The 114,193-nt window shown below is 71.4% G+C and carries 100 protein-coding genes, 4 tRNA genes and 5 pseudogenes (2 of these 109 cut by a window edge); 50 read left to right on the top strand and 59 right to left on the bottom strand.

Annotation, left to right across the window (positions count from 1 at the left end; all coding sequences use genetic code 11):
• From purF to ACH4SL_RS00755, 4 genes are all read right to left on the bottom strand, one after another.
• A protein-coding gene (gene purF / locus ACH4SL_RS00770) for an amidophosphoribosyltransferase (protein ID WP_398441115.1) crosses the window boundary here: on the bottom strand, positions 1-105 show its 5' portion. Its footprint begins 1,413 nt before the window's first position; the window shows 105 of its 1,518 coding nt (coding positions 1-105); its start codon is at positions 103-105; the stop codon falls past the left edge of the window.
• Between the two features lie 581 nt (positions 106-686).
• Positions 687-1,493 (bottom strand): sterol carrier family protein, encoded by an 807-nt coding sequence (locus ACH4SL_RS00765; RefSeq protein WP_398441114.1) that lies wholly within the window; start codon positions 1,491-1,493, stop codon positions 687-689.
• 414 nt (positions 1,494-1,907) lie between these two features.
• Positions 1,908-2,111 (bottom strand): DUF4177 domain-containing protein, encoded by a 204-nt coding sequence (locus ACH4SL_RS00760; RefSeq protein ID WP_398441113.1) that lies wholly within the window; start codon positions 2,109-2,111, stop codon positions 1,908-1,910.
• A gap of 89 nt (positions 2,112-2,200) precedes the next feature.
• Entirely contained in the window at positions 2,201-3,469 is a 1,269-nt protein-coding gene (locus tag ACH4SL_RS00755; protein WP_398441112.1) for an MFS transporter, read from the bottom strand.
• Between the two features lie 163 nt (positions 3,470-3,632).
• Between ACH4SL_RS00755 and ACH4SL_RS00750 the strand changes: the two genes are divergently transcribed.
• The 4 genes from ACH4SL_RS00750 (at position 3,633) to ACH4SL_RS00735 (ending at position 5,850) form a co-directional block, all read left to right on the top strand.
• A complete protein-coding gene (locus tag ACH4SL_RS00750; RefSeq protein WP_398441111.1) occupies positions 3,633-3,830 on the top strand; it encodes a hypothetical protein in 198 nt (65 codons plus the stop codon).
• A gap of 87 nt (positions 3,831-3,917) precedes the next feature.
• Positions 3,918-4,697, top strand: a complete 780-nt coding sequence (locus ACH4SL_RS00745) for a hypothetical protein (RefSeq protein ID WP_398441110.1) — start codon at positions 3,918-3,920, stop codon at positions 4,695-4,697.
• Positions 4,698-4,776: 79 nt separating this feature from the next.
• On the top strand, positions 4,777-5,214 hold the full coding sequence (locus tag ACH4SL_RS00740) for a MarR family winged helix-turn-helix transcriptional regulator (protein ID WP_398441109.1): 438 nt from the start codon (positions 4,777-4,779) through the stop codon (positions 5,212-5,214).
• Positions 5,215-5,277: 63 nt separating this feature from the next.
• Positions 5,278-5,850 (top strand): YbhB/YbcL family Raf kinase inhibitor-like protein, encoded by a 573-nt coding sequence (locus ACH4SL_RS00735; protein ID WP_398441108.1) that lies wholly within the window; start codon positions 5,278-5,280, stop codon positions 5,848-5,850.
• A 19-nt stretch (positions 5,851-5,869) separates the two neighbouring features.
• Here ACH4SL_RS00735 and ACH4SL_RS00730 read toward each other — a convergent pair whose 3' ends face one another.
• Both ACH4SL_RS00730 and ACH4SL_RS00725 read right to left on the bottom strand, forming a co-directional pair.
• Complete coding sequence (locus ACH4SL_RS00730; RefSeq protein ID WP_398441107.1) at positions 5,870-6,082, bottom strand: DUF397 domain-containing protein; 213 nt, start codon at positions 6,080-6,082, stop codon at positions 5,870-5,872.
• Entirely contained in the window at positions 6,079-6,912 is an 834-nt protein-coding gene (locus ACH4SL_RS00725) for a Scr1 family TA system antitoxin-like transcriptional regulator (protein WP_398441106.1), read from the bottom strand. The genes ACH4SL_RS00730 and ACH4SL_RS00725 overlap by 4 nt, the downstream gene beginning before the upstream one ends.
• A gap of 125 nt (positions 6,913-7,037) precedes the next feature.
• Between ACH4SL_RS00725 and ACH4SL_RS00720 the strand changes: the two genes are divergently transcribed.
• Positions 7,038-7,490 carry an ATP-binding protein gene (locus ACH4SL_RS00720; protein WP_398441105.1) on the top strand — a complete coding sequence of 151 codons (453 nt, stop codon included), beginning with the start codon at positions 7,038-7,040 and terminating at the stop codon, positions 7,488-7,490.
• A gap of 3 nt (positions 7,491-7,493) precedes the next feature.
• Positions 7,494-8,096, top strand: coding sequence for a Uma2 family endonuclease (locus tag ACH4SL_RS00715; protein WP_398441104.1), 603 nt, complete (start codon positions 7,494-7,496; stop codon positions 8,094-8,096).
• Between the two features lie 175 nt (positions 8,097-8,271).
• Here the strand turns inward: ACH4SL_RS00715 and ACH4SL_RS00710 are convergent, their stop codons facing one another.
• A complete protein-coding gene (locus tag ACH4SL_RS00710) occupies positions 8,272-9,312 on the bottom strand; it encodes an aldo/keto reductase (RefSeq protein ID WP_398441103.1) in 1,041 nt (346 codons plus the stop codon).
• 170 nt (positions 9,313-9,482) lie between these two features.
• Here ACH4SL_RS00710 and ACH4SL_RS00705 point away from each other — a divergent pair, with 170 nt between their 5' ends.
• Positions 9,483-10,346 carry a helix-turn-helix transcriptional regulator gene (locus tag ACH4SL_RS00705; protein WP_398441102.1) on the top strand — a complete coding sequence of 288 codons (864 nt, stop codon included), beginning with the start codon at positions 9,483-9,485 and terminating at the stop codon, positions 10,344-10,346.
• Between the two features lie 31 nt (positions 10,347-10,377).
• Here the strand turns inward: ACH4SL_RS00705 and ACH4SL_RS00700 are convergent, their stop codons facing one another.
• Positions 10,378-11,802 (bottom strand): helix-turn-helix domain-containing protein, encoded by a 1,425-nt coding sequence (locus ACH4SL_RS00700; protein ID WP_398441101.1) that lies wholly within the window; start codon positions 11,800-11,802, stop codon positions 10,378-10,380.
• A 399-nt stretch (positions 11,803-12,201) separates the two neighbouring features.
• On the opposite strand from ACH4SL_RS00700, the gene ACH4SL_RS00695 reads away from it, so the two are divergent.
• The 8 genes from ACH4SL_RS00695 to ACH4SL_RS00660 are packed head-to-tail and all read left to right on the top strand — an operon-like array spanning position 12,202 to position 18,522.
• Entirely contained in the window at positions 12,202-13,038 is an 837-nt protein-coding gene (locus tag ACH4SL_RS00695) for a sugar phosphate isomerase/epimerase family protein (protein WP_398441100.1), read from the top strand.
• Entirely contained in the window at positions 13,035-13,970 is a 936-nt protein-coding gene (locus ACH4SL_RS00690) for a Gfo/Idh/MocA family protein (protein WP_398441099.1), read from the top strand. Before ACH4SL_RS00695 ends, ACH4SL_RS00690 begins: the two co-directional genes overlap by 4 nt.
• Positions 13,933-15,150: a methionine adenosyltransferase gene (locus ACH4SL_RS00685; RefSeq protein ID WP_398441098.1), complete on the top strand. Its 1,218-nt coding sequence runs from the start codon at positions 13,933-13,935 to the stop codon at positions 15,148-15,150. Before ACH4SL_RS00690 ends, ACH4SL_RS00685 begins: the two co-directional genes overlap by 38 nt.
• Positions 15,147-16,034, top strand: a complete 888-nt coding sequence (locus ACH4SL_RS00680; protein ID WP_398441097.1) for a hypothetical protein — start codon at positions 15,147-15,149, stop codon at positions 16,032-16,034. The genes ACH4SL_RS00685 and ACH4SL_RS00680 overlap by 4 nt, the downstream gene beginning before the upstream one ends.
• Entirely contained in the window at positions 16,031-17,098 is a 1,068-nt protein-coding gene (locus ACH4SL_RS00675) for a hypothetical protein (RefSeq protein ID WP_398441096.1), read from the top strand. The genes ACH4SL_RS00680 and ACH4SL_RS00675 overlap by 4 nt, the downstream gene beginning before the upstream one ends.
• Positions 17,095-17,844, top strand: coding sequence for a coenzyme F420-0:L-glutamate ligase (locus ACH4SL_RS00670; protein WP_398441095.1), 750 nt, complete (start codon positions 17,095-17,097; stop codon positions 17,842-17,844). Before ACH4SL_RS00675 ends, ACH4SL_RS00670 begins: the two co-directional genes overlap by 4 nt.
• Entirely contained in the window at positions 17,844-18,131 is a 288-nt protein-coding gene (locus ACH4SL_RS00665) for a hypothetical protein (protein WP_398441094.1), read from the top strand. The genes ACH4SL_RS00670 and ACH4SL_RS00665 overlap by 1 nt, the downstream gene beginning before the upstream one ends.
• A gap of 4 nt (positions 18,132-18,135) precedes the next feature.
• A complete protein-coding gene (locus ACH4SL_RS00660) occupies positions 18,136-18,522 on the top strand; it encodes a hypothetical protein (RefSeq protein ID WP_398441092.1) in 387 nt (128 codons plus the stop codon).
• Between the two features lie 32 nt (positions 18,523-18,554).
• On the opposite strand, the gene ACH4SL_RS00655 is transcribed toward ACH4SL_RS00660, so the two are convergent.
• Together ACH4SL_RS00655 and ACH4SL_RS00650 are read right to left on the bottom strand one after the other, a co-directional pair.
• Positions 18,555-18,992, bottom strand: coding sequence for a GNAT family N-acetyltransferase (locus ACH4SL_RS00655; RefSeq protein ID WP_398441090.1), 438 nt, complete (start codon positions 18,990-18,992; stop codon positions 18,555-18,557).
• An 81-nt stretch (positions 18,993-19,073) separates the two neighbouring features.
• Positions 19,074-21,101 (bottom strand): WD40 repeat domain-containing serine/threonine protein kinase, encoded by a 2,028-nt coding sequence (locus tag ACH4SL_RS00650; RefSeq protein WP_398441089.1) that lies wholly within the window; start codon positions 21,099-21,101, stop codon positions 19,074-19,076.
• A gap of 173 nt (positions 21,102-21,274) precedes the next feature.
• On the opposite strand from ACH4SL_RS00650, the gene ACH4SL_RS00645 reads away from it, so the two are divergent.
• Together ACH4SL_RS00645 and ACH4SL_RS00640 are read left to right on the top strand one after the other, a co-directional pair.
• The gene (locus ACH4SL_RS00645) at positions 21,275-22,033 is read left to right on the top strand and encodes a hypothetical protein (protein ID WP_398441087.1); all 759 of its coding nucleotides are present in this window, start codon (positions 21,275-21,277) and stop codon (positions 22,031-22,033) included.
• Between the two features lie 68 nt (positions 22,034-22,101).
• On the top strand, positions 22,102-22,923 hold the full coding sequence (locus tag ACH4SL_RS00640; protein WP_398441086.1) for a hypothetical protein: 822 nt from the start codon (positions 22,102-22,104) through the stop codon (positions 22,921-22,923).
• Between the two features lie 2 nt (positions 22,924-22,925).
• On the opposite strand, the gene ACH4SL_RS00635 is transcribed toward ACH4SL_RS00640, so the two are convergent.
• The 4 genes from ACH4SL_RS00635 to purS all read right to left on the bottom strand — a co-directional run bounded on the left by ACH4SL_RS00635 (position 22,926) and on the right by purS (position 27,464).
• Positions 22,926-24,050, bottom strand: a complete 1,125-nt coding sequence (locus ACH4SL_RS00635) for a glycosyltransferase (protein ID WP_398441084.1) — start codon at positions 24,048-24,050, stop codon at positions 22,926-22,928.
• 221 nt (positions 24,051-24,271) lie between these two features.
• The gene (gene purL / locus ACH4SL_RS00630) at positions 24,272-26,521 is read right to left on the bottom strand and encodes a phosphoribosylformylglycinamidine synthase subunit PurL (protein WP_398441083.1); all 2,250 of its coding nucleotides are present in this window, start codon (positions 26,519-26,521) and stop codon (positions 24,272-24,274) included.
• Positions 26,518-27,222, bottom strand: a complete 705-nt coding sequence (gene purQ / locus ACH4SL_RS00625; RefSeq protein ID WP_398441081.1) for a phosphoribosylformylglycinamidine synthase subunit PurQ — start codon at positions 27,220-27,222, stop codon at positions 26,518-26,520. Before purQ ends, purL begins: the two co-directional genes overlap by 4 nt.
• On the bottom strand, positions 27,219-27,464 hold the full coding sequence (gene purS / locus ACH4SL_RS00620) for a phosphoribosylformylglycinamidine synthase subunit PurS (RefSeq protein ID WP_031516589.1): 246 nt from the start codon (positions 27,462-27,464) through the stop codon (positions 27,219-27,221). Before purS ends, purQ begins: the two co-directional genes overlap by 4 nt.
• 424 nt (positions 27,465-27,888) lie before the next feature.
• On the opposite strand from purS, the gene ACH4SL_RS00615 reads away from it, so the two are divergent.
• The 4 genes from ACH4SL_RS00615 (at position 27,889) to ACH4SL_RS00600 (ending at position 28,724) form a co-directional block, all read left to right on the top strand.
• Entirely contained in the window at positions 27,889-28,206 is a 318-nt protein-coding gene (locus ACH4SL_RS00615) for an Lsr2 family protein (protein ID WP_398441080.1), read from the top strand.
• Between the two features lie 141 nt (positions 28,207-28,347).
• Positions 28,348-28,419 (top strand) — tRNA-Gly (locus ACH4SL_RS00610).
• 44 nt (positions 28,420-28,463) lie between these two features.
• A tRNA-Gly gene (locus ACH4SL_RS00605) sits at positions 28,464-28,539 on the top strand.
• Positions 28,540-28,648: 109 nt separating this feature from the next.
• Positions 28,649-28,724: transfer RNA gene (locus tag ACH4SL_RS00600), tRNA-Gly, on the top strand.
• A gap of 54 nt (positions 28,725-28,778) precedes the next feature.
• On the opposite strand, the gene ACH4SL_RS00595 is transcribed toward ACH4SL_RS00600, so the two are convergent.
• The 4 genes from ACH4SL_RS00595 to purD form a co-directional block, all read right to left on the bottom strand.
• Complete coding sequence (locus tag ACH4SL_RS00595; RefSeq protein WP_398441079.1) at positions 28,779-29,690, bottom strand: phosphoribosylaminoimidazolesuccinocarboxamide synthase; 912 nt, start codon at positions 29,688-29,690, stop codon at positions 28,779-28,781.
• A gap of 72 nt (positions 29,691-29,762) precedes the next feature.
• Complete coding sequence (locus ACH4SL_RS00590; RefSeq protein ID WP_398441078.1) at positions 29,763-31,262, bottom strand: N,N-dimethylformamidase beta subunit family domain-containing protein; 1,500 nt, start codon at positions 31,260-31,262, stop codon at positions 29,763-29,765.
• Positions 31,263-31,945: 683 nt separating this feature from the next.
• Complete coding sequence (locus ACH4SL_RS00585) at positions 31,946-33,592, bottom strand: hypothetical protein (RefSeq protein ID WP_398441077.1); 1,647 nt, start codon at positions 33,590-33,592, stop codon at positions 31,946-31,948.
• 534 nt (positions 33,593-34,126) lie between these two features.
• A complete protein-coding gene (gene purD, locus ACH4SL_RS00580) occupies positions 34,127-35,389 on the bottom strand; it encodes a phosphoribosylamine--glycine ligase (RefSeq protein ID WP_398441076.1) in 1,263 nt (420 codons plus the stop codon).
• Positions 35,390-35,581: 192 nt separating this feature from the next.
• Between purD and ACH4SL_RS00575 the strand changes: the two genes are divergently transcribed.
• Positions 35,582-36,457 (top strand): SLATT domain-containing protein, encoded by an 876-nt coding sequence (locus ACH4SL_RS00575; protein ID WP_398441075.1) that lies wholly within the window; start codon positions 35,582-35,584, stop codon positions 36,455-36,457.
• Between the two features lie 97 nt (positions 36,458-36,554).
• Here ACH4SL_RS00575 and ACH4SL_RS00570 read toward each other — a convergent pair whose 3' ends face one another.
• Both ACH4SL_RS00570 and ACH4SL_RS00565 read right to left on the bottom strand, forming a co-directional pair.
• Positions 36,555-37,208 (bottom strand): hypothetical protein, encoded by a 654-nt coding sequence (locus ACH4SL_RS00570; protein WP_398441074.1) that lies wholly within the window; start codon positions 37,206-37,208, stop codon positions 36,555-36,557.
• A gap of 55 nt (positions 37,209-37,263) precedes the next feature.
• The gene (locus ACH4SL_RS00565) at positions 37,264-37,962 is read right to left on the bottom strand and encodes a GntR family transcriptional regulator (RefSeq protein WP_398441073.1); all 699 of its coding nucleotides are present in this window, start codon (positions 37,960-37,962) and stop codon (positions 37,264-37,266) included.
• A 202-nt stretch (positions 37,963-38,164) separates the two neighbouring features.
• Between ACH4SL_RS00565 and ACH4SL_RS00560 the strand changes: the two genes are divergently transcribed.
• Positions 38,165-39,841 (top strand): protein kinase, encoded by a 1,677-nt coding sequence (locus tag ACH4SL_RS00560; RefSeq protein ID WP_398441071.1) that lies wholly within the window; start codon positions 38,165-38,167, stop codon positions 39,839-39,841.
• Positions 39,842-39,921: 80 nt separating this feature from the next.
• Here ACH4SL_RS00560 and ACH4SL_RS00555 read toward each other — a convergent pair whose 3' ends face one another.
• The gene (locus ACH4SL_RS00555; protein WP_398441070.1) at positions 39,922-41,205 is read right to left on the bottom strand and encodes an adenylosuccinate synthase; all 1,284 of its coding nucleotides are present in this window, start codon (positions 41,203-41,205) and stop codon (positions 39,922-39,924) included.
• A 193-nt stretch (positions 41,206-41,398) separates the two neighbouring features.
• Between ACH4SL_RS00555 and ACH4SL_RS00550 the strand changes: the two genes are divergently transcribed.
• Entirely contained in the window at positions 41,399-42,193 is a 795-nt protein-coding gene (locus ACH4SL_RS00550) for a diacylglycerol kinase (protein ID WP_398441867.1), read from the top strand.
• Between the two features lie 15 nt (positions 42,194-42,208).
• Here ACH4SL_RS00550 and ACH4SL_RS00545 read toward each other — a convergent pair whose 3' ends face one another.
• On the bottom strand, positions 42,209-42,712 hold the full coding sequence (locus tag ACH4SL_RS00545; RefSeq protein ID WP_398441866.1) for a GbsR/MarR family transcriptional regulator: 504 nt from the start codon (positions 42,710-42,712) through the stop codon (positions 42,209-42,211).
• Between the two features lie 135 nt (positions 42,713-42,847).
• On the opposite strand from ACH4SL_RS00545, the gene ACH4SL_RS00540 reads away from it, so the two are divergent.
• Positions 42,848-43,786, top strand: a complete 939-nt coding sequence (locus ACH4SL_RS00540; protein ID WP_398441069.1) for an ATP-binding cassette domain-containing protein — start codon at positions 42,848-42,850, stop codon at positions 43,784-43,786.
• Between the two features lie 62 nt (positions 43,787-43,848).
• Positions 43,849-45,387: an ABC transporter permease gene (locus ACH4SL_RS00535; RefSeq protein WP_398441865.1), complete on the top strand. Its 1,539-nt coding sequence runs from the start codon at positions 43,849-43,851 to the stop codon at positions 45,385-45,387.
• Positions 45,388-45,448: 61 nt separating this feature from the next.
• Here the strand turns inward: ACH4SL_RS00535 and ACH4SL_RS00530 are convergent, their stop codons facing one another.
• From ACH4SL_RS00530 to ACH4SL_RS00510, 5 genes are all read right to left on the bottom strand, one after another.
• The gene (locus tag ACH4SL_RS00530) at positions 45,449-46,690 is read right to left on the bottom strand and encodes a cytochrome P450 (protein WP_398441068.1); all 1,242 of its coding nucleotides are present in this window, start codon (positions 46,688-46,690) and stop codon (positions 45,449-45,451) included.
• Positions 46,687-47,520, bottom strand: a complete 834-nt coding sequence (locus tag ACH4SL_RS00525) for an MBL fold metallo-hydrolase (protein WP_398441066.1) — start codon at positions 47,518-47,520, stop codon at positions 46,687-46,689. The genes ACH4SL_RS00530 and ACH4SL_RS00525 overlap by 4 nt, the downstream gene beginning before the upstream one ends.
• Positions 47,517-48,461, bottom strand: coding sequence for an NUDIX hydrolase (locus ACH4SL_RS00520; protein WP_398441065.1), 945 nt, complete (start codon positions 48,459-48,461; stop codon positions 47,517-47,519). Before ACH4SL_RS00520 ends, ACH4SL_RS00525 begins: the two co-directional genes overlap by 4 nt.
• 261 nt (positions 48,462-48,722) lie before the next feature.
• Positions 48,723-49,190: a RidA family protein gene (locus ACH4SL_RS00515; protein ID WP_398441064.1), complete on the bottom strand. Its 468-nt coding sequence runs from the start codon at positions 49,188-49,190 to the stop codon at positions 48,723-48,725.
• The gene (locus ACH4SL_RS00510) at positions 49,187-49,351 is read right to left on the bottom strand and encodes a DUF4177 domain-containing protein (RefSeq protein ID WP_086020382.1); all 165 of its coding nucleotides are present in this window, start codon (positions 49,349-49,351) and stop codon (positions 49,187-49,189) included. Before ACH4SL_RS00510 ends, ACH4SL_RS00515 begins: the two co-directional genes overlap by 4 nt.
• Positions 49,352-49,498: 147 nt before the next feature.
• Here ACH4SL_RS00510 and ACH4SL_RS00505 point away from each other — a divergent pair, with 147 nt between their 5' ends.
• A complete protein-coding gene (locus ACH4SL_RS00505) occupies positions 49,499-50,617 on the top strand; it encodes an ArsA-related P-loop ATPase (RefSeq protein ID WP_398441063.1) in 1,119 nt (372 codons plus the stop codon).
• Between the two features lie 13 nt (positions 50,618-50,630).
• Complete coding sequence (locus ACH4SL_RS00500) at positions 50,631-51,977, top strand: ArsA family ATPase (protein ID WP_398441062.1); 1,347 nt, start codon at positions 50,631-50,633, stop codon at positions 51,975-51,977.
• A 97-nt stretch (positions 51,978-52,074) separates the two neighbouring features.
• Here ACH4SL_RS00500 and ACH4SL_RS00495 read toward each other — a convergent pair whose 3' ends face one another.
• Positions 52,075-52,407: a WhiB family transcriptional regulator gene (locus tag ACH4SL_RS00495; RefSeq protein ID WP_398175842.1), complete on the bottom strand. Its 333-nt coding sequence runs from the start codon at positions 52,405-52,407 to the stop codon at positions 52,075-52,077.
• A gap of 419 nt (positions 52,408-52,826) precedes the next feature.
• Between ACH4SL_RS00495 and ACH4SL_RS00490 the strand changes: the two genes are divergently transcribed.
• Positions 52,827-55,115 carry a transglycosylase domain-containing protein gene (locus ACH4SL_RS00490; RefSeq protein ID WP_398441061.1) on the top strand — a complete coding sequence of 763 codons (2,289 nt, stop codon included), beginning with the start codon at positions 52,827-52,829 and terminating at the stop codon, positions 55,113-55,115.
• Between the two features lie 190 nt (positions 55,116-55,305).
• Here the strand turns inward: ACH4SL_RS00490 and ACH4SL_RS00485 are convergent, their stop codons facing one another.
• Positions 55,306-55,764 (bottom strand): GatB/YqeY domain-containing protein, encoded by a 459-nt coding sequence (locus ACH4SL_RS00485; RefSeq protein ID WP_398441060.1) that lies wholly within the window; start codon positions 55,762-55,764, stop codon positions 55,306-55,308.
• A gap of 74 nt (positions 55,765-55,838) precedes the next feature.
• On the opposite strand from ACH4SL_RS00485, the gene ACH4SL_RS00480 reads away from it, so the two are divergent.
• Positions 55,839-56,804 (top strand): metallophosphoesterase, encoded by a 966-nt coding sequence (locus tag ACH4SL_RS00480; protein WP_398441058.1) that lies wholly within the window; start codon positions 55,839-55,841, stop codon positions 56,802-56,804.
• A 17-nt stretch (positions 56,805-56,821) separates the two neighbouring features.
• Positions 56,822-56,895: transfer RNA gene (locus tag ACH4SL_RS00475), tRNA-Pro, on the top strand.
• Positions 56,896-56,986: 91 nt separating this feature from the next.
• Here ACH4SL_RS00475 and ACH4SL_RS00470 read toward each other — a convergent pair.
• The 8 genes and pseudogenes from ACH4SL_RS00470 to ACH4SL_RS00435 form a co-directional block, all read right to left on the bottom strand.
• A complete protein-coding gene (locus ACH4SL_RS00470) occupies positions 56,987-57,229 on the bottom strand; it encodes a tyrosine-type recombinase/integrase (protein ID WP_398441057.1) in 243 nt (80 codons plus the stop codon).
• Positions 57,230-57,371: 142 nt separating this feature from the next.
• Positions 57,372-58,163 (bottom strand): hypothetical protein, encoded by a 792-nt coding sequence (locus ACH4SL_RS00465; RefSeq protein ID WP_398441056.1) that lies wholly within the window; start codon positions 58,161-58,163, stop codon positions 57,372-57,374.
• A 74-nt stretch (positions 58,164-58,237) separates the two neighbouring features.
• Positions 58,238-58,450: an excisionase family DNA-binding protein gene (locus tag ACH4SL_RS00460; protein ID WP_398441055.1), complete on the bottom strand. Its 213-nt coding sequence runs from the start codon at positions 58,448-58,450 to the stop codon at positions 58,238-58,240.
• Between the two features lie 149 nt (positions 58,451-58,599).
• Positions 58,600-59,623, bottom strand: a pseudogene (locus tag ACH4SL_RS00455) (DUF3631 domain-containing protein); the annotation flags it as partial.
• Between the two features lie 244 nt (positions 59,624-59,867).
• Positions 59,868-60,980: a macro domain-containing protein gene (locus ACH4SL_RS00450; protein WP_398441054.1), complete on the bottom strand. Its 1,113-nt coding sequence runs from the start codon at positions 60,978-60,980 to the stop codon at positions 59,868-59,870.
• A gap of 43 nt (positions 60,981-61,023) precedes the next feature.
• Positions 61,024-61,665, bottom strand: a complete 642-nt coding sequence (locus tag ACH4SL_RS00445; RefSeq protein WP_398441053.1) for a DUF4433 domain-containing protein — start codon at positions 61,663-61,665, stop codon at positions 61,024-61,026.
• A gap of 237 nt (positions 61,666-61,902) precedes the next feature.
• Positions 61,903-62,597, bottom strand: a pseudogene (locus ACH4SL_RS00440) (hypothetical protein); the annotation flags it as partial.
• 706 nt (positions 62,598-63,303) lie between these two features.
• A complete protein-coding gene (locus ACH4SL_RS00435) occupies positions 63,304-64,326 on the bottom strand; it encodes a hypothetical protein (protein WP_398441051.1) in 1,023 nt (340 codons plus the stop codon).
• Between the two features lie 195 nt (positions 64,327-64,521).
• Here ACH4SL_RS00435 and ACH4SL_RS00430 point away from each other — a divergent pair.
• Positions 64,522-64,866: pseudogene (locus tag ACH4SL_RS00430) on the top strand (hypothetical protein); the annotation flags it as partial.
• A gap of 300 nt (positions 64,867-65,166) precedes the next feature.
• Here ACH4SL_RS00430 and ACH4SL_RS00425 read toward each other — a convergent pair.
• From ACH4SL_RS00425 to ACH4SL_RS00375, 11 genes and pseudogenes are all read right to left on the bottom strand, one after another.
• Complete coding sequence (locus tag ACH4SL_RS00425; RefSeq protein WP_398441050.1) at positions 65,167-65,349, bottom strand: HAD hydrolase-like protein; 183 nt, start codon at positions 65,347-65,349, stop codon at positions 65,167-65,169.
• Between the two features lie 327 nt (positions 65,350-65,676).
• Positions 65,677-67,791, bottom strand: a complete 2,115-nt coding sequence (locus ACH4SL_RS00420; RefSeq protein WP_398441049.1) for a UvrD-helicase domain-containing protein — start codon at positions 67,789-67,791, stop codon at positions 65,677-65,679.
• 50 nt (positions 67,792-67,841) lie between these two features.
• Positions 67,842-69,104: a hypothetical protein gene (locus ACH4SL_RS00415; protein ID WP_398441047.1), complete on the bottom strand. Its 1,263-nt coding sequence runs from the start codon at positions 69,102-69,104 to the stop codon at positions 67,842-67,844.
• A 118-nt stretch (positions 69,105-69,222) separates the two neighbouring features.
• Entirely contained in the window at positions 69,223-69,969 is a 747-nt protein-coding gene (gene drmC, locus ACH4SL_RS00410) for a DISARM system phospholipase D-like protein DrmC (protein ID WP_398441046.1), read from the bottom strand.
• Positions 69,966-71,999, bottom strand: a complete 2,034-nt coding sequence (gene drmB / locus ACH4SL_RS00405; protein ID WP_398441045.1) for a DrmB family protein — start codon at positions 71,997-71,999, stop codon at positions 69,966-69,968. The genes drmC and drmB overlap by 4 nt, the downstream gene beginning before the upstream one ends.
• The gene (gene drmA / locus ACH4SL_RS00400) at positions 71,996-75,739 is read right to left on the bottom strand and encodes a DISARM system helicase DrmA (protein WP_398441044.1); all 3,744 of its coding nucleotides are present in this window, start codon (positions 75,737-75,739) and stop codon (positions 71,996-71,998) included. The genes drmB and drmA overlap by 4 nt, the downstream gene beginning before the upstream one ends.
• A 3-nt stretch (positions 75,740-75,742) precedes the next feature.
• The gene (locus tag ACH4SL_RS00395; protein ID WP_398441043.1) at positions 75,743-79,765 is read right to left on the bottom strand and encodes an Eco57I restriction-modification methylase domain-containing protein; all 4,023 of its coding nucleotides are present in this window, start codon (positions 79,763-79,765) and stop codon (positions 75,743-75,745) included.
• Positions 79,762-82,998: a DISARM system SNF2-like helicase DrmD gene (gene drmD, locus ACH4SL_RS00390; protein WP_398441042.1), complete on the bottom strand. Its 3,237-nt coding sequence runs from the start codon at positions 82,996-82,998 to the stop codon at positions 79,762-79,764. Before drmD ends, ACH4SL_RS00395 begins: the two co-directional genes overlap by 4 nt.
• Before the next feature lie 91 nt (positions 82,999-83,089).
• Complete coding sequence (locus tag ACH4SL_RS00385) at positions 83,090-83,569, bottom strand: ASCH domain-containing protein (protein WP_398441041.1); 480 nt, start codon at positions 83,567-83,569, stop codon at positions 83,090-83,092.
• Positions 83,566-85,623 carry a GNAT family N-acetyltransferase gene (locus tag ACH4SL_RS00380; protein ID WP_398441040.1) on the bottom strand — a complete coding sequence of 686 codons (2,058 nt, stop codon included), beginning with the start codon at positions 85,621-85,623 and terminating at the stop codon, positions 83,566-83,568. The genes ACH4SL_RS00385 and ACH4SL_RS00380 overlap by 4 nt, the downstream gene beginning before the upstream one ends.
• A 214-nt stretch (positions 85,624-85,837) precedes the next feature.
• A pseudogene (locus ACH4SL_RS00375) lies at positions 85,838-86,524 on the bottom strand (hypothetical protein).
• 160 nt (positions 86,525-86,684) lie between these two features.
• Between ACH4SL_RS00375 and ACH4SL_RS00370 the strand changes: the two are divergent.
• The 6 genes from ACH4SL_RS00370 (at position 86,685) to ACH4SL_RS00345 (ending at position 91,830) form a co-directional block, all read left to right on the top strand.
• Entirely contained in the window at positions 86,685-89,093 is a 2,409-nt protein-coding gene (locus tag ACH4SL_RS00370; protein ID WP_398441038.1) for a hypothetical protein, read from the top strand.
• A complete protein-coding gene (locus ACH4SL_RS00365) occupies positions 89,080-89,322 on the top strand; it encodes a hypothetical protein (RefSeq protein ID WP_398441037.1) in 243 nt (80 codons plus the stop codon). Before ACH4SL_RS00370 ends, ACH4SL_RS00365 begins: the two co-directional genes overlap by 14 nt.
• Before the next feature lie 422 nt (positions 89,323-89,744).
• On the top strand, positions 89,745-90,032 hold the full coding sequence (locus tag ACH4SL_RS00360) for a hypothetical protein (protein ID WP_398441036.1): 288 nt from the start codon (positions 89,745-89,747) through the stop codon (positions 90,030-90,032).
• Positions 90,029-90,427, top strand: coding sequence for a PIN domain-containing protein (locus tag ACH4SL_RS00355; RefSeq protein WP_398441035.1), 399 nt, complete (start codon positions 90,029-90,031; stop codon positions 90,425-90,427). The genes ACH4SL_RS00360 and ACH4SL_RS00355 overlap by 4 nt, the downstream gene beginning before the upstream one ends.
• Positions 90,428-90,917: 490 nt before the next feature.
• Positions 90,918-91,199, top strand: a complete 282-nt coding sequence (locus ACH4SL_RS00350; RefSeq protein WP_398441034.1) for a hypothetical protein — start codon at positions 90,918-90,920, stop codon at positions 91,197-91,199.
• Positions 91,200-91,257: 58 nt separating this feature from the next.
• Positions 91,258-91,830 (top strand): S1 RNA-binding domain-containing protein, encoded by a 573-nt coding sequence (locus ACH4SL_RS00345; protein WP_398441033.1) that lies wholly within the window; start codon positions 91,258-91,260, stop codon positions 91,828-91,830.
• A gap of 18 nt (positions 91,831-91,848) precedes the next feature.
• Here the strand turns inward: ACH4SL_RS00345 and ACH4SL_RS00340 are convergent, their stop codons facing one another.
• Entirely contained in the window at positions 91,849-92,283 is a 435-nt protein-coding gene (locus ACH4SL_RS00340) for a hypothetical protein (RefSeq protein ID WP_398441032.1), read from the bottom strand.
• Between the two features lie 259 nt (positions 92,284-92,542).
• On the opposite strand from ACH4SL_RS00340, the gene ACH4SL_RS00335 reads away from it, so the two are divergent.
• The 3 genes and pseudogenes from ACH4SL_RS00335 to ACH4SL_RS00325 all read left to right on the top strand — a co-directional run.
• Complete coding sequence (locus ACH4SL_RS00335) at positions 92,543-93,070, top strand: hypothetical protein (protein WP_398441031.1); 528 nt, start codon at positions 92,543-92,545, stop codon at positions 93,068-93,070.
• A gap of 67 nt (positions 93,071-93,137) precedes the next feature.
• A complete protein-coding gene (locus tag ACH4SL_RS00330; protein WP_398441030.1) occupies positions 93,138-93,677 on the top strand; it encodes a hypothetical protein in 540 nt (179 codons plus the stop codon).
• Positions 93,649-94,118, top strand: a pseudogene (locus tag ACH4SL_RS00325) (class I tRNA ligase family protein); the annotation flags it as partial. The gene ACH4SL_RS00330 and the pseudogene ACH4SL_RS00325, both read left to right, overlap by 29 nt.
• A 10-nt stretch (positions 94,119-94,128) precedes the next feature.
• On the opposite strand, the gene ACH4SL_RS00320 reads toward ACH4SL_RS00325, so the two are convergent.
• Entirely contained in the window at positions 94,129-94,536 is a 408-nt protein-coding gene (locus tag ACH4SL_RS00320; RefSeq protein ID WP_398441029.1) for a hypothetical protein, read from the bottom strand.
• A 385-nt stretch (positions 94,537-94,921) separates the two neighbouring features.
• On the opposite strand from ACH4SL_RS00320, the gene ACH4SL_RS00315 reads away from it, so the two are divergent.
• Positions 94,922-95,329, top strand: coding sequence for a hypothetical protein (locus ACH4SL_RS00315; RefSeq protein WP_398441028.1), 408 nt, complete (start codon positions 94,922-94,924; stop codon positions 95,327-95,329).
• 13 nt (positions 95,330-95,342) lie between these two features.
• Here the strand turns inward: ACH4SL_RS00315 and ACH4SL_RS00310 are convergent, their stop codons facing one another.
• Positions 95,343-98,642, bottom strand: a complete 3,300-nt coding sequence (locus ACH4SL_RS00310) for a type ISP restriction/modification enzyme (RefSeq protein ID WP_398441027.1) — start codon at positions 98,640-98,642, stop codon at positions 95,343-95,345.
• 380 nt (positions 98,643-99,022) lie between these two features.
• Between ACH4SL_RS00310 and ACH4SL_RS00305 the strand changes: the two genes are divergently transcribed.
• The 3 genes from ACH4SL_RS00305 (at position 99,023) to ACH4SL_RS00295 (ending at position 103,273) form a co-directional block, all read left to right on the top strand.
• The gene (locus ACH4SL_RS00305; protein WP_398441026.1) at positions 99,023-100,633 is read left to right on the top strand and encodes a hypothetical protein; all 1,611 of its coding nucleotides are present in this window, start codon (positions 99,023-99,025) and stop codon (positions 100,631-100,633) included.
• Between the two features lie 66 nt (positions 100,634-100,699).
• Positions 100,700-101,359: a GNAT family N-acetyltransferase gene (locus ACH4SL_RS00300; protein ID WP_398441025.1), complete on the top strand. Its 660-nt coding sequence runs from the start codon at positions 100,700-100,702 to the stop codon at positions 101,357-101,359.
• Positions 101,360-101,479: 120 nt separating this feature from the next.
• Positions 101,480-103,273 carry a tetratricopeptide repeat protein gene (locus ACH4SL_RS00295; RefSeq protein WP_398441024.1) on the top strand — a complete coding sequence of 598 codons (1,794 nt, stop codon included), beginning with the start codon at positions 101,480-101,482 and terminating at the stop codon, positions 103,271-103,273.
• 33 nt (positions 103,274-103,306) lie between these two features.
• Here ACH4SL_RS00295 and ACH4SL_RS00290 read toward each other — a convergent pair whose 3' ends face one another.
• Complete coding sequence (locus ACH4SL_RS00290; RefSeq protein WP_398441023.1) at positions 103,307-103,906, bottom strand: GNAT family N-acetyltransferase; 600 nt, start codon at positions 103,904-103,906, stop codon at positions 103,307-103,309.
• A gap of 37 nt (positions 103,907-103,943) precedes the next feature.
• Between ACH4SL_RS00290 and ACH4SL_RS00285 the strand changes: the two genes are divergently transcribed.
• The gene (locus ACH4SL_RS00285; protein WP_398441022.1) at positions 103,944-104,774 is read left to right on the top strand and encodes an RNA methyltransferase; all 831 of its coding nucleotides are present in this window, start codon (positions 103,944-103,946) and stop codon (positions 104,772-104,774) included.
• Between the two features lie 23 nt (positions 104,775-104,797).
• On the opposite strand, the gene ACH4SL_RS00280 is transcribed toward ACH4SL_RS00285, so the two are convergent.
• The gene (locus tag ACH4SL_RS00280; protein WP_398441864.1) at positions 104,798-105,649 is read right to left on the bottom strand and encodes a LysR family transcriptional regulator; all 852 of its coding nucleotides are present in this window, start codon (positions 105,647-105,649) and stop codon (positions 104,798-104,800) included.
• Positions 105,650-105,841: 192 nt separating this feature from the next.
• Here ACH4SL_RS00280 and ACH4SL_RS00275 point away from each other — a divergent pair, with 192 nt between their 5' ends.
• Positions 105,842-106,201 carry a DoxX family protein gene (locus tag ACH4SL_RS00275; protein ID WP_398441021.1) on the top strand — a complete coding sequence of 120 codons (360 nt, stop codon included), beginning with the start codon at positions 105,842-105,844 and terminating at the stop codon, positions 106,199-106,201.
• 13 nt (positions 106,202-106,214) lie between these two features.
• Here ACH4SL_RS00275 and ACH4SL_RS00270 read toward each other — a convergent pair whose 3' ends face one another.
• Both ACH4SL_RS00270 and ACH4SL_RS00265 read right to left on the bottom strand, forming a co-directional pair.
• Complete coding sequence (locus ACH4SL_RS00270; protein ID WP_398441019.1) at positions 106,215-107,489, bottom strand: hypothetical protein; 1,275 nt, start codon at positions 107,487-107,489, stop codon at positions 106,215-106,217.
• Between the two features lie 46 nt (positions 107,490-107,535).
• On the bottom strand, positions 107,536-108,372 hold the full coding sequence (locus tag ACH4SL_RS00265) for a helix-turn-helix domain-containing protein (protein ID WP_398441018.1): 837 nt from the start codon (positions 108,370-108,372) through the stop codon (positions 107,536-107,538).
• A 169-nt stretch (positions 108,373-108,541) separates the two neighbouring features.
• Here ACH4SL_RS00265 and ACH4SL_RS00260 point away from each other — a divergent pair, with 169 nt between their 5' ends.
• A complete protein-coding gene (locus tag ACH4SL_RS00260; protein WP_398441016.1) occupies positions 108,542-108,904 on the top strand; it encodes a VOC family protein in 363 nt (120 codons plus the stop codon).
• A gap of 55 nt (positions 108,905-108,959) precedes the next feature.
• On the opposite strand, the gene ACH4SL_RS00255 is transcribed toward ACH4SL_RS00260, so the two are convergent.
• Entirely contained in the window at positions 108,960-109,508 is a 549-nt protein-coding gene (locus ACH4SL_RS00255; protein WP_398441015.1) for an EF-hand domain-containing protein, read from the bottom strand.
• Positions 109,509-109,720: 212 nt separating this feature from the next.
• Between ACH4SL_RS00255 and ACH4SL_RS00250 the strand changes: the two genes are divergently transcribed.
• Together ACH4SL_RS00250 and ACH4SL_RS00245 are read left to right on the top strand one after the other, a co-directional pair.
• Positions 109,721-110,899 (top strand): damage-control phosphatase ARMT1 family protein, encoded by a 1,179-nt coding sequence (locus tag ACH4SL_RS00250; protein WP_398441014.1) that lies wholly within the window; start codon positions 109,721-109,723, stop codon positions 110,897-110,899.
• A gap of 146 nt (positions 110,900-111,045) precedes the next feature.
• Positions 111,046-112,122 carry a hypothetical protein gene (locus ACH4SL_RS00245; protein WP_398441013.1) on the top strand — a complete coding sequence of 359 codons (1,077 nt, stop codon included), beginning with the start codon at positions 111,046-111,048 and terminating at the stop codon, positions 112,120-112,122.
• On the opposite strand, the gene ACH4SL_RS00240 is transcribed toward ACH4SL_RS00245, so the two are convergent.
• The 3 genes from ACH4SL_RS00240 to ACH4SL_RS00230 form a co-directional block, all read right to left on the bottom strand.
• The gene (locus ACH4SL_RS00240; RefSeq protein WP_398441012.1) at positions 112,104-113,045 is read right to left on the bottom strand and encodes a hypothetical protein; all 942 of its coding nucleotides are present in this window, start codon (positions 113,043-113,045) and stop codon (positions 112,104-112,106) included. The two genes, ACH4SL_RS00245 and ACH4SL_RS00240, sit on opposite strands and share 19 nt — an antisense overlap.
• Positions 113,046-113,110: 65 nt before the next feature.
• Positions 113,111-113,551 carry a peptidase inhibitor family I36 protein gene (locus tag ACH4SL_RS00235; RefSeq protein ID WP_398441011.1) on the bottom strand — a complete coding sequence of 147 codons (441 nt, stop codon included), beginning with the start codon at positions 113,549-113,551 and terminating at the stop codon, positions 113,111-113,113.
• A 138-nt stretch (positions 113,552-113,689) separates the two neighbouring features.
• Positions 113,690-114,193 carry the final stretch of a low temperature requirement protein A gene (locus tag ACH4SL_RS00230; protein ID WP_398441010.1) on the bottom strand. It continues 804 nt past the right edge of the window, so the window shows 504 of its 1,308 coding nt (coding positions 805-1,308); its start codon lies off the right edge, out of view; the stop codon is at positions 113,690-113,692.

Genomic DNA, 114,193 nt, shown 5'->3' with positions numbered 1-114,193 from the left:
GACCTCTTCGCCGGGGGCCCAGACACCGTAGACGCCACACGCGTCCTGGGGGCCCTTCTCGCCGGGGAGCAGGTCGTGGCTGAGTCGTCCGTCACCACGTGGCACGTTTCGAGTCTAGGGCAGGATCGCCCGTCGTCCGAACGGGGGACGGTCACGGAGCGCCGCCGAGCAGGACTTCTATGCGCGTAGCGCCTTGGGGGGCACGGGGGTGTGACGTACCCCCCAAGGCGGGGCCGCCGGCCGCTCATGGGGTTCTCACGCAGCCGACGAGACTGCGCCCGCATCATAGGGCTCAGATGTTTCCGCCGGACGCGTATCGCGGAGAGCGGCTCCGGCTGCCGCCCGCGGTGGCCGGAAAGAGCCGGTACGACGGCCGGAGATGATCTTGCGGACCCCGCATGTCTGCGGGCACGGAAACGCCCGCCGGTACGGGGGTTCCGGCGGGCGCGTCTTCCGGGTCGATCCCGGCCGGAAGGTTCGGTTTCAGCAGCCGGTCTCGCCGTGTCGATAGTAGGAGCGCGCGCCGGGCCGCACCTAGGGAACGCCTGGCTACCGGCGTAATTACGCCACCGCGGGCGGGGTGGATTCCGGGACGATACGGATACGGCAGTGCATGACGGGCGCGCCACGGGGTGACTTGGCTGTCAGCGGCTGACCACCGAGGTCCCGTACGGCCGGTGGCCGCCTCAGCGCATCACCGGGAGGTACGCGGCCAGGTCCGCGCGCTCGCCGCTCGCGGCGACGGCGGCGTCCTCGACCGCCGCGGCCCACTCCGTACGCCCGGTCGCCAGCCGGACCCACGTCAGCGGATCCGTCTCGACGACGTTGGGCGGGGTGCCGCGGGTGTGCCGGGGCCCCTCGACGCACTGCACCGCCGCGTACGGCGGCACCCGCACCTCCACCGCGTTGCCCGGCGCCTTCGCCGCGAGCCCGTCCGCGAGCACCCGCACCGTGGCGGCGAGCGCCTGCCGGTCGAAGACCGGCTCCGCGCCCGTCGCTCGGGCCAGGTCGTCGGTGTGCACGACCAGCTCCACGAGCCGCGTCACCGTGAAATCCAGCGCCCGCATCCCGCCGAACGGCTCGGGCAGCAGCCGCCCCGGCCGCAGCGCCTCCTCGCGCAGCGACGCCAGCCCCTCCACCGCGGCCTCGATCGCCGCGACGGGCTCGCCCATCGCGGCGGCGGTCTCCTTCGTCCCGGCGTCCAGCTGCGCCGCGACCGGCTCGGTGGCCTGCGTCCAGCCGTCCAGCCCGATCAGCCGCCCCCCGGGCGGCGGCTCCGCCGCGCCGAGCAGCTCCCCGAGCACGTCGATCTGCCGCACGATGTGCGCAACCAGCAGCCGCACATCCCACCCCGGCAGCCCGGACGCCCCCGCGTACTGCTCCGCACGGAGCCCCCGCACGGCATCCCGCACGAGCCCCGCCTGCGCGAGCAGCGCCCCCCACGTCCGTTCCGGATCGTACGCACGCGCCCGTCGACGCCCAGCATTCGCCATCCCCCGACCCTAGCCCCGGGGTCCGACACCGCGAGGCCTCCCGCCTGCGGCGGGGGGCTGGTGCCTGCGCCGCGGGGGGCTCGTGCCTGCGCCGCAGGGGGTTGACGCCTGCGGCGCGGGGCAACCAATCAGGGGCGCGTGGGGGTACCTCCCAGGCGAAGCTCTGGGGGAGAACGGAGCGACCAGCCCCCACCGGCAGAAGGTCCCGCGATCGGGGAACGGGGCAGCCCGTGGGGTAAGGGGCGCGAGGAACTGCGCGAGCAACCCACCACGGCGAGAAGCTCGCGCGACCAGCGCAAGAGGCACCCCGGCGCGGAAGGGGCGCGAGGAACTGCGCGCCCAGCCCCCGCGGCGAGAAGGCCGCGCGCCCAGCGCAAGAGGCACCCCGTGGCGAAAGCCCCCGAGGCGCAAGCCTCAGCCCTGGCGAGGCCGCTCGAACGTGAGGAGCAGCCCCTCGACGGCCCCGGGCCCAACCCGCCCCTTCACATCACCGGACGTGATGTCCTTCAGCACCCACCCGTCCTCCGCGTGCTTGTTGAGCGTCTTCTCCAGCTTGTCGCTGTCGAGCGCGTCGCCTATCAGCGACTCACGGAAGGTGACGACCTTGTACTCGTACATGCTCTGCCTTCGGTTCGGGCGAGTGTGTGACCGCCCCAGCCAACCACGAACCCCGCACGGTGTCAGGGCCCTTGGCCCCCCGAGCACGGTCAGGCCGCGGCCCCCGCCGCCACCGCACCACCGCCCAGCGGAATGTCCCGCATGCGCCGCAGCGGCGAGAAGAAGAGCCACAGCCCCGAGGAGCAGCCTCCGACGACGGCGATCCACAGCGTGGCCCGTACGCCCAGGACGCTCGCGAGGGCGCCACCCGCGAGCCCGCCGAGCGGCAGCGTCCCCCAGGTGATCCAGCGCGCGGCCGCGCTGACCCGGCCGATCATGCCCGGCGGGCAGGTCGCCTGCCGGTAGCTGACCAGCGAGATGCCGGTGACGACGGAGGAGAAGGTCCAGGCGCTCCACCCGACCCCGTAGAGCACTGCGCGCGGCCCGCTGCCCGCGAGCGGGATGAGGAGCCCCGGCAGCGCGAGCACGGTCATGGCGATCCAGCTGATGCGCGCGGAGCCGACCTGCCGCGCGAGCGACTTCGCCGCGGCCCCGCCCGCGACGCCGCCGACCGCGCCGAGCGCGAGGAGCAGTCCGACGAGGCCCGGGTCGACGTGCCGGGTGCGGATGAGGAAGACCGGGCCGAGCGTCTCGACCATGATGACGAAGAAGTTGGCGGTGCCGTTGAAGGCGACGGAGTTGCGCAGGATCGGGTCCCGCAGCACGTGCCGCAGGCCCTCCGCGATCTGGGCCTGCAGCGAGGGCCCGCCCGCCGCTTTCACCGGCTCGGGCTCCTTCGTACGGATCCCGGCGAGGGTGAGCGCGGAGACCGCGAAGGAGACCGCGTCCGCGACGACGGCGGTCGCGGCCCCGGCGGCGGCGACGAGCCCGGCCCCGAGCCCCGGCCCGGCGATCTGCGCGCCTGACTGGGTCGCGGCGAGCTTGCCGTTGCCGTCCATGAGCTGCTCGTCGCGCAGCAGGTGCGGCAGCAGGCTCTGGTAGGCGACGACGAAGAAGACGGACAGCACGCCGTCCGCGAACTCGACCCCGTAGAGCTGCCCGAGCGTGAGCACGCCGCACGCGTGCGCGACGGGCACGGACCCCATGACGACGAGCAGCCCGAGGTTGCACCCCAGCATGAGCGGCCGCTTGCGCACCCGGTCCACGACGGCCCCCGCGGGCAGCGCGACCAGCAGATACGCGCACGTCCCGGCCGCCGACAGCAGCCCCACCTGCCACGCGCTGGCCTTCAGCACGACGACGGCCACGAGCGGCAGCGCGAGCACGGAGATCTGCGACCCGACCTCGCTGACGGTCTGCCCGGCCCACAGCAGCACGAAGTCCCGATGCCTGAGCAGGCTCTTCCCTTCGACAGTCACCGTCCCGATGCTGGCACCGCGGCCGGGGGCCTGTCCACGGCACTGCCGCCCGGGGGGCGTGGGGCGCTCAGGCCCGTCCGCGCATAGCCCCCGGACCCGTTCGTGGCTCTGCTCCAATGGAGCGCGAGGCGGAACGGCTCCGCCGCACAACAGAGGGGGCACCATGCCTGCTGCCGCACCCCACTCCGAGCGCTACGCGCACCTCGTGGCCCGGGGGCAGATCCGCCTCGTGGCCGCAACGACCGCCGACCTCGATCGCGTGCCCATCCCGGACGCCGAAGGCACGTTCTCGCCCCTCGACATCCTGCTGGCCGACCGGGAGGGCGACCCGCGCGGTCCGGGCTGCGCCGCCGCCCCCTGAACTCGCCTTTTCCCGCGCGTACTTGAGGACCCTCCCTCTACAGTTGCCCCGCGGAACGGTTCCGCTGTGCAACAAAGGGGTGGGGACATGAACGGAAAGGCAGCACCAGCCGTGCTCGCGCTGTGCGCGCTCGCGGTCGCGGGGACGGTCACGGCGTGCGGGGGGAAGAAGGACGACGCGGCCGCGCCGTCCGCGACGAAGACGGCCACGCACGCGGCGCCCACGACAACACCGCCCGCGACGCCCGCGGCGAATTCCACGCTGGACGAGCAGCAGCTCAAGGAGCTGATCGTCGGCCACGGGGACATCGGCAACGTCGTGATCGACCCGGTCGACCCCGGCCACTTCGGCAGCGGCATCGGCCTGGGCCAGCACCTCGGCCAGGCCCGTATCCACGCCAAGCCCGCGGCCTGCCAGCCGCTCCAGGACCTCACCGGCTTCGACAGCGCCTACGAGCCGCACGCCTTCGTCGAGCAGAACATCACCAACCAGTTCCTGATCGACGCGAAGGTCGTCGTCACCGAGGGCCTGGCCTCCTACGAGGGCGACGACGCCCACAAGTTCATGGCCGACCTCACGACCGCCCTGCACGCGTGCAAGAGCTTCACGGCCGAGGACAAGGTGAGCTACGGCCACCTCAAGGACGTCTCGTCCCCCGACTTCGGGGACGAGGCCGTGACCTACCGCATCACCGAGACGATCCAGGACCACGGCCACCCGACGCCCTTCCCGGTCGTCTTCACGGCCGTCCGCGTCGGCCGCACGATCGCGGCCTTCTACACCCCGACCCCGGCGACCTCGGAGTTCGACCCCGTCCACGACGCGATCAAGCCCCAGGCGGAGAAACTGATGCTCCCCGCGAGCTGACCGCGGAGCTGCCCGAGCGTGCGGCGGACGGGGGCCGCAGCGGATTCACTAAGGCAGGTTGATAAGGTAGCTTTATTATATGAGTGAGGAGCTGGACACCGGCGAGATCGCCACCGCCCTCCTAGCCGGAGTCGGCGCGCTGCTGAGGCGAGTACGTCAGGTACGGGTCGAGGGCGAGCTGACGATGCCCGAGCGCACCGCCCTCTCCCAGCTGGACCGCACCGGCCCGACGACGTCGTCGGAGCTGGCCCGGCAGGAGCAGATCACCGCGCAGGCGATGGGGGCCACGCTCGGCGGCCTCCAGGCCCGCGGCCTGGTCGAGCGCGGCACCGACCCGCAGGACGGCAGGCGCGTCCTCCTGGCCCTGACCGACGCGGGCCGCCAGGCGCTGGCGGACAAGCGCAGTGCCCGCACCGAGCAGGTCGCGCGGGCGCTGGCGGACGGCTTCACACCGCAGGAGCGGGAACAGCTCGCGGCGGCCGCGCCGCTGCTCGACCGGCTGGCCCAGCGCATCTGACCCGGCCGGTCGGGCAGACCGCCCGAGGACCGCCCACCACCACGCCACACCGGGAGCACCACCATGCCCATACTCGGCCGATTGCTGAAGAACCGCAGGTCAGGCGACAGCCACTCCGCGTGGAACCGCCCGAATCTGCAAGGCCCCGAACTGCTCGACCTCAGCAGCCGCGACTTCGCCCACGGCGGCACGATCCCGCCGGAGCACCACGCCAGGAACGCGGGCGGCCGGAACGTCTCCCCCCACCTGGCCTGGACCCCGCCGCCTGCGGGCACCGCCCAACTCCTGCTGGTCGTGGAGGACACCGACGTCCCCACCCCCAAGCCCGCCGTCCACTGCGTCGTCCTCGTCGACCCGGACGTACGCGACCTGCCCCCCGGCGCCCTCGCCGCCCGCCACCCCGCCCCCGGCGTCACGGTGCTGCGCTCCGTCATAGGCCGCGGCTACCACGGCCCCGCCCCCGTCAAGGGCCACGGCCCGCACCACTACACCTTCCAGCTCTTCGCCCTGGCGACCCCCCTGGGCCCCGCCCCCGGCGGGACGGCGCCGGACAAGGCAAGGCCCGGCGCCCTCCTGACCTCCGTCACCGCCCCCGTCCTCGCCCGCGGCCGCCTCATCGGCACGGTGGAGCGCTGACCCCGGACAGCGCTGGGGCTCAGCCCGCGAACTCCCCCGCCTTGACGGCGCCGACGAAGGCGACCCACGCGTCGGTGCCGAAGGCGAGGGCGGGGCCCTCAGGGTCCTTCGAGTCGCGGACGGGCACGATGCCGGTGAGCCCGTCCGCGACCTCGACGCATTCGCCTCCGTCGACGTTGCTGTACGACGACTTACGCCACTGGGCCGTGCCGGGGACCTTCGATGTGCTCATTGCGCGCTGAACTCCTTGGCCACTGATTCGATCATGTGCAGGGACGCCTTCGGCGAGAGGGCGATGGCCCGGGAAAAATCGTATGCCTCGACGTAGCCACTCACCATGTCCGGCGAATCCAACAAATGTCCTGAGCGGGCGACTTCGACGTACGCGGCGGTCGGGGCGTCGCGGAAGGTCATCAGGGTGACTTCGCTGCCCATCAGCGGGTGCGCGCCTACTGACACCGGCAGGACCTGGAAGGTCACACGCCGGGAGCGGGCGACCTGCGCGACGTGCATGAGCTGCTCGTGCATCCCTTCGCCGTCGCAGACGGGCATCCGCAGGGCGTTTTCGTGCAGGATGACCCAAAACTTGGGCGTTGCCGGGTCGTCCAGCAGCCACCTGCGGCCCAGCCGGGCGGAGACCATCTCCGCCACCTTGTCCTCTGAGCGCGACGGGTCCCCGGCCTCGAACAGCGCCCGAGCGTACGCCTCGGTCTGGAACAGGCCGGGAATGAGCGCAGAGGAGAACTGGCGGATAGTCAGGGCGTGCGTCATCAGGTCGACGACACCCGCGAAGTATTCGGCGTGCTTGGTCGCCTTCAGGACCATCTTGCACAGCCGCTCCAGGTGGCCGTCCGACTTCAGGACGGTGTCGAAGCGCTGGGAGAGATCCAGCTGCGGCCTGCGGTCGGCGACTTCGAGTTGGCCGACGTACGCGCCGGAGCAGAAGACGAGCTCGCCCAGGCCTTCCTGGGAGAGGAGGGCCGCCTTGCGCAGGCGGCGGAGTTCCGAGCCGTAGAAGGCCTGAGGGGAATCGAACGGGTTGAGGTCCTTGGGTTGCACCATGGCGGACCGGCCTTTCCTGACAGCGCAAGAGCTGAGTTCGCGTCAGTTGTCGAGCGTAGCTGCACACCGCAACGCTTGGAGGACAGACGGTGATATCCGGCGTGACGGAAAGTGGTGGGAAAGGTATGAGCACGGTGCAGGGCCCGGGCGTGTGCACGGGGTGGACGTTCACCCGGAGCGCGAGGTCCCCGAAGCGGGCGCGGCGGCTGCTGGTGAAGCAGCTCGCGGAGTGGGACGTGGACGGCGCGGTGGGCGCCACCGCCGAGCTGCTGCTGAGCGAGCTGGTGACGAACTCGGTGCGGCACGCGACGCGTCCCACGGGCCGCCTCGTCGCGGTGGACGTCGAGCTGTCGCCGGGGCGGCTCCTGCGCGTCGAGGTCGCCGACGCGTGCGAGACCCCGCCGGTGCCGCGCCCGGCGGTGGAGCCCGACGCGGAGGGCGGGCGGGGCCTGCTGCTGGTGGAGGCGCTGTCGGCGCACTGGGGCACGTACCCGCGCCGCCACATCGGCAAGGTCGTGTGGTTCGTCCTGGACCTGGCGTCGGCGGACCTGCTGTCGGCCGGCCACGGGGGCCGGTGAGCCGTGCCGACGTATGAGGCCCGGCGGCAACCGCACGTCCTGCCGGAGGAGTTCGACCGACTCGCGGATTACGCGGCCCGGGAGGTCGAGGGGCTGCGGCTGGAACTCATCGGCGGCAGCCCGGTGTTCAAGCCCCGGCCGGACGGCCGACACACGACGGTGACGGCGTGGCTGGCCCGGCAGTGCATGGAGCGGCGGCCCGAGTGGGGCCTGCACGTCGGGCTCGGCCTCAGAGTCGGGGCCGCCCGCGACGGCCGCGCGGTCCCGGACGCGACGCTCCTGCCGGTCGGGCGGCTGCCCGGGTCGGGTCAGTGGGCCGACCCGGAGGGGGTGTTGATGACAGCCGAGGTGACGCGCGGCGACTGGGCGAGCAGCTGGCGCAACCGCGTCGAGAAGCCGCGCGCGTACGCGGAGGCGGGGATCCCCGTCTACCTGCTCGTCGACCTGGACACCTGCCGCTTCACCGTCCACAGCCGCCTCGAACAGGGCACGTACGCCCTGCGGTTGGCCGTCCCCTTTGGCCAGCCGCTCCCGCTCCCCGACCCCGTCGGCATGGAGCTGGACACCCAACAGCTCCTGAGCTGGTCCACCGGGAACGAAGGCTGAGCCCGGGCGTTCGATCGCGACGAGGACTCCCGTGTCGCGGATCAGGCGCCGGGCCACGAAGCGCTCGGCCCGTCCGTGAGCAGTTCCCGCGCCTCTTGGACGTCTCGGGTGACATCGTCGTCCGGTCGGCGGGCGGCGAATACGTCGTGGAGCGCGGCGCCGCCACCGGCCGGGCTCACGGCCGGGCCGGGCCCGTACCCGCTCCCGTCGCCGTGATCGCGGCGGCCACCTCGTCCAGGTCCGCCCGCGTCAGACGCAGGGACGCGGCGTCGCGCCAGCCGTCGACCTGGGCGGGGGTGCGGGCGCCGACGATGGCGGCGGTCAGGCCGGGCCAGGCGAGGGTCCACGCGAGGGCGACCTCGGTGACGCTCGCGCCGTGGCGGGCGGCGATCGGGCGCAGGGCGTCGGCGAGGGCGAGGTTGGCGGGGAGCGCGGTGGTGAAGTCGGGGTGGGCGCGGCGCCAGTCGTCCGCGGGCAGGCCCGCGACCCGCTCGGCGGAGAACGTGCCGGTAAGCAGGCCGGACTGGAGGGGCGAGTAGGCGATCACGCCGGTGCCGTGGGCCGCCGCCCAGGCGACCTCGTCCGCCGCGGAGCGGTTGATCGCGGAGAACGGCGGCTGGACGACGTCCACGTGCGCGATGCGCTCGGCCGCGTCGAGCAGCGCGGGCGCGTGGTTGGACAGGCCGATCGCGCGCACCTTGCCCTCGGCCTTGAGGTCGGCCATGACCTGCCAGTAGACCTCCAGCGGTGTCGCCTCCACCGGCGCGGGGCCGCTGCCCTCGCCCAGCACCTCGCCCGTGTCGGGCCAGTGCACCTGGTAGAGGTCGATGTGCTCGGCGCCGAGGCGCCGCAGCGAGTCCTCGACCTCGCGCCGTACGCTGTCCGGCCGCATCGTGCGCAGCGGCGCGGCCGAGGGGTCCGCCGGGTCCCACACCAGGCCCACCTTCGTGAAGAGGTAAGGGCGTTCGTCCGCGGCGAGGCCCGCGACGGCCTTCCCGACCAGCTCCTCGGAGTGGCCGTGGCCGTAGACGGCGGCGGTGTCGATCCAGTTGACGCCCGCGCGCACCGCGTGCCGTATCGCCTCGATCGACTCGGCGTCGTCCGTGTCGCCCCACCCGTAGGACCAGTTGGAGCCGGAGACCGCCCACGAGCCGAAGCCCAGGCGGGAGATGTGCAGGCCGGTGCGGCCGAGCGGAACGGTGTCCATGCTGCTCATGACGGTGAACTCCCCGATGACGCGGCCCGGTTGGCGCCGGGCCCCGGAACGCTTCCGGTCCCTCCACCCTCGCCGGGCACGCCGCGCGCAGCCACGGCCCTCCCGTGCCTGGGCACGGCGTGACCAGGCACCGCCCGCCCATCTCCTCGTCCTCCGCCGATACTTGACCCATGGCGATGGACCGACGTACCGAACTGGGCGACTTCCTGCGCTCACGCCGCGCCCGGCTGCGCCCCGAGGATCTGGGGTTGCCCCGGCACGGCGGCCTGCGCCGCGTACCCGGCCTGCGCCGGGAGGAGTTGGCGCAGCTCGCCGGGGTGAGCGTCGACCACTACGTCCGGCTGGAGCAGGGCCGCACCCTGCACTTCTCGGAGGCCGTCCTCGACGCGGTCGCCCGCGCGCTGCGGCTCGACGCGGTGGAGCGCGAGCACCTGTACCGCCTGGCGCGGCCCGCGCCGAGCTCGGACCCGTCCCCGTACCCCTCCTCCGACGACGTACGCCCCGGCCTGCGCCGCCTGCTGGACTCCGCCGCCGACGTCCCGGCGTACGTCATCGGCCGCGGCACCCAGGTGCTGGCCTGGAACGCCCTCGCCGCCGCCCTCCTCACCGACTTCGCCGAACTCCCGCCCCGCGAGCGCAACATGGCCCGCCTGGTCTTCCTCGACGACGCCATGCGCAGCCTCTACGCCGACTGGCGCGCGAAGGCCCACGACGTCGCCGCCTACCTCCGCCTCGACGCGGCCCGCCACCCCGGCGACCCCGCCCTCGCCGCCCTCCTCGCCGAACTCCACACGTCCAGCCCCCACTTCCGCGAGGTCTGGTCCGCCCACCACCTCCGCGACAAAACCCACGGCGCCTACCTCTACCACCACCCCCTGGTCGGCCCCCTCGACCTCGCCTTCGAGACCTTCCGCCTCCCCGACACCCCCGACCAGGCCGTCGTCATCCACACGGTGGAGGCGAACTCCCCCTCCGCCACCGCCCTCCGCCTCCTCGCGACCTGGTCCCGCGAGACCTCACGCGCCGCGCGCTGAGGCGCACCGAGCCCGTTGGGTGAGGAGCGTGTCAGGCCGCCACGGCACCCGTACGCACAGCGAACTCCTGTAGCCCGGCCAGACTGCCCGGCCGGTACAGAAGGTCGGCCGTGAGCGTGCGGACCGCTGGGCGCCGTACTTCTTCCGGCGCGGTGTGCTCGATCGCGCGCAGCGCGTTGAAGGTGCGGCGCCCGTCGCCGAGCTGGTGCCACATGCGGGCCGTGTCCGTGAGGTAGCGCGCGACCCGCTCAGTGTTCGCCAGCCGGGCAGGTTCGACGCGTCGGACGTACGCGACGGCGTCATCGGGTGTCCCGAGGACTGTGAGGCTGCTGATCCGGTACATCGAGACTTCGGCGGGGCTCGCCGAGATCGTGAAGAGGCCAGCGGGCTCGGCGCTGCGGCTCCGGTCGGCGGTGATGCGGTCGGCGGTCTCCTCGGCCTCCTGGAGCAGATCCAGGGCGGTGCTGCGGCGCCCCCCGGAGGCGGCCGTGTATGCGGCGGTCATGAGCAGGCAGGTGCGGGCGGCCAAGGTGTCGCCCTGCCGTCCGTCCTTCTCCACGACCAGCGAGGTAGCGGTACGCGTCAGGAAGTCCACAGCAGCGCGGCTACGTCCGGCGCGGCGCATGGTGATGGCCAGGACCCGCGCGGCATCGCTCAGAGCCTTCGGATCCCCGCTGGCCCGTGCGGCCAGGAGCGCGCGGTCCGCAGTGGCCCACGCCGCCTCGGAGTGCTGCTTGACGGCCAGCTCGGTGGCCAGCACGTAGGCACGGGCGACGCCGGCCTGGGCGCGCTCCCGTGTGCGGCCGGTGGTGGCCTCGCGGGTCGCCTCCGCCGTGGCGATCAGCGACGGGAGGGCGCGGCCGAGGTCCGCGTAGCGGGCGCCCGAGAACATCGCGCGGGCTGACGTGAGTCCACCGGCGAGATCGCTCAGGGTCGTCGGCCTGGCAGTGATCGGCTCGAACAGAGCTCGCTCCATGGAGGCTGCCGGGTTCTGGGCGGCCGGTTCTGCCGCAGCCGCGTCGGAGCCGGTTCCGGCGATCAGACTGGCGCCGAGTCCCAGCGCCCCGGCCATCACCTCACGACGTCGCACATCGTCCTCCAGCTCGGCTCCGGCCACCCTAGCGGCCGTCAGCGGCGGTACGGGCGAATTGCGTCGAGCCGGGGGATCACCGCTTCCTGCCGTGTCGGCCAGGCCCAGCAGGGAGAGCGGGATGTCGAGCCCCTCGGCGATCCGCGTCAGGACGGTGACGCTCTGGACCTGGCGCACGCCCCGCTCGATCGCGCTGATGTCGGACTGGGCGAGCCCTACGAGGGAGCCCACGGCGGTCTGGCTGGCGCCGGTGTACTGGCGGAAGTGCCGGATCACGGCTGCAAGGTCGCGCGCGGCCAGGGCGCCTCGCGCCTTCTCGCGGTCCCACAGATCGGCGGGAAGGACTAGCTGGGGCTGGCTGCGCACGGTGATCTCCCCCTCTGGGGCGGCGGCATGACCTTGCCTCAGCGTAGAGCAGCGGTGACTGCCCGTCAGGGTATTGCGGCGGGCGCAAGAGGACCGTCCTATAGGGCCGTTGGATGGGTTTCCTCCGCTTTTCTCCCCAGCCTGTGAGTGCACGCAGAACCGCCAGCAAGCGCCCGGTCGTCCAGGCGCTGCACCGGCCCCCACGGACGAAGGAGTGTCCCGACATGCGTCAGCCGCAGCCTCCCCCGCCGCCCCCGCCCGGACCGCCGCCGGGCCCGCACCCGCAGCCGCCCCCGCCCGGCGGCGGCTCCTAGCCCCGGGCTCCAGGCCGTGCGTCCCGCCTCCTGCGGGGCGCGCGGCCCTGCCGTCTCAAGCGCAGGCATCTGACGAGGAGAACCCGTGCAGGCAATCACCGTGCTCAACCCCGACGAGCTGGGCCAAGACCCCGCCGTCGGCATGGACCTGGCCCTCGCCCTCGGCGTGAGCCACCTGGAGATCCGTACGGCCCACGGCGCCAACGCCCTCGTCCTGGACGACGCGAAGCTGCGCGAGGTCCGGCGGCTGGCCGACGAACGGGGGCTGCACGTCGCGGCGCTGGCCTCCCCGCTGTGGAAGTGGTGCCGCCCCGACGCCATACCCGGCCGGGTGGACAGCTTCGGCTTCCCCACGCAGGTGCCGTCGACGGACAGGAAGCGCTGGGTGGACCGCGCGCTGGTCGTCGCCGGCATCCTGGGCACCACCCGCGTCCGTGTCTTCTCCCACCTGTCCGTGGGCGAGCAGACGGAGACGTTCCGGGACGACCCGCTGCTGACGTACGCCCTCAAGGCCGCGGAGCAAGCTGGGGTGCGGCTGCTGCTGGAGAACGAGCCGGTGTGCACGGTCGCCGAGCCGGGCCCGCTGCTGGACGTGCTGGCAGAGCACCCCGCGCTGGGGTTGTGGCTCGACCTCGGGAACCTCTTCGAGGTCGGTCACGGCACGCCGGACGTCGTCGAAGCCCTCGCCCCTCGCGTGGAGTACGTCCACGTCAAGGACTACGTGCCACGCGGCGACGGCACGAAGCGGTTCGTGGCGGCGGGCAGCGGCGACGTGCCCTACACGGACCTGCTCCCCGCGCTGGACAGGGCGCGGCCGGGGCTGCCGTACGCGCTGGAGACCCACGTACGCGAGACCCCCGGCGAGGCGCTCACGCGCGGCGCGGCGTTCCTGCGCGGCGCCGTCCCGGGCGGGCTGGCATGAAGCGGGCGCTGCTCATCGGCTACGGGGAGGTCGGGACCAAGCACGCGCAGGCCCTGACTGGCACCAGCGGGGTGGACCTGGTGGCCGTCGCCGACCCGGCTCCGGTCGTCGCCCCGCCCGCCGGGGTGCCGCTGCTCGCCGACTGGGGGACAGCGCTGGAGGACTTCGCGCCGGACATGGTCGTGGTGGCGACGCCGCCCGGCACCGCGCTGGTGGCCGCCCGCGCCGCCGCGCGGGCCGGTGCGACGGTCCTGGTGGAGAAGCCGGCCACGCTCGACCCGTCCGAGCTGGCGCCGGCACCGGAGGACGACCGGATCTTCGTGGGCTTCCAGCCGCACTTCGCCCCCGGGCTCGCGCAGCTGCTCAACCAGGCGCCGCCCGTCCAGCGGGCCGCGGTGACGCTGGTGTGCCGCCGGGACATCGGCTACTACCGCGACTGGCGCACCCGGTACGCCACCGCCGGGGGCATCCTGCACCAGCAGGCCATCCACGGCCTGGCACTCGCCCTGCGCCTCCTGCCGGTGCAGCCCGTCACGGGCTGCACCAGCGAGGTGCACCGCGTCCGGCGGTGGGCGGAGTCCGAGGACCGCATCACCGCGACCATCTCGTTCGAGGGCGGCGCGCTGCTGACGGTTGACGCCCGGGTCGACAGCGACGCGCCGCGGCGCCACGAGGTGAGCCTGCACCTGGACGACGGCCGGCACGTGCAAGTGCGCGGCCACAACCTCGAAGCCGGTCTCGGCAGACCGGAGGCCGCGCCGAGCGACCTGATGCTGCGCCAGGCCATGTACCGCGCGCTGCCCGCTGACGGTGATGCCGGCCCGCGCCACCCGTCCCTGTTCCCGCTCCCCCAGCTCCGCCGCACCCTGGAGGTCATCAACCATGCCTACCGCAATGCGCGCACCGCTCCTGCCGCCCGTACTGCCCCATGACCTCGACGTCGAGGTCGTCGAGCGCAAGGGCGTCGGCCACCCGGACACCCTCGCGGACTCCATCGCCGAGCTGGCCTCGATCCGCTACAGCGAATACTGCCTGCGCGAGTTCGGCGCCGTCCTCCACCACAACCTGGACAAGGTCGCCGTCCTCGGAGGCCGCGCCCGGTTCGGCGACACCGACGGCAGCTACGACCGCCCCGTCCGGGTGGTCTTCGGCGGCCGCATCTCCACGTCCTTCGGCGGCCGGGTGATCCCCGTCCGCGACATCCTCGAAAGCGCCGCTGCCGAGCAGCTGTGCACCGCCCTGCCGGGGTTCGAGCAGATCGTGTGGCAGGTCGAGCATCAGACGACCGACTCCTCCAAGTTCCCCCGCTGGTTCGCCCCGCGCACCCTGGAGGACCTGCCCGAGCGCCCCACCGCCTTCAGCAACGACACCGCGTTCCTCGTCGCCACCGCGCCCCGCACCACGGCCGAGACCGTCGCGCTGCTCACCGAAGCCTGGTTCCGCCGGCAGCCGTGGGCCGGCAGCGACATCAAGGCCCTGGTCGTCCGCGAAGGGCACGCCCTGACGGTCACGGTGTGCGTCCCGGCCGTGGCCGGGCACCTGTCCAGCAGCGCAGAGTTCGAGGACGCCGTCCATGACGCCGCCCAGGAACTGACCGACCAGCTCCTCCAGCGCCTGCCCGGCCCGGTCACGGTGGTGTGCAATACCCGCAACAGCCGCAGGGGTCCCCTGTCCGGCCAATACTTCACCGTGTCCGGCTCGGCCGTCGACTACGGCGAGGACGGGATGGTCGGCCGGGGCAACGCCCGCTCCGGGCTGATCGCCCCCGGCCAGCAGGCGGGCAACGAAGCCCTGTTCGGGAAGAACCCCGCCTACCACGTCGGCAAGGTCGGCGGCTGGCTCGTGGACGAGGCCAGCCGCGCCCTCGCCAAGAAGACCGGCGGGCCGTGCCGCATCGCGGTGATGTGGCGCAACGGCAGCCGCTACCCCGAGCCCGCCATGCTCGACATCACCACCGCCCGCCCCGGCCCGGCCAACGAGGACCTGGTGCGCGCCGTGCTGCACCGTACGGACTGGGTGCCTGACCTCGTGGACAACCAGCGCTACCTGCCCACCGTTCTGCCCTTGGCCGAGCTGCTGGCCGAACTCGACCGGTCCGAGCTGGTGTCGTGAGCCAGGCCGCTGTGGCGACCGGCCACCTCACCGCCGGCCTGGAGCTGCCGCCGGGACTGGACACGGGCCCGGCCGCCACGGCGGCCGACCGGCTCCCCGGCGGCTGGCACCTCCTCAACCCGGGCGCCGGGCCCAAGGACTGCCCGGCCGTAGCGGTGACGTACGCCGACACGCAGCCCACCGTGGCCGTGGACGGACCAACCGTGCGGATGAGCCTTCCCCGCGGCGCCGCCGGGTCCGCGACGCTTGCCTACGCCACGTACACCGCGCTGGAGCGCGCCCGCCAGCAGCGGCAGATGGTCACCCTCCACGCCAACGCGGCCGTCACCCCGTCCGGGCACGGGGTCCTGCTGCTGGGCACCAAGGGCGCGGGCAAGACCAGCGTGACCCTGGCGCTCGGCCAGCGGGGCTGGACCCACGCCGGTGACGACCTGACCGTCCTGGCCGAGGAGGACAACAAGCTGCTGATCCTGCCGGGCAAGCCGACAGCCGCCGTCCGCCCGCACGACCCCGCGCTGTGGCAGGCCCCGAAGCCCGTGGTCGACCTCGCACCGTTCCTCCGCGTGCCCGTCCCCCTGGCCGCGGCCGTCCGCCTCACCGTCCACCCTGCCGTTCCCGGCCCGCTGCTGGTGCCGGCCGCGCCGTTCTCCGCGAACGAACAGCTCCGCCTCCACGAAGCCGCCGCCCGGTACATCAGCGGCCTGCCCACCCCACTGACCGGCCCCACCGGTGCCCCGTACGGACCGGTCTGGCCCTTGGACGACGCCCCGCTCGCCCGCTGGCGCACCCACCTGATCACCCGGCTCGAACAGCACCCGTACAGCTACCTCTACGCGCCGGACCCGCAGACCGCCGCCGACCTCATCACCAAGGAGTACCCGTGACGACCGGGCGCGCAGCCGCGATCCTGCCCAGCCGGAACGAGCCCGCCACGATCGCCGCCGCCACCACCGCCGTGGACAGCGCCCTGAACGACGTACGGGCGGTCATCGTGCACGCCGACTCCTCCGACACCCCCGACACCGCGGACTCCTTCGCCGCCACCCCGGCACGGGCCGGGAAGATGGCACTGACCGGGCTCGTGCGGGGCAAGGGCGCCCAGATCCTCGCCGCCGCCGGCCGCGCGGAGATCGCCGACGCCGGCGTGGTGCTCATCGCCGACACCGACACCCGCAACCCCGACCCGGCCGTCTACCGCGCCCTGCTGGACCGGGTGCGCGGCGGCGCCGCGCTGGCCATCGCCGACTACCCGCGCCACTGGGACGAGGCCAACCTGACCAACCACCTCGCCCGCCCGCTGATCGCCGCGGCCACCGGCCACGACGTGCCCCAGCCCCTGGCCGGAGACCTCGCCGTCTCAGCCGCAGCCCTGGCCGCCGCCCTACGGGCCGCCACCGAACTGCCCGCCGACCTCGCAGCGTGCACGGCCGGATACGGCATCGACGCCTTCCTGCTGCTCACCGCCGCCGCGACCGGCCCCGTCGCCTCTGTACGGGTCAACGCACCGAAACGGCACGCCGGGTCCTTCGACCACCTCCCGGCCATCTACCACCAGGCCGTCCCCGTACTGCTCCACCTGACCGCCGCCTGGAACCGTCCCCCCTTCACCCGCAGCGGGGCTCCGATCGTCTACCGACCCGCGGACCGCGCGCTTCCGCCCGAGCGGGTCCGGGACATGCTGACCGCGCTGGACGGCCTCGCCCTGCCCCCGGACCGATACGATGGCGGGCCTTGGCCGCTGCCCCTCGCGGACGCCTGGCGTGTCGTCAACTCCGGTGCCACGCCCGCCGACACAGCCCGGCAGCTGTGGCCGCACTACCTGCACCGCGTCCGCGACTGGCTCACCCGCGGGCAGCACGCCACCACCGGGCAGCGGGCCCAGATGCTCGCAACCGGACACGACCGTCTGCACGCACTTCTCACCCCCGCCGCAGGAGCTCCACGATGACCACCCCCGCCCCCACCTCGGCCTTCTCCGCCTTCGCCCTGGAGCCCTTCCCCGAAGTCCAGCCCGGCGACGACCTGGCCACGGCCATCACCGACGTCCTCACGCGCACCGGCACCGCGCTCCAGGACGGGGACATCGTTGTGGTGGCCAGCAAGGCCGTGTCCATCGCCGAGAAGCGCTACGTCGACCTCGCCGACATCAGCCCCTCCCCCGAGGCCGCGGAGCTGTCCGCCCAGACGGGCAAGCCCGCCGCAATCGTGCAGCTCATCCTGGACAACTCCACCCAGCACTTCCTGGCTACCCCGAAGGGCCCGATCATCGCCCGGCACCACCTGGGCTACCAGCTCACCTCCGCGGGGATCGACCGGGCCGGAGCTGATGGGGCCTGGCTGCTGCCGGCCGACCCCGACGCCTCCGCCCGGAACCTGCGCGACGCCCTCACCACAGCCACCGGCGCGAACGTGGCCGTCGTCGTCGCCGACTCCGACGGCCGCGCCGACCGGCGCGGGGCCACGTGCATCTCCATCGGCGCCGCCGGGCTGGCACCGCTGCGGACCACCGAGCACGACGGCAAGCAGCAGGAGGAAACCCTCACCGACATGATCGCCGCCGCCGCCGGCATCATCCTGGGCCAGCGCGGCCGCGGCGTCCCCGTCGCGATCCTGCGCGGCATCAGCTACACCCCGTCCGACGAGGGCGTGACCGCGATGCTCCACCACGCCCCCGCCCCGGGGCGGCCGTTCTGATGAAGCAACTCGCCGTCCTCGGCTCACCCATCGACCAGGCCCTGTCCCCGGTGCTCCACCGCGCCGCGTACAAGGCCCTCGGCCTTGACTGGACGTACCAGGCCATCGACTGCACCCCCGACCGGCTGGCCGCCTTCCTCGACTCCCTCGACAGCACATGGGCGGGCCTATCGCTGACCATGCCGCTCAAGCGCACCGTGGTCCCGCTCCTGGACGGCCCGCGAACTGGGCTGCGACCGGGCGACGGTGATCGCCCGCGACGTCAGACGGGCCTGTTCCGCCCTTGAGGCCGTGGGCGAGCGGATCGGCATCCAGCTCCGAATCGAGCCCTGGGGGGCCGCCGCGGATCACCTGCCCGCGGACCTCGTCGTCTCCGCGTTACCGCCCGGCGTCGCCGACGCCCTCGCGCCGCTCTCGGCCCAGGCCCACCCTGTCGGCACCGTCGTAGATGTCGTCTACCGCCCCTGGCCCACTGCACTCAGCCGCGCCGCCGAGATGGCGGGACGGCGAGCCGTGGGAGGCCTGCCCATGCTCGTGCACCAGGCCGCCCGGCAAGTCACGCTCCAGACCGGCTGTCCCTCGCCCCCGGTCGGCGAGATGCTGCACGCTGCCGCGGCTGCGTTGGCACAGGACGGGACGACCGGGGTGCGGTCGCGTAGCCGGCAGGCCCATTGGTGACCGGGCCACCGAGGAGGGGTGACGGCAAGCCGCTACATCTGGACGCCGAGGACCATCCACTGCTCCGGGTTCTCGATCGGCGTGAAGCCCACCTTCGCGTAGACGCCCTGCGCGTCCGCCGTGGCCAGCATGAGGCGGCGCAGGCCGTACGGGGCGAGGTGGTCGCGGATCGCGGCGACCAGGGCGGTGCCCAGGCCCTTGCCGCGGGCGGCGGGGGCCACGTAGACGTCGCAGAGCCACGCGAAGGTGGTCATGTCCGTGACGACCCGCGCATACGCGCACTGCTCCCCGGACGCGCTGTCGTACACCCCGAAGTTCAGCGACCCCGCCATGGCCGCGTCCTGCTTCTCCCGCGTCCGCCCACGCGCCCAGTACGCATCCTCCGACAGCCACGCGTGCACGCGCGCGGCATCGATCCGCGCGGGGTCGGCGGATATCTCGTACCCACCCGGAAGCTCACCTTTTCCCATGCCCCGCACCCAACCAGCCCCCCGGGGCCCCGGGCCAGCGGTTTTCACCGGGCGGCGGGAGGGCGTGCCCCGGCGCCGGGGTCAGCCCGGCGGGAGGGGGAGGACGGTCAGGGGGGCGCCCCGCTGGGCGACGGCCAGGCGTTTGGCGTCCGGGGAGAAGGCGAAGGCCGCGGCCGGGATGCCGGGGGTGCCGAGGGCGGCCGTCGGGCCTCCGGTCTGGGTGTTGAAGAGGCGCACACCGTAGTCGCCGGTGACCGCGAGCCATGCGCCGTCCGGGCTGAAGGCGATGTCGCGGCCGGTGGTCGGGCCGTGGCCGGGGCCGAGGACCAGGTCGAGGCGGCGGGAGGGGACGTCCCAGACGTAGACGGCGTCGCGCTCGGCGCAGCCCGCAAGCTTCGTACCGTCCGGGCTGAGGGCGACGGCCGTGACCGGGGTGCCGTCGCCGGTGGTGAGGGTGGCCGTGAGCGTACGGCCCACCCGGTTCCACACCTGCACCCGCGGGCTCCTGGTGGCCACCGCGAGCAGCGCGCAGTCTGCGGACATCGCCAGGCCGTACGCGCTCTCGCCCTCCACCTTGAGGAATCCGGGAGTCATCCGGTCCTCCAGTTCCTTCGGCAGCTCGTGGGTCTCCTTGGTAATGGCGGACACGAGGGCCAGCATCACCATGCCCGCGACGTTCATCGTGCCCACGCCGTCCTTGCCTGCCGCGGCATAGACGTCCATGTCGTAGGCGCGCAGCACGTCGTGCATCTCCCCCTCGGTGCCGTCCAGGAGATTGGCGACGAACAGGTTGCTGACGTCACCGTTGCGGATCCTCCACTGACGGGCGCCGCTGCTTCCGCCCGCGAACACGCTCTTGCCGTCGTCGCTGAAGCCGACCTTGTGCAGATGCGCCGACTCGCTGAAGGTGAAACGCTCCACGAGGGTGAGGCGTTTGACGTTCCAGACCTGGACGACGCCGCTGTCGTGCCCGGTGGCGAGCTGCCTGCCCTTGGCGTCGAACGCGACCGCTGTGGCGGACAGCGCCGTGCTCAGGGAGACGGGCCCGGTCACCCCTCCCGGCAGGGTTTCCCGCCACGAGGTGCGAGGGACGGGCCGCAGCGTGACCAGCGGCGCAGGCAGCCGGGCCGGCAGGGGAGGGCTCGCGGTGGCCGGCCGGGTGGGCAGGTGGTCGACCGGGCGGGCGGCCGGCGGCCGCGGCGGGGGAGGGGGCGCCGCGGCGGGTTCCACGACGGTCGGCACCGGGGCGCGGGCGGGTCCCTGCCGGGGAACAGGTGCGGGCGCGGCGCCCGGGCCCAGCGCCCCCCGCAGCAGCTCCGCCGTCTCCACCGCCGAGGGCCGGGCCGCCGGATCCTTCTCCATCAGCCGCCCGAGCAGCCCGCTCAGGGGCCCGGCATGGGACGGCGCCGGCAGCGGCGTGCTGAGGATGGCGTGGAAGAGGGGCATCAGGCCCGGCGCGTCGAACGGCGGCCGCCCCTCCACCGCCGTGTACAGCAATGCGCCCAGCGACCACAGGTCGGCCGCCGTCGTGATCGTGGTGCCCTCGATCTGTTCGGGCGCCATGAACTGCGGTGTGCCGATGAGGGCGTTGGTACGGGTCAGCTTCGTCGTGGAGTCCAGCACGCGGGCGATGCCGAAGTCGGTGAGCACGCAGCGGCGCCCGGCGATCAGCACGTTGTCGGGCTTGAGGTCTCGGTGGACGACCCCGGCCGCATGCGCGTGCGCGAGCGCTTCGGCGATGTCCGCGCCGACGGCGGCGGCCCTTTCCCACGGCAGCCGCCCCTCGTCGCCGAGCAGCGCGCCGAGAGAGCGCCCGGCCACGAACTCCATGACGATCCACGGTGTGCCGCCGTCCTCGACGACGTCGTGCACGGTGACGATCCCCGGGTGCTGGAGCCGCGCGGCGAGCCGCGCCTCACGCAGCATCCTGACCAGCAGCTCGGCGCGTTCGGCGGCGGTGACCCCCTCGGGGAGCAGCACCTCCTTGACGGCCACCTGCCGGTCGAGCGTCTCGTCGTGACCACGCCAGACCCGGCCCATGCCGCCCCGGCCGACGGACTCCAGGAGCCGGTAGCGGCCCCCCGCCACAAATCCCTCCACCCCACCCATGGCGGTCACTGTAGTGGGCGCACCGCCGCACACCGGGAGGAATCCGGAATCCGGCCCCGGCCTTGTCTCCGAGCGCGTCGAACGCCCGCTGGACGCCGACGACCGGCCACGCGGCGCGCGTGGTTTCATGGCGGCCGCACAGCATGTGCAAGGGCACAAGGGGTGGGGGCACCATGGGCACTACGGCGTCGAAGGCCGCGGCTGTCGTCGCGGTCGCGGCCGCGCTGGTCGTGATGGCGGGCTGCGGGGGCGGGAAGAGCAAGGCCGAGGCCACGCACAGGGCGGTCGTGGATGCGCCGAGCCTGACGCAGGCGCAGCTGGAGCGCGCCGAGGTCGGGGCCGCCGAGTTGCCGGGGTGGACGACGGAGGTGACCGAGGGCAAGGGCGGGTACGCGCAGGTCGTCATGGATCCGGCGAAGAGGCCGCGGGCGGCTCCGGTGGCGTGCGGGCCGGTGTACGCCGAGACGGATCACCTCATGGGCGGGTGGGGGCCGTTCACCGCGGCCGCCGGGGAATGGGTGCGGACGGATTCGTCGGGAGCCGGGGAGCACGACGTGCTGCTCAGCCTGCGGTCGTACGCCACCGCCGCGGACGCCGACCGGGTCGTGACGGATCTGCGCACCTCGCTGAGCACCTGCAAGGGGCAGTACGGGCCCCCGACCCAGCCGGGGACGTACGGCTCGATCCAGCAGCTCGCGGACCCCGCGGCGGGGGACGACGCCGTCGCCTTCCGCACCGTCCAGACCATCCCCGGCGAGGACCCGGACGCCGTGAACGCGCCCGGCCACGGGCTCTACCACGTGGTGGTCGTCCGCAGCGGCGCCACGGTCGCCACCTACTCCGAGTTCGCGATGGACGGCGACCCGGCCGCCGTCCCGATGGCCGTCGTCACCGCCCAGACCGCCAAGCTCGCGAAGGCCGCCGCGCGCTGACCCCCCGGGCCCCCGCCTGCTCTAATGGCCCCCGCACCGGAAAAAGCAGCTCAGGGGTGGGGAAACACATGGTCACAGCAGCAGCGCGGGGGCTCGTGGTCGGGGTGGCGGTCGTGCTCGCCGCCGCGGGTGTCGCCGGATGCGGCGGAGGCGGCGGAGGCGCGGACACCGGCGGCAAGGCGAAGGCGGCGGCCTCGCACAGTGCTCCTGCGGAGACGCCGATGGCCGTCCCGGCGGACGTACGGCCGCTGACGCAGGCGCAGTTGGAGCAGGCGGTCGTCGGGGCGAAGGACGTGCCGGGGTGGCACACCGGGAGCGTGACGGGGCGGAGCGGGGACGGCGTGCAGTCGCCCGTGAACGTCAGGAACGTCAAGGCGCTGCCCGCCGTCAGCCCCGCGGCCTGCGCGCCGCTCTACTACACGACGCTGACACTCGCCCGGCAGCAGCACGGCGCCGTGGTCGAGCAGATGGTCATGCCCGTCGCGGACAAAGATCCGAGGGCGCTCATGATGTCGCTGAAGTCGTACGCCCCCGCCGACGCGGCCCAGCTCATGGCGGACCTGCGCACCGCGCTGCGCACCTGCACGTCCTTCGCGTCCCCCGAGCCGGGGCAGAGCTGGGGCAGCCCGAAGCGGCTCGCCGACCCGAAGCTCGGTGACGAGGCCCTGTCGTACCACCTCGTCCAGACCGTGCCGAGCGTCGACGACAAGGGCGACGAGGACGGCGGGGCGCCCGTGCACGGCAGATTCCACTTCGTGGTCGTGCGGTCGGGGGCGACGGTCGCCGTCTACTACGTCACGGGGGCGGACGACGACCCGGGCTTCCCCGAGGTCCCGATGGCCGTCGTCACCGCCCAGACCGCCAAGCTCGCGAAGGCCGCCGCGCGTTGAGGTCAGCCCGCCCGCACCGCGCCCCGCGCCGCGGCCTCGCGGTTGCGCAGGGTCTGCTCACGGTAGCGGGGCGGGAGGTCGGGCAGGGCGAGGAGGCGGTCGCAGGCGCGCAGGGAAGCCGGGAGGTCGCCCGTCCAGTACGCGGTGATCGAGTATTCGAAGAGCAGGCCCCAGCGGTAGATCCAGGGCTGGACGAAGAGCCAGTCCGCGGGGGCGGGGCGGTCGAGGGCGGCGGTGGCGAAGGCGTGGGCGGCGGTGTGGTGGCCCGCGCCGCGCAGGCGGGTCACCAGTTCGTAGACGGCCTCCAGGCGCTGCGGGCGGGACTGCCAGGCGCGGATCAGGGTGTCCATGGCGAGCGGCCAGGCGCCGGGGCCCGCGGCGGCGCGCAGGGAGCCGGCCTGGAGGAGGGCGTAGTAGACCTCCTCCTCCCAGCCGCCCATCGTCGCGCGCCGCTCGTAGAGGGTGATCGCCTCCTGCGTCTCGCCGAGGTCGCGCAGGGTCTGGGCGAGGTAGAAGACGGTGCGCGGGTTGCCGGGGTCGCGGGCGAGGTCCGCGCGCAGCAGGGCGGCGTCGCGGGTGAACTTGCCGGCCCGCGAGCCGCCGTCCGCGCGGTGGTCGATCACGAGCGTGTCGAGGTCGGCGACGGTGTGGTGCACGTCGGCGGTCAGGTATTCGTGCGTGGCGCCCTCGTACCGCCACGGCAGCGCGCCGCGCACCAGGCGTTTGACGCGGTATTCGACGTCGCCCGCGTGCCGGAGCATGTACGCGTCGGCGGTGAGCCCGCTCGCGTCGAAGGAGGCCGGGGCGCGTACGACCATGTCCGCGTCGAGCAGCAGCAGGAAGTCCGCGGTGCCCACGGCCCGGCGGATGTTGACGGTGCGGTTGTGGCCGAAGTCCTGCCACTGCGCGGTGTGCAGCTCGCCGGGGATGCCGCGGAGGGCGCGGCGCACGAGGTCCTGCGTGCCGTCGGTGGAGCCGGTGTCGTCGATGACCCACGAGTCGATGAGCGGGCGCGCCGCCGCGAGGCACCGCTCGACGACCTTCGCCTCGTTCTTGACGATCATGCACAGGCACACCGTGGGCCGGGCCTGCCCACTCCCCGCGCGCTGCTGCTGGATCCCTGCCATGGACCTCTCCTCTCCGCCGACCGGCCGGGCACGACCGGCCCGGCACGACCGGCCGGGCAGCAGAGACTTGTCCGCGCGGGACCCGCAGCGTCGCAGGCAGGCCGCCCGCCACCCGTACGGCGGGCAGCGCCGAACCCTCCCGGGGGACGGGCCGCGGACGAAACACGGCGGCGCGCCCCCCTTCCCGGGGAGCGCGCCGCCGCGTGAAGAAGCGGGAGTTCTCAGGCCAGCAGGCCCGGGATCGTCCCCTCGTACTGCGCCCGCAGCTCGGCCAGCGGGATCGTGAACTCCCCCTGCACCTCGACCGCGTCGCCGTCGACGACGCCGATCCGCGCCACGGGCAGGCCGCGCGCACCGCACATGTCGGTGAAGCGCAGCTCCTCCGAGCGCGGGACGGCGACGACCGCGCGGCCCGCGGACTCGGAGAAGAGGAACGTGAAGGCGTCCAGGCCGTCCGGCACGACGAGCCGGGCGCCGTGGCCGCCGCGCAGGCAGGACTCGGTGACGGCCTGGATCAGGCCGCCGTCAGACAGGTCGTGGGCGGCGTCGATCATGCCGTCCCGCGAACCGGAGATCAGGATCTCGGCGAGCAGCCGCTCGCGCTCCAGGTCCACCACGGGCGGCAGCCCGCCGAGGTGGTCGTGGACGACCTGCGCCCACGCCGAACCGCCCAGCTCGGCCCGGGTGTCGCCGAGCAGCAGCAGGAGCTGGCCCTGCTCCGCGAAGGCCATGGGCGTGCGGCGCGTGACGTCGTCGATCACGCCGAGCACGGCGACGACCGGCGTCGGGTGGATCGCGGCGTCGCCCGTCTGGTTGTAGAGGGAGACGTTGCCGCCGGTCACCGGCGTACCCAGCGCCAGGCAGCCGTCCGCGAGACCGCGGGTGGCCTCGGCGAACTGCCACATGACCGCCGGGTCCTCGGGCGAGCCGAAGTTGAGGCAGTCCGAGACGGCGAGCGGCTTCGCTCCCGTCGCGGCGACGTTGCGGTACGCCTCCGCGAGCGCGAGCTGCGCGCCGGTGTACGGGTCGAGCTTCGCGAAGCGGCCGTTGCCGTCGGTGGCGAGGGCGACACCGAGGTTGGTGTCGGGGTCGATACGGACGACGCCGGAGTCCTCCGGCTGCGCCAGCACCGTGTTGCCCTGCACGAAGCGGTCGTACTGGTCGGTGACCCACGCCTTGGACGCCTGGTTGGGCGAGGACACGACCCGCAGCACCTGCGCGCGCAGCTCGTCGCCGTCCGCCGGGCGCGCCAGCGTGTCGGCGCTGTCGGCCTGGAGCGCGTCCTGCCAGTCGGGGCGGGCGTACGGGCGGTGGTACGTCGGGCCCTCGTGCGCGACCGACCGCGGGGGGACGTCCACGATCTGCTCGCCGTGCCAGAAGATCTCCAGCCGCGAGCCCTCCGTCACCTCACCGATGACGGTGGCGATGACGTCCCACTTCTCGCAGATCTCCAGGAAGCGGTCGACCTTGTCGGGCTCGACGATCGCGCACATGCGCTCCTGCGACTCGCTCATGAGGATCTCCTCCGGCGAGAGCGTCGCGTCGCGCAGCGGCACGGTGTCCAGCTCGACGCGCATGCCGCCGGAGCCGGCCGAGGCCAGCTCGGAGGTCGCGCAGGACAGGCCCGCGCCGCCGAGGTCCTGGATGCCCGCGACCAGCTTCTCCGCGAAGATCTCCAGGGTGCACTCGATGAGCAGCTTCTCCTGGAAGGGGTCGCCGACCTGGACGGCGGGGCGCCGGGAGGGGCCGGTCGCGTCGAAGGTCTCGCTGGCCAGCACGGACACGCCGCCGATGCCGTCGCCGCCCGTCCGGGCGCCGTACAGGATGACCTTGTTGCCGGCGCCGGACGCCTTGGCCAGGTGGATGTCCTCGTGCTTCATGACGCCCACGCACAGCGCGTTGACCAGCGGGTTGCCCTGGTAGCAGGGGTCGAAGACGACCTCGCCGCCGATGTTGGGCAGGCCCAGGCAGTTGCCGTAGCCGCCGACGCCCGCGACGACGCCCGGGAGCACGCGCTTGGTGTCGGGGTGGTCGGCGGCGCCGAAGCGCAGCGGGTCCATGACGGCGACCGGCCGCGCGCCCATCGCGAGGATGTCGCGGACGATGCCGCCGACGCCGGTGGCCGCGCCCTGGTAGGGCTCGATGTACGACGGGTGGTTGTGCGACTCGATCTTGAACGTCACGGCGTAGCCCTGCCCGACGTCCACCACACCGGCGTTCTCGCCGATACCGACGAGCAGCGCGTCCGTCTGCGGGGCCTTCTCGCCGAACTGCTTCAGATGCACCTTGCTCGACTTGTACGAGCAGTGCTCGGACCACATGACCGAGTACATGGCCAGCTCGGCGCCGGTCGGGCGGCGGTCCAGGATCTCCCGGATCCGCTCGTACTCGTCCTCCTTGAGGCCGAGCTCCTTCCAGGGCTGGGCCGCGTCCGGCGTCTCGGCCGCGTGCTTGACAGTGTCGAGACTCATGCGCTGACCAACTTCTTGATGACCGAGGTGAAGAACGCCAGACCGTCGGTGCGGCCGGTGCCGATGAGCGGTTCCACGGCGTGCTCGGGGTGCGGCATGAGGCCGACGACGTTCCCGGCGGCGTTGCTGATGCCGGCGATGTCGCGCAGCGAGCCGTTCGGATTGCCGTATCCCTCAGCGGCTTCGCCGCGGGCCAGGTAGCGGAAGACCACCCGGCCCTCGGCCTCCAGCTCGTCGAGGGTGCGCTCGTCGGCGGTGTAGCGGCCGTCGATGTTCTTGAGCGGGATCGAGATCTCCTCGCCGGCGGCGTAGTCGGCCGTCCAGGCGGTCGCGGAGGTCTCGACGCGCAGCTTCTGGTCGCGGCACACGAAGTGCAGCCCGGTGTTGCGCAGCATCGCACCCGGCAGCAGATGGGCCTCGCACAGCACCTGGAATCCGTTGCAGATGCCAAGCACCGGCATTCCCGCGTGCGCCTGTTCGATAATCGTCGCCATCACCGGCGAGAAGCGGGAGATCGCCCCGGCCCGCAGATAGTCGCCGTACGAGAAGCCGCCGGGCAGAACGACCGCGTCGACCTGCTTGACATCCTTGTCCCGGTGCCACAGCGGCACGGCTTCCGCGCCCGCGAGGGTGACCGCGCGCTGGGTGTCGCGGTCGTCGAGCGTGCCGGGGAATGTGACGACGCCAATGCGGGCAGTCACGACTCGACCTTTACGTCGAAGTCCTCGATCACGGTGTTGGCGAGAAAGGTTTCCGCCATCTCCCGAATGCGGGCGAGCGCGGCGTCGTCGACGGGCCCCTCCACCTCGAGTTCAAAGCGCTTTCCCTGGCGGACGTCGGAGATCCCGGCGAAGCCGAGCCTGGGCAGCGCGCGCTGCACAGCCTGGCCCTGCGGGTCGAGGATCTCCGGCTTGAGCATGACGTCGACTACGACGCGTGCCACTGGCACTCCCGGTGGTGTGGTACGTGAGGTGTCCTCCAGCGTACCCGGTGAGAATTTCTACGCGGGTAGATATGAGGGTCGTCAGTCCGCTACGTTCGGATGAGCCGCTGATCATGCATCACGTTTATGTATCGGCTGCCGAAATGCCTGGGGAAACCCGGCGGAAAATCATAGGGTCCCGATGACGAACAGGCTTGGGATGACACAGGGCCGGGAATTATCAGTAACATCTGCCGTCCCAGCACCGCCCATTCCGTGACACCGCACAGCACCGCCCCGAATGCACATTTTGTCGACACCCTGCGCGTCGGTGTGCCCGCACCGGCGGGACCGGTCCGCGGCCCACTGCCGAGCGGACCGCCCAAGGCCCCAGCGGCGCGGACCCGTTGCCGCACGCCGACGCCGCACGAAAGGACCGATTCCTATGGCGCAACGCGTACTGGTCACCCTTGCCGACGATCTCGACGGAGGCGAGGCCGCGGAAACGATCGCATTCGGCGTCGACGGGCAGTGGTACGAGATCGACCTTTCGGCGGCGAACGCCGACAAACTGCGCAACGACCTCGCCCCGTACGTGGAGGCCGGCCGCCGCCGCACCCTCTCCGGCCGCGCCTACAAGCGCACGCCGATCGCGCCCACCCCGGCCACCGTCCGGGCCTGGGCGCAGTCGAACGGTTTCGAGGTGCCGGCGCGCGGGCGCATCCCGAAGAAGGTCTACGAGGCGTTCAGCAAGGCGAGCTGAGGCTCCGCCGGGATCGGGGTGCCCGGCCCGCGGCGGCGACGCGGCCGGGCACCACTGATTGGACATCCACCCCCACTCTTCCGCTAGTGTGGGGATCACGCCGAGGGCGGGGCCGGAAAAGCCCAGGTCAGCGGACATCATGCGGGTGTAGCTCAGTAGTAGAGCGCCCCCCTTCCAGGGGGGAGGGGCAGTGTGCAATTCCTGTCGCCCGCTCGGATCGCCTCCCGGATCGTCGGGTAGAGTGATCTGCACGACCTGCGGACGTGGCTCAGTTGGTAGAGCATCACCTTGCCAAGGTGAGGGTCGCGAGTTCGAATCTCGTCGTCCGCTCCAGTCAGGCGAAGGCCCCGGTCACCACGACCGGGGCCTTTCGCGTACCTCGGTCCCGTGGAAAGGGGTTTCCGGTCCGCTGAGCCGATCGGGTACAGTAAGTCCACCACCTGCGGACGTGGCTCAGTTGGTAGAGCATCACCTTGCCAAGGTGAGGGTCGCGAGTTCGAATCTCGTCGTCCGCTCCAGTGAAGCGAAGGCCCCGGTCACCACGACCGGGGCCTTTCGCGTACCCGCCGGGGTCACGTCCAGGGCGTGCCGGTGAGGCGCTCGTACACCTCGATGTAGCGCGCCCGGGAGTGCTCGACGACCTCGGCAGGGAGCGACGGCGGCGGGGTGTCGCCGGTGTGGTCCCAGCCGGAGGCGGGCGAGGTCAGCCAGTCGCGGATGAACTGCTTGTCGAAGGACGGCTGCGCGTGGCCCGGCTCCCACCGGTCGGCGGGCCAGTAGCGCGAGGAGTCCGGGGTCAGGACCTCGTCGGCGATGACCAGGTCGTGGTCGTCGGCCCCCGCCACGTACCCGAACTCGAACTTGGTGTCGGCCAGGATCAGTCCGCGCTCCTTGGCGATGTCGCGCGCGCGGCCGTAGACCGCGAGGGTGGTCTGCCGCAGCCGGGCCGCCGTCTCGGCGCCGACCTGGCGGGCGACCTCCTCGTACGCCACGTTCTCGTCGTGCTCGCCGACCGCGGCCTTGGTCGCCGGGGTGAAGATCGGCGCGGGCAGCTCCGAGCCGTCCACCAGGCCCTCGGGCAGGGCCAGCCCGCACACGGTGCGGTGCTCGGTGTACTCGCGCAGCCCCGAGCCCGTCAGATACCCGCGGGCGACCGCCTCGACCGGCACCATGTCCAGCGCGCGGCACACCATCGTCCGCCCCTCCCACTCCGCGGGCGCGCCCGCGGGCAGGTCGGTGCTGATCACATGGTGGGGCACCAGGTCGGCGAGCTGGTCGAACCACCACAGGGACAGCCGGGTCAGCACCCGCCCCTTGTCCGGGATGTCGGTGGGCAGCACCCAGTCGTAGGCCGAGATGCGGTCGCTGGCGACCATCACCAGATTGCCGTCGGCGTCGCGGTACAGCTCGCGCACCTTGCCGGTGTGCAGATGGACCAGACCGGGCACCTGCACGGGCTCCGGTGTGTCGACGAATCCGGGCATGGGTCGTCCTCCCCAAATAGGTGGTTCAGCCCCCGATTCTCGCGCACCGGGGAGGACCCGGCACGCCGGGTGTCAGTCGCGCTTGCAGATACGGTCCAGCAGGTTGGCCGTCGCCCGCTGGACACGGGCGTCCACATGGCCCGGCCGGTCGAGCGCGGGCGACCAGGCGAAAGTGCCGGACGCGAAGACGTACGCGCCGCTGGGCGCCCGGTAGAGGGACGTCTCCTGGTGCCGCTTCCTGCCGTCCGCCGACTCGTACGGGGAGTGCGCGAGGAGGATGCGCTCGGTCGACTCCGGCAGCGGGACGCGCGGGAAGTACCGGTCCGCCTCCCCCGCGACCAGGCCCTCGATCGCGTCGCCCTCACCCGCGCCGGTCGCCTCCCACAGCCAGTGCGAGGCGTTCCGCACCACCAGCGGCGACGGCTGCGGCACCCGGCCCGCGTACTGCACCCCGAGCACCAGCTGCTCCGGCTCGCCCAGCTCCCGCCACAGGCTGACCTTGCCGCCGCGCCCCTCCCCGCGGTGCTTGCGGCAGCTCAGCAGCCCGTCCGGCTCACCGGACGCCGACGCGGACAGCTCCACCTGCCAGTACATGGTGTTCGCCGACAGGAAGACCAGCGAGGTGCCCAGATCCCGGGCCCGCTCCACGGCCCGCCGCATCGGCGCCGACCAGTACTCGTCGTGCCCCGGGAAGACCAGCCCCCGGTAGAGCGCCGGATCCACCCGCCCGGCGTGCAGGTCGCGGGCGTCCGCGTACGCCAGGTCGTAGCCGTGCCGCTCCGCGAAGCGCACGAAGTCGTAGGCGTGCCCGATGTGCAGCGGCAGGCCCGCACCGGCGTACGGGCGGTCGAAGGACACCGTCCCGGCCGCGTCCGCCTCCCCCAGCAGCCGCCCCTCGCCGTCCCACGCGTGGTAGAGGCTCGCGCCCGTCCGGCCGTCCTCCGGATACAGGTTGTACGCCTGCCACGTCACGTCCGGGAGCAGCAGCAGCAGATCCGCGGCGGCCGCGGGATCCCGCACCGTGAACGGCACATGGCTGCGGTAGCCGTCGGCAGTCGTCAGGACGGCGACGTACGCGCCCGTCCGCCAGCTCGGCGGGACCTGCAACCGCCACGACTGCCACCAGTGGTGGCACGACACCGTCCGGCCCGCCTTGAGCGGCGCCGGCTGCACGATCCCCGACAGCCGGGGGCTCGCGCTCACCAGTGCGGCGCCGTCACCGCCGTAGTGCCCGATCCGGTAGACGTCCACGGTGAACTCCTGCGGCGGATCCACCGTGATCCGGAAGTCGATCGCCCCACCCGGCGCCACACCCCCCGCAGACGCGAAGCCCTTGATCTGCCGCCGCACGTCGTCCGCCATCCGCGGCCCCGGCAGGTGCGGCCGCCGCGGCGCCTCCCCGCTGCTCGCGGCCAGATCCACGTACCACGGCACGGACGGCTCACCGCCCTCCCCGCCGTCCGCGTACTCCGACTCCCCCCTCAGCCACGGCAGCGGCCCCTGCCCGAACGGGTCCGACACCCCGTGCGCCAGCGCCCCCGACTCCCACCGCCTGATCCGATCCGCCCCCACAGCCCAGCCTCCGTCCCCGCCGGCCGCCCGCTCCACCTCCGCCGGACGCCCCGCCCCTCGCGTACTCCCCGCACTTCCCGTCCCGGGCGGAGGCCGGGGCAATGGTGCGGTGTGCTCTGACCAGCACATCACAGAATGCGCTGCGGCGGTCACGTTTCGTGCTGAATTTCGCTCGGGGGAGTAAGCATCGGCTGCGCCGGGCGGTGGGGGGCGTGCGGCTGACCCGCCGCGGTGGTGCCCGCGCCCCGGGCGGTCCGCCTTGCGGTGGGCTTGCGGCCGACCCGCCGCGGGGGTGCCCGCGCCTGCGGCGCGGGGTGTTCCCACCCGCACCACCCGTGCAGGTAAGACGTCGTCTGACGGTTTTCCTGTGGGGCGCATTCGCCGTCGGCGGCGAGCCGTAGTCCCTGCAACATTCACCCCCACCGGCAGACAGCCGCCCACGAGACCCCGGGAGGGGGACGATCCGGGGGTGCCCCCGGAGGAATGCGCACGCAAGACCCGCCACCTAGCTCACGAGGTCGGACGCGCATTCCGAGGAGGTACCCCCGGAGTGGCCCCCGACCCACCCCCGCACGGAGTGCGCGATGCCCCGCCGGGTACACCGGGGGCGCGAGGAACTGCGCGCGCAACCACCCACCGGGGGAAGGTCGCGCGACAAACCGAGCCACCCGCCCCGGGGCGGCTCACGAGAGCCGCAAAGCTTCCTCCGGCCTAACCCCCAGCGCCGACAACCACGCCCTGAGCGGCGCCGCGTCACCGTTCTCGACAAGACGGAGCACCGGCCACCCGAGGTCGCCCCGGCGCGCGCCGTCGACCACGAGCGCGGGGCCGTCGAGCCAGTCGAGCCCCGCCCCGGCCCCCGCCGTGTCCACCGCGGCGCAGCAGACGATCGCCGTCACGTGCTCGGTCAAGAGCTCCCGCCCCGTCCGCGGCGGCAGCAGCTCGTACACGGGCGCCTCCCCGGCGCCCCCGGCGCCCCCGGCGCCGACCGCCCCGAGCGGCAGCTCGTCCGCCGCCACGAGCGCCCCGATCCGCGCGGCCAGCTCCTCGCTGCCCCCGGCGGCGAGCCGGTCGATCACCCGGGCCAGCGTCGCGTTGCCGGGCTCCGTACCGAGCAGCACCCCGCGCCCCCGGGCCGTGGGCCCGTACTCCGGCGCCGCGGCGGGCGCCGCCCTCCGCCCCGGCCGCACCTCGTCCAGCACGCGTATCAGCCGCGCGGCCTCCGCCCGCCAGATGCGGTCGACGACCTCGTCGGGATACCGCGCCCAGCTCACCGGCGCCCAGTCGGGCCCGGCGCACCGCGCGCCGCCGTGGAAGAGCCGGGCCGCGAGCAGCGAGACCGCCTCGTCGACCACGCCGGGCTCCTCCAGCAGATCGCACGCGGGCCGCTCGCCGAGCCTGCTCTCGAAGCCGTCGGCGAGGCGGTCCCGGCGGGAGAGTTCGGTGAGGGCGGCGACCACCCCGGCGTCCAGCCGGGAGGGCCAGCGGCCCATCCGCCACGCGGGGAGCGCGACCCGGGTCAGCAGCCGGTCCCAGCCCGCGTACGCGAGTCCCACCTGCTCCTGGGCGACGATCCGCAGCCCGTAATCCACGGCCTGCGCCCGCTCGGACGCGCCCGCGGCCACCCCGCGCTCCATCTCCGCGATATGCGCGCGGCACCCGCGCAGCAGCAGCCGCACCGACCAGCCGAGCACCCCGAACGCGGGCCGCAGCAGCACCGACCGCTCCCGGCGGCCCTGCGTGGCGACCGCCGCGGCCGCGTCCAGCCCCCGGACGAAGCGCCGGGCGGCGAATATCTCCGGATCCGCCGCCGCGCCCGTGCCCGCGACCACCGGCGCGAGCAGCGCGCGCAGCTCGGCGACCCGCATCCACCACAGGAACGGCGAGCCGATCACCAGCACGGGAGCGGGGCGCCGCTCCACCGCGCCGGGGACGGGCCTGCGGTCCTCCAGCCAGCTGTCGCAGTCCGGCGTCAGCTCTATGCCGGACGGGGCCGGCACCTGGAGCGTCTCCGCCAGGTCGGCGACCATACGGTGCAGGTCGGGGGCGGCGGTCTCCGAAACGGGGACGGCCGGGCTCACGGCGGGCCTGGCCCGCGCGATCACCGCGGCCACGGCCGCGGTGACGGCCAGCACGACGAGTGCGGCGCCCGTCACGCCCCAGCGGACGCCTTCCCATCCGGCGCCGGTGAGGCGGCCGGTCGCCGCGGCGGCGTGCAGCAGCACGGCGGCGGCCGCGGGCAGCAGGGCCGCGGTGAGCGCGGCGCCGCGCACCCGCAGGACCGCGAGGGCGCGGGCCCGCGCGAACGCCTCGCCTGCTTCTCCGGCCATCGGGCGGCTCACCCCCTGCGCGTCGGTGACCGCCCCGGTGACGGCCTCCCCCCACTGTCGCACCGCCCACCGACATCGCAATGGCCGTACGGCTGTTTGCCGCAATGTCCCGCGGTGCGCCTCCGCGGCACCCTAGTTCGCGTCCCGCGAGCGGGTCAGCGGTACGGCCGAGCCATCACTCCTTGGAGTGGCTTCCCCCGAACTTTCTGCGCTTTGTGGCGGGGGTTCGGTCGGTGTCCCCCGGCGCGGCATCGCGCACTCCGTGCGGGGGTGGGGTCGGGGGCCGCCACGGGGCACCTCCTCGGAATGCGCGCTCGCCCTCTCACCGAGTCGGTGAGGTACGGGGAAGCGCATTCCTCCGGGGGCACCCCGCACCGTCCCCCTCCGGGCTGTACGGCGGGCTCGCCGCCGACGGTGGTCAAGCCCCACAAGAAGACCGGCACTTTTCGCTCCTACCCGCACGGGTGGTGCGGGTGGGAAACACCCCGCGCCGCCAGGCGCGGGAACCCCCGCGGCGGGAAAGCCGCAAGCCCCCTACGCCCCGCCGGAGGCGATCGCCGCGATGTCCGTACGGTGATGCGCCCCGTCGAGGCGGATCGCCGCAAGCGCGGCATACGCGGCGGCGCGGGCGGCGCCGAGGTCGGATCCGGTCGCGGTCACCGAGAGAACGCGACCGCCCGCGCTGACGACGCGGCCGGCCTCGTCGAGGCGGGTGCCGGCGTGGAGGACGTACGCGGAGTCGGTCGCCGCGTCCGCGAGGCCGGTGATGGGGTCGCCGGTGCGGGGGATGCCGGGGTAGTTGTGGGAGGCGACCACGACGGTCACGGCCGCGTCGTCGCTCCAGCGCAGCGCGGGGTGCGCGGCGAGCTGCCCGGTGGCGGCGGCGCGCAGGAGGCCGGCGAGGGGACTGCGCAGGCGGGCGAGGACGACCTGGGTCTCGGGGTCGCCGAAGCGCGCGTTGAACTCGATGACGCGCACGCCGCGGGAGGTGATGGCGAGGCCCGCGTAGAGGAGGCCCGCGAAGGGCGTGCCGCGGCGGCGCATCTCGTCGACGGTCGGCTGGAGCACCGTCCGCTCGACCTCGTCGACGAGCTTGGGGTCGGCCCACGGGAGCGGCGAGTACGCGCCCATGCCGCCGGTGTTGGGGCCTTCGTCGCCGTCGAGGGCGCGCTTGAAGTCCTGGGCGGGCTGGAGGGGGATCACGGTGTGGCCGTCGGTGACGGCGAAGAGGGAGACCTCGGGGCCGTCGAGGTATTCCTCGATGACGACCCGCCCGGAGGGGGCGGCGATACAGGCGAGCGCGTGCTCGCGGGCCGCGGCTGCGTCGTCGGTGACGACGACGCCCTTGCCCGCGGCGAGCCCGTCGTCCTTGACGACGTAGGGCGCGCCGAACGCGTCGAGGGCGCGGTCGATCTCCGCGGCGGTGGCGCAGACGTAGGAGCGCGCGGTGGGCACCCCGGCCGCGGCCATGACGTCCTTGGCGAAGGCCTTGGACCCTTCGAGCTGGGCGGCGTCCCCGGAAGGGCCGAAGCAGTCGATGCCGCGGGCGCGGACCGCGTCGGCGACACCTGCGACGAGCGGTGCCTCCGGGCCGACGATGACGAAGTCGGCGCCGAGGCTCACGGCGAGCCCGGCGACGGCGGCGCCGTCGAGGATGTCGACCGGGTGCAGCTCCGCCACGTCCGCGATCCCCGCGTTGCCGGGGGCGCAGTGCAGCGACGTCACGTCGGGGTCGAGGGACAGGGAACGGCACAGGGCGTGTTCGCGGGCTCCGCCGCCGATGACAAGGACCTTCACGCGCACCAGGGTAGTGGCCCGCACCGGCACCGCCGACCTCACTCTTTCGGGCGACCGCCGTCCGGGTCCCACACCTGATCACGCGGCCGGTGGGGGCCGAAACCCCGGACGGCCCCCGCCGGGCCCGGCGGTTCGGCGCTAAGAAGAGAACTTCGTCACTTCAGGTCACGGAGCGGAGCGAGGGAGCGTGCGGTGGGCCAGCAGGACAGTTTTCCCGAGGAATCCCCTCGGGAGGAGCCTGAGCGGCGGGCGCTGCACCCCCGGCACGAGCCGCACGGCCGGCCGCAGGACGGGCCGTGCGAGGAGCCGTACGACCAGCGGCGCGAGGAGCCGTACGACGCGGTGGACGGTGTGCCGTACGGGCCGCAGGACGGCCCCGGCCGGGCGGGGCGCGCGGATCTGCGGGCGCTGCCCTTCCCGCGCGGCGACTGGGGCGAGCCCGCGCAGCGGCTGGAGGAGCTGTACCGGTGGGCGGAGTGCGGGGCGCTGCGCACCGCGGACTGGTATCTGCGGGACCGGTTGTGGAAGCGCCGCGGGGCGCGCGCGCTGCGCTGCGGGGCGGCGGCGTTCGCCGCGGTGGGCGCCGCGCTGCCGCTCGCGGAGCTGGCGGGTGCGGGCGGCTCGCCGGTGGCGTGGGGCTATCTGGCGCTGCTGCTGGCCACGGTGTGCGTCGCCGCGGACCGGGTGCTGGGGCTGACGGCGGGCTGGATGCGGGACGTGGGCACCGCGCAGGGCGTGGAGCGGCGTCTTGAGCAGCTGCGCTTCGACTGGGCGTCGGAGAGCGTCCGGGAGGTGCTGGGTCCGGCGGAGGGCACCGCGGGGGAGGCCGCCGAGCGCTGCCTGGCGATCCTGCGGCGCTTCTGCGACGACGTCGCGGACCTGGTCCGGATGGAGACGGCGGACTGGATGGTGGACTTCGGGCCCGGCTCGGCGGGGACGCCGCTGCGGACGCAGTTCCCGGCGTGCGCCTCGGCCCGTACCGAGCCCCCGCCGCCCCCGCGCGTCCCCCACCCGAGCGCGCGGCCGAACATGCCGCGCCAGCGGCCGCCGGAAAACCCGCGCCCATAGCCGGGCGGCCGGGTCGGCCCCGCAATATGCCGGTTCGGCTGGGCAATATGCCGGTCGGCCCGGCATATTGCCGAGCCGACATACGGCCGACGTCCGCTCAGCTGAAGACGATCATCGAGCCCTGGCCCAGCGAGCGGGTTGCCGCCGCGTGCAGGCCGAGCCAGACGTGGTGCTCGCGCGCGAAGGGGCCGGGCGGCGGGTTCGAGGCGGTCAGGGCGGGCTCTTCGAGGGTGGTGTGGCGGTCGGGCGGGGCGGGGGCCTGCGGCGGGTTGGCGGGGTCGATGCCGATGGCGGGCGCGACGAACTCCAGCTCGCGCAGCAGCCCGTGGCTGGAGCCCAGCGGGCCGCCGCTCTCCAGCAGCTCGTCGTTGACGACCGGGTGCGGGAAGTCCAGCGGCACGTACGCGCCCGCGTGGTCGTAGTGCCACACCAGGTGGGAGGCCTGCGCGGTGCTCTCGAACATCTCCAGCAACTGCTCGTAGTCCCCGCCGAGTTCGTCGACGGGCGAGACTTCGAGGCCTTGCAGGCTCAGCAGGTAGGCGCGGCGCAGGAAGTGCAGGGCGTCGTAGTCGAAGCAGGCGATGGGGGCGACGTCTCCGGACAGGCCCGGCATGTAGGCGTAGACGGGGACGGGCGGCTGCCCTGCGTCGCCGAGCGCCTTGTCGTAGCGGGCGAGTTCCTCGGAGAAGGGGTTTTCCGGGCTGTGGCAGAGGACGTCCACCAGCGGCACCAGCCACAGGTCGCAGGCCACGTACGAACTCCATCCGGTCGGGGGCGTACAGCCTAAGTCGCCCGCGCCGGTCGCGTCAGGAGCGTGCGGGCGCCAGCTTTTCGAGCAGGGCGCGGGTGTGGGCGGTGGATTCCGCGGTGAGGGCGTGGACGGCGGCGGTGTCGCCCGCCGCGACCGCGTCGACGAGGTCGACGTGGCCGGACCAGCAGACGCCCGCGGGGTCGGCCAGGGCGCGCAGGTGGGGGACGGCGTAGATCCACGTCTGGGTGCGGACGCGGTCGAGGAAGTCGCAGATGTGCGGATTGCCGCGGATCGCGGACAGCTCGCGCCAGAAGCGCAGGTCGCAGCCCGCGAGGACGTCGAGGCTGCCGGCCCTGGCGGCGTGCGCGGCGGCCTCGGCGCGGCGGCGTACGGAGGCCAGGACGTCGGCGGGGACGTGGCCCATGCCGCGGCCCTGGCCTGCCAGCTCGCGGAAGAAGGCCTCGACGACGAAGGCGCGGGCCTCGGTGAGGGAGCGGAATTCCGCGGCGCTGAACTGCCGCACCTGGAAGCCGCGGTGCTGCTCGACGTCGAGCAGGCCCTGCGCGGCCAGGTCGACGAGCGCCTCGCGCACCGGCGTCGCGGAGACCCCGTACAGCTCGGCGATCTCCTTGACGGTGAAGTGCCGGCCCGCCTGGAGGCGGCCGGTGAGTACCTCGTCGCGCAGGGCGTCGGCGATCTGCTGGCGCAGGCTGCTGCGCCGTACCGGTGCGGCCGGGCCGCCGGTCTCCGGCATCCCCGCCTCCTCACTGGCCGTGCGCGCCGTGCTCGTGCTGTTCGCGGCGGGGAGGGTGGAATCCCGCCGCCGGACACGATAGGCGAGGTCCCGCTGCGGTGCGCCCGGCCACCGGACCTCCGTACGAAGTTTCGTACGCATATTCTTCGGTCTGGCAGGGGGCGGCGCGCCGGCGCGGGGCGCGGAGACGGGGGAGTCACGCATGGTCGACCAGCTGAGACCGGAGGATCCGCAGCGGATCGGGGCCTACCGGCTGCTCGGCAGGCTGGGCACCGGCGGCATGGGCCGGGTCTTCCTCGCGCGTTCGGAGCGCGGCCGTACGGTCGCGGTGAAGCTCGTGCGGGCGGAATTGGCCGCGCAGGAGGAATTCCGCGGCCGTTTCCGCCGCGAGGTGCGGGCGGCGCTGCGGGTCGGCGGGAAGTGGACTGCGCCGGTGCTGGACGCCGACACCGAGGCGGAGATCCCGTGGGTGGCCACCGGCTATGTGCCGGGTCCCTCGCTCCAGCAGGTTGTCAAGGACTACGGGCCGCTGCCGGAGCGCTCGGTCGCGGTCCTCGCCGCGGGGCTCGCGCACGCGCTGACCGACATCCACACCGCGGGTCTGGTGCACCGCGACCTCAAGCCGTCCAACGTGATGATCACGATCGACGGCCCCCGGGTCATCGACTTCGGCATAGCCCGCGCCCTGGAGACGGTGGCCGACGGCAGCGGCTCGATCACCCACACCGGCGCCATGGTCGGCTCCCCCGCCTTCATGTCGCCCGAGCAGGTGCGCGGCGACCGCGTCACCCCGGCCTGCGACGTCTTCTGCCTCGGCTCGGTCCTGGCCTACGCGGCGACCGGGCTCCAGCCCTTCGGGGCGGCGAGCAGCGGGGTGCACGCCCAGATGTTCCGCATCGTGCAGGAGCCGCCGGACCTGGACGCCGTCCCGGAGGGCCTGCGCGGCCTGGTCGCCGCCTGCCTGACGAAGGACCCGGCGGGCCGCCCCTCCCTCACGGAGGTTTTGCGCCTGATCGACGGCATACGGGGCGGTGCGGCGGCGCAGGAGGCCGACGCGGGAAGGGCCGAGCCGTGGCTGCCGGGCGCGATCGTCGCGCAGCTCGGGCGGCACGCCGTCCAGTTGCTGGAGCTGGAGGCCGAGGCGGAGTCCGGGGCGGCGGACCAGGGCGCCACGACGACGACGGGCGGCGCCGGTTCCGCGCAGACCCCGCCGCCGCGGGACCCGCGGCCCGCGGAGCCGCCGCAGGCGCCCGTACCGACCGCGGTGCGGGTCCCGCCGCCCGCGCCCGTACGGCGGCGCGGCAGCCGCGGCGCGCTGGTGGCGGCGCTGGCCCTGCTCGCGGTGGTCGCGGGCGGCGGCACGGCGTACGTCCTGGTCAAGGAGAGCGGGCACGACACGGGGGGCGGCTCCCCGCGGGCGACCGCCGGGACCTCTTCCGCGGCGCCTATTGCCACGTCGGCGCCTATTGCCACGCCGAGCGCGTCGCAGGACGCGCCCCCGACGCCGACGGACGGCCCGCCCCCGCCCGTCGCGGCGCCCGCGGACCTGGTCGGCACCTGGGAGACGTCCTACGGCGCCTCGGGCGGCGTGACGGACTCCCGCACGCTGGTCGTCGGCCCGGACGGCACGGTGACCCTCAACGGCGACCGTACGGACGGCACCCACACCCTCTACCAGTGCCAGTGGCTGATGACGGTGACGGACGCGGGCACGCCGACGCGGCTGAGCCCGTCGTTCCTGGTGTCCGGCAAGCCCGCCGCCTCCTGCTCCCCCGGCAGCGCGACGACCCTCGTCCTGGTCGACGCCACGCACCTCAAGCGCCTCGGTGTCGCACGCGAGAAGCAGCCGCCGGTCTACGAGAAGCAGCCGGACACGTAGAACACGTAACGGCCCGCGGGCAGCGGTAAGCCCCGCTCACCAGGTGGGCGGGGCTTACCGGAGCAGGCGTCAGGAGCGCGTCACAGGAACGAGTTGATCTCGATCGTCTCGGTCCGGCCGGGGCCGACGCCGATGGCGGAGATCGGCGCGCCGGACATCTCCTCCAGCGCCTTGACGTACCCTTGCGCGTTCTTGGGCAGGTCGGCGAAGGTCTTCGCCTTGGTGATGTCCTCCGACCAGCCCGGCAGGTACTCGTAGACCGGCTTGGCGTGGTGGAAGTCGGTCTGGCTGTAGGGCAGCTCCTCCACCCGGCGGCCGTCGATCTCGTAGGCGACGCAGACCGGGATCTGCTCCCAGCCGGTGAGGATGTCCAGCTTGGTGAGGAAGAAGTCGGTCAGGCCGTTGACGCGGGTGGCGTAGCGCGCGATCACCGCGTCGAACCAGCCGCAGCGCCGGTTGCGTCCGGTGGTGACGCCGAATTCGTGGCCCACCGTGCGCAGCCGCTCGCCGTCCTCGTCGAACAGCTCGGTGGGGAACGGTCCCGAGCCCACACGCGTTGTGTACGCCTTGAGGATGCCGATGACCCGGGTGATCTTCGTCGGGCCCACACCGCTGCCGGTGCAGGCGCCGCCGGACGTCGGGTTGGACGAGGTGACGAAGGGGTAAGTGCCGTGGTCGACGTCGAGGAGCGTGCCCTGGCCGCCCTCCATGAGCACGACCTTGCCCTCGTCGAGCGCCTGGTTGAGGATCAGCGCGGTGTCCGCGACGTAGCCCTTGAGCAGCTCGGCGTAGCCGAGGTATTCCTCGACGACCTGGTCGGTGCTGATCGCGCGCCGGTTGAAGATCTTCACCAGGATCTGGTTCTTGTCCTGGAGCGCCGCGTCGACCTTCTGCTGAAGGATCGATTCGTCGAACAGGTCCTGCACCCGGATGCCGACGCGGTTGATCTTGTCCGCGTACGCCGGGCCGATGCCGCGCCCGGTGGTGCCGATCTTGCGCGTGCCCAGGAAGCGCTCCGTCACCTTGTCGATGGTCTGGTGATAGGGCGTGATCAGATGGGCGTTACCGCTGATCAGCAGTTTGGAGGTGTCGACACCGCGCTCGTTGAGCCCGCTCAGCTCGGAGAGCAGGACAGCCGGGTCGACGACGACCCCGTTGCCGATCACCGGGGTGCACCCGGGCGAGAGGATGCCGGAGGGGAGGAGATGCAGTGCGTATTTCTGGTCGCCGACGACGACGGTGTGTCCTGCGTTGTTGCCGCCCTGGTAGCGGACGACGTAGTCGACGGAGCCGCCGAGCAGGTCGGTGGCCTTCCCCTTGCCCTCGTCACCCCACTGAGCACCGAGCAGCACAAGTGCGGGCACAGGCGTACACCCCTTCCGGGCGGGGCATGTCCAACGTGCAGAGCCGTCGAAACCTGCCCCGGAATAGACGAAGCCCCTGACGCAACGGCGCAAGGGGCTCTTGCACCGAGATTTTACCTGAGGAAGGACCAAGGTGTCGGCTCACCCTCCTGGGCACCCCCCGCCGGACTCCGTCCGGAGGTCGGACCTGCTGCTGGTCATCGATCCGGCGGCGCGGGCGGCCGATGGCGAGTCCGTCCGAATTGCGAAGGATGTCCTGTGCGCGGGGGCCGGGTCGGTGAAGATCGTCTTCCCGGAGTCCGACGAGGAGGCCGAGCGCGCCCTCGCCCACCGCGGCCGGCGCCGCCCCGTCCTGCTCGGTGACGACCTGGCCCTGCTGCGTACGGTACGGGCCCTGCACCGCGACCGCACGCTGCACGAGGCACCGCTCGGCCTGGTGCCGATCGGCCAGCGCTCGGCGCTCGCCCGCGGCCTCGGCGTGCCCGGGGACGTCCCGGCCGCGGCCCGCGCGGTGCTGGACGGCGCCCACCGCGAGCTCGACCTGCTGGTCGACGAGAGCGGCGGCATCGTCCTGGGCGCCCTCAGCATCCCGTGCGGCGCGCCGCTCCCGCAGACCACCGCGCATTGGTGGACGCCCGTCGAGAAGACCGCGCGTCAGCTCGTCCGCACCCTGACCGCGCCGATACCCGCCGGCGGCCACCACCCGCCGCGCCAGCGGCTGCGCGTCGAGGCCGACGGTGTACTGCTGGCCGATCTGGACCAGCCGGTGCAGGAGGTGTCCGTCCGCCCGGCGCCCGCCGGTCTCGCCGAGGTCTGCGTACGCCGCCCGGAGGGCGGTGCGGGGCCGGTACGGGCGCGGGCGCGCACCGTCACCGTCTCGGGCCGCGACTTCCGCTACCGGGCCGACTCCGCCGTGACCGGCCCCGTCCGCACCCGCACCTGGACGGTCGAACCGGCGGCGTGGCGGCTGACGGTGCCGCGGCACTGAGGACGGGAGGGGGCGTCAGGCCTCCTCGCGCCGGCCGTGCTGCTCGTGCCAGCGGTCCAGCAGGGCGACGAGTTCGCGCTGCAGGAAGACGAAGAAGTCGGCGGTCTCGGCGAGCCGCCGCCCGGCCGGGCTGTCCTCGCCGAGGCTGTGGACGCCCGAGCGCAGGGTCGTCTCCCAGCGGCCGAGCATCTGCTCGCGGCTGGTGAAGGTCTCGAACCACTGGTCGCTGTGCAACCGGTAGAGCTCGCGCCGCGAGCCGGGGTGCCGCTCGCGGCCGATCAGCCCGGTCTGCGCGAGGTAGCGCACCGCGCCGGACACCGCCGCCGGGCTCACCAGCAGCCGGTCGGACAGCTCGGCGGAGCTGAGCGCGCCGTCCGGCGAGGCCAGCAGGGCGGCGAAGATACGGGCGGGCATGCGCGGCATCCCGGCGTCGGCGAGCTGCCCGGCGAAGCGCTCCACGAAGGCCGCGGCGTCCGGCTCCAGCCCGCCGCCGCCCGCCGCCTCCTCCCCCTGGGACACCGCCGCGTCCTGCGCGCCGTCAAAAGTCCGTACTGGTTCCTGCTGCACCGTCCGCCTCCCGCTCGGGCTCTGCTACGAAAGTTTAACCCTTTCGTGAACTTCACAAATTTCTGAAGATCGCGTAGATTCAGAAGCATGAACCGGGCAATTCACGTGGCCGGGCTGGTCAAGACGTTCGGCCGCACACGCGCACTCGACGGGCTCGACCTGTCCGTCTCCACCGGGGAGGTGCACGGCTTCCTCGGGCCCAACGGGGCGGGCAAGTCGACCACCATCCGCGTCCTGCTGGGCCTCATCCGCGCCGACGGCGGCACCGCCCGCCTGCTGGGCGGCGATCCGTGGCGGGAGGCCGTCCCGCTGCACCGCCGCCTCGCGTACGTGCCGGGGGACGTCACCTTGTGGCGCAACCTCAGCGGCGGCGAGATCATCGACCTCTTCGGCAGGCTCGGCGGCGGCGCCACCGCCGCCCGCAGGAACGAGCTGCTGGAGCGCTTCGAGCTGGACCCGACGACGAAGGGCGGGGCGTATTCGAAGGGCAACCGGCAGAAGGTCGCCCTGGTCGCCGCCTTCGCCTCGGACGCCGAGCTGCTGATCCTCGACGAGCCGACGTCGGGCCTGGATCCGCTGATGGAGGAGGTCTTCCGCGACTGCGTACGCGAGGCCCGCGACCGCGGCGCCACCGTACTGCTGTCCAGCCACATCCTCGGCGAGGTCGAGGCGCTGTGCGACCGGGTCAGCATCATCCGCGCGGGCCGCACGGTGGAGTCCGGCGCCCTGGCCGAGCTGCGCCACCTCACCCGTACGACGGTGGCGGCCGAGCTGGACCGCGTCCCCGCCGGCCTCACCGCCCTGCCCGGCGTGCACGACGCGGCCGTCGACGGCTCCCGCGTCACGCTCACCGCCGACAACGACCGGCTGGCCGACCTGCTGCGCACCCTCGCCGACTGCGGAGTGCGCGCCCTGACCAGCCGCCCGCCCACCCTGGAGGAGCTGTTCCTGCGGCACTACACGACGGCGGACACCCCCGCGGACGAGCGGCCGGCCCCGCTCGCCGCCCCCGGCGGCGCCCGGTGAGCGCCCTCGCCCCCGCGGGCACCGCGACGCTGACCCGGCTGGCGCTGCGCCGCGACCGGATCATGATCCCCGGCTGGGTCTACGCCATGGCCGCCACCGTCGCCGGCAGCTGCGCCTCCTACCGCTCCCTCTACGCCGACCAGGCCGAACGCACCGACTTCGCCCGCAGCACCAACGCCAGCGGCCCCCTGCGCGCCTTCTACGGCCCCGTCTACGACGCGCACAGCGTCGGCGCCCTGACCGCGTGGCGGCTCGGCGTCATCGGCGCGGCGCTGACCGCGCTGATGAGCGTCCTGCTGGTGGTCCGGCACACCCGCGAGGAGGAGGAGACCGGCCGTCAGGAGATGCTCGGCTCCACCATGGTCGACCGGCGCGCGCCGCTGACCGCCGCCCTGTCCGCGGCGCTGGCCGCGAACACCGGCGTCGCCGTGGCCGTCGCCGCCGGGCTGACCGTACTCGGCCAGGGCCTGGCGGGCTCGGTCGCGCTGGGCCTGCAACTGGCCGCCGCGGGGCTCGCCTTCGCGGGCGTCGCCGCCGTCGTCGCCCAGCTCACCGCGAGCGCCCGCGCCGCCCGGGGCCTGGGCGGCGCGCTGCTGGGGGCCGCCTTCCTGCTGCGGGCCGCGGGGGACGCGGCGCGCCCGGACGCCTCCTCGCCGCTGGTGTGGGCCTCCCCGCTGGGCTGGCTGGAGCATCTGCACCCCTACGCCGGGGAGTCCTGGTGGGTGCTCGCGCTGCCCGCCGCCTTCGCCGCCGGGTGCTGCGCGCTCGCGTACGCCGTGGTGGAGCGGCGCGACACCGGGGCGAGCCTGCTGCCGGGGCGGCCGGGCCGGGCGGCGGGGAAATTGCGCGGGCCGCTCGCGCTCGCCTGGCGGCTCCAGCGCGGCAGCCTGCTCGGCTGGGGCGCGGGCCTGGTCGTCGCCGGGGCCGTCTACGGCTCGGTCACCGACTCCGTCGGCGCCGTCGTGGGCGACAACCACCAGGTCGACGACATCCTCCGGCGCATGGGCGGGCACAGCGGCCTGACCGACGCCTTCCTCGCCACGGTCGTCGGCGTGTACGGCATCGCGGCCGGGGCCTACGCCGTGCAGAGCCTGCTGCGGCTGCGCGCCGAGGAGACCGCCGGCGGCGCCGAGGCGCTGCTCGCCCACCCCGTGGGCAGGCTGCGCTGGGCGGCGGGCCATCTGCTGCACGCGCTGCTCGGCCCGGTGGCGCTGCTGGCCGCCGCGGGCGCGGCGACCGGCCTCGCGTACGGGCTGAGCGTGCACGACGTCGGCGGGCAGCTGCCGCGGCTGGCGGGCGCGGCCGTCGCGCAGGCGCCCGCGGTGTGGGTGCTCGCGGGGCTGGGCCTGGCGCTCTTCGGGCTGCTGCCGCGCGCGGCGGCCGCGGTGTGGGGGCTGCTGGCCGGGTGCGTGCTGCTCGGGCAGTTCGGGCCGGTGCTGCGGCTGCCGCAGGCGGTGACGGACCTGTCGCCGTTCACCCATCTGCCCGACCTGCCCGGCGGCCATCCGGGCGCGGCCCCGTACGCCTGGCTGCTGCTCGCGGCCGCGGCGGCGGTCGGCGCGGGCCTGGCGGGACTGCGGCGCCGGGATCTGACGGGCTGAGGCGCCGGGGCTGGGCCGCCGCGACCTCACGGGCTGACGGAACCCACCCAGCCGGCCCGCCTCACCAGGTGACGAGCAGCTCGCTCACCCCGCGGATGACGTAGTTGGGCCGCCACGACGGCTCGGCCGCGAGCCGCATCCCGGGGGCGTCGCGCAGGAAGGCGCCGAAGGAGGCGGTCAGCTCCAGGCGGGCCAGCGGGGCGCCCAGGCAGTAGTGGATGCCGGCGCCGAAGCTCACGTGCTTGTTGCCGGCCGCCGGGCGGGTGACGTCGAAGCGCTCGGGGTCGTCGAAGCGGGCCGGGTCGCGGTTGGCCGAGCCGAACAGCAGGGCCACCTCGGAGCCGCGCGGGATCACCGTGCCGCCGATCTCGATGTCGTCCAGCACCCACCGCTCGAAGAGCTGGAGCGGGGTGTCGTAGCGCAGGACCTCCTCGACGCCGTCCGCGAGCGCGTCCGGCGAGGGCGCGGCCGCGGCCTCCGCCATCAGCCGCAGCTGGTCGGGGTGGCGGAAGAGGTGCAGCCAGCCCAGCGCGGTGGTGTTGACGGTCGCCTCGTGCCCGGCGTTGAGCAGCAGCGCGCAGGTGGAGACCATCTCCTGCTCGCTCAGCACGTCGCCGTCGTCGTGCACCGCGATGAGCGCGCTGATCAGGTCGTCGCCGGGGTCGGTGCGGCGGGCGGCGATCAGTTCGCGCAGGTAGGCGGAGAACTCCTCGCTCGCCGTCACCGCCGCGCGGGCCGCGTCCGGGCCGGGGTTCAGCTCGTACATCGCCGTCATGCCCGCCGACCAGGGCCGCAGCAGCGGGCGGTCGGCGGCCGGTATGCCCAGCATCTCCGCGATGACCGCCACCGGCAGCGGCTCGGCCACAGCCGCGTGCAGATCGCCGCCGCCCTCCGCGTGCAGCGCGCCGACCAGCTCGTCCGCGAGCCGCTGCACGACCGGCGCCAGCTCCTCCACCCGGCGCGGGGTGAAGGCCTTCGCGACGAGCCGCCGGATCCGGGTGTGCGCGGGCGCCTCCAGGTCCAGCAGCCCGTTGTCGTTGAGGACGGTGAAGGGCTCCAGCTCGGGCGGCGGCGGGGTGCGGCCGAAGTCCTCGTGGCCGTAGCGGTGCAGATACGTACGGCCCAGCCGGCGGTCGCGCAGCAGGGCGCTGACGTCGTCGTGGTGCGGGATCAGCCACTGCCGGGTCGGCTCGAACCACAGCGCGCGGCCGGCCGCGCGCAGCTCCTGGTAGGCCGGGTAGGGGTCGGCGGCGAAGCCGGGCTCGTGCGGGGTGAAGACGTCGGTCGGGTTCAGGGTGTTCATGGCAGCTCGATCAGTCCGTGCTCTCGCAGATAGTCCAGTTGGGCGCGCACCGACAGCTCGGCCGCCGGCCACAGTTGCGGGTCGACGTCGGCGTAGACGTGCGCGACGACGTCCCCGGGCGTGCGCAGGCCCGCCTCCACGGCGGTCTCGACCTGGGCGAGCCGGTGGGCGCGGTGCGCGAGGTAGAACTCGACCGCGCCGCGCGCGTCGCCCAGCACCGGGCCGTGGCCCGGCAGCACGGTGTCCGCCTCGCCCGCGACCGTGAGCGCCTGGAGGCGGCGCAGCGAGTCCAGGTAGTCGCCGAGCCGCCCGTCGGGATACGCCACCATCGTCGTGCCGCGGCCCAGCACGGTGTCGCCGGTGAGCACGGCGGCGTCGGCGGGCAGCAGGAAGGACAGCGAGTCCGAGGTGTGCCCGGGAGTCGCGACGACCCGCAGCTCCAGCCCGCCGGTCGTCACCGTGTCGCCCGCGGCCAAGCCCTCGTCGCCCAGCCGCAGCGCCGGGTCCAGCGCCCGCACCGCGGTGCCGGTCAGCTCGGCGAAGCGGGCGGCGCCCTCGGCGTGGTCCGGATGGCCGTGCGTGAGCAGCGTCAGCGCGACGCGCTTGCCCGCCCGCTCGGCGGCCGCGACGACCGCGGCCAGATGGCCCTCGTCGAGCGGGCCGGGATCGACGACGACGGCCAGGTCGGAGTCCGGCTCGGCGAGGATCCAGGTGTTGGTGCCGTCCAGCGTCATCGGCGAGGGGTTCGGGGCGAGCACGCACAGCGCGCGGGGCGTCGCCCACCCGCCGACAGCCGCGTGCGGCGCCCCCGGGGCGGTGCCCGCGCTCACCGGTCCGCCGCCTGTCCCCGTATGAGGCCGGGCTGTACGTGGCCGGGCTGCGCGTGGCCGGGCTGCGCGTGGCCGGTCTGCGCGTGGCCGGTCTGTACGTGGTCGGGCCAGCTCAGCAGCACCGTGCCCGCCGCGTCCACGGTGGCCGTCGCCATGACCGGGGCGAGGTCCCGCTCCCCCGCCCCGGCGAGCGCGTCCGCCGCACGGCCGTACGGCAGCAGGTCGCGCAGCATCGTGATCGTCGGCGGCAGCATCGTCAGCTCGCCCCGGTCGAACGCGGCGACCGCGTCGGGGGCCGTGAGCCACACCGTACGGTCCGCCTCCCCGGACACGTCCCGCGTGCGCTGGCCCGCGGGGAGGGCGGCGAGGAAGAACCAGGTGTCGTACCGCCGCTCCTCGAACTCCGGGGTGACCCAGCGGGCGCACGGCCGCAGCAGGTCGCTGCGCAGGGCCAGGCCGCGGCGGTCCAGGACCTCGGCGAAGGACACGTCGTGGGCGACCAGGGCGGTGCGGTCGGCCTCCCAGTCGGCGCCGGTGGTGTCCTCGACCAGGCCCGTACCGTCCGCCGGGCCGGCGAGCAGCACGCCGGACTCCTCGAACGTCTCGCGCACCGCCGCGCACACGACCGCCTGCGCCGCGGCCGGCTCCACGCCGAGCAGCGCGGACCACTCCGCGAGGCCGGGCCCGGCCCAGCGCACCGGGCGCTCGTCGCGCGGGTCCACGCCGCCGCCGGGGAAGGCGTACATGCCGCCCGCGAAGGCCATCGACGTCCGCCGCCGCAGCAGGTGCACGGCGGGGGGCCCGCCGTGCGCGTCGTCCCTGAGCAGCAGCACGGTGGCCGCGCAGCGCGGTGGCACGGGGGCTAGCTCCCCCCGTGCGAGGGCCCGCACCCGCTCGGGCCACCCCGGCGGCTGGCCCGCCGCGCCGCTCGTCACCGTCATGAGCCGGACTCTACGTGGCGACGGCGCGTTGCACGAGGGTCACCCTCATGAGGCTGCGCTGCGCCTGCGGCGCCGGGCACGCACCAGGGGCGCGGGGAACTGCGCGAGCAACCACCCACCCGCCGGTGGTCCGGAACGAACCGAATTGCCCCTTCGGGCCGGTGGCGACCCGCGCCCCGGTGGGGGCTGAGCGCGCAGTTCCCCGCGCCCCTGATGAGCACCGCCCTGCGTAAGGGCGAGCCCCTCACGCAAAAGACCCCGTCAGGGAATGAGCTCGACCTGGATCTCGACCTCGACCGGCGCGTCCAGCGGGAGGACGGCCACCCCGACGGCGCTGCGCGCGTGCACGCCCTTCTCCCCGAGGACCTCCCCGAGAAGCTCGCTCGCCCCGTTGACGACAGCCGGCTGCCCCGTGAAGTCGGGAGCGGACGCGACAAAGCCCACGACCTTGACGACCCGCGCGATGCGGTCGAGGTCGCCGACGACCGACTTGACCGCCGCGAGAGCGTTGAGCGCGCACGCCCGCGCCAGCTCCTTCGCCTGCTCGGGCGTGACCTCGGCCCCGACCTTGCCGGTGGCGGGCAGCTTGCCCTCCACCATGGGCAGCTGGCCCGACGTGTACACGTAGCTCCCGGACCGTACGGCCGGCTGGTACGACGCGAGTGGCGGGACGACCTCGGGCAGCGTCAGGCCCAGCTCGGCGAGCCGGGTGGCGACGGCGCCGCTCACGCGTCCTTCTCCCGCTTGAGGTAGGCCACGAGCTGCTCGGGGTTGTTGGGGCCGGGCACGACCTGGACCAGTTCCCAGCCGTCCTCGCCCCAGGTGTCGAGGATCTGCTTCGTCGCGTGCACGAGCAGCGGCACGGTCGCGTATTCCCACTTCTTCGCCATGCCGCGACTTTATCGCCTCGCCCGCCGCCGGGTCGGGCGCCGGGGCAGGGGCGGAGCCCCGGAAACGTGACGTCCGTCGCACGCGAAACAGCCACGAGCATCTCACCCAGCACCACCCTGCCGCGGGGAAGGAATTAGGCTCGCCAGGTGAGCGCTCAACAGTCATCCGCCGTCAGGCTCCACATCGTGACGGGCAAGGGCGGCACGGGTAAGACCACGGTCGCCGCCGCGCTGGCGCTCGCCCTCGCGGCGGAGGGCCGCCGGGTGCTGCTGGTGGAGGTCGAGGAGCGGCAGGGCATCGCGCAGCTCTTCGAGACGGAGGCGCTGCCGTACGAGGAGCGCAGGATCGCGTCGGCGTCCGGCGGCGGCGAGGTCAACGCGCTGGCCATCGACGCCGAGCTGGCGATGCTCGACTACCTGGACATGTTCTACAAGCTGGGCCGCGCGGGCCGCGCCCTGCGCAAGCTCGGCGCGATCGACTTCGCCACCACCGTCGCCCCCGGCATCCGGGACGTCCTGCTGACCGGCAAGGTGTGCGAGGCGGTGCGGCGCAAGGACAAGGCGGGCTGGCCGGTCTACGACGCCGTGGTGCTGGACGCCCCGCCGACCGGCCGCATCACCCGCTTCCTGAACGTCAACGACGAGGTCGCGGGGCTCGCGCGGATGGGCCCGATATACAACCAGGCGCAGTCGGTGATGCGGGTGCTGAAATCCCCGCAGACCGCGATCCACCTGGTCACCCTGCTGGAGGAGATGCCGGTCCAGGAGACCATGGACGGCGTCGCCGAGCTGCGCGCCGCCGGGCTGCCGGTCGGCGCGGTGATCGTCAACATGGTGCGGCCGGTGCTGCTGGCCGACGGCGACATCGCCAAGGCAGCCGCGGACAGCGGCTCGGTGGCCGCGGGCAAGCGGCGTACCGCGGTGGCCAAGGCCCTGTCCCAGGCGGGCCTGGGCGGGGCGCGGCGCGGCGGGGTGGCCGAGCGGCTGGTCGACCCGCTGCTCGCGCAGGCCCACGAGCACGCCCAGCGGGTGGTGCTGGAGCGCGAGCAGCGCGCCGAGATCGCCGCGCTGGGCCTGCCGGTGCGCGAGCTGGAGCTGCTGGGCGACGGCGTCGACCTCGGCGGCCTCTACCGGCTGGCCGACAGCCTGCGCAAGCAGGCGGTGCCCGGCGTGCCGGGCGTGTCCGGTGACGGAGCGGACGACGTGTACGACGGCGTACCGGACGGCCCGGACGGCACCGCCACGGCCGAGGACGACGACGCGTGAAGCGAGTGGTGACATGAGCCTGGAGAGCCCCGAGCTGGAGATCGACCCGCTGCTCGACGACCCGAGGACCCGGATCGTGGTGTGCTGCGGCTCCGGCGGCGTCGGCAAGACCACGACCGCCGCGGCGCTGGGCGTGCGGGCCGCCGAGCGCGGCCGTACGGCGGTGGTGCTGACCATCGACCCGGCGCGGCGGCTCGCGCAGTCCATGGGGCTGACCGAGCTGGACAACACACCGCGTGAGGTGGCCGGAATCGATCGGTCGGCCGGCGGCTCGCTGCACGCGATGATGCTGGACATGAAACGGACGTTCGACGAGGTCGTGGTCCAGCACTCCGATCCGGAGCGCGCCCGGGCCATCCTGGAGAACCCGTTCTACCAGTCGCTGTCGGCCGGATTCGCCGGTACGCAGGAGTACATGGCGATGGAGAAGCTGGGCCAGTTGCGCGCGCAGGACGCCTGGGACCTGATCATCGTCGACACCCCGCCGAGCCGCAGCGCGCTGGACTTCCTGGACGCGCCCAAACGGCTCGGCTCCTTCCTCGACGGCCGCTTCATCAAACTGCTGATGGCGCCCGCGAAGGTCGGCGGCCGGGCCGGGGTGAAGTTCCTGAACATCGGGATGTCGATGATGACCGGCACCCTCAACAAGGTCATGGGCGCGAATCTGCTGCGCGACATCCAGACCTTCGTGGCCGCGATGGACACCATGTTCGGCGGCTTCCGCACCCGCGCGGACGCCACGTACCGGCTGCTCCAGGCGCCCGGCACGGCCTTCCTCGTCGTCGCGGCGCCCGAGCGGGACGCGCTGCGCGAGGCGGCGTATTTCGTGGAGCGGCTCGCCGACGAGGACATGCCGCTCGCCGGGCTCGTCCTCAACCGGGTGCACGGCAGCGGCGCGGCCCAGCTGACGGCGGAGCGGGCGCTGGCGGCGGCCGAGGAGCTGGAGGACGCGGCGGCGGAGGACTCGGCAGCGGAGGGCAGCGCGGCGGGCTCGGACGCGGGGGAGCGTGACGTGGCTCTCACCGAAAAAAATCCGGACGGCCGCATTGTGGATCACGGGGCCGGGCATGCTGATTCCCGGCAGGACCGACCGGACGACGCCGGTACGGCCGGCACAACCGATGGCGCAGGCGACGCCGCCACAACAACGGGTACGGAACGACTCGCTGCGGGTCTGCTGCGCCTCCATGCCGAACGCATGCAGGTGGTCGCGCGTGAACGACGCACCCGCGACCGCTTCGTGTCCGTCCATCCGGAGGTGCCGATGGTGGAGGTCACCGCCCTGCCGGGCGATGTGCACGACCTGGAGGGCCTGCGGGCGATCGGACAGGAGCTCGCGGAGGGCCCGGCCGCGGCGTAGCGGGGCGCGGCGTAGCGGGGCGCGGCATAGCGGTACGCGGCCCGGTGCTGCTCCGGCTCGCGAGGACGTGAAGGCGTGAGGACGTGAAGGCGGGAGGTCAGCCCGCCGCGGCGTAGTCGTCCTCGTCGCCGAGCGGCAGCAGGCCGGTGCTGCGCTCGTACTCGGTCCGCGCGGTCTCCAGCAGTCTGCGCCAGGACGTGACGGTCGGGCGGCGGCGTAGCAGTGCCCGGCGCTCGCGCTCGGTCATGCCCCCCCACACCCCGAACTCGACCCGGTTGTCGAGCGCGTCGGCGAGGCACTCGGTGCGTACCGGGCATCCGGTGCACACCGCCTTGGCCCGGTTCTGCGCCGCGCCCTGGACGAAGAGTTCGTCCGGGTCCGTCGTCCTGCAAGCCGCCTGCGTGCTCCAGTCGGTAACCCAGCTGCTCATGCTGGCGCCGTCCTCTCCCGAATTCGAGGCTCCCCCACGGCGGCACGCGGCATATTCACCGCTGCCAGATGAGGACGTTACGGAAGGTAGGCGCGGCGCAACAGCCCTTTCAGGCCCAATCTTGCATGGCCCGAATGGACTATGTGTGCGCGGCAGATCACCCAACGGAGTGATCCGCGGGCGTGTTCCGGTCATACAGGATGACTTGGCAGCACATCGGCAGGTGTCCTCCGCCGGGAGGACGACGTTTTGCGGTGCCCAGCGGCATATGACGGAATTCGGGTACCTCTCATCACCCACAAGAGTGAGGACGGAAGGCAGACTCTGGACACGGGTACGCCGACGTTCGCACCCTGTCTGTTACAGACTAGGCGAACACCTGGGCGTACGTCCGGGGATTCGCCACGTAGGCTGCCTTCATGGCTCACAAGCGTTCGGGCGGGGGGCTGACCACGGCCCAGCAGGCCGCCAAGTTCCTCGGCGTCAGTGTTCTGGCCGGCGCCGTCCTGGCGGGCATCGCACTGCCCGCGGTCGGCGCGATAGGCCTGTCCGCCAAGGGCACGGCGAGCGGCTTCGACGACCTGCCCGGAGAGCTGAAGGCGCCGCCGCTCAGCCAGGCGTCCAAGATCCTCGACCGCAACGGCGGCCTCATCGCCACCGTCTACTCGCGTGACCGCACGGTCGTCCCGATCACCGCGATGAGCCCGAACATCCTGAACGCCATCGTCGACATCGAGGACGCGCGCTTCTACGAGCACGGCGCCCTCGACCTGAAGGGCATCCTGCGCGCCCTCAGCAACAACGCCTCCGACGGCGGCACACAGGGCGCGTCCACGCTGACCCAGCAGTACGTCAAGAACGTCTTCGTGGAGGAGGCCGGCGACGACCCGGACAAGGTCGCCCAGGCCACCCAGCAGACGATCGGCCGCAAGATCAAGGAGATGAAGTACGCGATCCAGGTCGAGAAGGAGCTCGGCAAGAAGAAGATCCTGGAGAACTACCTCAACATCACCTTCTTCGGCGAGCAGGCCTACGGCATCGAGGCCGCCTCGCAGCGCTACTTCAGCACCTCCGCGAGCAAGCTCACCCTGGCCCAGGCCGCGATGCTGGCCGGCATGGTGCAGTCGCCCAGCGTCTACGACCCGGTCACCAGCCCCAAGGCCGCCCTCACCCGGCGCAACACGGTGCTCATGCGGATGGCCCAGCTCAAGGACATCACCCCGGCGCAGGCGGCCGCCGCGCAGAAGCAGCCGCTCGGCCTGAAGTACAAGCCGTCGAAGAACGGCTGCATCACCGCCGTCAACGGCGCCGGCTTCTTCTGCGACTACGTGCGCAACACGTTCCTGACGAACGCCGCCTTCGGCAAGACCAAGGCCGACCGGAAGAAGGCGTGGGACACCGGCGGTCTGACGATCACCACGACGCTCGACCCCAAGGCGCAGAAGTCGCTGCTCAAGGGGATCAGCGAGCACGTGTACCAGGGGGACAACTTCGTCGCCGCCGACACGATGGTGCGCCCCGGCACCGGCGAGGTCATCGCCATGGGCCAGAGCAAGCCGTACGGCGTCGGCAAGAACCAGACCCAGATCAACCTGTCGGTCGACAAGGTCATGGGCAGCAGCGGCGGCTTCCAGCAGGGCTCGACCTTCAAGCCGATAACCGCCGCGGCGGCCCTGGAAGCCGGTTTCAAGCCCGACCAGACATACCCGTCGCCCTACCACATGGACCGCTACCCCGACGTCACGACCTGCTCGGGCGAGACCATCCACGCCGGGGCCGACGAGGGCACGCAGAACGAGATGACGAGCGAGTTCGGGCCGTACTCGATGCCCGACGCGCTCAAGCACTCGATCAACACCTACTTCGTGGCGCTGGAGGCCGACGTCGGCCTGTGCCCGGTCCTCACCATGGCCGGCAAGCTGGGCATCGTCCGCGCCGACGGCACGAAGATGCGTGAGGGCGCGTCGGTCACCCTGGGCACCAACGAGGTCTCGCCGCTGGCCGTCGCCTCGGCGTACGCCGCCTTCGCCAACCGGGGCGTCTACTGCACCCCGATCGTGATCAAGGCGGTGAAGGGCCCGAACGGCAAGGCGATGCCGGTGCCGAAGAGCCTGTGCAGCCGCGCGATGTCGCAGAACACCGCGGACACCATCAACAGCATGCTCAAGGGCGTCGTCGACGACGGTACGGGTCGGGCGGCCGACCTGCCCGGCCGCGACACGGCCGGCAAGACCGGTACGACCGACGACCGCAAGGACGCCTGGTTCGCCGGCTACACCCCCTCGCTCGCCTCCGCGGTCTGGCTCGGCGACCCCTTCAACAAGGGCAAGAACGGCAAGCGCCTGTCGATGTTCGCGGGTGCCAAGGACAACGGCGGCGTCAACGGCCACGGCGGTATCCCGGTCAAGATCGGCCCGGTGACCTTCGACAAGGTCGAGGGCGCGACGGGCCCCGCGCCGATCTGGAAGGACGCGATGGCCGGTGTCCTGGACGGCACGGACAACGAGCACTTCGTGACCGTGCCCCTGCCCGGCTCGGCCCCCCGCAACAACGACCCCGGCCAGGGCCAGGACCAGGGCCAGCAGCCCCCGAACAACGGCGGCGTGCCGACTCCTCCGGACTTCAGCTTCCCGCCGTTCAACGGCGGCGGCGGCGGGGGCGACAACAAGGGCGGCGGCGGAAACGGCCGCGGCGGAAACGGCCCGTAGCGCGGGTGGGTGAGCCGTAGGCGCCCATAGGTAAGGGGCGCCCTCCATTGGGGGGCGCCCCTTACGCGTGTACGGAGCGGAGGGTGGAGGGGCTGCGGCGGGGCGGGCCTCACGGCTCACCGCGGGACCCCGCGCGGACGGCCCCGGGGCCGGGCCCGCGGCTCACCCCGCGGCTTACCCCGCGGCTCGCTCAGCCGGCGAGCTGGCGCTTGACCTCGGCGGCGACGCGGCCGCCCTCCGCGCGCTTGGCGACCTTCGGGTTGACGAGCTTCATGACGGCCCCCATCTCCTTCGGCCCCTGCGCGCCGGACTCGGCAATGGAGTCCCGCACGATGGCGGCGATCTCCTCGTCCGTGAGCTGCTGCGGCAGATACGTGGCGAGGACCTCGCCCTCCTCCCGCTCGCGCTGCGCGGACTCCGCGCGGCCGCCCTGCTCGAACGCCTCCGCGGCCTCCCGCCGCTTCTTCGCCTCGCGGCCGATCACCGTCAGGACCTCGTCGTCGGAGAGCTCGCGGGCGGTGGTGCCCGCGACCTCCTCCTTGGTGATGGCGGTGAGGGTGAGCCGGAGGGTCGCGGAGCGCAGCTCGTCACGGCCCTTGATCGCCGAGGTGAGGTCGTCCTTGAGCCGCTGCTTGAGGGTCGTGGTCATGCCGTCGATTTTCGCACTCCGCGGCGGGCACCGCCCCGTATTAAGACTCACGGCGACTCTGACACGATGGGGTCATGCGCGCGCGATACGGAGTACCCCTGGGTGTGACGGCGGCAGGCGCGGCCTGCCTGGCCTATGCGGCGGGTTTCGAGGCGAGGTCCTACCGGCTGCGCCGGGTCGAGGTGCCGGTGCTGCCGCGGGGGATGCGGCCGATCCGCGTCCTCCAGCTCTCCGACATCCACATGGTGTCCGGCCAGCGCAAGAAGGCCCGCTGGCTCCAGTCCCTCGCGGGCCTGCGCCCGGACCTGGTGGTGAACACCGGCGACAACCTGTCGGACCCGACGGCCGTGCCGGAGGTGCTGGACGCGCTGGGCCCGCTGATGCGCTTCCCGGGTACGTACGTCTTCGGGTCGAACGACTACTACGGCCCGAAGTTCCGCAACCCCGGGCGCTACCTGGTCGAGAAGGCCCGCGGCCAGCACGGCCTGAACGGCAAGAGCCACAGCGCGCACGGCGCGATCCGCAACCCCTGGGGCGACCTGCGCGACGCCTTCGACGCGGCCGGCTGGGTGGGCCTGAGCAACAGCCGCGGCCAGGTGAAGCTCGAGAACGGCCCCGTGCTGGGCCTGACCGGCCTGGACGACCCGCACATCAAGCGCGACCGCTACTCCGCGGTGGCCGGCGGCCCCGACCCGGCCGACGACTTCACCCTGGCCCTGGTCCACGCCCCCTACCTGCGCGTCCTGGACGCCTTCACGGCCGACCGCTACCCCCTCATCCTGGCCGGCCACACCCACGGCGGCCAGCTCTGCATCCCCTTCTACGGCGCCCTGGTCACCAACTGCGACCTCGACACCGACCGCGTGAAGGGCCTCTCCACCCACACCGCAACCGGCTCCACCTCCTACCTCCACGTCTCCGCAGGCTGCGGCACCAACCGCTACACCCCCCTCCGCTTCGCCTGCCCCCCCGAAGCCACCCTCCTGACCCTGACCCCCACCCCCGAAACCGGATTTCGCCCTCAGCCCCGCGTCCGCTAAAGTTAACCCCGTTGCACCGGGGTGTGGCGCAGCTTGGTAGCGCGCTTCGTTCGGGACGAAGAGGCCGTGGGTTCAAATCCCGCCACCCCGACTGGTGAAACGCGAGGTCAGGATCTACATCTACAGCAAGAATGTAGATCCTGACCTCGCTTCTTTTCCCCAGGGGAGCCACCGCCCGCCGGTCAGCCGGGCTCGCCGTCCGCCTCTCCCCCGCCCACGGCGAAGATCTCGTCCATCGCGCCAGCGCCCTCGGTGATCACCGGCCGGAGCTGCTTCCGGTAGACGGCCTCCGTGGTGGCAGTGCTGCTGTGACCTACGACACGGGCGATCACGTCCAGCGGGATGCCGTGGTCGGAGAGCAGGGACACGAAGCTGTGCCGGATCTCCCGTGGGGTCCAGTCGCGGGTGAGCCTGGCCTTGACCACGATGGTTTGAAGTCGCGGCGGACGTGGGAGGCATCGAGCGCGTTCGCCATCCTGGTGGCGAAGACCAGGCCCGACGTGGACCACTCCAGCCCTGCCCACGCCCGTTGCTGCTTCTGCCAGGTCTGGTGCTGCTCCAGCCCCCTCACCACCTGCCGAGGCAATGCCAGCGACGGCTCTCCCGGGTCTTGGTGTCCCCGTGCCGGCGCACCGACCGCCAGACCTCGACGTGCGGCATCGTGCCTTCCGGTGGCGACAGGTGGACGTGGTCCCAGGTGAGCGGCCGGGCTTCCTCCGTGCGAATGCCGATGAGCAGGGACAGGACGACGTAGGCGTACAGCCTGGTCCCCTGTGCCGCGGCAAGGACGGCTTTCGCCTGGTCCAGCGTCAGGGCTTTGCTCGGCCGACCCGGCCGTCCCTCCGGCACGGTGACCAGGTCGGCAACGTTACGCAGCACCTTGTCTCTGCGCTGCGCGTGGGTGATGGACCGGCGAAGCACCGAGTAGACCTCTCGCAGAGAACGTGTGGCGAGCGCGTCGGCTCGGTCGTCCAACCAGTCGTCCACGTCGTCCGCCGTCAGGTCCTTGAGCTTGGCCTTGCCCAGGAAGGGGATGACGTGGTTGTCGGCGAGGCTCCGGCACTTGTTGACCGTCTTCTCGTCGCGCCCTTTGAGGCCGCGGCCGATCCAGTCGTTCACGGCGTCGGCCACCGTGTAGTTGGCGGGCGTCTTGACGCCCGTCTCCACTTCCTTCTTGAGCTCCCGGAGCTTGACGCGTACTTCGGTCTTCGTCTTCCCCCGGACCTTCACGCGCCGGCGCTTGCCGGACGGGGTGAAGCCGAGAGAGGCGGCCCCTACGTACCTGTTCTTGGATGCGTCCCAGTAGATCGAGTCGGCGCCGTTTCCCGCTTTGCGGGAGCTTTTGGGTTCGGTTGTCATGCAGCGTCGGGCCTTTCGACGGAAGGGCCGCGCTCTGTGCGAGCGCGGCCCTTCGTCTGCGAAGTCGGTTGTGGTCAGGCGGCGGCGGCGGCTTCGGCCTTGAGCAGGTCGATGTACTCGGTCGGGATCAGGCGGCGACGGCCCACGCGGACCGTCCGCAGCCGCCCCAACCGGATCTCCTCGTAGGCGGTGGAACGGCCCACGCCGACGAGTTCGGCAGCCGCTTCCACGCAGTGCAGACGCCGCGCAACGGTGGTCGGAACAGCGTCGGTGACGGCGGTGGTCACTGGTTCTCCTTCGCGCTGGTGTCGGTCGTTCGGGAGGGGGGAGGCGGCCCCTCCCCCCTCCAAGTTCGCTACAGCCGCTACCGCTGCTACGCCGCAGGTCAGGGCACCTTTCGGTGTAGCGGCGGGATGGGTTGTAGCGGACGGATGCGCTACAGCGGCAGCGTGGGTGTAGCGGAACCGGCGTGTGTAGCGGCGTCGTAGCGGCTACCGGCCGCCACGTCCGCTACGTCGTCTCCGCTGGTCAACACTTCGGGAAGGTCGTCCGTGGCGGATGTAGCGGACTTCCGCGCAGGGGGGCAGTAGCGGGCCCATGCGTCGGCGAGATCCGCCGCGTAGTAGCCCTTGGACACTCCCTCGCCGACGCGCATGTTCCGGGCCTTGACGGGCTGGTTGTCGGCGGTGACGTACTCCCCCAGCCGCTTGGCCAACTGCCCGGGAGTCCAGAGGCTTGCCGCCCATGTCGGCCCACGGCGCTTCGTCCATGGCGTTGAGCGTGGCGAGGATCTGGGCGGTGGGCATCCGGTCGGCCCCGCAGAACACGGTGTCGCGCAGGTCGGTGAGCAGCCCGATTCCCAACGATGCCTTGTCGCCGGCAGCCGCCGCGGCGACCAGCGCGGCGCATGCCTCCCGGGCCCGCCGCGGCCAGTCCCCACCGGCGGCGTCGGCGACGGCGACGGCGACGGCGACGGCGAGCAGGGGTTCCCACACGTCCGCCGGCCGGTCGGTGGCCCCTTCCGGCATCTCGGGGAAGGCGCCCGTGACGCGGTCGTGTACGAAGTCCGCCCACTTCACGAGGCGGTCGCGCAGCGCGCGTCCCTCCGGTTCGTGAATACGACTCCGGAAGGGTTCCACGTGCTCGTTGGGGGCCCGGCGCCGCATCCGGATGATGACCGACCGGTGCAGGATCGTGTCAGGCAGCCACCCGAGTCCCGCGACGGCCACGGCGGCGTAGACCGGGAATTCCTGTACGGTCTGCTGTCCGCCGTCGCCCACGCACTGGTAAGACACCCCAATACGGCGGCGACCGGCGTTGATGAGACCACGCAGTTCCTCATTGTCCCCGGCCTTCGGCCCGAAGACGGTGTCGATCTCGTCGAAGAGGATCGTGGGACGGCCAGCGTTCATTCCGGATACCGCCCGGAAGAGCGGGGCCGGCGAGGCGTTCACGGCGGCCGACCGTTGCCGGCCAACCCGCGAATGCACTTTATGTCCATCGAATGGCAGTCGCACGGGATTATGCGGGACAGGGGTAGGAGATCGCCTGCTCGACTGGGCATCCCGACTGGCAGCCGAGACAGGGAAGATGTGGCTCCGCCTCGACGCCTGGAAAAGCAACACCGAGTTGCATTCCTACTATGTCAACCGCGGCTTTCAGCTTGTACGCGTTGTCGATTTACCACATCGGGGGTCCAGGGCTCTATTTCAACGCCGAGTGCGATGAATTTTGACGGCAATCGATGCCGCTGACATCCATCATGCCGGATTCCACCAGCCGCTCCCAGGCCGTTTCGATATGCTGACGCGTGAAAAGCCGTTGCTTCCGTGGACTCCAGGACTGAATGTAGTCAGCCACAGCGTCGATTGAAACGGGAGGTTCCACTAGCTCTTGCGCCGCAAAGAGCACGGTGCTTAGCAGTTCCATGCCGAAGGGATCTTCGAAGCCTGCGGTGAGCTCATCAAAGATCAGCCCCACTTTCGCATACGTCGGCGAGGGCGTGAGGTAGTCCTGAGCCTCAAGGACTGCCTCTTTGTCCAGCTCAAGGACTGCTTGGGCACCGCTAGTCCCGTCACCGAACCCAGTGATGAAGTGGCCCTCCATGCCTGAAACGGCAGTATCCAATCGTTGCGAATAAGGCCCATAAGGCCCTTTGGCAAATGTCAATCCAAGGGGCAACCCTAGCTTCTGCAGGAAATACGCAACCTTATGCGCTTCAAGCAACGACACCCGCGATTGGAAAGCCAACCCCCTCGACACACTGCGATTTATGTAGCGATCAAGGGTAGCTATGAACGTTGCCCGCTCGCGATTCATTGCGGGCCTTTCGGTTCGCGTTAGCATTGCGGATGGAGTTGGCGCTCCTTCCGGCGCCCAAACGCGAACCTCGGCACCAGGAACACTGCCCAACGTCTGCTCAATGAGCGGCTCTACATCACTCCAGCTCAACCCTCCATTGCCGCACCCCAAGGGAGGGACCGCAATTGATGTGATGTCACGCTGGATGATTTCATCTCTCAGTGCAATCAATCCTGCTGCGATATCCGCCAGTTTTGACGATGACCGCCAATGCCTCTTCGTGGGGAAGTTGATAATGAATCGGGGTCCTCCGGCCTGCTGCATCTCATGCACATGCATGGCCCCCACGCGAACTTCCCCGCGCTCGCAGGATGCTTTGTAAGCATCGAAGTTCTCAGGGAAAGCGCGCTTGAACTGGAGGGCAATTCCCTTGCCCATGATGCCAACGGTATTCACCGTGTTCACCAGCGCGTCGACCTCAGCGAGAAGAAGATTGCCTGTACCGCGGGTGATCATCGATCTCTCCTCTCATCGGCCTCTCACCCCTGTATACCCGTGGCTAGTAGTACCAGTCACGTCTGACGGTGACGGGCAGCACCCAGCCAACTTCACCCAGTAGTCTTCCGACCCTGTCAGCATGTTGACGGTCGTACGTGCTGATCCCCGTGATCGCGGACATGGGGAGGTGGTCATGCACCAGGAACTCAGCCATGCGCCGGCGCTTCCGGTCGCCATCGTCCGTCGTGTTGGACCAATATCGTGCTGCGATGACGCGCCAGTCAATGACCTGCGCCATACGTTCGAGCTCGTTGAAGTGATGGGTAATTGTGTTCGCGCAGTTGCCGTCACTGAACGCATACGGTCGCTGAGCTGTCACAACCTCCCCCACTGTGGTGGTGAGGTAAACGAGAGGCGGCTGCCCATCACTGTAGGTAAGGACCTTACCGCAGTTGATCTTGTACATCATCGGTGATCTTGGGGCGAAGTAGAAGGGCACGTAGTCGGCTACCACCCCTCCAGGGGGCACCGTGACCAGTCGAGAGCGTCGCTCCTTCTTGATGTCCCTATCGCCACATTCAACAGGCACGCCACCTCGCGCCTGCATGGTCAAGTCCGAGACCATGCAGCCTTGGGTGAGGATGTCACGCAGGTTGCGGATGTGCGTGAAGTGGAACAACTCCCGCTCGCCAGCTGTCGTCACAGCGACTCAGTATCGCAGCGCTTCGGCCATCGAGTCATACAAACAGATCAACCCACCGACATGACTGCTGCTACAAACGCCAGCGATGGGGAGCCACTTGGGGAGCCACGCACCACGTCCTGTGCTGGACTACTGCGGATGACTCTGGACTGGATGACCGAGCGAAGTTCGGCAGCGAGGCCCGTGGGCCGACGTCCCGAAGCTGCCGAGAGGGTTTGGGACGAAGAGGCCGTGGGTTCAAATCCCGCCAACCCGAGTGGTGAAACTGCAGGTGAGGGGCGGTCTTCCGATTCGGGGACCGCCCCTCACGGCGTTTCCGAGGGACCTTTCTCCCGATCTCAGGAGCGCGTCGAGCGCCCCGACCGGGGAGCCGGGGCTCATCGCGCGGCGTATCCGGACGGATCCGTCCTCGTGCCCGAGCCGCTCGTCCATGAGCTTGGGCAGGGTGCCGGCCTCCTCCATGATCTTCCGGTGGGTGTGCCGGAGGCCGTGCGGCGTCAGTCCCGGGGCGATGGGCACCCAACAGGCCTGGGCCCGGTTGGCGGCGCCCCTCCCCCGGGCGGGGATGCCGGGCCAGGGCTCGGCGATAAGGGGGATGGGGTGGGCGTCGTAGGGGGACCGGGCCGGGTAGGAGCCGGTGGCGGCGGAGTAGCCGTTGAAGGCATACCGCAGCCCGTGGCAGGCGCAGGGCTCGGGCCGCATGGCGGAGATGTGCCGCGTGAGCAGCCCGGTCAGGAAGTCCGGAGTGTCAATGGTTCGGTAGGAGTCGTCCTCGGGCGGGCACCGATGAAACTCGCCCCCGCCCAGCTCTAGAGCTGCCACTCGACATGAAGGGAGCCGGGCCGTATGAACTGCGTCTCCAGCCACATGAGTTCACCCCGTCGGATGCCGGTGCAGCCCTTGGTGACGCACGCGACGAACTCGTCGTCCCGCCTTCCGGCCCGGCCCTCGGCAAAGGCGAAGACGACGGGGCGACGGGGCGACGGCCATATTCGTGAGCGTCCTGATCACGGCCGCCGTGATGGCAGCCCATTGGCCCGCCTCGGCAGCCACCCTCGCCGAAGCCGCCCAGGCTGGCCACGGCCCGTCGCTCTCCTCCACAGGGCTGTGGACAACCGCGAACTCACAAGGGGCCGACTCCCTGACCGACGTCCTCCTCTGGCGCCTCCGCCACGAGGCCGGCCTCCCCGCAGCCCCGACGCCCGGCCAGGCGCGACTGGACGGAGTGCATCGCCACCCGCGGTAAGCCGAATGCCTGAGCTCACTGGAGGTTCCAGAGCCAGTGCCTGTCATGCCCCGTACTCGTCGTGATCATTTCCCGGAGGGGCCGCACGCCAGAGACGTCTGAGGGCTTCCAGCTCAGTACGAGGAAAGTGCTCACCCCATCTTCCTCGATACGCGCTCTCCCCATATGTGTCGGCGACTTGGTCGACCCACCGGTAGGCAGTGGATTCGGCGTCGAACTGCGTTCGGATCTCGGTCTGCCGGTCAGCACGCGGCTGACGGCGTTCAGTAGGTCTTCCGGTGCCTCGCTGATGGAAGACGCTGTGAGGTCTACTTCGCGCTCGTGGTCGGCGATGGTGCAGTTGGCCCAGCCCGTGCCGCTGAGCCTCCAGGAAAGGCTCAGGTCACTCGCCATCACGAAGCCGCCGGCTGTTGGTCAGTCCCACTTGCTGGTCCTCCACCCCAAGGATCGTCAAGCAGTGTTCCGGGGAAGTTCGCCGTAAGCATTTCGTCGATGCAGCTGCGCAACCCACCGCCGGTGGGGTCGATCCAGGCGAGCCACGGCACCGGCTGGAGCAGGTTGTCGTATTGACGGATGTCGGGGTCTGCGAGGAGGGCGCGGAGCTCGTCGGGGGCGGGGTCGGTGACCAGGCACAGCCAGGCCAGGCCTGCGCCGATGCGGACCTCGGGCGGCCGTCCGGGATCCGACCACAGATCCCGGGCCCACCGGGGAGCGCCTTCATCTGAATGTTCGCGGGCGAGTTGGGCGATCGCCAGGATCAGGCTCACCCGGACCACCGCATCGTCTTCTCTCGCCAGCTTGGACCGCAGAGCAGAGAAGACGTGTGAAAGCTCGCCGGTTGCCGCCGCCAGGACGTACGCGGTCTCGGAGCGGACCTCGGGATCGGGGCTGGCGAGAAGCGGGAGTACAAGGTGCAGGTCGTCTGTGACGGCCTGACGGGCGGCCTGGATCGTCCAGTCCACCGGGCACATCGTGCTGCCGTCGACCATCAACGGCTCCTCAGCGACCTGGAGGAAGCCTTCCCGCGTTCCGTTCCCCGTGTGCTGACACCGGCCGATCTCGGCGACCAGGCGAAGGGTCCGGGCACGGAGCTCGGGGCGCCCAGTCGCCGAGACCCGGAGCAGGAACGGCACCGCCAGTGCCCCCACTGCGATGGTGCCGCCTTGATGATGAAGATTGTTCCAAAGCCGCTCCAAGGCCCTGTCGGCTGCGTTGGCGTCCCCGGACGCGAGCGTGGCGAGCAGTCCAGGGATCTCCTCCCCCGGGCCGTAAAAGTGCCGGAACTGCCGCCAAGGGACCTCGTCATACCTGAACAGGTCCTTGACTTCCCGCGGGATCGCGCCCACGGCCGTCCGCACGTCGCAGTCCGTGCCGGCCCATCGTTCCGGCCAGCCGACCCAGAAATCGTCGTCCACGGCTCGGCCTTCCAGCCCATCGACAGCATCCGAACGCCGGGAGTCTAACGACCGGTGATCACGGGGCAGACCCTTCTGCCGCACTCCAGTGGCACCACAGCACGACGACGTCATTTCTCGTGAGCCTCTGCAGCACTCAAGATCGCAAACTGCTGCCCAAACAGCCGGGCAAATGGGGGTGCTACGGTCGTTTTCATGGCGCTTTCGGTGTCCTCGGCCGCCGCGGTCGACCTGCGGCGGGAACCGGCCGACGACGTTCTCGACCATGTCGAGCGGGCTCTCCAGGTCCGCCTGGACCGGGAGACCGTGGTGCGCAAGCGCCGCACCATCGGCGCCCGGACGGACCGCGCCACGTGGGTACGCATCGAGCGACGCCCCGTCAGCCGGGCCCGCGAGCAGGGGTGGAACGGCGCCGAGAGCGCCGCGCTCCTCGACGGCGTCGTCCAACCGGCATGGCGGTCGGCGGTGTCGTGGCGCGGCAAGGACGACGCCGCGATGTGGCGGGCGGACGAGCACGATCTGCTCCCCTCCGCCCCGGTCAAGCCCGGCGAAGGCCCCGGCCCCAGGGCTTCGACGTAGATCGCGTCCGTACTGTTCCGAGCGTCCGCGACGGCGGCTGCAACCTACTCAGCAGGGGCAGTCGGGCACAGCGACAGCAACACCTGCGAGCGAGCTGCGCGTTCGGCCAGCGCAACGGACTGAACCCGCGCCTTCCGCCCGGAGAAGGGTCGCGTCGCTGCAACCGTCAGGGCACCACAGAACCGTGTGGCCGCGAGCACGCAGCTGGGCGCCGAAGGCAGCTCCCATTCTGCCCGGGATGCAGCAGCCCGACCGTCGCCGTCATGAGGCGGTGCCCAGCTGTAGCAGGTGGTCTATAGCGCCGTTTGCGTCAGCAACCGTGTGGTCGGGGACGGGAACCGCCGATCCCCAGGACCGGCCGTTGTCGACCCAGATGGTGCGCAGACCCGCCGACCGCCCACCCCTGATGTCGTTAACCGGGTCGTCCCCCCACCCGCCAGCCAACCGCGCGCAGTTCGTCCAACCCGTCCAGGACCCCGTCTGGGCACGACATTGTGGTCACGATGTCCGCGCAGTAGGCCCGCCACAGCTCCTCCGCCGACGCGCTCAACCGTTAATGGGCATGAATCGCACCGAAGGTGGACGGATACGCCCGCTCGGACACAAGAGCGAGAACGTACGCCTGTTCCTCGTCCCCCAGTCCGTGCCGAGCAGTGAATGCAGCAGCCCAGCCGGCGAGCGTCCCCCGCCGGTCGACGAGCGTGTTGTCGAGGTCAAAGAGAACGAATGGCAGCCGCACATCCGCACCCTAACGAACGGCCTCGTTCGGGCTCAGCCCCGCTGAGCGCCATCGGCTGGTGCAACACTGCCTTCCCAGAGGAAGTCACGCGCCCTCGTCTGCGCGACGAAGAGTCGGCGCCGGCCGAGTTCCTGACGCTCGCGGTCGGCGTCCGTGTCCCCGCCGCTCCCGGACACCGCCGCCTCGCACCGCGGAAGGTAGACGCGCTTGAACTCCAGTCCCTTCGAACGCTGGTAGCTGCCGATCTTCACGCCTGGCTCCGCGTGGCCTTCGTAGCGTTCCAGCGGGAAGACCGGTATGCCGGCCCGGCCCAGCAGCTGCTGGTAGTGGTCCATGGACCGCTTGGACGAGCACAGCACGGCGGAATCGGCCTGCTGGTCGGCGTCGAGACCGGCCAGCGCCTCGACCAGCGCCTTGTCGTGCTCCTCGGACGTCGACGCCTCGACCCGTTCCACCGCTCCGTCGTGACGCTCGGACTCCACGTCGCGGCGCCCCGAAAGGCGTTCGCCGTCGATGTCCTCGAAGGGGTCCGCCGCGACGCCCTCCAGCGCGGCGTCGAGGATCGCCTTGGCGTTCCGGTAGTTGACCCGCAGTACCTGGCCGCGGTCGCCGCGGACCTCGATGCCTGCGTCCGAGAGCCGGAAGCCTCCCGGATAGACGGCCTGTTGGCCGTCGCCGACCAGCAGCAGGCCGTTCGGTGCATCGCCGACCAGGGCGTAGAGGAGCTGGGCCCCGACAAGGGTGAGGTCCTGTACCTCGTCCGCGATCACCGCGGCGTACGGCGCCAGGGCGCCGCTCCGGACTTCGGCCAGTGCGAGGGACAGCACGTCGTTGAAGTCGTGCACCCCGCGCTCGGTACGGTTCGCCTCGTACGCCTCGTAGAGCGCCCACACGGCCTCCTTGTGGGGGCGGCGGAGCATCGTATGGCGGCCGCGGCGCCACACCGCGACGTAGTCCGCGAAGGCAGTGACTCCCCGGCCCTTGATGACGTACGTGATCTCGTCGTGCCAATACTGCGGCTGGGGAACAAGATCGGCCAGCACGCTTTCGCGGCCGACCCGTCGCCAAGCCAGGCTGAACGCGGTCTCAGCCTTCTCCGCGCTCAGATTCACGTGCACGCCTCGGGACCGCACGTACTCGAGGGCCCACGCGTGCAGGCTGTGGAAGTCCACCCGGTCGGCGACGTGCGGGGCGAGGGAGGAGAGGAACGTCTGCTGCACGCGCGGCAGGTTGCTCGCGAACGTCACGTACAGGACGCGGCCGGTCGTGCGCTGAGCCAGGTGGGCCGTGCGGTGCAGGGCGACGACCGTCTTGCCGGTCCCGGCAGGGCCGCTGATCCGTGCCGGGCCTCCCCAGTTGCGGCGTACCAGCGCGACCTGATCGGGGTGGAGGAACGTCATCCAGCTCTCGATGGGCGCGCGCAGGGCCTCGTCGAGAGCGGCTTCCCGCATCGCGTCGACGTCGAAGAGCCCGAGCGGTTCGGCGTCGTACGGCCCTGTGACCGCCGGCTGCGGAGCCTCTTCCACCGACACGCTCGCGTACTCCCGTAGGGTCCGTTCAATGTGCTCGGCGTGGGAGCGCACTGAGGCCGGGAGTAGCCGCCTACTACGGGACATGAGCCAGGGGCCGACCTCACGTTCCCCGAGAAGATGCACTCTCCCCAGCGGCGCCGCGTCGAGCTGCTTCCCTGCAAAGACCATGAGCGGGTGCACAGCCACCGGCGACATCCCCAGCTCCGCCGACGCCTCCTCGACGCTGCGCGTCACGCCCAGGAGCCGCTGGACGTCGTCGTCCCGGGACTCACCGGCCACGTGGAGCCTGCCGTCGACAACCTGCGGTTCGGCCTGCCAGTCCTCGACATCGACGACAAAGATCCCGCCGGGACCGACGAGCACCATGTACGCGCCTGCGCCGGGCCAGCTGCGGTCGACCAGCAGCCGCCAGCCCCCCTTGCCGGTCAGCGTGAGCAACTGCGCAGCGACCTGCCGCTCCCCCGCACCCGCCCGCTCCCACCGCCGGACCACGAGCTGAGCGGCCTGCCACCGCTCCCGTAACTCCCTTTCCTTGCGCCGCGCGTCCTGCCCCCGCCGCTCCGCCGAGCCACTTGCCCCCACAGCCCCACCCCTCTCACGCGAAGCAACGATCATAGATCGATGCGCAATAGCGTCGGCAGGCCGAAGGCCCGCCCGGCGCCCGGCTACAGACCGTTGAGAAGGTCGCGACATGGCCGGCAGTACATGGCCGCAAACCGCCCGTACCTGCTCATGAGCTGACCGCACCCTGCACACGGTCCGAGCTCCCACGGAGGGCAGCCCAGTGCGGCAGAGGCTGCGGCGCGCTCCACATGGCTGATCCGCATCGGGTCGTGCGGCCGCCGGACCGGCATCCGGGAAAGGGTGATGCCGCCAGTCGGCTGGGCGTGATCACGGACCGGTCGGGAATCGCTGACGAACCAGCCCTCCTCACCCGCACGGCAGGTGCGGTCGATCTCCTGCTCCGAGAAGGTGATGAGATCGTCGTCCTCCTGGGTCGGGGCCGCCGGAAGGGGCGACCGCTCCCCCACCAGCTCCTCCCAGAGCGCGCGGTCGGCAGCCGAGACCCACATGTGACGCCCCGCGCGCCCTCCCCCGCGGCTCGGTACGAAGACGGGCACGCTCTCACCCGTGGCGCTCTGCAGGACCAGGTCCTCTATGTGCACCGACCGCCTCTCCGGCAGGCACAGCGCGGGCACGAACCAGTCGGCGTGGAGGTCTCCGCAGTGGCCGGCCCCGTCTCGGAGGAGGCAGTGGCGCTCGCTGCTCGGCACGCACTTCCAGACCTGAAGGTGCCGGTATCCACCGCGGATCAGCATCTCCTTGCCACCGGCGATTTCCTTCCACGGCATGTCGTCGACCCGGACCCACGGCGCACGGTCGATCAAGGACGCCGTGCGGTCCTTCGCCACCCACAAGGGCGTGATCCCTTGATCCACCGCGATGACCGACCGCCGGTGCACGCTGCTCGGGCTGAGGTGGTGGTACTGAATCTCCCAGCCGATCCGCAGGCCGTCAGGTCCTGTGACGACGGCATCCGAGATACTCCGCCGATTGGCCGTGCACACCTCAGCTTCGGCCTCCAGGCCATAACCGACGGCGGCGTCGACGACCCGCTCTTTCGTGGCCTTGTGCTGCTCGCTTTCCGCCGGAGTCGCCTTGTGTGTCACTGGCATGTGTGAGGCGACCAGAGGACGGCGACCGCCGACCCGGCCGCGGCGGATAAACATCCAGGGGGACTTGCCACCGGCCTCCGAGAGACATTGCCGTCCCTCGTGATGGGCCAGGCATTCGAGTAGCTGCGGATCGCGCTCTGCGACGTTCGCGCTGATCTCTCGGAGGAGGTCGGGACGGTTCGGGTGACCGAGGTCGGGCAGCGACAAGTTGATCTCTATGCCATACCGGGTGTGCCACACGCCGTTAGCCATGCTCCCAATTGTAGGAGCGACCACTGACAGCGGGGAGGCCCGAGTGCGCCGCCCGTCAGCCACCTTGCTCAGACGTCTCTATCCGCACACACTTCGTTTTGCGAGAGCACAAACGTCGTTAGCGGACCTGCTCATAAAGGGTTCCCTCGACCTCACGCAGCTCTCGTTCGACGGCTTCGGTAAGGCTCGGATTGTCGATGAGAACGCCGAACTCGACGTTGTTGTTCTCAGCGCTCCAGGAGAAGTTCGCGCTGGTGACCAGCAGGAGATGGTGATCAATGGCAAGGAACTTGGCGTGGTTGCGGACGTAGACGCCGTCGAACTCCTTCGTCCGCCACACCTCGGCCGGAGCGAGGTGCGCGGCCACCTCGGAGGTGGAGGGGGACCAGTGGTGGCCGTTGCTGTCGGCGGCGCGGGCATCGAGGTAGACGCGGACGGCGACGGAATCGCGCTGGGCCGCAGATCGCAGGGAGGTCCAGAGCGCTGAGCTGCGCTGAAAGTTGTAGGTGGAGCAGGTGATCGCGTGGCGGGCGCTGTCCACTATGCGGGGTACGGACGTGGTGAGCGGGCCGCTCTGGGCGAGGTGGCCCGGCATGGTCCACAGCGGCGACAGCGTGCTGGGGAGGGCCCGTGCGCCCTCGATCGCGCGCAGGACGAGCACGTACTGGTCCCGCGCCGCAGGGCCGTGCCCCATGGCCTCCAGGAGTTGCCGAGCCTCCGCCCTCCGGCCAGAGGCGACGACCTTGAGGGCTGTGGTCAAGGTGTCGCCGTCGGCCAGGCGGTCGGCGACGTCCTTGGCCTCGGTGCCGGTGAGGAGCCGGCCGAGCAGCCACGGTGCGTTCGCGGCAGTCGGAGGTCCACTCATTCAGCGGCCTGGAAGAAGCCAAGGGTGCTACCGGGCAGGTCCAGGAGGAACCGGCGGTCGAGGAAGCGGTTGGCGCGCTCGCAGGAGGTCTCAGAGGCCATGACGCAGCAGTGGCAGGCGGCGCCGTGCAGGAAGTCCTCGGGTTCCTGCGGGGTGCGTTTGGCACAGATCGGGTCCGACGAGCAACGGGCGGCCTTGCGGAGAGCATTGGCAACGACGCCCTCCAAGCGCTGCGGTTCGCTGAGCTGGACGAGACCGCCGAGGGTACCGTCGCTGTCAGAGGCCGTGGTGCAGATGAGCAGGCCGGCGGCAGGGGGACGGTCGCCGTCGGCAGGCCAGGCGTAAAGCCGTTCGCTGAGGCTTGCGGCCGAGTAGCCGCAGGTCAGGGCGAGTTCGCGGATGAGGACGTGGGCAAGGGTGTGGACAAGCCAGTAGCGCGGTGGCTTCAGGCGGCTGCTGGGTTTGATCTTGCCCGCGGTCTCGGAGAAGCGGCGCTCGAAGTTCCTGTCGTGCGCTTTGCGGTGCAGTGTCCACAGGGCGCTGTCTTCGACGCGCTTCTCCCAGACCGCGACCGCGCCTTCGTCGAGCTGAAGGAAGATCCCCTCGCCCCGGTCCTCGGTGGCCACAGTCCAGGCCGGCCTGGGCGTGCGGGTGAGCGGCACCAGGCGGCGCGGCAGGTCGCCGGCGCGCTCCATGTCGTCGATACGCGTGAAACCGACCAGAGCGTTGACCTTGCGGAGCCGCTCGACCGCGAGCACACGGGTGATTGCCGCCGGCAGGGATTCACCCCGTTCCCGGGTGGCAAGGGCGAGGCCGCTGGTGGGGTCCTCCACTCCGGGGCCGATGATGTCGCGCAGAAGGTAGTTCCACTCGGGGACGAGGAGGTCCACCGGATCCCAGTCCCGAAGCTTCTGCTCCTGCTCCTCCGGGGTGTCGGTAGGCGCCGAGGCCGCCTGGAGGACCTGCTCCAGGTCGTGGTCGGTCAGACCGGTGACGTCGACGCCGCCGGGCATCCCGAGCAGGTCCCTTACCATGTCCAGGCTGTTCCGGTACTTCGCGAGCTTCTCCCCGAGGGAGGTACGGACCCGGTCGGCCAGGTCGCTCTCCTTCTCCTCCTTCGACTCCGGCATCACGATGATCGAGTGCGTGGCCGGGAACCAAAGATTGGAGGCACCGACGAGCATGAGCCTGGTCTCGTTCCCGCAGCCCTTGGGTTCGAAGGCGTCCAGATGCGGGTGACGGCCGCGGCAGCGCGGGAGCTTCGCCCTTCCGGCCTCGCCCTGGGCCTCGTTCATCGGCCGCCGCATGTCGCACGAGGCGCAGCGGATCAGGGCCGAGGCGCCCTTGCCCGCGGTCCGGTCGACCATCTTCAGCGCGGGCAGTTCCGCCTGCGCGCAGGGCTGCCCGTGGTGCACCCACAGGTCGTAGGGGAACTCGTCCAGGTGCCCGTCGACGCAGGCCAGCAGGTACCGAGCCGGGATGGCGGTACGCCGCGTCGGTTTGCGCACGCCAGCCCCTGCGCGGCCCGTGCATTTGGCGTGCTCGAAGACGGCCAGGTCGGTCCGGAACGGGTGTGTGTTGCGGTAGTCAAACTGCGTGACGAGACCGAGCATGTCGCAGCCTGTGCATCGCAGCCACTGCGGGAAGACCCGCGCGGGGACTCCCAGGTCGTTGCCTTCCGTGGAGCGGCTGTGCTTCTTCGGCTGCCAGGGGTACGGCCGCAACTGCACGTCCGGGGACCGCAGCATGAGCCGCACCACGTCACGCAGGCGCGGGGCATGGATCTGCGGCGGGGCGGACTCGCGGCGGCTCCAGATGCGGTCCCAGTCGTCGAGGCCAGTGGGCATGATCGTGAACTGCGGGAGGTCCATGATCGCGCCGGGGCCGTAGGTGTAGAGCAGGGACGAGGGGCGGGCCGAGCCGACCTTGGCACGGTTGTGCTTGGTCGCCTTCTCCGCTTCCTCCTCCAGATCGCCCAGCGGATCGACGGCGTGGGCGACGTTGTAGACGTAACGCGTCTCGTCGCTCACTGGTCGTCCTCCTGCATCGTCCACTGGGGTGCGTTAGCGGGTGCTCGGTACACCAATCGTTCCTTGATCGGGCTTACGAGGAGATTGATCTCCGGTTGCACCTCGCGCATCGAGTTCGCCACGACGAAGGGCGGGGCGTCGCGTGTGTCGATGCCCGCTTTGGCGTTCTCCGCGCTCATCATCAGCGCATCGTGCCGGCCGTCGTCCAGCACCCTCTCGTAGACCAGTGACTTGCGGTCCTCCATCAGGCGCTTGCGCCGCTTGATCCACTGATCGAGCCGGTTCTCCAGCCGCAGGCGGGCCCGGTTCGCCGCGTCCTCTCCGCCTGCTGAGTGCGTCCGCCGTACGAGGGCCTCGACGAGTTCGCCGGCGAAGTGCTGCTCAGCCTCGATCCAACCCGCCCCGTCCTCCGGAGACAGCCCCGGGCCGGCCTTCGCCGCCTGGAGGACCCGTGCCGCGCTGACCAGCACGCCGTCCAGGCCACGCTCCAAGGAGGTCACCGAGAACGGCGTCACGGACAGGGCTTCGACTTGGGCGTAGAAGGTCTCGTGGTAATGGCGGAACTGCTCGAAGTGCGCGAGGTCCCTGGGCCGTGCCCAGTTCCCGAGGGCGAGGACCAGCCCGGGCTTGTCTGCTAGGCGGCCGACGCGGGAAGAGGCCTGGATGTACTCCGCGGTGTTCTTCGGCTGCCCCACGACGAGCATCAGCCCGAGACGGGTCACGTCCACGCCGACCTGGAGCATAGAGGTGGCGAGGACCACATCGTACGGATTAGTCTCCCGGGTCGGCTCCGACTTCTTCGCCTCCCGCAGGGCCCGCCGGTTCCGCCTGCCCGCTGTGGAATCGAAGCCCGGGTCGAAGGACAGCGCCATCTGGTCCAGGGTCGCGGTGATGTCCGCGCTGGCCACACGCGAGGTCAGTTCGGCGACGTGCAGCGACCCGTAGTCGGTACCCGTGCGGCGCGGGAGCTTCGACCAGGGGCGGCCCTTGGTCAGAGCGGTCTGGATATCGTCGCTCATGTACCGGGCCATGCCCGCGAGTTCACGTGTGGCGGAGAAGTACCCGACCAGAGTCATGTACGGGTCGGCAGCGCTTCCGCACCGGTCGATGAGCAGCTGCCCACCGGCCATGAGTACTTCGGCCACCCGGATCTCCGCCGTGGTCAGGCGCACCCCTGTCGTGCTGACGCCGATGTAGCGACGGCCCGGATGCGCTTCGGAGACCGGGATCTCCTTGGAGAAGAAGGTGCTGCCCGCATCCAGGACCTGCGGCGGGAAGATCATGACGCTGCGGCCGTAGAGCGCCCGCACCTGGTCCGACGCGTTGCGGGCGGTGGCCGTGGACGCGACCAGCAGCGGGCGCACCGGGCGCCCGTCTTTCGTCTTCCAGTCGGTCATCACGTCGATGGCCACCTCGAACAGGCCCACGGTCGTGCCGAGCGCTCCGGTGATCAGGTGCAGCTCGTCCTGGATGACCAGGTCCGGGGGCCGTAGCCGCATGGCCGGGTAGACGGGGGCCGCCGGCCAGCCGTCCTTCTTCGGGTGCTTGTTGCCGTCCTTGATGTCGCAGTGCTGGTAGTCGGGGTGGACGAAGCCGTGCCGGTCGCAGCGCCGCGAGACGTGCCCGAAGAGCGAGGCTGCCTCACCCTCGCGCGCGAGGCGGGCGAACTTGTCCACGGTGGCGATGACGAACGCCGGCGCGAGCCGGTAGATCTCCTCGTCCACGGTGAGTACGGGAAGACCGTCCGGTACCTCGCCGCCGTCGGCGAACGGGCAGTCGGCGAGCTCGTCCCCGCAGTACACGTAGACCCTGCGGTAGGTCGGCTCGGTACGCACGTCGCGGGCCTCGACGCGGGTGCCGCACCACGGGCAGCGCTGGATCTGGAGCACGGTGAGCCGGTAGCCGCGGCCACCGTGGACCTTCTGCAGCTGCTCGGCGGCCTCCTCGTACCGCTTCGGGCTCACATCCGTCCCGACCCACAGCCCGATCCGGAAGGGCTCCTCCCCCCACGTGGCCTCGTCCTCGCGTCGCGCCAGTTCCGCCGCGCAGACCAGGGTGGTGGCGCGCTGGAACTGCTGGGCGGTGAGGAGCCGGAGCGTGTACCGCATGAGGACAGCGACACCGGAACGCCCGTCCAGCGGCCCGGCGAAGGCGTCCACGACGCCCTGGCGGCGGCGGATCGCGAACGTGTAGGCGGCAAGGCCCAGGTACGCCTCGGTCTTGCCACCGCCTGTCGGGAAGAACAGCAGCTGCGCCGTGGCGAGGTCCGCGGAACGCCGCTCAGCGGCCGGGTCGGACAGCAGCGGCAGCTGCATGAGCACGAAGGCGAGCTGGAAGGTGCGCCACGAATGCGCCAGCGCGCCCTTCTCTCCGAGGATCGCGTCGCGGGCCTCGGCGATGCCCTCCTCCGGCCCGGCCGCCCGCCGCTCCGCGACCTGCGACTGCACGCGCTGGTCGGCCATCACCCGATTCATGAACCGGAAGCAGCGCAAGGCCTCCGCGTCGGCGAGGAGATGGGCCAGGCCGGTTTCGAGCTGCTGCTGCACGCGGCGCGCGTCGCCCACCGCCTCCATGGCCTCGGACCGTAGATGCTCCGGGAGGGCGTCGGCCCGCTGCTCCTCGCCGTCAAGCCAGGCGGCGTATCCGGCGACGATCGGCTCAAGGCCACTGCGCAGTTCCCCGACCGAGGCAGTCTGGAGCGCGCGCATGTCGAGCAGGGCAGCGCCGATCTCCTCGGCAGCCGTCTGCGGCGTCTCGCTGACCGGCAGCCATGTCGTCCACACCTCGCTGGCCCGCCGTGCCCCGTCGGCCACCGCCCAGTCCACCGAGCACGTACGTCCGTGGGCGAACTCCAGGCGGTCGCGGTACTGGAGCCGCAGCCGGCGCAGTTCGTCGTCCGGCTCCCAGCGGGTGTCCAGCAGCGCGTCATTGACCGGCAGGAACACCTCCGCGCTGGCGGCCGAGATGGTGAGCTTGGTCTGGTAGAGCCAAGCCTCCACCGGGATCTTCCGCGGGGTCTCCCGGTCGTTGCACAGCGCCACCTCGATGAGGCGGCAGCCACGCTCGGGGTCGTCGTAACGGTCCACGCGCAGCAGGACCTTGTCGTGGAGCACGATCTCGGTCGTGGAGGCCGTGGCCAGGTCGGCGGGCCTGATGGCCCTGGAGACGGAGTGCGGAACGCGCTGGTAGCGGCGCTGGGCGGGGGGCGGCGCCGCGCTCTCGTCCGCTGCGTGGCCTTCGCCGCGCTTCTCCCTGATGGGCTCGTACGTGCCCCACGTGGCGGTCACAGTGAACTCGTCAAGGTCGTCAGGGATTTGGCAGCGCAGCCCCATCGACGCCGGGATCATCAGCCCACGCTTCTGCGGCTGGTCCTCGACCTCGTCCTCGTCCGAGCTGGCGCTGCTGTCGTCGACGGCTGTGAGCGGCACGCCTCGGCTCTCGGCGGCGTCCACGGCGTCGCCCACGTCGGTGGCCGCGTCGTCCGAACCGGCTTCGCCGGGATCGTCGTGCCCGGCGGTCAGCCGTACGGGCGCGATCCGGCCGACAAGGTAGGCCGCATCGGGGACACCTTCGAGGATCTCGTCCGGTCCGTTGGCCGGTCCGAGGAGCTCGCGCTCCAGGATATCGACGAGGTTCTCGCGGGCGACCCATGACCGCTCGTCCGGCTCGACGGCAAGCCGATACGCCGGCGCCTCGGGCGCACCGCCGGTCTGGGCGCCGTCGCGCCGGGGGGTGGTCACGTCTTAGCCCTCCTCGTCCTCGCTGCCGTCATTGTCGTCCAGGGCACTGACATCGCCCTGCGCGGCGGCCCGCCGGTGGTTTTCCTCGAGCAAGCGGTCCAGCAACATGGCACGACTAGTGGGGCTTACCGTCCAGCGCTCCACTTGCCGGTAGGTATAAAATCCTCGATCTAGGGGAATATCGTCCCACCCATAGGCAGCTGCGACGGCCTCGTCGAGGTGCGCATGGATTTCCCGAAGACGAAAGATGTCTCGATCGATGGAATCAAGGATGGTTGAGTCATTCACCATCCCATAAAGACTAGTCAACCCGAGCCCCCGGCGCAGCATGATCTCACGACGTTCCCCTTCTAGCGTTCTCCCTTGCTCGACCAAAGAGTCAATCATGGTAGGCATGGGGAAAGTATCGAAGATCTTTGAAGGGGTGTAGCGAGGATCTTTACGCAGACCCGACCCATACTTAATTGCCCACATCTGATGCAGACTAGAAGACATCACAGCTTGAGCCGCAAACGAGTCGGTGGCAAATACCACCAGCGCATCACCAAAAACTTGGCTGGTCTTCACCCTGCAGGGCATAACCGTCACGGAATGCCTAGCAATAGCCAGCACCTCCCTCATACCCTTAATGGCATTTCTCAGATTTGGTCGCGGACGCTCAAATAGCCACCAAGGCGCATCCCTCAACGCCATGGAGCCCCGAGCGCGCTGCACTTTAACAGTAGTCCGAAGATGAGCCGAGGGCGCAGTGAAACCCTCCACTTGAGGCAAATCCTGGCCAGTGAAATCGATGATCCAGCGAGAGGCGGACAAGTCGGGTCGAGAGTTCAGATCAGTACCATTGAGGTACTCAAATAGAACATTCCTATTCCTCGAATCCTCCGCAATCCAACCACGCGCCTCTGGCTCACTGATTACGAATCCAGCCCCGGACGGCTTGCAGCCTTCGAACGCAACACCCAGATTTTCGCGCAACCTGAACTGTTCGCCATCGACACCTCCAGTCGCCTCAAGCAGCGTTGAGATTCGCGGTACTTCAAGCCCGTCAGCAAATCTCGCAGCCTCGTTTGAAACCTGGCCCATAGATCCCCACACAGCGGAGTAATCTAGGCTCGCACTACTAACAGGCCATGAGCGACTTTGAATGGATCGAGTGATCGTGAACCCCCAGGAAACCATCTGGTCAAGCCCTACTTCGCGACTCTTCCCCTGAGCCAAGCTATTCGTGGCGATCAACCCCAAGGTTCCGCTCTCAGGAATCAACCCCACGACTCGGAGAAAGAAATACGCAACAAGGTCAGCATTACCACGCTTGCCACGCGCAATCTCATTTACGAGGAAGTCCCGAACATTAGTTCCCATAGCGCCTGTGATGTCGGACCCCGTGAGAAATGGCGGGTTGCCGATGATAGCGTCGAACCCGCCCCGCTCCATCACGTCTGGCACTGCCAGAACCCAGTGGAGGGGTTTCCACCGCTCGTAGTCCGTTTTCGCCGTCGGCGTGAGCCCAGCCTCCAGAATTCCGTCGAGCATCCTCCGATCTGGCTTCCCGTCCCCGACTGGGTACGCGGCCTCCACCGCAACGCGCAGGTCCTCGTACGCCGCCTTCAGCTGCCTCCCCGGCTTTCCGCCCCACCGCAGGCCGGCCGCAACCACCCCGTCCGCGATATCCGCCGCCTGCGCGGTCAGCTCCTGGTAGCGGCGCCACAGCCGGCGCTTCGACGCGGCCGAGCGCTGAGGGTCGTTGTCGTCCACCTCCGTCGCAAGTTGGCGACGCAGGCGGCTGGCACGATCAAGGACGTCATCGATGTCCACGGAGAAGACGCTGAGCTGGTTGCCAGCCGCACCCGGGTCGATGTGCAGGCGGCGCAGCTGCTCCGCATCCGTCAAGCCGAGCAGCGCGTTGCCGTGCAGCACCTTGTCGTCGACAAAAGAGAACGGGAGCCTCGGGTCGAGCGACACCAGCCACAGCGACAGCTTGCACATCTCCACGGCCATGCCGTTGATGTCCGCGCCGTACAAGCAGCTCGCCACCACCATCCTTATGGCGTGGACGTGCAGGTCATGCGGGGTCCGCCCGTGCGCGACACCCTCCCGCTGCCACGCCTCAACTAGCCGATCCGCCAAGTACCGGGCTGCGGCGACGAGGAAAGCGCCCGAGCCACAGGCAATGTCGGCGATGCGGAGGTCGAGGATCTGGTCGGAGTCGATCGGCCGCCAGGCGTCCTGGTCCGCGGTCTGGTGGGGGCCGGGCGAGTAGACGAGGGGCATCAGCGCGTACCGCACGACCTCCTCGGCCAGCGAGCGTGGGGTGTAGTGGGCGCCCGCAGAGGCGCGGGACGGGGTTTCCACCAGCAGGACGCCGCCGGGTTCGACCACAAGCGGGCGGTTGCGGAGGTCGCGGCGGATGACGCCGATGAACGGGCTTAGCCGGTCACGGAGTTCGGGGTCGTCGGTGACGTCGCGGAGGGCATTCTCGGTGTCGTCGAGGGTGTCGCCGGCCTTCAACGCCTTGGTGATGGTGGGTTTGCTCGGCGGTTTCGCGGCCGGCTGGTCCTGCTTGACCCAGGCGAGGATCGCGTCGGCCAGCGCGGCGTCCGTGCGTTTGACCGCGGCGAGTTCTTCGAGAGCGGCGAGGGGGATCTCGGGCTCCGAGCCGGGGCTTCCGATGAGGCCGACGATGACCTCTCCCACTGGTTCGCAGGAGTAGCCGAGCAGACCCTCGTAAATGTAGCCGATCTGCTCGACGTCGATGTCGCGGAAGGAGATCCGCCGGGCGCCGCCGGTCAGGTGAGCGATCTGGACGGCGCGTAGGACCTCAAGCATGACGCGGTCGCTCACCGTGATGGCGAGGGTGTCCTGGGAGTTGCAGGTGGTGAGGAAGGGGTAGCGGGCCGGATCGAAGAGGGACCCGCCGTATTCGGGCAGCCGGAGGTCTTCGAAGGTCGCGCCCTGGTACAGGGCTTGGGAGGTCGCGAGGAGGCGGTGCCAGGTCAGGGAGGTGGCGTCGAGGGGCTGCTCGCCTTCCTCCTTCTCGCGGGCGTCGAGCAGGTCGAGTTCGTCGCTTATGCCGTAGCCCATCGCGAAGAGCCGCCCCTGCGGTAGGAGCCCGCGCTCCTCGGCGAAGAGCAAGAAGACGACGCGCATCATGACGGTGACGGCGGCTTCGTAGACGTCGCCGCGCTTGTACGGCAGGGGGTCCGGTTCGCCGCGGCGGCGGGCGTCCAGGGCACCTTCGGACAGGGCCTGGACGATGAGTTCGACGGCGCGGCGGACCTGGGTGCCGAGCGCCTCGGTGATCTTCTCGGCGGCGGTGACGGACTGGTCGAAGAGCTCGGTCAGCCGGTCTTCCGATTTGCCACCGACCAACCTGCGGCGCTGGAGAAGTTCGATGAAGGCGTTGCGGGTGGCCGGCTCCTCGATCCAGGTCTGAGCGTCGACGATTCCAGAGGCGACCATCGTCTTTGGGCGGGCGCTGACAATCGCCCACCAGCGGCCGTCGGTGACGACGCCGATCAGGACGCCGGAGGCGCGTAGCAGCTCTTCCATGCGGTCGATGTGGCTGGCCGACCAGCCATCGGTGAGGGGGTCGCGCAGGGAGTCCGTCGGGTCTGTGACGAGGACGAGGACCGCTGCGGCGTCCCCATGGACGAGGGCTCCGTCGGCGCGAACGGTGACGGTGTAGTCGGGTGAGCGGACCTCTGCTGTGGCCGGGGCGGGGACGGTGTATTCGGCGCCCCAGCGCAGGCCCTGGCGCAGGACGAGGTCCACCCAGATGTCGCGGGCCCCGCGGTAGAGGTCGAGGGCGGCTGGGTCGTCGCGTTTCTCGTCCCAGTTCTCCCACGCCTTCTCGAAGACGGGCTTGGCGTCCTTGATCGCGTCGAGAGCGCGGGCGTCGGGCTGCGGGATGCCCTGCCGGTAGACGCGCTCCAGCGCGGGAACCGCGAGGAACGGGCCGTCGGTGTCAACGAGTTCGAGCCAGGCACGGTGCAGGTCGGCAACGCTCGGGGGGTGTTTGCGGCTCATGCGGTAACCGCTCCGTTCTCGGCGTCTTCGGGGGTCAGCGCGAACACGACCGCGGCGGCGGACACGTACGGCTTGATGTCGCTGTAGCGCTCCTGGATGGAGGCGACTTCGCGCTGCTCCTCGTCGTCCAGGCTGTCGAGGCGTTCGTACATGCGTTGCAGGTCGCGGCGGCGCTGCTTCTGCTGATCGTCGGTGAACAGCAGTTCGTCCTCGGCCTGGATTTCGCGCGCAAGGCGGTCCCGGGACTCTTGCAGGTTGATCCGGAAGGCGTCGAAGATCTCCCTGGCGCGCTGGATGTCGGCGTCCCGACGCTGGGCGAGGGCTTCGGTGACCTTCTCCTGCCTGCTGGCGCTCTTGCGTTCCATCGCCGTGAGCAGGCGGGTGCGCAGCTGGCCTCCGTCGTCGTTCCACTGGGCGGCGAGCCTGGTCCGTACCGCCTCGTCGGTCAGGACCAGGTCCTCGGAGTCGAGCGTCTCGTCGAGGACCTGCTCGACCTTGGACTCGGCGAGTGCCTGGCCGCGCAGGCGGACACCGGTGAGGAAGACCTCCTCGTGGAGGCGCAGCCCGCCGCGGCCGACCAGGACGAGACGTGAGACGGCGGCGACGCAGGATTCGGGCAGGCCGGGGGTGACGACGGCGGTGACCCGGTGCACCGGGGAGTCAGTGCTGAAGAGCGCGGAGCGCAGGGTGCGGGTGGCGCGCTGCATGAGGGCGTGGCCGAGGTGGATGTGGACGAGGTCGGTGCGGTGCTGGGCGGCCTGGTCGTCGAAGGTGATGGGCCGCGGGACCCCGGGCTCCAGCCGGGTGTCGAGGCCGCGCAGGGACGGCTGCCACGAGCGCCCAAGATTGGGGATCTCGAAGACCTGCGCGTCGGTGAGGTCGTCGCCGATCTCGACCAGGGGCGGTTGCGCGGTCAGGGTGAGCGCAGTGTCCAGAACTCGCCGAGCGTTGGCCGGGGTGAGGTGCATGGCCGCTTTGCTGTCCTGGTACGTCTCGGAGAGCCGGGTGAGCTTGCGGTTGAGCTCCATGCCGCCGGCCAGCACACGGGTGATCACTTCGTTGCCGTCGTCCGGTGCGGTCAGCCGGGCTCTGCGGGTCTTGCGGAGGGGGGCGAAGTGCTCCTGCACCTCGGCGTCGATGACTTGGTTGACTCTGCCCAGGTCCACGGTGGCAGTGCCGACCTTGGTGGCGATGATGCCCATGAACCTCATGTCCGCCTCGTATGTCGTGGAGGACGAGACGGGCACGAAGTGGAAGATCTCCGGGTTCTCCGGCTGGCCGTAGCGGTCGATGCGGCCGATGCGCTGCTCCAGGCGCGACGGGTTGAAGGGGATGTCGTAGTTGATCAGCCGATGGCAGTGGGTCTGGAGATCGATGCCTTCGCCCGCGGAGTCGGTGGCAAGCAGCACGCGCACTGGGTGCTTGTCGGGGCTCTCGGTGAACCGTGCGCGGATCCGCTCCCGCTCGTCGGTCGGGGTGGAGCCCTGGATGACCTCCAGCACATCGTCGTAACCCCGTTGGCGGAGGATGCGCTCGATCCATTCGAGGGTGGCCGCGTACTCGGTGAAGACCACGACTCTTTCGTGGTTCCACGTGCCGTCGGGCCGGCAGACGGCGTTGAGGTAGGTCAGGAGTTCCGTCAGCCGGGAGTCGGGCTTGTGCTCGTAGCCGCTCCCCCACGCGATGAGTTCGGCGATCTCGTTCGTGGTGGCGGTTGCCAGCGGGTCAGAGCCCTTCGAGTGGCGCAGCGCGGTGAACTCGGGGTGCTCGGCCTCGCCCTCCTCCTCGTCGGACTGACCGCTGCCCAGGACCTCCGTGTAGTAGTCGTCCTCGTCGTCCATCCGCAGCTGGCGGTTGCCGCCTGCCGCATCCTCGTACAAGGCAAGCGTGCGGGCGAACGACCACGGGCTGGACAGGAAACGCTTCTTCAGCAGCATCGCGACGATGTCGCCGCCAGCTCCCTTGCCGTTGGCGCGGGCGCTGTCGGCCAGCAGCCGCTCCAGCCGTGCGAAGTGCTGCTGCTCCTGCTTGGACGGTGTGAAAGCGAGGGTCCCGAGCTTTCTGGGCTTGAATCCCTTCTCCGGCAGGTCGGTCTTCAGCCACCGCACCATCACGTCCCGCAGCGCCTGCTCGTCGATGCTCGCGCCGCGGGTGAAGCGGCGGCCGTCGATCATCTCCAGGAGGGCGGTGAACGACTCCGAGTAGCCGTTGTGCGGGGTGGCGCTCAGGAAGAGCCGGTGCTCGCAGGCCTCCGCGAGCTTCATCGTGGCGGTGGTCCGCTTGCTGTCCACCGCGTAGCCGCGCTGGCCGGGCGCGGTCGTCGGGCTGGCCGGCGCCACGTGGTGGGCCTCGTCGACCACGAGCACGTCGAACGCGTACCGCCTGGCCGTCGTCGAGCTGCGGACGTCCGCGAGCACGTCGCGCAGCAGGCGCTGCGCGCGCAGCGACGGCAACCAGGCCATGCTCACGATCACGCGCGGGAAGAGACGGAACGGATTGGCGTTCAGCCCGTGACTGCGGCGCACCTTCGCCATCAGCTCACTGTTGACGATGACGAAATCGAGGCCGAACTTCTCCCGCATCTCGTCCTGCCACTTCAGGGACAGGCTCGGCGGGCAGACGATCACCACAGACCTCGCTCGGTGCCGCAGCAGGAGCTCCTGCACGACGAGGCCGGCCTCGATGGTCTTGCCGAGGCCGACGTCATCCGCGAGCAGCAGGTTTGTACGCGACGACTCCAAGGCGCGGCTGAGGGGCACCAGCTGGTACGACTCGACGTTGGCGCCGCTGCGGAAGGGGGCCTGGTACGAATCCGCGTCCGCCGAGGTCACGGCGCCCCAGCGGACGGCGTCCACGAAGGCGGCGAGGGTGTTGGGGTCGTCGAACGCCTCCACACGCACGGTCTCTGGCAGCCCCTGGTTGGGCGCGACGGTGTGCCCGACCTCCAGCTCCCAGACGACCGTGAGCTCCTGCCCGAGCCGGTCCTCGTCGAGCGACTGCAGGCTGACGGCGTGCGTCAGCCCCGGAGACCCCTCGTCAGCGGGGCTTCGCGGCAGCCCCTGGCGCTGGACGTCGGACACGGCCCAAGTGGAGCCCCGCACCTTGACGACCTGCCCCGGCTCCGGCAGGGGCGGGAGGGCCCTCGGTGCACCCTCGCGGGTGCCGCTCGCCGATCCCTGCGCATCATCCGTCGCGGTCGCCACCTGGGCAAACTCCTTCACCAGGGCATTCATTGCCAGAGCGTGGTCTCCTCGACGCGCCGGCTTCCACCGGCGCCGCGGACCACCGAGCCCTCAGTATCTCCGACGCGGCCGCGCCGGGGAGTCATTCGGCACTGGCCGCCAAAACCGCGCCTGGCAGCACGGCCTCGATGCCGGGTGCGGCCGCCGCGACCTTCCGGAGGTCCTCACCGCTCAGGTAGCGGTAGCTCTGCGGGGGGTGGAACGCGCCGGCGATGCGGAGCGCGGCCAACGGCACTGGCGCGTCGAAGGCGATCGGCTCTTCGAGGCTCAGGCCGCTGGCGCTGGTCGCCCCGGTCATGTACTCGTCGTACTCGCGGCGGCTGATCCCCGCGCTCGTACGGCTGGCCGACCACACCTCGCCCGGAGAGGCCACTTGCACCGAAGCGATCCGTGCCATGCCCACAATGGCCATCGTAGGCGCTGTCGCGTAGAGGAGCACCGGCGTTCCCGGCGGAGCTGCGACGCGCTGCCGGCGCACCTCGACCGTCTTGGTCCCGGCCAGGATCGCCGTGGCGAACCGCGGGTGGACGGACAGCAGCATCGCGCGCTCCGGATCACTCACGTCTTTCGGTGCCCCTCTTCGTACACAACCTGGAACAGCGCGCTGCTGATCTTCGACAGCGTGATCAGCGACAACGGTAGCCCCAGCCCCTTGGCGAGCGCGGCCAAACGCGCATGCGTCACCGGCGCCGGGAAGATCTCCGTGTCCGAGAACCTCAACGCCATGGCCTTGTTGCTCGGTCCGGCCTGGTCCCGCACCTCGGTAAGACGATATACGCCCAAGTGTTCGAATCGCGAGAAGAGGGCATCGGCGTCACCAACGACCACGTCGTCCAGCCGTGAGCAGCCGATCACCATCTTGCCCTGCTCCCCCCCGCTGCCCCCGCTGACGTACCAGAGGATCCGAGCAGGGACCGATTCACCGCGGTGGCCGGCGGACCGGTAGTAGACGTGGTCACGGCTGATCCCGAGCATGTCAGGGCGTGGCAGGAGCATCGCGGGCACGTTGAACAACTCCGCGGAATAGCGGGGCTTCACCGGCGCGATGAACGACGGCAGGGACGTGTCGGTGAGCTTAGCGGGCCACCACACCCGCTCCGCCACGCTCACGATCTCGGGCGAGGTCCTGGCGCCCAGGCTTGGCGTCGTACGCCCAGCTAGTGCCGCGATCCGTCCTGCCGCCTCGGAAACCGCTTCTGCTGAGCCGCTCATGTCCACGACGAGCGCCGTAAAGCCGCTCCCGTCCTCGACGAATCCGTCGGCGCCCGCTGCGGACCTGGCGGCCGGCGAGAGGTGGGGGTCTACGATACGGACGACGTGCGCGCCCCTGTCCCGCGCCAGCCGTTTGAGCATGAAGAGCAGTTGCCGGGCAAGCGTCTCCTCCAGCCGGTGTGCAGCCGTGCGCAGGAAGGAGACGTTCAGCGTGCGCCCGTCCATGGCCCAGGCGTAGAGCGCGACCGGGTGCCCGCTGCCATCCCGCAGCAACTCCCTGCGCCACAACACCCCGTCGGAACCGAGGGCCGCCAATCGTGCGGCGAAGGCGGTCCCGCTGTCGCCGTCGGCCTGCTGGAAGAAGGCGACCAGTTCGCCCTCACGTCCGGAGGCGACCTCCTCGAGCGAGAAAGCGGTGCCCAGGAGGTCCGCCGGGCGGTAGACCTGGGCTTGGCGGAGCTCGTCGACATGCTGGGTCACCAGGGCCGGGGAGACCACCCGGACACGCGCGACGTCCCAGACGAGGTCGGTCAGCCGCTCCAGTTCGGGATCACGCGTGGCCAGGACCTGCAGTCCGGCACCCGCCGTCTCGGCCACATACCGCAGCCGGCGGCGCATGTCGTCGTCGATCGGCGTGTCCGCCATACGCTTGCCCAGCGCCGCGATCAGCTCGCGCTGGCGCGCGGCCACCGAAGCCTTCTCCGGCGAGGCCGAACGGAGCCGGGACATGCCGGCTCGCTGGTGGGTCCGCTCCGTCCGGTCCTCGATCTCCCGTACGTCGAGGAGGAGCTGCGGCGTGTGGGCGAGTTCGATGAGGTCCGCGAGCCAGCCGGCCTCCAGAGCCCGCGATTCCTCGACGTCCTGCTCGTCGCCCGACCCCTGAAGCCCAGAGAAGACACTGTGGTCTACCGCAACAACCAGCAGCGCGTCGCTCTGGATCTCGGTGAACAGGTCTTCGTGGCCGAGGTCGAGCCACCATGTGTCGAGGGTCTCTTTGTCTCCGCCGCGCCCCAGCCCCTCGCCCTTCGGGACGAAGCCGAGGCTGCTCCACATGGGGCCAAGCCCGTAGTCGCGTCGGCATCTAGCCCGGATGCCCAGACGGTGCGATTGCCTGCGGCGCAGTTCTGCGATCAGGAGGGCTGCGATCCCGTTGCCCCGCCTTTCCTCCGCCACGCAGAGGTGCGCGAGACGCACGTACTGGTAGCGCTTGGGCAATCCGAAGAGCGCGTACCCGACGATCTCGTCCCCGTCCAGCGCCACCAGGAGGCCGCCGTCGTCGGCGTACTTGCGGTAGGTGGGCGGCGTGAGCAGGCCCAGCCGCTTTGTGTATCGGTCGCCCAGGGCGATGGCTGCAGCGAGTAGCTCCGACTGCTCCCCCGTCACTGGCAGCACATTGATCGCCATGCACCCCTCCGAACTCGGCATAGTCCGACAGATCCCGCCCTGGGCGCATTCTGCCGAACCCGCATTACACTCGGCTACCGATTGATCACATCTGACCTGTCTAGATCAGATGACGGCCAAGTCGCGTCAGCGCAGTCGACGGCACTGCACCGGGGTCGTGGCAGCCAGCGGGCGGCGCGCTCCTCTGCCGAGCGGGCCAGGGCCACAATCTGAGTCACACGCTGAAGAGCCACCGTTCGATCTCGTCAGGGCCGACGTCCCTTCCGCTCCGCACGCTCTCCTCCGCGGCCCAGCGGGCCAGGAGGGTGCAGTAGCGCTGGTAGGTACGTGGTGGCCAGTTGCCGCCACTGTGCAGTGAGGCCCAGCCACAACGCGTCCGGAGACTGTAGGCAACGCGGCTGTCGAGAATGGTGCAGGGATGGGCGTGGGAGCCCGCCCCGGCGAAGTAGAGGAACTTGGTGAAAAAGGCCGGTCCAAAGTGGGGGATGGGAACGCCCGTGACCCGGTAGAGCTGCGCGTAGGCAGCTTGAGGATCGCTGCGGGCAAGGCGTGCGGCCGTGCGCAGGGTGGCGGCTGCGGCGGCGGGCTTCTCGGCGATGCCTTCCAGACGTTTGTGGTTGTGGCGGAGCTTGAAGCCGCTGCCTCAGGCCAGGACGTGCCACAGCAGACGCAATACGTCGCGCTCCTCAGAGGGGTCGGTCTCGGAGGCCAGCTCGAAGAGCTGCGCCCGGCTGATCCTGGTGGAGCCATCCCTGCCGGTGTGACCGACGATCGGCCCTCCCGGCAGCCTGTAGTGGGCAAGTGCAGCGTTCCACCAGTCCGTCGGAACAGCGACCGCGTGGTGGCCGACGCTCTCGGAACGACGCCGCGCCAGCGCTCTCCGCCCAGCGGGCGGTAACACGAGGGTGCTGAGGTCGGTCCCCACAACTGTCACCGGGCAATCGTGCCGTCCGGAACCCGCAGCCGTCCTTCAAACGGCCCACTGCGGCACGGCGGTCGGCGGCCCGCCGTAGTCTCCTGTACGCAGCCACCTTCCGAGTTCGGGCGCCCCGGAGAGATCCATGTCGCAGCACGCGTACGACCACCGCCTCGTGCAGACCGCTGTGGTCGGACACAGCAACTCGGACCTCCCCGTCATTCTGCCGATGGACGCACACGAGCTTGACCTCTGGCGGAAGTCACACCCCGCATACACCTACTGGTGCGGGCTCCAGCTCGGCGGCTGCGGGGGAGAACTGAGCGACAAGCGGTACACGGACAAGGTCTGCCACTTCGCCCACCACCCGTCAGCGCCCGTCTGCCACCGAACGGCAAACGGCGAGTCCAGCGCCGACCACCTGTTCATCAAGCAGGGTGTGCGACGCCTGTTGAACCGGGAGAGAGTCCAAGGCAGTGTTCGGACCACGGACCTCGGGACCGGCCCTGGTGATGCGGTCGACGTCAGGTTCGGGGACCGCCACCTCCGCTTCCAGCTCAGCGGTCTCGACTACCGCGCCTGGCGTCGCGCGGCGGATGAGCTCGCCGCCGAGGCCGAGGGAATCGACTGGATCTTTTCAACGGACGGCCCGATCACCCAGGACCTCCTGGGCCGCCACGGCTACTGTCTGCGTGTCCGGTGCGAGACGGTCGGCGGTGAGCGGCGTGTTCAAATCGGTGTGGAGGCGCGTGACCGCGTCGTCTCGTGGGCCGCGCTCGAAGATTGCGAGCTGACAGCGTCCGGCATCATGACCCCGCAGGTCGAGCAGATCCGACTTTCCCAGCCGCCTCCGAAGCCCTTCGCCTTCCCCGTCCAGGGCAGCTTGGTCTTCGCCCTGGTGCCCGCGGGCCGAACACCGGTGACCTCGCCGTTCGCCGCAGAGGGCCGACATCTCCTCGTCGCGGACGTGAAGCCCGTCGACAGTCCCATCGTCCGCACCCTGGTCTCTCTCCCCGGCGACACAGAGCCCCCGCCGGAAGATCACGTCTACCGGGTTCCTGACGGTGCTCGGATCCTCGTTACGGAGAACGGTGGCAGCTGGGCCGTCGAGGTGAAGCGCTTCGTCCGCCTCAACGCCCACGAGGCTCAACGAACGGGCCTGTGGACGCCCTCGCCGCTGAGCGAGGCGAAGCGCCCGGAATCAAAGTCGGCGGCAGAGCTGGTGCCACGACACGTCGAGGAGCCAACCCCGGCACCAGATCCCCCACCTCCTCCCCCCTCCAGCACCAGGAGGGATACGTCGGCGCCCGGCGCCCCGGCGACTCAGCTCAGCGAGGGAGAGCTGGTGAGCGCCGTTCGGGAAGCCCTGATCACCCATGCTCGTCTGCGGTCCACCACCACGTGGGGCACCCTGACGAGAACCGTCGGTGCCGAGCTGGGCGGCCTGTCCCGCTCAGAGCGCGAGCGTCTGCTGGTTGCAGTGGACACCCCACTGCGCGATGAGACGCCCGTTCTGTCCGGCCTCATTCGGTACGACGGCGAACCGCTCCCCTACCTGGCACAGGTACTCGTCCGGCTCGGCGTGCCGTACGTACGGGAGCATATTTCACTCAAGCGTTGGGCTGCCGTCGAGACCGAGCGGGCTTTCGCCGTTCACGGGACACCGCCACGGGACGCTCCTCCACGCTACTCGCTGCAGCCGGGGAAGCAGTCCACGAGCGGAGGAGATGCGCGCTCGTGGCCCAAGGCAGCGAAGACCCCTGAACGTAAGCATCGGATACCACAGAACGATCCTGATGTGGATCGCGTTCGCTCCGCGATCAAGGAAATCGACCGACTGTGGCCTTGGCTGAGCAGCAATGCACACAGAGAATTGAAGTCGCCACGGACCGATGCACACAGGTGGCTAGTTTTCCACGGACACCAGAAAGGGACCCTTACCCGCTCAGGGCGTCGGAAGGCAGCCACCCAGTCCGCCGCGCAGCACGCGAAAATCCTGACTGAGGTTCTCGCCGCAGCCAGAAAAGATGCTACCAAAGCGGAAGGGCGAACACGCTCAAGGCCGGCAGGTAAACAGCCTACCGCAGCAAATTCAAAACCCGCAGGGGCCGTCGAGGCTGCGCTCGCTTCCGTGTCGGCTGCCCGAGTGAATTCCGCCGAGCGTCTCACCAGACAACTCATAGCTGTCGCTGCCCGTGGCACCACGATCAAACTGCTCGACCTGGAAGATGCACAATCAATCCCCGAGCGTTCGATCCAGAGATGCCTGCGAGCTGTCGACAGCAAAGTCACGTCCGAGGTACCGTTGCTGTCCTCTCTCGTGACCGACTCGAACGGTGAGCCCGTACGCTTCTTCCGCGTACTCCTGGGAGAATTGGGGTTCGCCGTGCCCCAGACAGATACGGCATTGTCGAAGATCTGGCGACGGGAACAGGAACGCTGCCACGCGGCGTATGGAACTCCCCCTCGACCGCTGCCGCCCAGAATCGTACCGACGGAGCAGAGACGGACGACGCTTGAATTGGACGCGAAGGAGGCAAGTGGCAATCCGTAAGAGCGTGGAAGAAACCGTTGTCGTCGCTGGAGAGCGTGACGAGTGGCTGAACCGCTGCGCCAATGGACTCATAGCCGCCGGATTCAAGGACGTGCGCATGGGCACTGTCCTGGGACAGGTGACCGCGGCATACAACAAATTCCCGACCCACGGCGAGTTGACTTTTACAGTCGCCCTGTCCACAGGCCGACCACACTCAACTGACGCTCCGGTCAACGGCCGCGCTTGACAACATCTACGCGTTGTTCGTCAGCCCGAACAAGAAGATTCTCGCGACCGCAAAGGCTAGCCTTGAATGAGCCCGCACGCTAACGGATGACGCAGTGATCATCCGCGTCATAGGTTGCATGAATCGACATAGAGCGCGTGTTGATATGTCAGCAAGGGCGGTCCCGATCTCGTTACCCGTACCGAGGGACTACGAACCGATGAGGTTGGTTGACCTCGCCGATCACCCCATTCGTCATTCGGTTCCACGAGGAGATCCACCGTCACCACCTACCAGCGAGCAAGAAGCCGGGAAGCGGCGACGGGCCATGAAGCGTGAGGACCGGGGCCGATCCACGTTCAACGCTCCGGTCCGCTCCGATACGTCGGGCGACCCGATGGCAGTGCTGACCGACCAGCCCCTCGCGCGGTATGGTCGATGGTATGGCAACCAAGAAGTACACCGTGACGCTGCCCGAGGAGCTGGCCGAGGAGATCCGTTCCGAGGTCGGGCCCGGGGGCTTCAGCCGGTACGTCACGCAGGCCGTGGAGCGGCAGCGTGAGCGGGAGCGGCTGCATGAGGCCGTCGGCTGGTGGGAGGGCGAGTACGGGGACGTCCTCGCAGAGGAGCTCGCTGAGGCCGAGGCGGAGCGCAGGGAGATCGAGCGGGCTCACGCCGAGCGGGAGGAGCGGGCGCGTAACGGCGCCGACTCGCCCGGGGCTGCGGCGTGAGCGACGGGCAGGTCTACCTGCTCGACCGTGAGGGCCTGTCCCAATGGGTACGCGGCGACCGGCGGATGGGTGCGCGTATCAAGGACGCCGACCGGGCGGACATCCCCGTCGTCACGACCTCGATGACCCTCGTCGAGGCCTACCACGCCAAGCTCCACCGCCCGGCCTGGCGATGGGCCCTGTCGCGGTTGCGCGTGGAACCCGTGACCGAGCAGGTCGCCGACGCCGCCATCGACCTCCTCCAGAACGCCGGGCTCCACGGCCACAAGTACGCCATCGACGCCGCCCTGGCCGCCGTGGCCCTTCGCCAGCCGGGACACGTCACGATCTTCACCTCCGACGAGGACGACATGCGCAAGCTCTGCGGCGACCGCGTCGTGGTCGTGAAGCTCTGACCACACGATCGGGCAGGTCGGAGGCCCGATCTCTGGGAGAAAATTGGGAGACGATCATGGAAAATCCGCCTCCCCGCACCCACCCAGACCAACCCCCACTCACCCCCTGACCTGCGGTTTCCCGATCGCCGCAGGTCAGCGGGCGGGCAGGGCCTCATTCGGGACGAAGAGGCCGTGGGTTCGAATCCTGCCGCCCCGGCTCCAGAGCAGCAGGTCAGGGCCTTGATCCTTACAGGTTCGGGGCCCTGAGTCATTCCCGGGGGCGCCTTGGGAGCCGACCCCCGAAATCCGGCTCCCGGACGGGTGCGGCCCGGCTCGGCGGAACGGCCGAGGCGGGCCTCCAGCACAGCTTCGCCCGCGTCCTGTGGGAGCTGGCGCCCACCGTCCAGTGCCGAAAGGAGGTCCGCCAGCACGCCCCCGACTCGGTCGGCGCCGAGTATCTCGACCTGCTCTGCGTCGGCCCTTCGGCACGCGCCCCGACCACAACGGCTTGGCCCTCCTCGTCAGCAACGAGGCCGACCTGTGGATGCCGCCCGAGCAGGGCAACACCCGCGACCGCGCCTTCCGCCTCCACGAGGGCCGCACCCTGGCGGGCCAACTGCTTTGGAGCGGCGGCGACTACACGGACAACACCCGAACCCTCCGCGGCACCTACCCCCTCAACTGGCAGCCGTACTCCCAGTACCCCGGACCGAGGGGCGAATTCCGCTACCTTGCCGTGTTCACCGAACGCGTGTCGCCGGGGCCCGCGGCGCGGCACGAAGCCGGTTGACGGGTCGGCACCACGCGTTCCGGTGCGGGCGCGGCTGTCCGGTCCTAAGGTGGGCCGTATGGACGGAGCGTCCGAGCACCCGGAGCTGTGGGCCTTTCTCGCGTCGCTGACGCCCGGCGAGCGGATGTCCGGCACCGTCGCGGCGATCGAGTCGTTCGGGGTCTTTGTGGCGCTGGACGACGGCCCCGCGCACCCGCTCTTCCCCGGCGTCGGCTTCATCACCCACCCCGAACTCGCTTGGCATCACTTCGACGAGGCATCCGACGTCGTCCAGGTGGGGCAGCGGGTGACGTGCGAGTTCCTCCAGTTCGACACGTGGAACCTGGAGGCCAGACTCTCCCTGCGGGCGATGCGGCCGGACCCCTTCCAGGAGTTCGCCGACCGCGTCGAGGTGGGGCAGACGCTGCACGGCGAGGTGACCAAGCTGGTGCCGTTCGGCGCTTTCGTCCGCCTCACCGGCGGGATCGAGGGACTCGTCCACCGGCAACACCTCACCTCGGGGCCCGCGGAAGAAGTCTCGGACGTCGTCCGGGTCGGCGAGGAGATGGCGGTCGTCGTCACCGAGATCGACCGAAGCCGCCGCAGGCTCTCGCTCGCACGACGGCAGGAGCCCTCGTCCGACTCGCCCTGAGGCATCACCTCTCCGGCTTCAGAGCCCGAGCGCCGCGCGGACTTCGGAAAGCCGCTCGTTTCTGATGCCGGCCGACGCCTCGCCCAGGGCAACCGCGCGGGTCGTGAAGCCGTCCTTGCGGTGGAAAACCGCCGCCCCGTGCAGACCGTCGGTCACCGCGACGACGTCCTCGCGGCGCAGCCGGTACGTGGCCAGCGGGTTGACGATCACCAGCGTCTCACCGCAAAGCTCCACCCGCGGCCGAAGCAGCACCAGCCCCCAGACCAAGGAGACCGCTGCGACAAGAGCCGTCGCCACAGCGGCCTGTACGGCCTTCTGCCCGACCTGGTCGACCGACCACGCCGTCCAGGCGCCCAGGACGGCCAGCACCGCCAGCCCCCAGAAAACCCCGGCCCAGACCATCAGCCGCGGGTGCACCCGCCACACCGCCGCGTCCCCACCCTGTTCACGCATGAACTCATTGTGCGGGCGTTCGGCCCTGCACGTCATGGCCGTCCGGTAAGCACGGCAGGCGGTGAGGGGAGCCGCTCGACGAGGACCGAGCGCCGCAGGTCCTCGCTTCGCGGGTCGGACGAGCGCCCGTCCTGAAGAACCGGTGGACCGTACGGCTCCCGTCCGCCTCTCCACAGGGCTGTGGACAACCGCGGGCCACGACGGCACGGCCGGCCCTTCCGCCGCCTGCGCAGACCCTGGGCGTGGGTAGCGTGACGGGGTGACCACCGAGCCGCGGAGCTATCAGTACGTGGGCCCGGCCGAGCTGAAGGCCCGCGTCCGGCCCGGCGACGAGGGGCAGGGCATCCGCACCCCCGACGACCTCGCCCGCTGGCTCTCCGCCCAAGGGCCCGCGGAACGGGCCGAGCCCTTCACCTTCGTCGTCGGCACCGACGGCCTGCTGCGCCTCGCGCCGCGCCGCAGCGAGCACGTCTCCTGCGCCGGAGGGGCACCGGTCCTCAGCGCGGGCGAGATGAGCTTCCACCGGTCCGCCGACCGGTGGTCGGTCGCCGACGTCAGCAACCAGTCCACCGGCTACTGCCCCGACCCCACCTCCTGGCCGACCGTCGCCGCAGCCCTCGACCGAGCCCGCATCACACAACCCGAAGGCTTCACCCATGAGGTCGTGTTCCGCCGCTGCCCCGGCTGCGCGGAGGTCAACATCGTGCGCGAGGACGACTTCGCCTGCGTCTTCTGCCAGACGCCCCTCCCCCACTTCTGGAACGTGGACGGCCACCACATCCACTGAACCGCCCGGGACAGCACTGCGCTTGTCTCCCCGGGCCGCTGTCAGTGCCCGTTCGTAGGATCACCGCATGTCCGACGCCTTCACCGTCCTGTGGACCCACGACACCTGCCGCGCCCTGCGCAAGGCGGGGCGCGTGGGCGAACGACCGCCGGTCGCCTTCAGCGGCATCCATTCCTCCCTGCCCAGGTGGTCGCGCGCCCGCGCCGGGGACGAGGTCTACGCCCTGCACGTCAACCGCTGCGAGGTGTTCGTGGTGAGCCGGATGCGCGTGCTCGACCTGGAACGCCGCGACTGCTGCGGCGCGGCTCCCGATACCTGGCAGGACCCGACATACCCCGGGCACGCCGACTGGTCGATGCTCGGCGCCGGCGGCTGCGGCGCCCAGGCGGTGCACGTGGACGCCACCCCCGTACGCTTCGACGTACCCCTCCCCGGCGAACTCCTCACCCGACTCACCTGGCGCAACCTCCGAGGTCAGACCCGCGGCCTGAAGCACGTGGTGGACGGCCGCCTCGAACGCTCAGCCGGCCTCCAGGGCTTTTACCGCCTCACCCCCGAGTCCGCCGACGAGTTGGCGGGTGTCGTGGACAGCCGGTCGGCGAACTGACGACGCGGACGCCACGAGCGACAAGCCCGCTTACACCATCGTCATCCATCCGCCCAACGTCACCTGCTCCCTCCACCTGGGCCACGCCTTCGAGCACACGCTCATCAACCTCACCGCCGCAGGCGCATGCAGGGCTACAAGACGCCGTGGCAGCCGGGAACGGGCCAGGCAGTAATCGCGACGCAGAACATCGTCGAGCGGGTCTGGAAGTGGAAGTCCGAGTCCGGCGTTCAGATCGCCGGGCAGATGCGGCGGCTGGGCGACGGCGTCGTACGGAGCCGCGACCGCTTCACCATGGACGAGGGCCTGTCCCGCGCGGTCCGGACCGTCTTGAAGAAGATGTAGGACGACGGCGAGCTGGTGTCGATCCGCTACGGCGACGGTGAGGACAGCGTCGTAGCGACCACCCGCGCACAGACGTTGCTGGGCGACACCGCCGTCGTGGGCAGGTTCAGCGAGGCGGCCCTTGGTAGCGCTCATGCAGCGCTTTGACCTGGCGCCACCAGAAATCCCACTGCGCTTGCTTCGAGCTTCCAGGGGCGAGCAGACCGAGTTGGCGGGCCAGTGCGTAGAAGCCGGGACCCGCGTCGTTTACGTCGAGGTACTGCACCAGGGCGGAAATCATCAACCCTGACGTCGGGTAGTCCCGCTCGACTATGAGCCCCAGCAGATACCCCAGCGCGGCCCGTTCGCCGGCCTCCTCAAAGTCAAACCGCGCGAGACCTGTTCTGTCTGCGAGGATCACGTTGAGTTCGGTGTACGAGGTGAGCCGACCGAGCTTGGCGCGCCCCTTCAGAAATTCCAGGCCAGCCCGGACGAGCTCGTCCCAGTCCTCGTCAGTTCGGCCGTACCCAGCCACGGCGGCTCCCAGTTCAGTGAACGCATGCCGGTGCTGATTGTGCCGCGTCCTCCCTCACACTCGTGGTGCTTTCGCTCTTCTGCACCGTAGGCACCCCGGTGTGCATGCACCGCTGCCTCCGCTGGTCTGAGCACCCTCGTCCACATCGGGCCGGAGCCCAAAGGGCGTTGCTGTGCTCGCGCGCCGACCGTGACGGCAATTCAGCCGCTGTGAATCAGCATCTGCGCACGACCGATACAGAAGACACACTCTCCGGTAGAGCGTCGAGCAGCGCCGCCGGAGCGAGGTGGGCCCGATTCGCGCACCGCTTCTCTGGGGCTTCGACTGCCCGGCTGGCGGAGTGGAGGCGTCGCTGCTGTCCGTTGGGCGTGCTAGGCATGGCCTCATGCACTCTGCCGCACCCCTGCCTCACCTGGATCTCACGGAAGCGCAGTGGAGACTCCTGGCACGGCTGGCCGAAGGATCGGTTCCGGACCCGAGCGATCGGATGGCCTTTTTCGAGGCGCTGGCCTTGGACGGGCTGGATGCGGATCTGGCTCGGGAGGAGTTGCCGACGCTCCGTTGGATGAAGCTGGTGGACCTGGCCGACGGTTGGCTGGCGCTCACGGATCTGGGTGCTGCAGTGCACTTCCGGGCGTTGTACGAGTCCTCGCAGGAGAGGCTGGCCGAGATAGCCCGCCTGGCCGACCTCCGCAAGGCGGTTGCCCCGCTCTTCGCACGGGCGGTGCGAAGTGTGGCTGATGGCTCCTGCTCACTGCCCGAGGCGCTGGCGGGTATGGACGAGACCCGGTGAGACGCGGCGGGGATCACCGAACCTCGTGCCCCTCGAAGAGGACGTCGACCGCGGCATGGCGCGCCTTTCGGGCAGCTGCGGCAACGGGCAGCGCCCCGGCAGCAGTCAGCTCCGCTTCCGTGATGACGGGGCCGGCCAGGATCTGCCCCAACAGCTCGCTCTGGGTCGATTCGAGGTCCGTGAGTCGGCGGAGTACCGAGAGCAGGTCGATGAGTTCCGTCGTCCACTCGTGAGGCCAGCGCTCCGCGTGGATGTCGTCCAGGGGGCTCGTCCGCTTGCTCGTCGGCGAGGCCTTCCGGTAGCCGAACCACTTGCTGACGACCTTCATGCCGCCGACGTCGTACGCCCACACGACGTCGGGAACGGGAGCGAATGAGCCGTCCCCGACGTAGAGCGTCCTTGCCACTGCCTGGTACTCCAGTCGATCAGGTATGCGGCTGCCGATCTGTGTCAGGTAGCGGACCTGCCGCTCGTCCCCCAGGGGGAACTGCACTTCACCGCCGAGCCGCCCGAGCGCGGGGTCGGCGCACCGTTCGCCGTAGGTCGAGGCCCAGAGGATTTCCCGGCCGAGTCCGACGGCGCGTACCCACAACGCACCGTCTCGGGTCAGGGGTACGCGTACGCCCGGCGTCAGCAGTTCCTCGGCGAACCTCTGGGTGAAGGCGTCATGGCCGGCCACAGCCACGACATAAGCGGCGAGGTCCGTGGCCGTGACTCGGGCCTGGTCCACTGCGCGGCCCAGGTGGGCGAGCAGTCCAGGAGGCAGGTTCGGCGACCCGTCCGGGTGCAGGAGCGGCATGATCCGACCCCCGCGGCCGTTGAAGTGGTCGTTGTCCGGGATGAGGTGAGTGGCCACGAGCGCCGGGCCGGAGTCGATCTTGTGGGCGACTTGCTGGTTGAGAAAGAGTTGCCCTTCCTGAAGGGACGCCCAAAGGTCGGACCGCGGACGGTCGAGCACGCGGTTGTCGGCGATCAGCCACTGGCGGTCGAAGCTCCGCAGGGACATGCGTACGAGGTCGGGGTGAACGTCGGTTTCCTGTGCCAACGAATAGAGGCGCACAGGCCGACCCGGTAGCGGCTCTCTTCGGGTATGGAGATCACGACCTTGCGTTTCCTTGAAGTGCTCGGACTTGAGGACGGGGTCGCCACCTCGAATCAGCGTGGTCCAGCGCCGACGAAGCACGTCGTCCGACGGGTCGCTCACCCAGGAGCGGTTGGACTTCATACCGGGGCTGCCCCACGGGAACAGGTCGTCCAGCGCGGGGAAGTCCTCCCAGCCGGACTGGGTGAGAGGCGTGAACGGCCGCGGCCTGCGGGAGTGTGCGTCACGCCAGCCGTCGTCATCGATCTGCACCGCGTGCAACTGGTCGAACTTGTCAGCCCGGCGGCCGGCGAGAGCTCGGTAGTGCACCCTCGCCCGGTGGTCCTCGCCCCGCTCGGCACCTGCCTTGCGGACGAATATGGAGATCGCCAACGGCTGTGCAACGCCGGGGAAAGGGCGTGTGGCCACGTCGGAGCGGTGTCCCTCCGGTGACAGGTTGATGATCCAGCCCTCGTCGCAGGTGCGACGCAGGTACTCCCGCATGCCGCGGCCGCCGGGCCCCGTGGCCCAGCCGGAGGGCGTGATGAAGCAGACCACGCCGTGGCGTTCGCCGTCGTCCGCGTCGAAGACCTTCCAGGTGGCCCAACGCCAGAAGTACACGTACATGTTCTTGAGGACGTGCTCGTAGCGCCCGTTGCCCGAATAGCGGAAGGCGTCGAGCAGGGGCACCTCGGCGCGGTCGGTGCGCTTCTCCACCCAGCCGCCGCGGTCCTCGGCCTTGTCGTCGTAGGGCGGGTTGGCGATCACGACGGTCACGGGGACGTTGGCCTTGACCTTGTTCGCCCGCCGTCGGGACTCGGACAGGGCGTCGTACGTGGACGCCAGGTATTCGTCCTCGACGAACGGGTTGTCCAGCGTGTCGGTGACGAAGAGGTTGAGTCCGCCCTCGGGCAGCGGGGTCTCGTAGCGCTTCAACAGGTCGGAGGCCCGCAACTCGGCAACGGCGAACGGTCCCATCTGCATCTCGAACCCGTACAGCCGCGGGACGAGGCGCGAGATGGCGTCGGCGGACATCGCATGTCCGGATGCCTCAGCGGCCTGCTCGGCGACCCGTTCGATGATCGTATGGAGAAAGGTCCCGGTGCCCATGGCGGGATCGACGATCCGAACGGCGTCGCTGCCGAACCCGTCGGGGTGACCGAGCCGCGTGCGCAGCACGTCCTCGGTGAGACGCACCATCTCGTGGACGACCTCGTGCGGGGTGTAGTACGAGCCGCTTCTCTGGCGCAGCACCGGGTCGTAGATCGTGAGGAAGTGCTCGTAGAGGTGGAGGTAGGCGTCACGGTTGCCGGTGCGGATGGCAGGCCAGTCCACCTGGGCGATGGTCCGGCGCAGCAGTTCCAACGTGACGGTGAACCGTTCGTTGACGTTGTCGGTGAGGAGTTGGAGAGCCTTCCCCATGAGGGCGTGGTCGGCGTCAAGACGGCGCCCGATGTCGTGGAGGCCGATTCCCTCTTCGAGCACGTCTTCGGAACGGGCGAGCAGCAGGGCGAAGGTGACTGCCTGGGCGTAGCCGTCGGCGAAGGTCGAGTCATCCGCGGACGGGAACAACATGCGCCGCCAGTCGTTCTTGAGCCCCGTGAACGGCCGGGCGCGGACATCGTCGTCGCTCCTGGACGACCGCGCCTCGGCTGACAGCTGTTCGAGAACGGCAGCGCGCAGCAACCGGCAGAGCGGAGCAACGTGTTGCACGAGCCGGGCAACGCGTCTGATGGCCTGCGGCTTCCACACCAGGAACTGCTTCAGCAGCGCATCCAGCGCGCCCGGGTCCACCGGAGCCAGACTCTCGCCCGCGGAACGGAGCGTTCCTCTGAAGTAGACCGTCTCGCCGAGCTGCCGTCCGTCGCGGAACAACCGCCACTCGGTGCCGTTGGAGTACAGCAGGTTGGGCAGATTCCGCAGCTTCTCCCACTGCTCACGGTTGCTCTTGCCGAAGGTGTCGGGGTCGACCGACAACCCCGGCTTCTTGAGTTCGATGTAGCCGACCAGCTCGCCGCTCGCGCGGACGGCATAGTCGGGTCGGATGCCGAGGTCGGGGACGCGGAATTCGTCGTGCCAGGAGACCTCGTGCTGCTCGTGGTGCTCGCCGACAGCCTGGAGCAGCGCCTCGAGGGGTGCGCGGATGGAGGCTTCCGGGCTGCCGCCGCCCGACAGTTTGACCTTGCAGGCACGTCCGAACTCCGACACGGCAGCGAGCAGCCAGTTGTCCAACCCCCCTGACATCTTCCCCCCAAGGATCGAGTCAGGGCGCCGATGTTATCTACGTACGGTCATCAGGGGAAGACAGATGGTCAACATGCGATCGATTCGCCGGAGCACTGCGGGGGCGCATTCACCCGGATCCGCATAGCTGCGGGCGGCGTCTGCCGTACTCTTCGGCACTGGACGCCGGCGGCGTAAGGCCGCGGGACGCCCCTGGGGGAGGAGAGCGCATGCAGGACCCTTCGGACTCGATGGAGGCCGCTGAGCCCGGAGGGAGGAGCGGGAGCGGTACCACCGACTCACATTCCGCAGGCTCCCCGGCACCCGGCTCGGGTCGCGACTCGGCGGCGGCATCGACGGTGCTCGTGGAGGTTCGGCCCGGGGTTGCCGTGGCCTTCGGGGAAGTCCCGGCGGAGCTCGCTGCGGAGCTCAAGCTCGATCCGGTCGATGTGGGGCTCCTGTCGGGCGACGACCGAACGCGGATCTCGGCAGCGCTCGCCTCGATCGGCAACACGGCCACCGTGGGCGGCAATCTGGCGAACGCGTTCGCCAGTGTGGAGGGTGTCTACCGACTCAGTGACACCACGCGGGCGTTTCTGAACGCCGGAGGAACGCTCGCGGTCAAGGACGGGGCGAATCTCGGAGGAGTGTTCGCCAACGGCCGGATCGTTCATCAGGCTCGCCTGATCCCGGTGACCGCGGTGAGCGCGGCCGAGTTCGCGGTCGCCATCGGGCCCGCGCTGGCCATGGTCGCGCTCCAGATGATGCTGAGCCAGGTCACAGGCCTTGTCAGAACCAACATTGCGCTGACGAGCGAGGTTCTCACGACGATGCGCCTCGGCCAGTGGGCCGAGCTGACGGCGCTGGTCGACACCATCGATCGCGCGGTCCGCCGCGCGCAAGAGCTCGGGTCGGTCGCGACGACCGAGTGGGAGAAGGTCGCGGCCAAAGAGGACGCCCTGCGTAAGCAGCGCGAGACGTACCGGCTGAACGTCGGCGAACACGTCCGGCAACTCGGTCGGCTCGCCACGCATGAACGACGTCAGTACCTCGAGACGAACGCCAAGGCGATCATCTTCGACGCCCATGCCCTCCTGTCCTCGCTCAAGGCATGGGCGGGGTACCAGACGCTCCACGCTGCGCGTGCGCGAGCCGTCGGGCGTGCGGAGGCCGACGAGGCGCAGCTTGTCGAGATCATCGAGCGCGAGACCGGTGAAGAGCTCGGCACCGCCCTGGCCGAGACGAGGAGCCTCGTCGGCTCGCTGACGCGGGAGCTGCGGATCATCGCCGAGCTGCCGGGGCGCGCGACGGTGCCGTTGCTGGGGAAGCGGAAGGACGCGAAGAAGGCCCGGCTCACCAGCGCCCAGCTGCTGGAGGCGATCCAGCCACTTGCCGACGCCCTCGACCCGCCGGTCCCGCTGCCGGAAATCCCCGGTGTCGTCTGCGCACCCAGGTCACTGGAACCGGACCGGTATCTCCACATCCTCCGCTGGTTCCTGAAGGATGGTGAGACCCTCCGCGTCCTGGGCCTCGACGCCCCCGCCGGGATCGGTGCGATCCTCGACGGCGCGAAGGAGAAGGTGGCGCCGGCGATGGACAGAGCCGCGGCAAGGAATCTGGTCGCCGTCACGGATCGCCGCATCATCACGGCCAGGTCGACCACGTTCCTCGGGCAGGGCGAGATCAGTCAGGACATCCCGGTCGACCGGGTGCGGTACGTCCGAGCACCGGCCGCACGGGACGGAAGCGGTCGCCCGGTCGTCGACCTCATCACGTCCGACGACAACATCCGGTGGATCTTCGACGCCGACGTCGACGATGCTCAGGTGGCAGGGCTCGCAGCCGTGCTGGCCGAGTCGATGAACATCCCGGACGAAGAGCGCGCCCTGCTCCGGCAGCCCCGCCACACCCCGCTGGCGGCGGGCTCGGCGGGCGAGAGCGCCGGTTCGACGTCAGTGGAGCAGCCAGGATCCGAGTCTCCGGTCAGCGACGCCGGATAGATCACCCGAAGTGATGGGGGCGGAAAACGAGGTGACGCCGGCCTCGCCGGGGTCCGACCATGGCTCATGCTGACGGACCACTGGCCCCTGACGGGGCTGCGCGTGAACACCCCCCGCCTGGAGCTGCGGCTGCCCTCCGAGGAAGAGCTCGGCGAGCTCGCGGATCTGGCTGCCGAGGGCATCCACGCGGCGGATCGGATGCCGTTCCTCGTGCCGTGGACGGATCTGCCGCCCGCCGAGCGGGCTCGCTCCGTGGTGCAGCACCACTGGCTGCGGCTCGGGGACTGGGCGCCCGACAACTGGGCGCTGAACCTCTGCGTCTTCGAGGGCGGCCGCGTCGTCGGGCTGCAGGCCCTCGCCGCCCGGGATTTCGCCGTGCTGCGGCAGGTGAGCACGGCTTCGTGGCTGGGCCTGCGGCACCAAGGGCGGGGGATCGGGACGGAGATGCGCGCCGCCGCCCTGCATCTTGCCTTCGCCGGGCTGGGCGCGGTGGATGCGCTGTCGGGCGCCCTGGAGGACAACCCCAGCTCCTTCGCCGTGTCCGGGAAGCTCGGGTACGAGAGCGACGGCGTCGAGCAGCGGGCCGTCCGCGGCCGGCGCGTGACGCTGCGGCGTCTGCGCCTGCCGCGTGCCGGGTGGGAGGCGCACCGGTCCGTCCCCGTCACGGTCACCGGCCTCGCGCCCTGCGTGGGGCTCTTCGGCATCTCGGCGGAGGCGGCCTCCTGAACCCACCGCACCGGTCGGTAGGCTGCGCGCTCGCGGGCGCGAGGGGGCCCGCCACGGCGAGGGGGCGCAATGGTGCTGGACACAAGGGCGGAAGACTCGGTGAGGTCGTGCCGGCGGAACGTGGCCGCCGGGCGGCTCCGGCAGGCGGCGTTCCACCTCGGGCAGGCGCTGTTCCACGATCCCGGGGTGGTGGACTGCTACACCGCGCTCGGTGAGGTGGCCGAGGCCGCCGGGTCGTCCGGGGCGGCGCGGGAGCTGTTCAAGGGGGACGGCACCTCGGTCTTCCCGGGGAACGCGGCGGCGATCATCGCGCTGATGGCCGCCGAGGGGCAGGTGGCCGACGCGGTCGAGCTGCTCGGGTCGCTGGTCGGCGTTCATCCGGAGAAGCCGTGGGCCGCCGCGCCCTGGTTCGGCGAGCAGCAGATACCGCCGGTGTCCGTGGGCATCGCCGTGTCGGCGATCTGGGGGGCCGTCGACAATCCGGCGCCGCCGGAAACGGTGGACGCGCTGGCGCCCTGGCTGGCGCTGGCGCGGAAGGCCGCGGCGGATCCGGCCGCCGGGGCCGACGTCCTGTGCGCCCTTTCCGCGCTGGCCAGACGGCTCGGGGCGCACGAGGAGGCGATCGCGTGGTGCGGCGCGGCCGAGCAGGCCGAGAAAGCCGCGGGCCGCGTGACGCAGCAGACCCTGATCATGCTCGGCTACGCCCACCAGGACGCCGGACAGCCCGAGCGGGCGATCGAGGTGTGGGAGCGCGCCGTCGCACTGCCGCCGAAGAACGCCGATCTCCTCCTGGACCTGGTGGACCTCACGCACGACCAGGGCGACTTCGCGCAGTCGCTGAGCTGGGCCGAGCGCGCGGTCGCAGCCGACCGCAAGGGGGTCAAGCCCCGGGCGGCGCTCCTCGCGGCCCGCTACCGCGCGGGCGGGAAGGGCAGCGACGCCGACCGGCTGGCGGAACTCGTCGATCTCGCCCTGGCCCACCCGGAGGTCCCCTACCTGCGCACGTGCGTGTCGCGCGCGTCGGAGGGAGCGGCCTGGCTCCAGGCGGTGCCGCCGCCCACCGAGGCGATCGCCCGGGCCTTCGGCCACCTGGCCGGGACGGAGTCGGACGGGGGGCGGGTCACCGATGTCAGCTCGCGCGCGACGTCCCTCGAAGCGCCGACGCCGACGACCCTCTTCCACACGCGCTTTCCCGGCTCGACGATCGCGGTGCCGGATCCGTCCGAGCCGGACCCGCGCATCCCCGCCGCAACGGACTTCGGTCCGCCGCTGTGGACGTACGACGGCACCCGGGCCACCGCGTCCGTGCCGCCGCCCGCGCCGGAGGCCGTCGACCTCCTCCACCGTGTCGCGGCTGGCATCTGGGCCGATCCGCTGACCGCTTACGACCGGGCCGCGGCCTTCAGCAAGCTGGACGCGGCCGATCTCCTCGGGCTGCTCGCCCACATGCCCGCGCCGCGGGACGCCCCATGGGTGACCGTCCAACGCGAACGCCCGCTGTACTGGGAGCGGTTGGCCCAGGTCTGGGTGTGCCTGGGCATCCTGCACCACCGGCCGGAGGAGCTGTGGCAGCGGTCCGCCCGGCGCGCCCTGCTGCTCCGGCTGCTCTTCGGGCCCGACGACTGGACCGTCGACGCGGCCGCGTTCGCCCTGTGCGTCGCCGCGTGGCACGACCCCGGTCACCGTACGGAGATCGCGGACGCCGTCGCGCGGCGCTACCGGCACGCCGCCCGCGCGGTCGGCAGACGCCCCACCGCACTGCACGACCCGCTGGCCCTGGTCGTGCTGATCTGCCCGGGCGTCGATGCCGGGACCGTGGCCCTCGCCCGCAAGAACCTGGACCGGGAGGGCCCCCACTGGAAGGACCCTCGTCGGTGGGCGCTCCCCAAGTGGTCGCGTCGCAGGGATCGGTAGCGCCGCCCGGGCGGGGGGACGCCTTCCGGCGTCTCAGGAGCGGCCGCCCGCGAACGCGGCCGGGGCGAAGGTGAAGGCCACATAGCCGCGGCCGGCGGTCTCGAAGGAGGCCGCCTCGGTCATGCCGTAGTGGCGGTGGACCGCGAGGGAGCGGGCGTTCGCGGTCTCGACGAAGGCGACGGCGAGGTCGTAGTCGTCCTTCAGGGCGCGGCTGAGGGTGGTGAGGAGGCGGGTCAGGATGCCGCGGCCCTGGAAGTGGTCGTCGACGGCGACGGGGCCGTAGAGGAAGAGGCGGCCCAGGTCGCGGCCGGCCGCCGCCTTCGTGACCGCGGCGACGGCTGCCGTGGCCGGGTGCTCCGGGGGGAGCGGGCCGGGCTCGCTCGTGACGGCGAAACCCGCGAGTTCGCCGGGGGCGCCGGGGGCATGAGCGGCATCAGCTTCTTCCGTGGCCTCCGCGACGAAGATGCCGGGGCCGTCCTGGAAGCGGGCGAGGATGTCGGGCGTCATCGTGCCCTGCACGAAGCCGCGGCGGGCGCGCTCCTCGTCGCTGAGTCCCGTCCCGCGGGCCTTGTCCATCAGGGCGAGGATCGCCGCGTGGTCTTCCGGACGGGACCTGCGTACCGTGATCGTCATACCGAGACCATAGGCGGCGCCCGTGGAGATGCAGAGGATGGCAGTGCAGCGGATCACGACGCGCAACGCCCGCTTCCAGCAGTTGCAGACGCTGCTCGGCAACCGCACCAAGCGGGGGCGCGCGGGGGAATTCCTCGTCCAGGGCGTGCGGCCGATCTCCATGGCCGTCGAACACGGCTGGACGGTACGGGCGTTGCTCTACGACGCCGGGCGGCCGCTCTCCCGGTGGGCCGAGGAGCTGCTGCGCGGGACGGCGACCGAACGGGTCGCGATGGCACCGGAGTTGCTCGCCGAGTTGAGCGAAAAGGCAGACGGGGCCGCGGAGATCATCGCGGTGGTGGAGATGGCACCGGACGACCTGTCGCGGATCAGGGTCCACGACAACTTCCTCGGCCTGGTCTTCGACCGGCCGACGCAGCCCGGCAACATCGGGAGCATCGTCCGCTCGGCGGACGCGTTCGGCGCCGACGGCCTTGTCGTGACCGGTCATGCGGCGGATCCGTACGACCCCAAGTCGGTGCGGGCGTCGACCGGTTCGCTCTTCGCGCTGCCCGTGGTGCGCAGCCCGTCGCACCACGAGGTGACGCGGTGGCTCGCGGGCGAGCGCGCCCAGGGGCGGCCGGTGACGGTCGTCGGGACGGACGAGCACGGCGACGCCGACATCGCGGAGACGGATCTCACCGGGCCGGTCCTGCTGCTCGTCGGCAACGAGACCGCCGGTCTGAGCACGGCGTGGCGCGGCCTGTGCGACCACGTGGCCTCCATCCCGATGACCGGCTCCGCCAGCTCCCTCAACGCCTCGAACGCCGCCTCCGTCGTCCTCTACGAGGCGCACCGCCAGCGCCGGGCGAAGCAGCACCGGGGCTGAACCCGGGCCACACGTCAGGGGGTTCAGCGGCGGTACGCCGCGGTCGCCGCCTCGACGAAGGAGCGGACCAGGGGGTTGGTGTCGCCCTCCTGCCACGCCGCGACCACCCGGCTCGGCGGCATGCCGTCCAGCGGCACGACCGCCAGCTCCGCGGACAGGTCGTGGCCGAGCGGGGCCAGGCCCACCGTGCCGTTCCACAGCACGGCCTGGAGGCATTCGTGGACGGCCCGCACGACCGGGCCCTCGCGCGGGCGGCCGCCGTTCCAGTACGCCTGCCAGACGGGGTCGGTGTCCGGCGGGAAGCGGAACCAGGGGCGGTCGTCGAGGTCCGCCGGGCGCAGCCGGTCGCGCCCGGCGAGCGGGTCGTCGGCGCGCAGCACCACGCCGACCGGGTCCGTGCGCAGCGTGCGTACGGTCAGCGCGGTCTCGTCGAACGGCGCCCGGGTCAGGGCGACATCGACGAGCCCGGCGCGCAGCCCGCACGTCGGGTCGGTCAGGTCGGTGTCGCGCACGTGGATCCGGACGCCGGGGTGCTCGCGGCGGTAGGCGGCGGCGAGCCGGGCCGCCCCCGGGTCGGTGCCGTCGCCCAGGATGCCGACGGTGAGGGCCGCGCGGCCGGCCGCGGCGCCCACCCGTACCCGGACGCGGTCGGCGTGGGCGAGCAGGGCCCGCGCCTCCGCCAGCAGCACCGCGCCGACCGGTGTGAGCGCGACGCCCGCGGGCGAGCGGGTCAGGAGCGGGGCCCCGGCCTCGTCCTCCAGCCGCCGGATCGCCCGGCTCAGCGGCGGCTGGCTCATGTGCAGCCGGGTGGCGGCGCGCCCGAAGTGGAGCTCCTCGGCGACCGCGACGAAGTAGCGCAGGGTACGCAGCTCCAGATGCTCCACGCTGCCACGATACCCGCGGGGTATCGGCGGCGCGGAAGAGGTCCTGGACACCGGCGGGGGCCCGGCGGTGCACTCGTGTCACACCCCATCTCGTGCCGCGCCAGCCGCGGACCTCACCGACCGCGCGCCGCACCGACCGCCGCAGCAACCGCCCACCGCGCCCACCGCCCCCGAACGGGAACCATGGACATCGCCTACTGGATCGTCGCGAGCCTGCTCGCCCTCTTCTACGTCTACGCGGGGACGCTGAAGCTCACCCGCAGCCGCGAGCAGCTCCGTCCGATGATGGCCTGGGTCGACCGCATGCCGCTGCCCGCCGTCCGGGCGCTGGGAGCCGTCGAGCTGCTCGGCGCGGCCGGCCTCGTCCTGCCCCCGCTGACCGGCGTCGCCCCCGTACTGGCACCCGCCGCCGCGGCCGGCTTCCTCCTCCTCCAGGCCGGCGCGATCCGCGTCCACCTGACCGGCGAGGACCGCCGGATCACCCTCAACCTCGGGCTTGTCGCCGTCACGGCGGCGGCGCTGTGGCTGGCCGTCGTGCGGTGAGCCGGGCCCGGGGTCAGGAGGTGTAGCGGGCCGTTTTGTAGTCGTTGCCGGCCGTGCGCTTCACGGCCTTGTCGCTCCAGCTGTTGGGGGTGGCCAGCCGCCAGGCCTTGCGCAGGACCGCGTGCTCCGCGCGGTTCATGGTGACGTACCACTGGCCGTAGCGGCACCAGCCCATGGGCTCGTCGCTCTCCGTCGCCACCGCGCGCACCAGCTCGGCCACCGCCGGGCGCAGCTCGTCCTCGTGCGCGGCCTGCGCCTCCAGGTACTGGTTCATCCGGTAGGTGGCCTGGTCGCCGTGCTGGAACATCGCGTACGCGGAATCCTCCATGTGCAGCCCGTGCTCCCCCAGAACGGCGGTGCCGCTGCGGACGACCTGCTCCTGGGAGTGCTGCGCGACCCCGGCGTTGAGCCGGTTGAGCAGGCGGGCCTTCTCGTTCGACGCCTCGGCGATCTGGCCGCCGCCGGCCATGGCGCCCATCGTGGAGTAGGCCTCGTGCAGGTCGTAGTCGCCGGTGTAGAGGTACGTGCGCCACCGCGGGTCGCCCTTGAGCGCGGTCAGGGCCGCGCCGCCGCCCTGCTGCCCCACCGTGAACGGCACGTACTGCTCGCCGCCGGGCCCCTCCTGGACGATGCCCAGGTCCAGGATGCTCTGCGGCGGCCTGTCGATCCGTACGCCGACGAGCCCCTGGCCCGCGTTCCAGTGGCCGACGAAGCCGTCCAGGTCCTCGCTCTCCAGCCAGCGCAGCACCGCCGCGGGATCGCCGGGCGCCTGGCCCGGACCCGCGCCGTAACTCTTGTTGACGGAGCCGGGCTTGATGGACTTCTCCAGGATGGTGTGGGGCTTGGGCTTGGCGCCCTCCTCGATACGCTTGACGGAATACCTGCCCGTCTCGCGCACGGCGATGGTGTAGTGGTATTTCGTGCACACCGCCGAGATGGGCGCCCAGTGGTTCTCCCACGCGATCTCCCGGAGCGCGGCCGCGCGGGGGCCGGGCGTGACCGTCCCGGGCGTCCGCGGCGCCCCGGGGGTGTAGACGGCGGCCTGGAATTTACGCGCCGCGGTGAGCGCCTCCGCCTGCCCGCCGTCCTCCCCGCCCGTCACGCGCTGCACGGGCGCCCCTCGCCGGCCCCCCTCGATCATGCGCGTCACCGCGGTGTTGCCGGCACTGCGCTGGAGCTCCGCGGCCTCGGACGAAGCCCCGGCCCCCTGCCGTACCGCCGCGGCCGCCCTGCGGGGGAGCCCGCCCTTCTCCGGCCGGTCCTTGGCGTACATACTGCGTCCCCTCACCCGTCGATCTTCCTTCGTACCCGATTCTTCTCCGGGCGAGAAGTGCCTATCCGGCCCCGTTGCGGCCGCGCGGGGGCCGGGACCCGTCGGGGATCAGCAGGCGGCGCAGCGACGTGGGAGTACGGCCGAGGTGGTGCTGGAGGGTGCGGGTCAGGTGGGACTGGTCGGCGAAGCCGAGGTCGGCGGCGAGGGCGGCGAGGCTGGGCTCGCCCTGCTCCAGGCGGTCGAGGGCGCGGGCGACGCGGACGCGGTTGCGGTAGCGGGTGAGGGAGACGCCCAGCTCGCGGGTGAAGGCGCGGCTGAGGCGGTACGGGGAGGCGTCCAGCAGCCGGGCGAGCGGGAGCAGGCCTTCGGCGGCCGGGTGGGCCGCGGTGATCGCCTCGCGGGCCGCCGCGACGAGCGCGGCGTCGCCCCCGGAGCGGGGGGCGGGGGCGGTGACGGCGCGGGCGAGGGTCGCGGCGAGCAGGCCGAGCAGCTCCTCCGTGAGCGCGTAGTCGACGTCGCCGCTCCGCGCGCTCGCGAGCAGGCGGCGGTGGGCGAGGTCGAGGGGCGCGTCGGCGTAGAGGCTCGGGGCGGGCGGGCGCGTGGCGTCGCCGGCCAGGGTGCGCCAGAGGGCCGGGGTCACGCTCACGGACGTGCAGTCGTCGCCGCCCGCGGGGTGGGCGAAGTGCTCCTCCTCGCCGGGGACGCCGACGTAGGCCGTCGTCGCGTCGATGTCGGCGGCGGTGCCGGACGCGCGGCGGCGGAAGCGGCCGCGGCGGACGAGCACCACCCGGTAGTCGTCGTGCACTTCGGGCGCCGACCAGCGCGTGTGGTCGTCCCGGCAGGACACAGCGGTGACGCTGAAGTCGGGCCGGGCGGCGAGGGTGATGGCCGAGCGCACACCCGAACGCTAGCCGGGGGGTCTGACAACGCCCGGCCCGCAAGGATGTCCAAGACCGTACGGGGAGGGTCCCGGCAGGCTGGTCCGCGTGCCTCCCGACCGGCGTCGGGCCCCGCCGCGTGGGCCGGGGGCACGTCACGTCACCTGCCACCGTACGAAGGGTCACCCCATGTCCGTCCACGCCCTGTCCACCACGATCGTCATCGACTGCGCCGACCCGGCGGCCCTCGCCGCCTTCTACCGGACGGCCACCGGCTGGGACGTCATCTCCAGCGACGCGGAGTACGCGGCGCTCGGCGACGGCGGTCCGGTGCGGATCGCCTTCCAGCGCGTCGCGGGCCACCGGGCGCCGGACTGGCCCGCCGACCCCGCCCGCGCGCACCTCGACCTCACCGTCCGCGACGTCGGGAGCACCGTCGCCGAACTGCTCGCCGCGGGGGCGGGCAAGCCCGGTTTCCAGCCCGGCGAGGACAGTTGGGTGGTGCTGACCGACCCCGAGGGGCACCCCTTCTGCCTCGCCGCCGCTGAGTGACACCTCCCGCGGTGACGGGCCCGGCCCGTCACCGCGGGAGGGCGGGGGCACGAGGTCAGGAGTGCTGGGGCGGGACGAGGCCGCACAGGTGGGTGCCGGGGTCGGCGGGGGTGTCGCTGGTCCAGAACTGGCGCCACAGGGTGGCGAATTCGGAGCGGCTGAGGTGGCCGTCGCCGTCGAGGTCGAGCAGGTCGAAGACGCCCGTCAGGTTCTCGGGGCGGCCGTTCCACGTCTCGACGAGCCGGTGGTGCTCCTCGCGGTCGATGCGGCCGTCGCCGTCGGCGTCGACCGCGTCGAAGATGGTGTCGGCGGTCGCCGTCACCTCGGCGAGCATCGTGGGGAGTCGGTCGACGACCTGGAGCATCTCGGCGAGGTCGACCGCGCCGTCGCCGTCAGCGTCGGCGATCCCGGCGATCAGCCCCCACCAGCCCAGCAGCACGCCCTCGACGCGGTCGCGCAGCCCCGCGTCCCGGCCCACCGCGGGCAGCGCGCCCCAGCGGTCCACCAGCGCCCTGAAGTCCTCCTCCCGCAGGAAGCCGTCGCCGTCCACGTCGAACGCCGCGAACATCCCCCTGAACTTGCTCTCCTGAAACACGCTGGCCACAAGCGCCTCCCTCTCGACGCCGAACCCGGCCCCGCGCCCCGCGAGGCCGTACCCGAAACGGTAGGGGCGGACGTGCCCGCGCATCCACGGGCACATATGCGCGAGCGCGCGGCGCGCCCGGCCGGGGCGGGACGTGGACGGCGCCGGGTGCGAGCTGATCAACTCGGCGGGGGCGGCGCACTCGCGCCGGGCTCCGTGGAGGGAGAGCAGACATGACGTCCGTGCCGCCGGAGGGTGGGGCTCCCGTCGTCACCGGGGAGGTCGCCGGGTCCTTCGCGTGGGGGGTGCTGCACGAGCGGCATCCGGCGCTGGTCGCGCGGGTGCGGGGGGCGACACCGTATCCGCCGCCGCGGCAGCGGGCGTTGGACACGCTGCTCGCGGAGATCGGGGAGGGCGGGGTCGTGGCCCCACTGGACGCCGCCGAGCCCGGGGCGGACAACTGGGCGCGGTGGGGGGAGGGTTACGTGGGGCGGCGCTGGGCGGAGGTGCCGTTCCTGTGGGCCGAGAGCTTCTTCTACCGCAAACTCCTCGCCGCGCTGGGGTACTTCGCGCCGGGGGCATGGCAGGGCGTCGACCCCTTCGCGCCGTTCAAGCGGGCCGAGCTGGCCGCGGGGAAGGTCGACGAGGAGCTGGCGGCGGTGGGGCGGCTGCCGCAACTGGACCCGGCAGAGCGGGACATGGCCGTCCTGCTCTCCTCGCTGTGGGGCAACCGGGCCGATCTGGGCTTCCGGATGTCCGCGGGGGAGGGCGAGCGGGTGCCGGGGCTGGTCGCCGACGACAGCGCCGCGCTCTGGCAGATCCTGGACGGCGGGCCGCCCGGCACGGTCTGCCTCGTCGCCGACAACGCCGGGCCCGAACTGCTGCCGGACCTGGTGCTGGCCGACCACCTGCTCTGCAGCGGGCGCGCCGCGGACGTCGTGCTGCACCTCAAGCCGTATCCGTACTTCGTCTCCGACGCGACGACGCGGGACGTTCTCGACTGCCTGGACCGGATGGACGCGGGCCCCGGCGCGGAGGTGGGGCGGCGGCTGCGGGACGCGATCGGCGGCGGGCGGCTCGTCCTGCGCGCGCACCCCTTCTCCTGCGCGCCGCTGCCGTACGCGGACATGCCCGCGGACCTGCGCGCGGACTTCGCCGCCGCCACGCTCACGGTCATGAAGGGCGACCTGAACTACCGGCGCCTCGTCCAGGACCGGCTCTGGCCCGCGACGACGCCCTTCGCCGAGGTCACGGCCTACTTCCCGGGGCCGGTGGCGGCCCTGCGCACGCTGAAGTCCGACGTCGTCACCGGGCTGGACCCGCGGACGGTGGCAGGCCTGGACGGGGCGGGCGGGGCGGCCGGGAGGTGGCGTACGAGCGGGACGCACGCGCTGATCCAGGTCAGGGCGTAACCGGGCGCGTACCGGACGAAACCGGGCCTCGGTGGCGTAGCTCACGAAAATCCGACAAACGGAACTGCCACATCCGCTTGCTCGTCCCTCCCCTCGAACGGTGAATCCCGCACGAGCGGCGCAGGAAAGGACGGGCGGAGTCCAGCATGGGCGAGGCGAGGAGCGCAGACCGGCACCCGGCGGACACCGGGTGGCCGACGGCGACGCGCGCGGACGGCGGTACGCAGCCCGTGCCCGGCGCGGACGACGTGACGTCCCCGGCCCTCGCGGCCGCGCCCGAGGCCCCGCCCGCCGGGCGGCGGCGCGGGCTCGACCTCAGCGTGCCGCAGGTGGCGGGGAGCGCGGTGGCCGCGGTCGTCGCCGCCAAGCTCGCCTCGAACCTCGGCGTCTACGGCACCATCGCGGGCGCGGGCGTGGTCAGCGCGCTGGGCACCTGCGGCGGCTCCGTCCTCAGCTACGTCTTCCGGCACACCGGCCGCCGCGTCCAGGAGGCCGCCGTCCAGGCGGGACCCGTCGCCCGCCGGGCGCTGACCAGGGCCGACGGGGTGCCGCGCGCGGCCGGAGCGGCGCCCGCGAAGGAGCTGGACGGTACGGACCCGGGCCCGTACCCGGCGGCGGGGCAGGACGTCGACCGTACGGTCAGCGGCCCGGACGTCACGGCCGTGGGCGGCCCGGACCGTACGCGTACGCTGCCCGCGCCCAAGGACGCCGACGCCGACGCCGGCTCCCACGACGGCTACGGCGCGGCCACGTCCTACCGGGCCGGGCGGCAGCGGAGGTGGCGGCGGCCCGTGGTCGCCGTCGCGCTCGCGTTCGGGCTCACGATGGCCGGGATCACCGGCTACGAGGCCATCGCCGGCGAGAACCTGAGCGGCCACGGCGGCACCACCATCGGCAACGCCTTCACCGGCCACGGCACCGGCCACTCCGGCGGCAGCGGTGACGGCGGCGGGACCACCGACTCCCCGTCCGCCCCCACCTCCTCGGCCCCCGCCGACCGGCATCCCGGCAGCGGCGAGCCGTCCGTCCCGCGCCCCACCGCCACCGCACCCGGGCGCGGCAACGGCGGCGGCGATTCCCAGGCCACCCCCGACCCGACGCCCTCGGCCCCCACCACTCCCCCGGCGACCCCCGACCCCACCCCCACCACGGGGACCGGGGACGGCGACGGCGGCGGGGCCGCCACCACCGCCCCCGCGGCGCCTCAGCCGGGCGGCGGCTGAGCGAGCACGGCCGCGACCTTGGCCGTCGTCGCACCGAGGCCCGCCCGGACCGCCGCGAGGGCGGCGGTGTTGCGGGCGATCGCGGCCGTCTGGAGCGCGCTGTCGGCGGCGTGCCAGGCGGTCACGACGTGGGCCTGCTGCTTGCACGCCACGTCCGCGGTCGCGGTGGCCAGCTCGCGGGCGGAGGGGGTCGCGGACTGCCAGTCGGCGGCGTTGTCGACCGCGACCGGGTCGGGGTAGCGGTAGCCGCGGGCGGCCATGCAGGCGGACCACCCGGCGAAGGCGCGCTTGACCCCCGGGTCGTCACGGGACTGCTGCCAGGCGTCGATCTGGAGCGTGTTGGGCAGGTCGGCGCGGGTCAGCGCGTCGTCCGTACCGGTCAGGGCGCGGTTGGCCTGCGCGGTGCAGCCGCCCTCGGGCACGGCGCGGCCGCCGATGCGGGGGTGCGGCACCGGGTTGCCCGCGGGGTCGAGGCCGAGGCTGACCAGCGCGCGGTCGGCTGCGCTGCGGTGGTCGGGGCGCGCGGCCTGCTCGGCCTGCTGCGCGGCCCGGTCGCGCCGGTCGACGCGGACGTACGACGGGGTCAGCGACGTGTGGTAGCCGTAGGCGCGGGCCGCGGCGGGGTCGGCGAGCATGTAGCGGCGGGCCGTGAGCGAGGTGACGTCCGCGTCGTCCGCGGTGAAGGCGGGCGGCAGCGGGTCGGGGCTGAAGCCGAAGCCCGCGAGGCAGCGGTTGGCCAGGATCTGCCGGGCGGTCGCGTAGTCGCGCAGCTGGCGCCCGGAGGGCAGGTACGCGGCGAGCGGGATGTCCGGCGCGGCGCCGGTCGCGGGCGGGGCCTGCCGCGCGTGGCCGGCCCCGTCCGTGCGGCCGGAGCTTTGCGACGACGTGCAGCCCGCGGTGGCGGCGAGTGCGACGGCGGCCACGGCACACACCGCGGCCGCCGCGAGCCCGGCGCGCGGCCGGGCGTGGTGGTTCGGCACAGCGGGCCTTACTGCGTCCAGAGGTAGGACGCGTTCTGGTTGTACGTGTTCACGAGCTGCTTCTTCTGGAGCGTGCCGACGTAGTCGGAGGCGCCCATGAAATTGCTGTTGTAGTACACGTACACGGACTTCGTGACATTGCGGTTCCACGCCGAGGCCGCGTTGTTCTTGACGTACTGCCCGTATCCGGCGACACCGCGCGTCAGGAACGTGTAACCGGCGAGGTTCTTGATATTGCCGTCGTCGTAGCGGCTGTCGAAAATCGACCCCGCCTGGTAGGAGTTGTAGTACAGGCAGAATTCGCCCGTCCTCGCCTGGCCGGAGACACCGGCGTTGCAGACGCCGTCGCGGTCGGCCGCCGTGGCCGTGGCCATGCCCATGACCGTGGCCAGGGCGGTCGCCGACAGCACCGCCGCGGCCCCGCCCAGAACCTTCCTTGCCCTGCTCATCGAACATCCTCTCTGATAACGGAAATCGACTGATGACCTCCGCTGCCGAGAAAGGTACTCCCGATATCACGGAATTTCCGCCGCGACCCGCCCGGGATGATGAGGCGGAAGATTTGACATTCATCTGACATTTACGTATCAGGAATTCCGCGCCGCCGCGATGTCCGCGAGCATCCGCCGCTGGTGCCGGTGCCCCACCGTCTCGTAGCCGACCACCGTCACGAAGGGCGCGAGCGTGAGGACGAGCAGGCACGTCGGGACGGCGACACCGGCCGCGGCGAGCAGCGCGGCGGCCAGCAGCACCAGCAGCGTGAGGCCGATGAGCAGCAGGTGGAAGGGGTCGGGCGCGGACAGCAGCAGGGTGTGCAGCAGATAGACCGTCAGCAGGTAGAGGCCGACGGGCAGCACGAGGGCGAGCACGACGGCGAGGCCGCCGATGTCGGAGTGCTCCTCCAGGCTCAGGCCCGCGACGTGCAGGCCCGCGCCCGCCCCGGCGATGCCGAGGAAGACGGCCATGTGGCCGTAGCCGAACAGATAGCCGCGCGACCTGCGGTGGACGAGGATGTCGCCGAACGGCACGGCGAAATACACCCACCACATGCCGAACGTCAGGCCGACGCCCGCGATGACGATCGCGACGGC

This window comes from Streptomyces sp. NPDC021020, from assembly GCF_044333285.1.
GTDB lineage: Bacteria > Actinomycetota > Actinomycetes > Streptomycetales > Streptomycetaceae > Actinacidiphila.
This window is presented reverse-complemented; position numbering and strand designations above follow the sequence as displayed.

Coding starts and splice junctions, on each gene's coding strand:
- ACH4SL_RS00665 (WP_398441094.1), top strand. CDS start 17,844: ATGAAGCAACTCGCCGTCCTCGGCTCACCCATCGACCAGGCCCTGTCC.
- ACH4SL_RS00685 (WP_398441098.1), top strand. CDS start 13,933: ATGCGCGCACCGCTCCTGCCGCCCGTACTGCCCCATGACCTCGACGTC.
- ACH4SL_RS00260 (WP_398441016.1), top strand. CDS start 108,542: ATGTCCGTCCACGCCCTGTCCACCACGATCGTCATCGACTGCGCCGAC.
- drmC (WP_398441046.1), bottom strand. CDS start 69,969: ATGAGTGGACCTCCGACTGCCGCGAACGCACCGTGGCTGCTCGGCCGG.
- ACH4SL_RS00300 (WP_398441025.1), top strand. CDS start 100,700: ATGCTGACGGACCACTGGCCCCTGACGGGGCTGCGCGTGAACACCCCC.
- ACH4SL_RS00520 (WP_398441065.1), bottom strand. CDS start 48,461: ATGACGGTGACGAGCGGCGCGGCGGGCCAGCCGCCGGGGTGGCCCGAG.
- ACH4SL_RS00710 (WP_398441103.1), bottom strand. CDS start 9,312: ATGAGCAGCATGGACACCGTTCCGCTCGGCCGCACCGGCCTGCACATC.
- ACH4SL_RS00645 (WP_398441087.1), top strand. CDS start 21,275: ATGGGCACTACGGCGTCGAAGGCCGCGGCTGTCGTCGCGGTCGCGGCC.
- ACH4SL_RS00565 (WP_398441073.1), bottom strand. CDS start 37,962: ATGCCGGAGACCGGCGGCCCGGCCGCACCGGTACGGCGCAGCAGCCTG.
- ACH4SL_RS00725 (WP_398441106.1), bottom strand. CDS start 6,912: ATGGTGCAACCCAAGGACCTCAACCCGTTCGATTCCCCTCAGGCCTTC.
- ACH4SL_RS00595 (WP_398441079.1), bottom strand. CDS start 29,690: ATGCCCGGATTCGTCGACACACCGGAGCCCGTGCAGGTGCCCGGTCTG.
- ACH4SL_RS00585 (WP_398441077.1), bottom strand. CDS start 33,592: ATGGCCGGAGAAGCAGGCGAGGCGTTCGCGCGGGCCCGCGCCCTCGCG.
- ACH4SL_RS00500 (WP_398441062.1), top strand. CDS start 50,631: ATGAGCCTGGAGAGCCCCGAGCTGGAGATCGACCCGCTGCTCGACGAC.
- ACH4SL_RS00345 (WP_398441033.1), top strand. CDS start 91,258: ATGGACGGAGCGTCCGAGCACCCGGAGCTGTGGGCCTTTCTCGCGTCG.
- ACH4SL_RS00670 (WP_398441095.1), top strand. CDS start 17,095: ATGACCACCCCCGCCCCCACCTCGGCCTTCTCCGCCTTCGCCCTGGAG.
- ACH4SL_RS00560 (WP_398441071.1), top strand. CDS start 38,165: ATGGTCGACCAGCTGAGACCGGAGGATCCGCAGCGGATCGGGGCCTAC.
- ACH4SL_RS00735 (WP_398441108.1), top strand. CDS start 5,278: ATGCCCATACTCGGCCGATTGCTGAAGAACCGCAGGTCAGGCGACAGC.
- ACH4SL_RS00760 (WP_398441113.1), bottom strand. CDS start 2,111: ATGTACGAGTACAAGGTCGTCACCTTCCGTGAGTCGCTGATAGGCGAC.
- ACH4SL_RS00250 (WP_398441014.1), top strand. CDS start 109,721: ATGACGTCCGTGCCGCCGGAGGGTGGGGCTCCCGTCGTCACCGGGGAG.
- ACH4SL_RS00245 (WP_398441013.1), top strand. CDS start 111,046: ATGGGCGAGGCGAGGAGCGCAGACCGGCACCCGGCGGACACCGGGTGG.
- ACH4SL_RS00285 (WP_398441022.1), top strand. CDS start 103,944: ATGGCAGTGCAGCGGATCACGACGCGCAACGCCCGCTTCCAGCAGTTG.
- ACH4SL_RS00730 (WP_398441107.1), bottom strand. CDS start 6,082: ATGAGCACATCGAAGGTCCCCGGCACGGCCCAGTGGCGTAAGTCGTCG.
- ACH4SL_RS00395 (WP_398441043.1), bottom strand. CDS start 79,765: ATGAGCCGCAAACACCCCCCGAGCGTTGCCGACCTGCACCGTGCCTGG.
- ACH4SL_RS00290 (WP_398441023.1), bottom strand. CDS start 103,906: ATGACGATCACGGTACGCAGGTCCCGTCCGGAAGACCACGCGGCGATC.
- ACH4SL_RS00490 (WP_398441061.1), top strand. CDS start 52,827: ATGGCTCACAAGCGTTCGGGCGGGGGGCTGACCACGGCCCAGCAGGCC.
- ACH4SL_RS00415 (WP_398441047.1), bottom strand. CDS start 69,104: ATGGCTAACGGCGTGTGGCACACCCGGTATGGCATAGAGATCAACTTG.
- ACH4SL_RS00690 (WP_398441099.1), top strand. CDS start 13,035: ATGAAGCGGGCGCTGCTCATCGGCTACGGGGAGGTCGGGACCAAGCAC.
- ACH4SL_RS00615 (WP_398441080.1), top strand. CDS start 27,889: ATGGCGCAACGCGTACTGGTCACCCTTGCCGACGATCTCGACGGAGGC.
- ACH4SL_RS00480 (WP_398441058.1), top strand. CDS start 55,839: ATGCGCGCGCGATACGGAGTACCCCTGGGTGTGACGGCGGCAGGCGCG.
- ACH4SL_RS00705 (WP_398441102.1), top strand. CDS start 9,483: ATGGCGATGGACCGACGTACCGAACTGGGCGACTTCCTGCGCTCACGC.
- ACH4SL_RS00540 (WP_398441069.1), top strand. CDS start 42,848: ATGAACCGGGCAATTCACGTGGCCGGGCTGGTCAAGACGTTCGGCCGC.
- ACH4SL_RS00275 (WP_398441021.1), top strand. CDS start 105,842: ATGGACATCGCCTACTGGATCGTCGCGAGCCTGCTCGCCCTCTTCTAC.
- ACH4SL_RS00330 (WP_398441030.1), top strand. CDS start 93,138: ATGTCCGACGCCTTCACCGTCCTGTGGACCCACGACACCTGCCGCGCC.
- purL (WP_398441083.1), bottom strand. CDS start 26,521: ATGAGTCTCGACACTGTCAAGCACGCGGCCGAGACGCCGGACGCGGCC.
- ACH4SL_RS00380 (WP_398441040.1), bottom strand. CDS start 85,623: ATGGCGATCAATGTGCTGCCAGTGACGGGGGAGCAGTCGGAGCTACTC.
- ACH4SL_RS00720 (WP_398441105.1), top strand. CDS start 7,038: ATGAGCACGGTGCAGGGCCCGGGCGTGTGCACGGGGTGGACGTTCACC.
- ACH4SL_RS00370 (WP_398441038.1), top strand. CDS start 86,685: ATGTCGCAGCACGCGTACGACCACCGCCTCGTGCAGACCGCTGTGGTC.
- ACH4SL_RS00535 (WP_398441865.1), top strand. CDS start 43,849: ATGATCCCCGGCTGGGTCTACGCCATGGCCGCCACCGTCGCCGGCAGC.
- ACH4SL_RS00420 (WP_398441049.1), bottom strand. CDS start 67,791: ATGATCGTTGCTTCGCGTGAGAGGGGTGGGGCTGTGGGGGCAAGTGGC.
- ACH4SL_RS00495 (WP_398175842.1), bottom strand. CDS start 52,407: ATGAGCAGCTGGGTTACCGACTGGAGCACGCAGGCGGCTTGCAGGACG.
- ACH4SL_RS00450 (WP_398441054.1), bottom strand. CDS start 60,980: ATGATCACCCGCGGTACAGGCAATCTTCTTCTCGCTGAGGTCGACGCG.
- drmD (WP_398441042.1), bottom strand. CDS start 82,998: ATGAATGCCCTGGTGAAGGAGTTTGCCCAGGTGGCGACCGCGACGGAT.
- ACH4SL_RS00750 (WP_398441111.1), top strand. CDS start 3,633: ATGCCTGCTGCCGCACCCCACTCCGAGCGCTACGCGCACCTCGTGGCC.
- ACH4SL_RS00765 (WP_398441114.1), bottom strand. CDS start 1,493: ATGGCGAATGCTGGGCGTCGACGGGCGCGTGCGTACGATCCGGAACGG.
- ACH4SL_RS00650 (WP_398441089.1), bottom strand. CDS start 21,101: ATGGGTGGGGTGGAGGGATTTGTGGCGGGGGGCCGCTACCGGCTCCTG.
- ACH4SL_RS00510 (WP_086020382.1), bottom strand. CDS start 49,351: ATGGCGAAGAAGTGGGAATACGCGACCGTGCCGCTGCTCGTGCACGCG.
- ACH4SL_RS00485 (WP_398441060.1), bottom strand. CDS start 55,764: ATGACCACGACCCTCAAGCAGCGGCTCAAGGACGACCTCACCTCGGCG.
- ACH4SL_RS00465 (WP_398441056.1), bottom strand. CDS start 58,163: ATGACAACCGAACCCAAAAGCTCCCGCAAAGCGGGAAACGGCGCCGAC.
- ACH4SL_RS00340 (WP_398441032.1), bottom strand. CDS start 92,283: ATGCGTGAACAGGGTGGGGACGCGGCGGTGTGGCGGGTGCACCCGCGG.
- ACH4SL_RS00640 (WP_398441086.1), top strand. CDS start 22,102: ATGGTCACAGCAGCAGCGCGGGGGCTCGTGGTCGGGGTGGCGGTCGTG.
- ACH4SL_RS00745 (WP_398441110.1), top strand. CDS start 3,918: ATGAACGGAAAGGCAGCACCAGCCGTGCTCGCGCTGTGCGCGCTCGCG.
- ACH4SL_RS00740 (WP_398441109.1), top strand. CDS start 4,777: ATGAGTGAGGAGCTGGACACCGGCGAGATCGCCACCGCCCTCCTAGCC.
- ACH4SL_RS00635 (WP_398441084.1), bottom strand. CDS start 24,050: ATGGCAGGGATCCAGCAGCAGCGCGCGGGGAGTGGGCAGGCCCGGCCC.
- ACH4SL_RS00360 (WP_398441036.1), top strand. CDS start 89,745: ATGGCAACCAAGAAGTACACCGTGACGCTGCCCGAGGAGCTGGCCGAG.
- ACH4SL_RS00530 (WP_398441068.1), bottom strand. CDS start 46,690: ATGAACACCCTGAACCCGACCGACGTCTTCACCCCGCACGAGCCCGGC.
- ACH4SL_RS00315 (WP_398441028.1), top strand. CDS start 94,922: ATGCACTCTGCCGCACCCCTGCCTCACCTGGATCTCACGGAAGCGCAG.
- ACH4SL_RS00655 (WP_398441090.1), bottom strand. CDS start 18,992: ATGGGAAAAGGTGAGCTTCCGGGTGGGTACGAGATATCCGCCGACCCC.
- ACH4SL_RS00235 (WP_398441011.1), bottom strand. CDS start 113,551: ATGAGCAGGGCAAGGAAGGTTCTGGGCGGGGCCGCGGCGGTGCTGTCG.